This is a genomic window from Mesorhizobium sp. B2-3-15, assembly GCF_006442875.1.
Taxonomy (GTDB): domain Bacteria; phylum Pseudomonadota; class Alphaproteobacteria; order Rhizobiales; family Rhizobiaceae; genus Mesorhizobium; species Mesorhizobium australicum.
Genome location: NZ_VFVO01000001.1, coordinates 170,714 through 282,451 on the forward strand (window position 1 = coordinate 170,714; position 111,738 = coordinate 282,451).

Genomic DNA, 111,738 nt, shown 5'->3' on the forward strand with positions numbered 1-111,738 from the left:
ACAGCGCGCCCGACAACGCCCTTTTGCTCGACCGGCTGCGCAGCGAAGGCAAGATCGCCGAACAGCCGGAATGGCGCCGCTGGAAGGAAGGCCTGCTCGGCGCCTATCGAGCGGTCGAATCGCAGGAACACTGGTGGCACCTGCCGGACGGCAAGACCATCCGCGTCGTCGCCAACCCGCAACCCAAGGGCGGCGTCACCTGGGTGTTCGAGAACCTGACCGAGAAGATGGATCTCGAAAGCCGCTACCGCACCGCGGTCCGGGTCCAGGGCGAAACGCTCGACAATCTGGCCGAAGGCGTGGCGGTGTTCGGTCCCGATGGCCGGCTGCGGCTGTCGAACCCGGCCTTTGCCACGCTGTGGGGGTTGGGCACGGAAGTCGCCAAGCCCAATGTGCACGTATCGACCATACGCGAGCTCTCAGATCGGCAGGCGGTCGAGAGCCCCTGGCCCGGCTTTGTCGCCGCCATCACCGGCTTCGACGACGAGCGCCGCGAGCGTCACGGCCAGACCGAGCTCAACAACGGCACCGTGCTGCGCTACGCGGTGATTCCGCTGCCCAACGGGCAAGTGATGATGACCTTCGTCGACGTCACGGACAGCGTCCATGTCGAACGCGCGCTCAAGGACAGGAACGAGGCGCTGGAGAAATCGGACCAGCTCAAGAACGACTTCGTCCAGCATGTGTCCTACGAACTGCGTTCGCCGCTGACCAACATCATCGGTTTCACCGAGCTGCTGTCGCTGCCGGCGACTGGCCCGCTGACGCAGAAGCAGCGCGAATATGTCGAACATGTCGGCTCGTCCTCCTCGGTGCTGCTGACCATCGTCAACGACATACTCGACCTGGCGACCGTCGATGCCGGCATCATGCAGCTCGACATTTCCGAGGTGCATGTGGACCGCACCATCGCGGCTGCCGCCGAGCTTGTCGCCGACCGGCTGGAGGAGCATTCGATCCGGCTCGCGGTCGATGCCGCCGCCGCGCCGAAGACGTTCCATGGCGACGAAACGCGCATCCGCCAGATCCTCTACAATCTGCTCAGCAACGCCGCCAACTACGCGCCGGAGGCCAGCACCATCCGGCTGGCCTGCCGTCAGTTGGCGGACGGGGTCGAGTTCTCGGTTCACGACGACGGGCCTGGCATGCCGCCCGATGTGCTCGATTCGGTGTTCCGCCGCTTCGAACCGCGCGCCAATGGCGGCCGCCGGCGCGGCGCCGGCCTCGGCCTGTCGATCGTCAAGAGCTTTGTCGAACTGCATGGCGGCGCCGTTCGCATCGAAACCGGCAAGGACAAGGGCACGACCGTCATCTGCACCTTTCCCGACATGCCGGGTATCCGCGCAGCGGCCGAGTAGCGCGCTCGATGACGGAACCTGTGCTGGAGCGTTTGCTCGCCGACGAGACCCAGACAGCGCGGCTGGGCGAGGATCTGGCGTTGGCGCTGCGCGTGGGCGACGTGCTGGCGCTCAAGGGCGATCTCGGCGCCGGCAAATCGACGCTGGCAAGGGCACTGATCCGGGTGCTGGCCGACGATGCCGGTCTCGAAGTGCCGAGCCCGACCTTCACGCTTGTACAGAGCTACGATACCCGCGTGCCGGTTCACCATTTCGATCTCTACCGCCTGTCCTCGGCGGCCGAGCTCGACGAACTCGGCTTCGAGGAGGCGCTGGCGCAAGGTGCCGCCCTGATCGAATGGCCCGAACGGGCTGACGGCTATCTGCCCAAGGCGACGGTGCTGATCGAACTCGTCCAGCATGGCGAGGGCCGGCTGGCCCGACTGTCGGGGCAAGGCGCTACCTTCGACCGTGTCGCGCGCTCGCTGGCCATGCGCGGCTTTCTGGAGAGCGCCGGCTGGGGGCAAGCGCGGCGCCGGCATTTCATCGGCGACGCCTCGGCCCGCTCCTATGAGATCGTAACGCTTGCCGGCGAGGCGCCGCGCGTGCTGATGAACTCGCCGCGGCTGGTGCTCGGCCCGCCCGTGCGCGACGGCAAGCCCTATGCCGTGATCGCCCATACGGCGCAGTCGGTGTCCGCCTTCGTCGCCATCGACCGTGCGCTGCTGGCCGCCGGGGTCGCGGTGCCCAGGATCGACGCGCAGGATCTCGACCAGGGTTTCCTGTTGCTCGAGCATCTGGGCTCGGAAAGTTTCCTCGACGGCAATGGCGAGCCGGTCGCCGAACGTTACGAGGCGGCGGCCGAACTGCTTGCCATGATGCACGGCAAGGCCTGGCCTCACCGCATGGAGGCGGCTCCCGGCGTCGTTCATGACGTGCCGCCCTTCGATCGCGACGCCATGCTGATCGAGGCGGACCTGCTGATCGACTGGTACGTGCCGGCGATATCGGGCGAGCCGGCAAGCGAGGCGCTGCGTTCCGGCTACCACAAGATATGGAATGCGCTTCTCGACCGGCTGCAAGGCAGCGAATACACGCTGATGCTGCGCGACTTCCACTCGCCTAACATCATCTGGCGCGGCGAGCGGTCCGGCCTCGACCGGCTCGGCATCGTCGACGTCCAGGACGCGCTGATCGGGCCTTGCGCCTATGACGTCGCCTCGCTCGCGATGGACGCCCGCGTCACCATGGCGCCCGAGATCGAGAAGCGGACGCTCGACGCCTATGTCGCCGCGCGTCATGCAGCGGGCGGCTTCGACGAAGAAAGCTTCCTCGAAGCCTATGCAATCATGGCCGCGCAGCGCAATTCCAAGATTCTGGGCATTTTCGTGCGCCTCGAAAAACGTGACGGCAAGCCCTATTATCTCAGGCACCTGCCGCGCATCCGCGACTATCTCAAGCGGGCGCTGTCGCATTCCGCGCTCGCCGACCTGCGGGATTTCTACAATGTGCACGGGCTGCTGGAGGAACGAGCGCTGTGACGACAGGACCGGACACCGCCATCGTACTTGCCGCCGGGCTCGGCAAGCGCATGCGGCCGATCACCGACGCCATCCCCAAGCCGCTGGTCCGCATCGCCGGCAAGACGCTGCTCGACTGGGGCCTCGACAGCCTGGCCGCAGCCGGCGTCGGCAAGGCGGTGGTCAATGTCCATTACCTTCCCGAACAGATCGTCGCTCATGTGGCCGCCCGCCGCGCGCCGCGCGTCGTCATTTCCGATGAGAGCGGCCGGCTGCTCGATTCCGCCGGCGGCATCGTCAAGGCGCTGCCGGAGCTCGGCCAGGAGCCGTTCTACATCCTCAACGCCGATACATTCTGGATCGACCACGGCCCGCTCAATCTCGGGCGGCTCGCCCTTGCATGGGACGTCGCGAAAATGGATATTCTGCTGATGCTGGCGGATCTCCATCAGGCGACAGGGCACTGTGGCAGCACCGATTTCCTGGTGGCGCCGGACGGTGCCCTGCGGCGTTCGAAAGGCGATCCCGCTGGCCTGATCTATGCCGGCGCCGCGATCATCCATCCGCGCCTGTTCAAAAACGCACCCGCCGAACCGCATTCGCTCAATGCCTATTTCGACAAGGCGATTGCCGGCGGCCGCCTGTTCGGCATGCCGATGCATGGCCGCTGGATAACCGTCGGCACGCCCGATGCCATTCCGCTCGCCGAAGACGCAGTGGCCGGCGCACTCATCGGATCGCAATGAGCGGCTCAAGCCGCGTTTTCTCCATTCCCTCCGGAGCGCCGTTTCTGCCGACGCTGGCCGAGGCGCTGCTTGACGGCCGCCTTATCCCCGGCTTTCGGTTCGACGGTGACCCCCTCGCTTTGGCCGATGTTACCATCTATGTGCCGACGCGCCGGGCCGCTCGTGCCTTGCGCGGCGTCTTCGTCGACAGCCTGAAGGCGCGTGGCGGCGGCGGTTCGGCGATCCTGCCGGTGATCCGGCCGCTCGGCGAATTCGACGAGGATGAGGCCGCATTCGAGACCGATCCAACGGCGGCAATCGATCTCGCGCCCGCGATCCCCGCCACCGAGAGACTGTTGCTACTGACGCCGCTGGTGCGGGCGTGGAAACGCCGGTTGCCCGCCCATGTCGCGGCCCTCTTCGCCGAGGAGATCGTCGTCCCGGCCTCCACCGCCGACGCGATCTGGCTGGCGCGCGATCTGGCCGGACTGATGGACGAGATCGAGACGGAAGGCACCGATTGGGCCAAACTTGCCGGCCTCGTCAGCGGCAACCTTGCCGGATGGTGGCAGGTCACGCTCGAATTCCTCGGCATCGTCACCGATGCCTGGCCGAAATTCCTCGCAGAGAGCGACCGCTCCAACCCAGCCGCGCATCGCAGCGCCTTGATCCGTGCCGAGGCCGCGCGGCTGCGGCGCAATCCACCCGCCGGGCCGGTCATAGCCGCGGGGTCCACTGGCTCCATACCCGCCACGGCGGAACTGCTTGCGACCATCGCCGGCCTGTCCGGCGGTGCCATCGTGCTGCCCGGCCTGGACCAGATGCTCGACGAAGCCTCCTTCCAGGCTCTCGTCGCTCCCGGCGCGCGTCCAGCCGTGCTGGGCCATCCGCAATACGGCCTGGCAAAGCTGATCGGCAAGATCGGCGTGCTGCGCGGCGATGTCGAGGAGATCGGTGCGGCCGAGCCGAAGCTCGCGCGCCGCGCCGCCCTTGTCGGCGAGGCGCTGCGGCCGGCCGAGACCACGGAATTATGGGCGGAAACACGAAACGGGTTTTCAGCGTCCGATATCGCCGGCGCTTTCGCCGACGTGACGCTGCTGGAGGCGGCAAGCGAGCGCGACGAAGCCGTCGCGATCGCCGTCGCGCTCAAGCAGGCAGTGGAAGAACCCGGCCAAAGGGCCGCTCTCGTGACCGGCGACCGCGCGCTGGCACGCCGCGTCTCGGTCGAGCTCAAGCGCTTCGGTGTCGTTGCCGACGATTCCGGCGGCACGCCGCTGTCCAACACGCCGGCGGCCAGCCTGCTCAGGCTGGCGCTCGAAGCGGTGTTCCGGCCGGGCGATCCGGTCGGCCTGTTGTCGCTGCTCAAGCATCCCCTGCTTGGCCTGGGTCTGGAACGGGTCAACGTGCGCCACGCGGCGGAATTGGTCGAACTGGTGGCGCTGCGCGGCGGCACCGGCCGCCCTGACATCGCTTCGCTGCCGGATCTTTTCGAGGCCCGCCTCACCGGGCTAGGCGACGGCAGCCGGCCGCCGTTCTGGTTTGCCCGCCTGACCGTGCGCTCCATTGAGGTTGCGCGGACCCTTCTCGCACGCCTGGCTGACGCGCTGGCGCCGCTTTCGGCCTTTCACGGCCAGGCGGAGGCCGGCCTTGCCGCGCTGGTCGAAGCCAGCGTCGCTGCCCTGGAAAATCTCGGCCGTTCCGCCGACGGTGGTCTTGGCGAACTCTACGCCGGCGATGCCGGCGAAAAGCTCGCCGAACTGCTGCGCGGGCTGGTCGCGGCTTCGGCGCCGCTGTCGTTCGCGGCAATCGAATGGCCCGATGTGATGGAGGCGCTGATCGCGCCCGAGACCGTCAAGCCAGCGCAAGGCACCGACAGGAACATCGCCATCTGGGGCGCCCTGGAGGCGCGGCTGCAGGATGTCGACACGCTGGTAATCGGCGGGCTCAACGAAGGGGTCTGGCCGCGCAAGCCGGAGAGCGACCGCTTCATGTCGCGGCTGATGAAGACCGGCATCGACCTGGAACCGCCGGAGCGGCGCATCGGGCTTGCCGCGCATGATTTCCAGATGGCCATGGGCGCGAGACATGTGGTGCTGGCCCGCTCGGCGCGTGCCGGCGACGCGCCCGCCGTGCCGTCGCGCTGGTTGCAGCGGCTGCTCACCTTCATCGGCAACGATCAGGCGGCGGCACTGCGCCGGCGCGGCGATGAGCTGCTCGCCTGGGCGCGCGCGCTCGACACGGGGCCGAAGCGGGATTTCGCGCCACGGCCGCAGCCGAAGCCACCGCTCTCGGTCCGCCCGACGCATTTCTCCGTCACCGAGATCGAGACGCTGCGCCGCGACCCCTACGCTGTCTATGCCCGGAGGATCCTTGGCCTGACGCCGCTCGATCCGCTCGTCCGCGATCCGGGTGCGGCGGAGCGCGGCACGCTGTTTCACGCCATCCTGCATCTCTTTTCGTCCGAGGTGGCCGACCCGCGCGCGCCGGACGCATTGGCCGGGCTCATCGCCGCCGGCCGCGCCTGTTTTGCCGAGGCGGCGCTTCCGGCCGATATCGAGGCGGTGTGGTGGCCGCGGTTCGAAAAGCTCGCCGCCAACATCATCGAATGGGAGCGAACGCGCGCCGACGCGGTCATCCAGCGGCATGCCGAGGAGCGCGCCGGCAAGACTGTGGTCGGACAGTCCGGCGTAACGCTGTCCGGCTATGCCGACCGTGTCGATCTGCTGGCCGGCGGCATGGCGGACATTCTGGACTACAAGACGGGCTCATCGCCTTCCAAGGCACAGGCCCATACGCTATTGGCGCCGCAACTGGCGTTGGAAGGGGCGCTGCTCAGGCGTGGCGCATTCAAGGAGTTGGGCACGCGCGAACCGTCGCAACTGGCCTTCATCAGGTTGAAGCCGAATGGGGAGGTGTTCGAGGAGTCCATACTCGAACACAACCGCCAACCACGCACCGCCGCCGATCTTGCCGAAGAGGCCTGGGCGCGGCTGGAAAAACTGCTGATCCATTATGCCGACCCGGCGACCGGCTATCTGTCGCGTGCGCTGCCGTTTCGCGAAGGCGAAACCGATGGCGATTACGACCACCTCGCCCGCGTGCTCGAATGGTCCGCCGGCGGCGACGCCGGGGATGAGGGAGGGGAGGCATGAAGAAAGCCTATCCGGTCCCGAGCGATACGGCTTCGAGCCAGGCCCGGGCCGCCGATCCCGGCAATTCGGCCTGGGTGTCGGCCAATGCGGGATCGGGCAAGACGCACGTGCTGGCCCAGCGCGTCATCCGGCTGCTGCTCAACGGCACCGATCCCTCGAAGATATTGTGCCTGACCTATACGCGCGCAGCGGCCGCCAACATGTCGAACCGGGTTTTCTCCACGCTGTCGGAATGGACATCGCTGGGTGACCTGGAGCTGGCCGCCAAAATAGAGGCGCTGGAAGGGCGCCGGGCCGATCGCGACACCATGCGCCGCGCCCGCCGCCTGTTCGCCGAGGCGCTGGAGACGCCTGGCGGGTTGAAAATCCAGACCATCCACGCCTTCTGCGAATCCGTCCTGCATCAGTTCCCCCTGGAAGCCAACATCCCCGCCCATTTCGAAATGCTCGACAGCCAGATGGAGGCCTCGCTTTTCGCCGCTGCGCGCCGCGAGATGATCTCCGCCGCCGGCGACAGGACTTTGGCGGAGGCCTTCGCCACTGTCCTGGAACGCGGCGGTGAAGCCGGTCTCGACGCCTTGCTTGGCGAGATCGTGCGCAAGCGTGACGGGTTGCGCCATTTCCTCGATGCTGTCGGGCGTGACGGCTTCCAGCCGCTGTTCGATGAATTCCATTTCCAGCCCGGCCAGACCGCCGAAGGCATAGCGGCATCTGTATGGCCGCTGCCTGGTTTCCTGCCGGACTATTTTGCCGGCTTTGCCCAGGCAGCCGAAGCCACCGACGCCAGGTCGGTGTTGAACAACATCCTGCCCTATGCGCGCCAGGCCTTCGCCGAGAGCGACCCTCTCCGCCGGCTGCCGTTGCTTGCAAGAGCCTTCCTCAAGACCGACGGCGATCCTTATGATCCGGCAAAGGCGTTCAAAAAGGCGCTCACCGACCGGCTGCCTGAGCTGGCCGAGCGCTATGTGTCGGCCGCCAGGGCCATCATGGAGACTGTCGACCGGCTGGCGCTATTCCGGATGCTGGAGGGCACACGCGCGGCCCTGACCATCGCCGACTGGCTGATCGCACGCTACGAAGTGCTGAAGCGCGGCCGCGGCTTTCTCGATTTCAACGACCTGATCACCCGCACGGTGAACCTTTTGGCGCGGCCCGATGCCGGCCCATGGGTGCAATACAAGCTCGACCAGGGCATAGATCACATCCTGCTCGACGAGGCGCAGGACACCAGCCCGGATCAATGGGAGGTGGTGAAGCGGCTGGCGGAAGAATTCTTTGCCGGCTTCGGCGCCCGCGAGCGGGTCCACCGCACGGTCTTTGCCGTCGGCGACGAGAAGCAGTCGATCTACTCCTTCCAGGGTGCGGCACCCGACTCCTTCGCCGACAGCCGGTTGTTGTTCGCCGGGCGTGTGCGCGATGCCGAAGCGTCCTTCGCCGACCTCAAGCTGACCTGGTCGTTCCGCTCCACTGACGATGTGCTGGCCGCCGTCGACCGGGTCTTTGCCGACCCCATCGTGCGGCGCGGCATCAGCCACGATCCCGATCCACTGAACCACAAGGCGATCCGCACCGATGCGCCAGGCTATGTCGAGGTCTGGCCGTCGATCGGCGCTGAGGCCGTCGACGAACCCGACGACTGGGCGCAAGCGATCGATCATGCCCATGCGCCGGCGGTACGCGTCGCCGAGAATGTCGCGGCCACCATTGCCGGCTGGATCGGCAAGGGGGAAATCATCGAGGGGCGTGGCAAGCGGCTGCGGCCGGGCGACGTGCTGGTGCTGGTGCGCAAGCGCGACAGCTTCGTCCACGCGCTGACCCGCGCGCTCAAGCGCCGCGACATCCCGGTTGCCGGCGCCGACCGGCTGAGCCTGTCGGGCCATATTGCCGTCAAGGACCTGATCGCGCTCGGCCACCTTTTGATCCAGCCGCAGGACGATTTGTCACTCGCCGCTCTGCTGCGCAGTCCGGTCTTCGACCTGTCGGAAGAGACACTGTTCACGCTCGCCGCGCAACGGCCGTCCGGCGTGTCGCTGGCGGCATCGCTACGCCAGCATGCCGGCGGAAGCGAAACGCTCGCGGCGGTCGTCGCGCAACTCGACGGCTGGGCTGACGAGGCCGCCTTCAAGCCGGTGTTCGAATTCTATGCCGCCCTGCTGGCGCGCGATGGCGTACGCCGCAAGATGATTGCGCGGCTCGGGCCGGAAGCCGGCGATATTCTCGATGAGTTCCTGAGCTTCTGCCTTGCCGAAGAGCGGACCGGCCTGCCCGGGCTGGAAGCCTTCCTGTCGACACTGGAAAACGCCGGCCCCGAGATCAAGCGCGAGATGGACCAGACCCGCGATGAAGTCCGGGTCATGACCGTGCATGCGGCCAAGGGCCTGGAGGCGCCCGTGGTGTTCCTGGTCGACGGCGGTTCCGCCCCGTTCAGCGACCAGCATTTACCGCGCCTGATGCCTTTCGACGGCTCTGGCCGACATTGGGATGGCAGGGGCTATCTCTGGCGTTCGGCCAGCGACGTCGCCAACGGCTTCTCGAAGACGGCCGCCGCTCGCGCCCGCGAACTCGCCGACGACGAGTACCGCCGGCTGCTCTATGTCGGCATGACGCGCGCCGAGGACCGGCTTATCGTCTGCGGCTATCACGGCAAGCGGGCGCCGAACGCCGGCACCTGGCATTCGATCGTCAGCCGCGCGCTGAGCGGCGCGCCCGAAAGCGAACAGCGTCCGCATCCTGCCGACGGGGAGCCTGTCTACCGTTTCCACATCACCAAACTGCCGCCGGTTGCGCCAAGTCCAGGCGAACAGGCACGGCAGGCCGATGCTTTCGGACCCTTGCCGACGACCCTGTTCAGGCCCTTGCCGCCTTTCGAGGACCTGCCGCGTCCTCTGTCGCCGTCGGGCGCCTCGGCGCTGATCGAGGAAGGCAAGGAAGCGGTGGTCGACAAGGCGTCGCCGGTGCTGGACGCCGCTGCCGAGCCGGGTTTTGCCGTGCTGCGCGGGCTCGCCCTGCACAAACTGCTGCAGATGCTGCCCGGCATCGCCGAGGACGCACGGGTGGACGCTGCGAAGCGTTATCTCTCCCGAACGGGTGCGGCGTGGCCTGAGGCCGAGCGTGAAAAGGCCCTGGCATCGGTCATCGCCATCCTTGCCGACCCCGGCCTCGGTCATCTGTTCGCGCCCTCCTCGCGCGCCGAGGTCGCAATCATGGGCAGCCTGGAGGTCAAAGGCAAGATCCGCTCCATTTCCGGCAAGATCGATCGGCTGGCGGTGACCCCGCATGCGGTCTCGATCGTCGACTACAAGACCAACCGGCCCGCACCCGCCTCCCTGGCGGAAGTCCCGCCGGCCTATCTGCTTCAGCTCGCGCTCTATCGCGCCCTGCTGCAGCCGCTTTACCCCGGGCGGGAGGTCAAGGCAGCCCTGCTGTTCACCGAAGCGCCAAGGCTGATCGAACTGCCGTCCCGGGCCATGGACGACGCCCTTGCCCGACTCACGGGAGCGTGACACAAGAACTGCTTGAAGAAGGGCGCGACAACCACCACATTTGGTGGGACGAAAAATTTCGAAAGGATTTCCGCATGACCACCGTCAAGGTCGACAAGAACAATTTCCAGGCTGACGTGCTTAATGCCCAGGTGCCGGTTGTGGTTGATTTCTGGGCGGAATGGTGTGGCCCTTGCAAGATGATCGCACCGGCGCTCGAAGACATCGCCACTGAGCTCGGCGCCAAGGTAAAGATCGCCAAGCTGAACATCGACGAAAATCCCGAGCTTGCCGCCCAGTTTGGCGTGCGCTCGATCCCGACGCTGATGATCTTCAAGGGCGGCGAAGTGGCCGACATCAAGGTTGGCGCCGCGCCCAAGACCGCACTGTCGCACTGGGTCAACGGCAATCTCGCCTGATGCCATCTGAATTCGAAGCATTGAGCCCGGCCATCGCGCCGGGCTTTTTGTTGGCGTCATCGGTGCGCCGCTCTGGCCCTCACATCGGGCCACTCCATGTCCTCTGTTGGCAGCAGAAGCAGGGAGAGAGAAATGACCGGATCCGCCAAGGCCACCGTCTTCATCGACAACGAACGCGTCATCGTCACCGAGTACCGCTTCCAGCCGGGCGACAACACCGGCTGGCATCGCCACGGCCACGACTATGTCGTGGTGCCACTGATGGACGGCAAGCTGAAGCTGGTGACCAAGGACGGCGAAACCTTCGCCGAGATGAAGAAAGGCGCGCCGTATTTCCGCAAGGAGGGAGTGGAACACGACGTCGTCAGCGCCAATGAGGGCGAGTACGCTTTTATCGAGATTGAGCTGAAGTAAGCGGCACCTCTGACGCTGAGCGAGACCTCCCTAACTTCGTCATACCAGGGCGAAGCAGGAGCGAAGCTCCGTCGCGAAGACCCAGGTATCCATGCTGTGACGGCCATCGACGAATACAGCGGAGGAAATTCCGCACCGCTGCGGCGCTTTGAAGTCGCGGTTCCTGGGGTCTGCGCTGCTTCGCTTCGCTCCTCGCTACTCCGGGGGATAACGAGGCGATGGACGGCCTCAGGTTGGGGGCGTGCCGTTCTCGGCGAGAACCGCGCCGGCCAGGTAAAGTGACCCGCCGATCAGGATGCGCGGCGTGGGGCCGTCCCAGGTGTCGCGCAGCAGCATCAGGGCGCTGGCGACGGAGCTTACCGGTTCGGCCGTCAGCCCGGCTTCCGTGGCACGGATCGCCAGTTCGTCATTCGGCACACCGGCATCGCTCATGCTCACGGGCACGGTGTAGACATGCCGGACGAGGCCCTTGAAGGCGCGGAAATAGCCGGCCTGGTCCTTGGTGTTGATCATGCCGGAAATGAGGAAGAGCGGACGCGGGTTCTTTTCTTCCTGCTCGGCCAGCGCTTCGGCGATGACGACGCCGGCGCCGGGATTATGGCCGCCGTCGAGCCAGATGTCGGCGCCCTTCGGCGCCAGTTCCGCCAGCCGGCCCTGCGCCAGCTTCTGCATGCGGCCCGGCCAGGCGACGTTGGTCATTGCCTTCTCGGCGGCGCGGTGGCTGATCTCGAAGCCGGCCGCCTTGACCGCGGCGATCGCGGCGGCCGCATTGGCGAACTGGTGCCGACCGGGCAGGCGCGGCGGCGGCAGATCCATCAACCCATCATCGTCCTGGTAGACCATGCGGCCGTTTTCCTCGAAGGCGAGAAAATCCTGCCCGTAGACGAGGGTCGGGCATTCCAGCCGCTCGGCGGCGTCGATCAGCACCTGCAGCGCCGTCTCGCTTTCCTGCGCGCCGATGACCACCGGGCAGCCACGCTTCATGATCCCGGCCTTTTCGGCGGCGATCAGTTCGACGCGATCGCCGAGATAGGCCTCATGGTCCATCGACACCGGCATGATCACCGACACGGCCGGCCGCGCGATCACATTGGTGGCGTCGAAACGGCCGCCAAGACCGACCTCGATGGTCGCGACATCGGCCGGATGTTCCGAAAACAGGATGAAGGTGACGGCGGTGAGAATTTCGAAGACGGTGATCTTCTGGCCTGCATTGGCCTTGGCAACGCGGGCAATGGCCTCCGCGAAGATGTCGTCGTCGACCAGCCTGCCGCCGCCTTCGGCGGCCAGCCTGTAGCGCTCGTGCCAGCTGACCAGATGTGGCGAGGTGTGGACATGGACGAGCCGGCCGGAGGCTTCCAGCAGCGCCCGCGAGAAGGCGGCGCAGGAACCCTTGCCGTTGGTGCCAGCGATGTGGATGACCGGCGGCAGCAGGTCCTGCGGATTGCCCAACCGCTCCAACAGCCGCGAGATGCGGTCGAGCGAAAGGTCGAAGCCCTTCGGGTGAAGCGCCATCAGGGCTTCGATTTCGCGGTCCGCGGCAAGCGTCGTCATGGCAAATCCCGTGCATGGCCTGGAGCCAGAATCGCTCCCGCAAAGACCACGGCTATCGAAAGGCTACAGCGCGCAACGGATGCCGCGCAATCGCTGTTCGCGGCGGCCAATGTCGCGTCAGGCCAGTCTCACGTCAGGCCAGTCTCGCGTCATGTCGATGTAGCGTCAAGCTTGCGGCCGGACTTCGGCGGCAACCACGGCCGGCGGCAAGATTTCCGGTTCCAGAGGCTTCTGCTCTTCCGGCATCTTGAGCAGCATCTTCAACAGGCGGGCGATGGTCTCGCGCAGCTCCAGCCGCGACACCACCATGTCGACCATGCCATGCTCCATCAGATATTCGGAGCGCTGGAAGCCGTCCGGCAACTTCTCGCGGATGGTCTGTTCGATGACACGCGGCCCGGCAAAACCGATCAGCGCGCCGGGCTCGGCGATGTGCACGTCGCCCAGCATGGCATAGGAGGCGGTGACGCCGCCGGTGGTCGGGTTGGTCAGCACGACGATGTAGGGCAGGCCGGCTTCCTTCAGCCGGTCGACACCAACCGTGGTGCGCGGCAATTGCATAAGGGACAAAATACCTTCCTGCATGCGCGCGCCGCCGGAGGCGGCGAACAGGATCAACGGCCGCTTGCGCTGCAAGGCGACCTCGAAGCCATGCACGATGGCATCACCCGCAGCCATGCCGAGCGAACCGCCCATGAAAGCGAAATCCTGCACCGTCACCACCACCGGCAAGCCCTCGACGGTCCCCAGCGCATTGATGATGGCGTCTTCCAGGCCGGTCTTGGCCTTGGCGTCCTTCAGCCGGTCGACATAGCGTTTCTCGTCGCGGAACTTCAGCGGATCCTGCATGACCTTGGGATTGTCCAGGGTCTCGTACTTGCCGTCATCGAAGAAGAATTTCAGCCGCTCCTTGGCCGAGATCTTCATGTGATGGCCGGAAGACGGGATGACGAACTGGTTGGATTCCAGGTCCTTGTGGAACACCATCTCGCCAGTCTCGGGATCCTTGATCCAGAGATTCTCGGGCATGTCGGTGCGCCGGCCGAGCATCGAATTGATCTTCGGGCGAACGTAATTGGTGATCCAGTTCATCGCTTCGGCTCCTGTCCTGACGAAGAGTTGGGTAAAGACGTAGGGAAACTATTCGGCGGCAGCAAGGCGGGCCGAACGCACGCCTTGCGCAAGGCCGCTGACCAGCGTGGCGACTGCCTCCGCCGGATCGGCGGTCTTTTCACCGTTCGGCCCCAGCACGTTCGCGACCGCGTTGACGATCGCCGTGCCGACGACCACGCCGTCGGCGTTGGCCCCGATCACGCGCGCCTGTTCGGCGGTCTTGACGCCGAACCCGACGCAGACCGGCAGGTTGGTGTGACCCTTGATGCGCTGGACCGCTGTGGCGACCTTGCCGGTGTCGGCAAGCGCCGAGCCGGTGATGCCGGTCATGGACACGTAGTAGACGAAGCCGGATGTGTTCTGCAGCACCTTGGGCAGGCGCTTGTCGTCGGTGGTCGGCGTCGCCAGCCGGATGAAATTGATGCCGGCCTTCAGCGCCGGGATGCAGAGTTCCTCATCCATCTCCGGCGGCAGGTCGACGACGATCAGCCCGTCGATGCCGCTGGCGATCGCGTCCTTCAGGAAACGGTCGACGCCATAGATGTAGATCGGGTTGTAGTAGCCCATCAGCACGATCGGCGTTTCATCGTCGCCGGCGCGGAAGTCCGACGCCATCTTCAGCGTCTTGACCAGCGTCTGGCCGCCTTTGAGCGCCCTGAGGCCCGCCGCCTGGATCGCCGGGCCGTCGGCCATCGGGTCGGAAAACGGCATGCCGAGCTCGATGACGTCGGAGCCGGCGCCGGGCAGCGCCTTCATGATCGACAGCGAGGTTGCATAGTCGGGGTCGCCACCCATGAAATAGGTGACGAGGGCCGGGCGGCCTTCGGCCTTCAGCTTCGTCATGCGGCGGTCGATGCGGGTTGTCATGTCAGGCCCTTTGGACGAATTTTGCTCATAATCAACTCCCAGGTCGAACGGTCCAAAGGGCCTAGATCTCCATGCCCAGCATCGAGGCCACCGTGTGCACGTCCTTGTCGCCACGGCCGGACAGGTTGACGATGACGATCTGGTCCTTGTCCATGGCGGGCACGATCTTGACCGCATGGGCGATGGCGTGCGCGGATTCCAGCGCCGGGATGATGCCTTCGACGCGGGTCGTCAGCTTGAAGGCCTCGAGCGCCTCGTCGTCAAGGATCGGCACATAGTCGACACGCCCGGAGTCGCGCAGCCAGGAATGCTCCGGGCCGACGCCGGGATAATCGAGGCCGGCCGAAATCGAATGGCCGTCCATGATCTGGCCGTCGGCATTCTGCAGGAGATAGGTGCGGTTGCCGTGCAGCACACCGGGGGAGCCGGCATTCATCGAGGCGCAATGCTCGATGCCGTCGAGGCCGCGCCCGCCGGCCTCGATGCCGATGATCCGAACCTCCTTGTCATCGAGGAAGGGATGGAACATGCCGATGGCATTGGACCCGCCGCCGACGGCGGCGATGATGGTGTCGGGCAGCCGCCCCTCCTGTTCGAGGATCTGCGCGCGCGCCTCGGTTCCGATCACCGACTGGAAATCGCGCACCAGTTCCGGATAGGGGTGCGGGCCAGCCGCGGTGCCGATCAAATAATAGGTGTCCTCGACATTGGTCACCCAATCGCGAAGGGCTTCGTTCATGGCGTCCTTCAGCGTGCCGTGACCGGCGGTGACGGGCCGCACTTCGGCGCCGAGCAGCTTCATGCGGAAGACGTTGGGGCTCTGGCGGGCGACGTCTGTCGCGCCCATATAGACGACGCAGGGAAAGCCGAAGCGAGCGGCGACCGTGGCGGACGCCACGCCATGCTGGCCGGCTCCGGTCTCGGCGATGATGCGCTTCTTGCCCATGCGCTTGGCCAACAGGATCTGGCCGAGGCAGTTGTTGATCTTGTGCGAACCGGTATGGTTCAAATCCTCGCGCTTGAAATAGACTTTCGCGCCGCCCCCGAGGCCCTTCGCCGAGGAAACCTCACGAAGATGCCTGGTCAGGCCCTCGGCGAAGTAGAGCTTCGACGGCCGTCCGGCATAATGGGTCGAAAGACCGGTCAGTTCGGCCCTGAATTCCGGATCGTTCTTGACCTCGTTCCAGTTTTTTTCCAGGTCGAGGATCAGCGGCATCAGCGTTTCGGCAACGAAACGACCGCCGAAAATGCCGAACATGCCCTGTTCGTCGGGTCCGGTGCGGAAGGAATTGGGTGTCGCCGGCTTGTTCATCGCCGATCTCCTAGATCTGTACTTTGAGCATGTCCTGTCGGAAAACCGGTTCCCACTTTTCCGGGACATGCTCAGGGTTCGAAATTTTGTTCAGGCAGCGCGGTCGTCCCGCGCGGCCCTGACGGCCCGGAAAAACTGTTCGATCAGCGCCGGATCCTTGACGCCCGGGGCGCTTTCCACGCCTGACGAAATGTCGATCGCGGGCGGATTGGCCAGCCTAAGGGCATCGCCGATGTTGGCGGCGTTGAGCCCACCGGAAAGCATGTAATCGATCCCGGCGTCAAGGCCGGCGAGAATGCGCCAGTCGAAGGCGACGCCATTGCCGCCCGGCAGCTCCGAGCCCTTTGGAGGCTTGGCGTCGAACAGGAACCGGTCGGCGATGCCGACAAACGGCTTTATCCGTTCGAGATCGGCGGCCTCGCTGAGCGGCAACGCCTTCATCACCGGCAGCCCATGGCGGGCTTTCAGTTCAGCCACTCGCTCGGGGGTTTCGGAGCCGTGCAGTTGCAGCATGTCGGGCTGCAGCTTTTCGACGATTTCGTCGAGGAAGGCGTCTCTGGCATCGACGGTGACGGCAATCGCCGAGGCCTTGCCACGAGCCGCTTCGCGCAGACCGCCGGCTTCGGCCGGCTCAACATAACGCGGGCTTTTTGGAAAGAAAATGAACCCGACATGGCTGGCGCCGCCGGCCAGGGCCGCGGCCATTGCCTGGTCGGTCTTCAAGCCGCAGATCTTGATGTCGAGCGCCATGGCGCGGGAATTGGCACGAAAAGCGCCAAGAGTCGAGAAAAAGCATGCTGTTTGCCGGCAGGGCCAAAGGCGCTACCTATGGATTGGACAGCATGCAAGGCGGGAGCACAGCCATGGCCGACCAGACCGTTGCCGAACTGAAGCAGAAGATCGCGCAGGCGCGCGAGGTCATAGCGCACCTCATGGACAGAGCCGCCTTCAATGGCGCCGAGGCGCATCGAGCGCTGGATTATTTCGGCGGCGAAGCTTTCGACCGGAACTTTCTACCCTGGCCGCACCATGGCGACGAAGGGTTGCGGCCGGATGAGCTCAATGCGGCGAATGATGATTGAGGCGCCCTACTCGAACACAATCGCCTGCAGGGCGCCGCCATTGCGCTTCAGCCAATCCTTGCAGCGATCGGTGTCGGGGCAGAGCTTTTCGCACAATTTCCAGAATTTCGGCCCGTGGTTCATCTCCTTGAGATGCGCCACCTCATGCGCGACAAGGTAGTTTATGACAGGCTGCGGCGCCATCATGATGCGCCAGGAAAAGGACAGATTGCCTTCCGAGGTGCAGGAGCCCCAGCGGCTGGAGGTGTCCTTGTAGCGGATCGCCTTGGCGCGTTTGCCAAGCGCCTCCGTATGCTTGACGACCAGCTTTTCGATTTCCTTCTTGGCCTCGCGCTTCAAAAAATCGGCGATGCGGCGCGGCAGATGGATGCGGTCGCCATGCACGATCAGCAGCGGGCCGCGGTCGTCGCGCGATATGGTGACAGTGCCGCGCTTTGACGGCTCATGTACGATACGGTGGGCCACGCCGCGTACCGGAATCTTTATGCCCGGACGCACCTGCGGCCGCGTCGGCACCTTGGCCAGCCGCTGTTCCAGCCAGCCCTGGTGGCGGTCGAGGAACCTGTCCACTTCACCGCGGCGCAGGCCCGGCGGCACGGTTATGCGCAGGCCCTGTCCGCCGGAATCGATGCGCAGCGTCAGACGCTTCGCCCTGGCGCTCTCGACGATCTTGAGCGGCAGCGTGCGGCCGGCGACGCAATATTCCCGCTCCACCACAGGCGTGGGTTTGGGCTTCGTCAGATTGCGGAAGAACCCGATGGTCATGGCGGGACGATACGCGATTCGAGGAGAACGAATAGAACAAAAAAGAAACGGCGCCGCTCGCGCGACGCCGTTATCATACCTTGGCCCTGTCGCCGGGCTTCAGTCGTCGAGCAGGTTCGAGCCTTTGCCACGCTTGGTGGGGGTCGTTCCGGTGCTCGGATCGGTCTTGGCCGGCGCGGTCGACTTGTTGCGGTTGGCCATGAACCGGTCGAACTCGTCCTGATCCTTGGCGCGGCGCAATTCGCGGGCATACTCGTCGAACTGCGTCAGCATCTCGTCGAGCTTGCGGCGCTCTTCGTTCAGACGCTCAAGCTCCTTTTCGCGCCAGTCGTCGAAAGCGACGTTGCCGGTGCGGGCGGAGCCGTTGCCCCAGCGCGCGGCCTTGTCGGAGCCACGGCGGCAGCCGGCGAAGATGCCGTCGGTCGCGCGGTTGACGTCACGCTTGAAGCCCTCGAGCCGGTCGCCCCAGATGATGTAGGCGAGCATGGCGAAGCCGAGCGGCCAGAACACCATGAAACCGATCACCATCAACGCGATGGTCGCCGGCGTCCAGGCCGGGCGGATCAATGCAGATGTGTTCATTTTCTCCCATTCCTTCGGTTGGAGACAGCCAGAACCGGCTGCGTGGAATCGAAATGGGAAGGCGAAAACGGCGATTCAAGACGATGTCCGCCAAAACCGAACAAGGGCCTGAAATGATTATCGCTTTTTGAGCATATCGAGGAAAAGCACGACCAACCCGGCGATCAGGCCCCAGAATGCGGCGCCGACACCGAACAGCGTCAGCCCGGAGGCGGTCACGACGAAGGTGACGGTTGCGGCCATGCGCTCGCCCTCGTCCTTCAGCGCGATCGCCAGCGCGTTGGCGAGCGACCCCATCAGCGCAAGTCCCGCCACCAGCACGATCAGGCTCTGCGGCAGGACGGCGAAGATCGCCACCAGCGAAGCGCCGAAAATTGCGAAGACGAGATAGGCAAGCGCGTAGAACGGCCCGGTCTTCCAGCGCTCGGCGGGATCGGGATGGACGTCAGGGCCGGTGCAGATGGCCGCCGAGATCGCGGCCAGATTGGTGGTTCCGGCACCGAATGGTGCCGACAGGAGCGAAAACAGGCCGGTGACGCCGATCAGCGGGCCAGGTTCAGGGTGGTAGCCGGCCGCCCGCAGTACCGCCAGCCCCGACAGGTTCTGCGAAGCCATGGTGACGAGGTAGAGCGGCAGCGCCAGGCCGATGATCGCCTTGGCGGTGAAATGGGGAGCGATAAACGTCAGTGTCGACAGTTCGGGCGCGGGCAGGCCGCCGACACGGCCCGTAAGGAAGGCGGCAAGGCCACCGCCAACCAGCACCGCCAGCACCGACAGCGCCGGATTGAACAGCCGGATGACGAAGAATGCCGTGATCAGCGGCAGGATGAGCCAAGGGTCCGCCGGGATGGCCTTCATGGCATTGATGGCGAAGGTGACGACGATGCCGGCCAGCATGCCGGAGGCGACCGAAGCCGGTATTCTCGATATCAGCCGGGTCAGCGGCCCAAACAGGCCGGTAGCGACCAGCAGCACGCCCGTGACGATATAGGCGCCGACGGCCTCGCCCATCGAGAAGCCGCTCGAGGCGGCGACCAGTGCAAGGCCTGGCGTCGACCAGGCGGTGATGACAGGCATTTTCGTGTGCCATGACAGCCACAGGCACTCGACGGTCATGGCCAGGCAGATCGCCGTCACACCGCTTGCCGTCTCGACCTGCGTCGCGCCGACCGCCTTGGCGGCGGCAATGACGATGGCCAGCGTGCCGCCGAAACCGACGATGGCCGCGACGAAGGCGGAGATCGGGATGGACAGGCGCATCGTCACTGGCCTCGCCTGGCCATATCGCCGACCGCCCGCACCAGCATGTCGAGATCCTGCGGCCGCGACAGGCGGTGGTCGCCGTCAGGGATCAGCGACAGCGTGACATCGTCGGCCGGCAGCAGGCTGACCAGCCTCAAGGCATGGCTCGACGGCACGTCGGCGTCGGCCAGTCCCTGCAGGATGTGAACCGGGCAATGCGTGTCGATCGGCCCGGTCATCACCCGGTTATCGCGCCCATCCTCGATCAGGGCGCGGGTGTAGACGTAAGGCTCGGGGGAATAATCCGAGGGTTCCGCGAAGAAGCCCTTTTCGGCGAGATCGCGCTTCTGTGGCTTGGTCAGCACCGGCTCGATCAGGTCGCTGGTAAAATCCGGCGCCGGGGCCAGCAGCACCAGGCCGACGACGTTTGCGTCGCCCGCCTTGCGCAATTCCTGCACCATGCGCAGCGCGATCCAGGCGCCCATCGACGAACCGACCAGGATCTGATCGCCTTTGGCGAAATGCCGGAAGACGGCAAGGCTTTGCGCAAGCCATTTCGAGATCGTGCCGTCGGCGAAGGCGCCACCGGATTCGCCATGGCCGGAATAGTCGTGCCGCAGGAAGGCCCGGCCTTCCCGTGCCGCCCAGTCCGACAGCGTCTCGGCCTTCGTGCCCAGCATGTCCGACTTGTAGCCGCCGAGCCAGACGATGCCGGGCGTCGAGCCGGCTGAATGGCGCACCGCGATATCAGATCCGTCGACATCCAGAAAAGTTGGAGCCAGAGAGGATGGGGGCGTGGTGATCATGGTTTTTTCCTCAGGCCCGTCTTTTGGCACGCGGTCCTTGTGGCACAGCCGGAGGCGTGGCGAAAAGTACTCGCGCTGTTTCTTTGTTTGGTGCAGGCCAGCGATCAGGGTGATTTTCTGTCAATGCTGTGCTATTGACTCCGCCCGCGCGCTCACCACATTGGCGCGTCCACGTATCAAGACCGACAAATCCCGAACGAAACGGCCAAGGAGACCACGACCATTCGCAGACCTTTCAAAGCAGCGGCGCCGACCAAGGATGGGCCGCGCTCCAATCGTGACATCCGGGTTCCCCGGGTCCAGCTTATCGACGCCGACGGCCAGAATCGCGGCGATATTTCCATCAACGACGCATTGCTGCTCGCCGAAGAGGCCGGGCTCGATCTCGTCGAAATATCGCCCAACGCGGTCCCCCCCGTCGTAAAAATCCTCGATCTCGGCAAGTTGAAATACGCCAACCAGAAGAAGGCGGCCGAGGCGCGCAAGAACCAGAAGGTCATCGAGATCAAGGAGATCAAGATGCGCCCGAACATCGACAGCCATGACTACGAAACCAAGATGAAGGCGGTGCGCCGCTTCTTCGAGGAAGGCGACAAGGTCAAGCTGACGCTGCGCTTCCGCGGCCGCGAGATGGCGCATATGGAACTCGGCATGCAGCTTCTGAACAAGGTGCGCGAGGAGGTGGCGACCATCGCCAAGGTGGAAGCCGAGCCGAAGCTCGAAGGCCGCCAGATGATGATGGTGCTGGCGCCGCGCTAAGGTTTGCGGAACCCACTTGGATCACGATGACGTCAGGCCCGGACATCGCGCTCCAAATCCGCCCGAATTGTGCTACAGGGCGTCCCGGCGATCGGCGGGACGCCTTATTTTTTAGCTTAAAGCTGCGATCGCCGGCAAAGCTCTTCGACGATCGGATTCCCGCATGGCCAACGACAAGGTTTCGGACGTCAAGGACGTCAAACATGGGCTGGGCAACTACCAGCAGATGCGCCGGCTGGTGCTTGCCGTGCTCGTGGTGGTGCTGTTTCTGGCGCTGCTGTTCGGCCAGTCGACCTTCCCGCCGGACACGCCGGTGCACGAAACGATCGAGATGTTCGGCGTGCTCTTGATTTTCCTCGGCATCGTCGGGCGCCTCTGGGCGACGCTCTATATAGGCGGGCGCAAATCCTCCGAGGTGGTGACCGGCGGCCCCTACTCGATCACCCGCAACCCGCTCTACGTGTTCTCGACCGTGGCCGCCGCCGGCGTCGGCGCGCAGATCGGCTCGTTCTCCGGCATCATTCTTTTCGCGGTTCTGTGCGCCGGTGCCTTCCATATCGTCATCCTGCGCGAGGAGAAGTTCCTCAAGGAGGCGCTCGGTGCACCCTATGCCGACTATCTGGCACGCGTGCCGCGCTTCTTCCCCAAGCTTTCGCTCTACCAGGAAGGCGACACCGGCAGCTTCAGGCCGAGCCTGCTTTTGACCACACTGCTCGACGGGCTGGTGTTCCTGATCGCGCTGCCGGCTTTCGAACTGATCGACGGCGCGCAGTTGTCGGGCATGCTGCCGGTCTGGTTTAGGCTGCCCTGACCGGGGACAGTGCGTCGCACGGTGCTGAGGTGTTGCGCCCGCTCCATCTTTGATCTATAGCACCGCCGTTCCAAGAAAACCGCCCGGCAGGGCATGCCGTGGCGGTTTCATTTGCTTTTCGGGCTTTGGTCGGCCCGGAGCGAACAAGAAGCGCGATCGTGCGCCAACAATACGGAGTAGCAAAATGCCCAAGATGAAGACCAAATCGGCCGCCAAGAAGCGGTTCAAGATCACAGGTACGGGTAAAGTCCTGTCGGCTGCGGCCGGCAAGCGTCACGGCATGATCAAGCGTTCCAACAAGTTCATTCGAAATGCCCGCGGCACGATGGTTCTGGCTGAACCGGATGGCAAGAAGGTCATCAAGAATTTTCTGCCGAACGGCCTCTAAGGCATACGGTCCGGACACGCATCAGTTTTACGCAATTTCGAACGGAACGCCGCCAGGCACCTGGAATTGCTTTTAAGGAGATCATGACATGGCACGCGTAAAGAGAGGCGTCACCTCGCACGCCAAGCACAAGAAGGTCCTGAAAGCCGCGAAAGGCTTCTACGGCCGCCGCAAGAACACCATCCGCATTGCCAAGCAGGCGGTGGAAAAGTCGCTTCAGTACGCTTACCGCGACCGCAAGAACCGCAAGCGCTCGTTCCGCGCGCTGTGGATCCAGCGCATCAACGCCGCGACGCACGAGCATGGCCTGACCTATGGCCGCTTCATCGACGGCTTGAACAAGGCCGGCATCGAGATCGATCGCAAGATCCTGTCCGACATGGCCATCCACGAGCCGCAGGCTTTCGCCGCCCTGGTGGCCAAGGCCAAGGTTGCTCTTGAGTACCTCAAGAACACCACTCCGAATGCTTTTGAAAGCGCTGTCGCCTAGAGCATGATGCCAAAAAGTTTCTGACTTTTTGGACAACATCATGCTCCAGGGAAATTAGCGGGGAGCGCGATCTTTTCCGAAAAGTCTGCAACTTTTCGGGATCGGGCTCCGAGCCCAGCGCTTCCCAAGCATTCGAAATTCTGATTTGGGGAACCCGCGCTGGCACGGCTGGCGCGGGTTCTTTTGTCTCTGCCTGAATTTCACTTTTAAAGTGACTTTCACTTAAGCCGACTTCCAACGCAGCGAGTTTGATCGTGAACGACGCAACCATTGGCCTTGATGCACTCGAAAATACCCTGATGGCTGACATCGCCTCGGCCGCCGACGAGACGTCGATCGAGGCGGTGCGCGTTTCGGCGCTTGGCAAGAAGGGCTCAATCTCGGAAATGCTGAAGACGCTTGGCGCGATGAGCGCCGAGGACCGGCAGGTGAAGGGCCCGGCCATCAACGGCCTCAAGAACCGTGTCACCGAGGCGCTGACGGCCCGCAAGGCTGAACTGAGGGATGTGGCGATCGCCGCCCGTCTGGCGGCTGAGAAGGTCGACGTGACGCTGCCGGTGCGACAGTCGCCGGCCGAGCGCGGCCGCATCCATCCGATCAGCCAAGTCATCGACGAAATCGCCGCGATCTTCGGCGATCTCGGCTTCGCCATCGCCGAAGGTCCCGATATCGAGACCGACTACTATAATTTCACCGCGCTGAATTTTCCGGAGGGCCACCCGGCACGCGAGATGCACGACACCTTCTTCTTCCAGCCGGACGAGAAGGGCGAGCGCAAGCTTTTGCGCACTCATACCTCGCCGGTGCAGATCCGCACCATGGAGAAGCAAAAGCCGCCGATCCGCATTGTTATTCCGGGCAAGACCTATCGCCAGGATTCCGACGCCACCCACTCGCCGATGTTCCATCAGGTCGAAGGGCTGGTGATCGATAAATCGGCCAACGTCGCCAACATGAAGTGGGTGCTGGAAGAGTTCTGCAAGGCCTTCTTCGAAGTGCCGCAGGTCAAGATGCGCTTTCGCCCGTCCTTCTTCCCGTTCACCGAGCCGAGCCTCGAGGTCGATATCCAGTGCGACCGCTCCAGGCCCGGCGAAGTGCGCTTCGGCGAAGGCTCCGACTGGATGGAGATCCTGGGCTGCGGCATGGTGCACCCCAATGTGCTCAGGGCCGGCGGGCTCGATCCAGACGAGTACCAGGGCTTTGCCTGGGGTATGGGCATCGACCGCATCGCCATGCTGAAATACGGCATGCCCGACCTGCGCGCCTTCTTCGACGCGGATGTGCGCTGGCTGTCGCATTACGGCTTCCGGCCGCTCGACATGCCGACGTTGTTCGGAGGCTTGAGCGCGTGACGGCCCTGAAGACTCCTGCTGCCAGCTACCACGGAACAGCCCAATGAAATTCACCCTCTCCTGGCTCAAGGATCACCTTGAAACCGACGCCACGCTGGCCGAAATCGTCGAGCGGCTGACCTCGATCGGCCTCGAGGTCGAGCATGTCGACGATAAGGCGGAGTTGAAACCCTTCGTCATCGCCAAGGTGCTGACGGCGGTGCAGCATCCCGACGCCGACCGGCTGCGGGTGCTGACCGTCGATACCGGCGACGGCAAGCCGCCGGTGCAGGTCGTCTGCGGCGCGCCGAACGCCCGCGCCGGCCTGATCGGCGCCTTCGCCGCGCCCGGCACCTATGTGCCCGGCATCGACGTGACGCTGACTGTCGGCAAGATCCGTGGCGTCGAAAGCCATGGCATGATGTGTTCCGAGCGCGAGCTGGAACTGTCCGACGAGCATAATGGCATCATCGACCTGCCCGAGGATGCGCCGGTCGGCACCAGCTTTGCGTCCTATGCGCATCTCGACGATCCGGTCATCGAGATCAATCTGACGCCGAACCGGCCCGACGCCACCAGCGTCTACGGCATCGCCCGGGATCTGGCGGCGAGCGGGCTTGGCCGCCTCGTCGGCGGGGCGATCATGCCGCATGTCGGCAACGGCATGTGCCCGGTGAAGGTGACGATCGAAGCGCCGGAGCTTTGCCCCGGCTTCGCCCTCAGGCTGGTCAAGGATGTCAAGAACGGACCCTCGCCGAAATGGCTCCAGCAGCGGCTGATCGCCATTGGGCTGAGGCCGATCAGCGCGCTGGTCGACATCACCAATTACGTCACCTTCGACCGCGGACGGCCGCTGCATGTCTTCGATGCCGCCAAGGTCGCCGGCAAGCTCGTGGTGCGCCGCGCCAAAAATGGCGAAAAGGTGCAGGCGCTCGACGGGCGCGAATACACGCTGACGCCGGAGATGTGCGTGATCGCGGACGACAATGGCGTCGAGTCCATTGCCGGCATCATGGGTGGCGAACACTCCGGCTGTGACGAGAACACGACGGACGTGCTGATCGAATCCGCTCTTTGGGACCCAATCACCACGGCCCGCACCGGCCGCACGCTCGGCATCATCACCGACGCGCGCTACCGTTTCGAGCGCGGTGTCGACCCTGAATTCATGGTGCCGGGCATCGAACTGGCGACCAAGCTGGTGATCGATTTCTGCGGCGGCACGCCGACCGAGGCCGAGGTGGCCGGCTATGCCGGGCATCAGCCGAAGATCGTGCCGCTCCCGCTGTCGGAAGTGAAACGGCTGACCGGTATCGAGGTGCCAAAGGCGGAGAGCCTCGACATCCTGTCGCGTCTCGGCTTCCACGCGCAGGGATCGGGCGACATCGTCGACGTGACCGTGCCGTCCTGGCGGCCCGATGTCGACGGCAAGGCCGATCTGGTCGAGGAGGTCATGCGCATCCATGGCGTCGACAACATCGCGCCGCAGCCGCTCGGCGCGCATGACGTGGTCAACGGCAAGATCCTGACGACGCTGCAGATCCGCACCCGTGCCGCCAAGCGTTCGCTTGCGGTGCGCGGCATGATGGAGGCCGTTACTTGGTCGTTCATCCCGGCCAAACACGCCGAACTGTTCGGCGGCGGCCAGACGGCGCTGAAGCTTGCCAACCCAATCGCCGCCGACATGTCCGACATGCGGCCCTCGCTGCTGCCGGGGCTGATTTCGGCCGCGCAGCGCAACGCCGACAAGGGCATCGGCGACGTGGCGCTGTTCGAGGTCTCGGGCACCTATGAGGGCGACGGCGCCGACCAGCAGCGGCGCGTCGCCGCCGGCGTGCGCCGCGGCACGGCCAAGCTCGACGGCTCCGGCCGCAACTGGGCCGGCAATTCGGGCCCGGTCGGCGTGTTCGACGCCAAGGCGGATGCGATCGCCGCACTCGAAGCCTGTGGCGCACCGGTCGACCGGCTGCAGATCGAGGCCGGCGGACCCGCCTGGTACCATCCCGGCCGTTCTGGAACGATCAAGCTTGGCCCGAAGACCGTGCTCGGCACGTTCGGCGAGTTCCATCCGAAGACGCTGGAAGGGCTCGACGTCTCGGGGCCGCTCTGCGGCTTCGAGGTGTTCGTCGACGCCGTGCCCGAGCCGAAGGCCAAGCCGACCAAGACCAAGCCCAGGCTGGACCTGTCCGCTTTCCAGGCGGTGAAGCGCGACTTCGCCTTCGTCGTCGACAAGGGAGTCGAGGCCGGCACGCTGGTACGTGCCGCGCTTGCCGCCGACAAGAAGCTGATCACGGCTGTCTCGGTCTTCGACGTGTTCGAGGGTGCGTCGCTGGGCGAAGGCAAGAAGTCGATCGCCATCGAAGTGTCTATCCAGCCGGTCGAGAAGACACTGACCGACGAGGATTTCGAGGCGCTTGCCAAGCGCATCGTCGAGAATGTCGGTAAGCAGACGGGCGGCGTGCTGCGCGGCTGAGACTTGCGAGCGGATGGCGAATCGCTCTCCAAAGGGCGATGGACCATCTGCGCTATTCTGGGCTCTCCTTCGAGAAACAGCGTACGGCTTTTCTCGACATCGTCGCGGCTGACCCGCTGCTTGCCGAAACGCTGGCGAGGGTGCGCGCGCTTGCGCTGCCGGATTGGCTGGTGGTTTCCGGCGCGCTTTACAACAGCGTCTGGAACCACCTGACCGGCAAGCCATCGGGCTACGGCATCAGGGATGTCGACCTGTTTTATTTCGACGACTCCGACCTGTCCTACGAGGCCGAAGACGCGGTGATCCAACGGGCCGCCAGGCATTTCGAAGGACTGCCACTGCCGGTGGAAGTACGCAACCAGGCGCGCGTGCATCTGTGGTATCCGCAAAAGTTCGGGCAGCCGTGCCCGCGCTATACGAGTGCCAGCCAATCCGTCAGCTATTTTGCCTCGAAGACGCATGCGGTCGGGGTGCGCTACGACGCCGACGGGCAGCTGGACCTCGTGGCGCCGTTCGGGCTCGACGACCTTTTTTCGTTTCGAATTACGCCCAGCCGGCTGATGGATAACCGGAAGACGCATGAGGAGAAGGGCGCGCGAGCGCGGGCGTATTGGCCGGAGATTACGGTGGTGCCGTGGTGAGCTAACAGAGTTTCAGGTTGGCGCGAGGCACCCCCCTCTGTCACAGAGGGGGGTGCCTCGCGCCAACGCCCTTTAATTCGCTGCATAAAAGGGCGCGCCCTTTTCCACCTTCACCCATTCACCAGCGCCAGCAACTCCTCCGTATAGCGCTTGCCCATAACCTTGTCGGGCGACAGCGCATCGCCGATCGCCGCGACCTCTGCCGCGCTGAGCACGATGTCAGCCGCCGCCGTATTCTGCTCCAAGTGGCGGATTTTTCGCGCACCCGGGATCGGCACGATGAAGTCGCCCTGGTGCAGCACCCAGGCCAGCGCCAGCTGCGCCGAGGTGACGCCCTTCTCCATCGCCATCCTTTCCAGCGTGGCGATCACCTTGGCATTGGCTTCCATGGCGTCGGCCTGGAAGCGCGGCAAGGTGCGGCGCCAATCGTCGTCGCTCAGGGTCTCCGGCCTCGCGATGGTGCCGGTGAGCAGGCCGCGGCCGAGCGGGCTGTAGGGCACGAAGCCAATGCCCAACTCGCGGCAGACGGCGAATGTCTCGTCTTCCGGGTCGCGGCTCCACAGCGAGTATTCGCTCTGCACTGCTGATATCGGGTGCACTGCGTGTGCCCGGCGGATGGTGGCGGCACTTGCCTCCGACAGGCCAAGCGCCCGCACCTTGCCCTCGCGCACCAGCTCGGCCATGGCGCCGACCGTATCCTCGATCGGCACGTCCGGGTCGACGCGGTGCTGATAGTAGAGGTCGATGACATCGGTGCCGAGCCGCTTCAGCGACGCCTCGGCGACGGCCTTGACGTGCTCGGGACGGCTGTCGACACCGGCCATGCGATCCATGCCGGTGCCTTCCTCCAGGATCTTGAAGCCGAATTTGGTCGCGATCGTCACCTTATCGCGAACCGATTTCAGCGCCTTGCCCAGCAGGATCTCGTTCTCGTAGGGGCCGTAGACCTCGGCCGTGTCGAAGAAGTTGACCCCGATCTCGACGGCGCGGTGCAAGGTGGCGATCGCCTCGGCTTCCGGCTGGCCGCCATAGGCAAAGCTCATGCCCATGCAACCGAGGCCGACCGGATAGACTTCGAGTTCAGTTCCTAGCTTGCGGGTTTTCATCACGCATCTCCTTGTTGTGATGCCTAGGAAATAACGCCTTGCAGAACGTTCGATAATCGGCTCTTCTTCGTACGGGTCGTTCCATGAAATAGATCAATGAACCGAGCACATCTCTCACAGCTCGCGGTGCTGGCAGCCGTTGCCCAATGCGGCAGTTTTCGCGGCGCGGCCAGGGAACTGGCGATAGCTCCCTCCGCGGTGAGCCACGCGGTCTCCAGCCTGGAGGCACGGCTTGGCGTGCGCCTTTTGGCGCGCAGCACGCGCAGTGTCGCTCCGACCGAGGAAGGCGCGCAATTGCTGGAGCGATTGCGCCCGGCACTTTCCGAGATCGACCTGGCGCTGGAGACGGCCGTCGAGGCGCGTGACCGGCCCGCCGGGAACTTGCGGCTCAGCGTGCCGCGCACGTCAGCGCATCTGGTGCTGACGCCACGGCTCAGCGCCTTCGCATCAGCCTACCCCGACATCGTGCTGGAGATCATCATCGAGGATCGCTTCACCGACGTGGTGGCAGGCGGTTTCGATGCTGGTGTCAGGCTCGGCGAGAGCCTGCAGCGCGACATGATCGCCGTGCGCATCGGGCCGGACATTCGTGGCGCGGTGGTGGGCGCGCCATCCTATTTCGAGGCCATGCCCCGGCCGCGCCACCCGCGCGACCTCGCCGAGCATCGCTGCATCCGCTTCCGCTTCTCCAGCGGCATCCTCTACCGCTGGGAATTCGAAAAGGACGGCGAGGAGGTCGAGATGGCGGTGCAAGGGCCGCTGATCCTCGACGAGGACCATCTGATCGCCCGGGCCGCGGTCGACGGCGCCGGGCTCGCCTTCGTTTTCGAGGACTATGTCCACGCGCCGCTCGTCGACGGACGGCTGATCCGCGTGCTGGAGGACTGGTGCCCACCCTTCCAGGGATTCTTCGTCTATTACCCGAGCCGCCGCCAGATGCGGCCGGCGCTGAGGGCTTTCGTCGATTTCTTCAAGGTGGGTGGGTAGGCAACTCTCCTCCTCGTCGGCAAGGGGAAGAAAGCTGGCCGCGCCAACGTTCGCCTCGCATGCAGGCTTCAATCACCAACACCGCGACCCGCTATGGATGGGTAACCATCGTCCTCCACTGGCTGATCGGGATTATCTTCATCGGCCAGTTCATGCTCGGCTTCGTCATGGTCAGGACCCCGAGCCAACGCACGGCCTTCGAATTGATCCAGCTACACAAATCCCTGGGCTTCCTGCTGCTTGGGCTCATCATCCTGCGTATCGCCTGGCGGCTCGGCAATGCGGCACCGCCCTTGCCGCCTTCTGTCGGCGCCCTGGAGTGCCGCTCGGCGCCGCTGGCGCATCTGGCGCTCTATGCCTTCCAGGTCGCCCTGCCCCTGTCAGGCTGGGCGCTGGTGTCGGTCTCGACGCTGGAGATTCCCAGCATGCCGTTCAACCTGTTCGTCATGCCGAACCTGCCGCTCGCCGAATCCGATGCCGCCGAAAGCTTTTGGACGTCGGCACACTGGTATCTCGCCTATGCCGGCGCGGCGCTTGTCGCCCTGCATGTCGCGGCGGCCCTGCGCCACCATTTCCTGCTTCGCGACGGGGTGCTCGCGCGTATGATCACGCCTTCGTCAGCCGGGGAATAGAAGGCGCCTTGGTCTCGTTTGTGGGGTGAGGACGCCAGAGAGCGCTTCCTCCTAACAAGGAACAACCCAATGCGTGCGCGAATCCTCGGATTGGCGGCTATCGCCGCCTGCCTTGCCATGCCTGTTTATGCGGCGGTCGTGCTCGGCGATGCCGCCGGCAGCTATACGATCAGCCAAACTGGCTCCGCGATCCGCTTCACCATCGGCAAGGCCGGCGGCGGCGGTTTCGACGGCGCCTTTGCCCGTTTCAAGGGCATGATCCGCATCGACAACAACGATGTCAGCCGTTCGAAAGTCGACCTGACCATCTATCCCGAAAGCGTCGGCACCGGCCAAGGCCGCATCGATGCGTTCCTGCGCTCCGACGCGGTGTTCGACGCGACCAACAGTCCCGAAATCCAGTTCCGCTCGACCAGCGTGACCCGCACCGGCGACACGTCGGCCCTTGTCACCGGCAGGCTGACGGCGCGCGGCAAGACGTTTCCGGAAAAATTCACCGCCGAGCTCGACGGGTTGAAGGGCGGGACGATCAAATTCCATGTCACCGGCAAGGTGCTGCGCTCGCGCTACGGCATGGATGTCGGCACGCCGCTCTATTCCAACGTCGTCGATTTCGACATGACGCTGACCGGGAAAAGGGGCTAGCGCGCGGCTGAGGTGCCTGGGTTCCTTGCCCGCTTTCGTGGGGCGAGGAACCTAGCGACCTGCATTGGCTTTTCCAGCGATTTCAGGCAAACCTCCTTGCCTGTAATCTATAGGGAGAAGCGTGATGTTCCGATGGGGTGTGTTGTCGACGGCCAAGATCGGCCGCGAGCAGCTGTTGCCGGCAATCGTCGAAGCGGAGAACGGCGTGCTGTCGGCGATCGCCAGCCGCGACCTAGCGAAGGCCAAGGCATTGGGCGACCGCTTTGGCGCGCGCCATGCCTTCGGCTCCTATGAGGAGTTGCTCGCTTCCAACGAGGTCGATGGCGTCTACATCCCGTTACCGACCTCGCAGCATGTCGAATGGACTGCAAAAGCCATCGAAGCGGGCAAGCATGTGCTGGTCGAAAAGCCGCTGGCACTCGATGCCAAGGACATCGCGCCGCTGATCAAGGTGCGCGACCAGAAGAAGGTGCTGGTCTGCGAAGCCTTCATGGTTATCTACCACCCGCAGTGGATCAAGGTGCGTGATCTCATCGCCAGCGGCGCCATCGGCCGGCTGCGCCATGTGCAGGGCGCGTTTTCCTACTACAATGTCGACCCCAACAACATGCGCAACAAGCTCGATCTCGGCGGCGGCGCGCTGCCCGACATCGGCGTCTACCCGACCGTGTCGACACGCTTCTCGACCGGCAAGGAGCCGCTGCGCGTACAGGCGACGATCGAGCGCGACAAGACATTCGGCACCGACATCTATTCATCGATCCGCGCCGATTTCGGCGATTTCGAGCTGTCCTTCTACCTGTCGACGCAGATGGCGGCGCGGCAGATGATGGTGTTCCACGGCGAGAAGGGTTTCATCGAACTGTTCTCGCCCTTCAATGCCGGGCTCTACGACCATCACCGCGTCGAACTGCACAACCAGAACCACACCGAGGCGCAGGTGTTCCGCTTCCCCGGCACGCAGCAATACAGGCTCGAGGTCGAGACCTTCGCGCGGGCAGCTCTTGGCGGCAAGGAGCGCGTCTTCACGCTGGAAGAATCCGTGCTCAACCAGAAAGTCATCGACGCCATCTTCCGCGCCGGCGACACAGGCGGCTGGGAGACCGTCTGAAACCCATATTACATAGCCGGCTAATCCTGGGGAGGAAAAATGGCTGACGACGCGGATGTGATCATTGTCGGCGCCGGCCTTGCCGGACTGGTTGCCGCCGCCGAGCTTGCGGAAGCGGGCAAGAAAATCATCATCGTCGACCAGGAGCCGGAGCAATCGCTGGGCGGCCAGGCGTTCTGGTCGTTCGGCGGGCTTTTCCTCGTCGATTCACAGGAGCAGCGGCGCATGCGCATCCGCGACTCCCATGACCTGGCGCTCGAGGACTGGATGGGCACCGCCGCCTTCGACCGGCCGGAAGACCACTGGCCACGCAAATGGGCCGAGGCCTATGTCGGCTTCGCCGCCGGCGAGAAGCGCTCCTGGCTGATCGAGCGCGGCCTGAAATTCTTTCCTGTCGTCGGCTGGGCCGAGCGCGGCGGCGGCAACGCCATCGGCCATGGCAATTCGGTACCGCGCTTCCACATCACCTGGGGCACCGGTCCCGGCGTGCTCGAGCCTTTCGTGCTGCGCGTGCGCGAGGCGCAAAAGCGGGGATTGATCGACTTCAGGTTTCGTCACCGGGTCAATGCCCTGACGCGGACGGGTGCAGCCGTGACCGGCGTACAGGGCGACATCCTGCAACCGAGTCCTGTCGAGCGCGGCCACAAGAGCCCGCGCGAGGTATCAGGCGATTTCGCATTGCAAGCGCAGGCGGTGATCGTCGCCTCCGGCGGCATTGGCGCCAACCATCGGCTGGTGCGGGAAAACTGGCCCACGCGGCTGGGCAACGCGCCGCAGCGCATGATCACCGGCGTGCCGGACCATGTCGACGGCCGCATGCTGGCCATATCGGAACACGCCGGCGGCAGGGTCATCAACCGCGACCGCATGTGGCACTATGTCGAGGGCGTCAAGAACTGGGCGCCGATCTGGACAGACCATGCGATCCGCATCCTGCCCGGCCCATCCTCGCTGTGGCTCGATGCCCGGGGAAAACGCCTGCCGGTGCCACTCTATCCCGGCTTCGACACGCTGGGCACGCTCAGCCACATCATGAGCACCGGCTTCGATTATTCCTGGTTCATCCTGACGAAAAAGATCATCCAGAAGGAATTCGCGCTGTCGGGCTCGGAGCAGAACCCGGACCTGACGGGAAAAAGCTGGCGCCAGGTGCTCGGCCGCGCCACGAGCGGCATCCCCGGCCCGGTCAAGGCGTTCATGGAAAAGGGCGAGGACTTCATCGTCGAGGCCGATCTTTCGAAACTGGTCGCGCGCATGAACGCGCTGGCCGGCGGCGAACCGCTGCTTGACGCCGCAACGGTCGAACGCGAGATCCGCGCCCGCGACATGCAACTCGACAATCCGTTCTCCAAGGACATGCAGGTCACCGCGCTGCGCGGCGCGCGCGCCTATCTCGGCGACCGCCTGATCCGCACGGCAAAGCCGCACAAGATGCTCGACCCGGCGAACGGACCGCTGATCGCGGTGCGCCTCAACATCCTGACCCGCAAGACGCTGGGCGGCCTGCAGACCGATCTCGACAGCCGCGTGCTCGATGCCGGCGGCCAGCCGGTGCCGGGCCTCTATGCGGTCGGTGAAGTGGCGGGCTTCGGCGGCGGCGGCGTGCATGGCTACGCGGCGCTCGAAGGCACATTCCTGGGCGGCTGTATCTTCTCGGGCCGCAGCGCCGGCCGGGCGGCGGCACGCTCGGTGGGATGAGACGGCGGCGGCTTGCCGGCACTTGGCTGAGCCGCTGCCATCGGCCGTGCACCCGATAGACCGCAGCTTAGGAGATTTGGCGCGCCCGAAGAGATTCGAACTCCTGACCCCCAGATTCGTAGTCTGGTGCTCTATCCAGCTGAGCTACGGGCGCGCATCAGGCCATGTTTTCGACAGCCCCGCGATCCGGTCCGAAAGACCGGCCGCGAATGTGTGCAGTTCCCTAACGACTGAATTCGCGAAAAGCAAGCCGATCCGGCAAAAGTTTTGTCGCAAGCCTGTCATGCGGCGATGCCGGCGCTCATCCCGGCCATTTGAGCCGCTGTGACCGGCCTGATCCTGGCGATCGGGAACTGTTGGAGAGAGCGACGGGTCCGCAAGGTGGTAATCTTGGGGCAACGGTACGGAAGCCGTCAGGCCGGGCGGCGCAGGCTGCCACGGGCCTGGTCGAGCCGCACCGGCTGGTCGGGGATGGTGACGGCGAATGTGGTGCGCCCGCCGATCGATTCGACCAATTCCACCGTGCCGCCATGCGCCCTGATCAGTTCATGCGCGATCGCCAGGCCAAGACCGGTGCCGCCGCTGCGTGCCGAGCCGCGGAAGGCTGCGAACAGGTTTTCTCGCGCCTTCGGCGGCAGGCCGGGGCCGGTGTCGGTGACGGCGATGCGGCTTACGCTGCCCATGCGCTCGGCCGAGACCGCCAGCCGCCGCACCACGGCGCTTTCGGTATCGGCCGCCATCGCCTGCACCGAGTTGCGGCAAAGATTGGTGAGCACCCGGAAGAGCTGGTCGGAATCGGCATCCACCTCGAAAGCCATCTCGACCGCGTTGATGAACTCGATGCCCTGCTCGATGTCGAGCAGGCCGTGCACGTCCTCGACCAGTTGGCGCAGCCTCACCCTGCGGCGCGACGGCGGCGGCTCCTGCGTGCGGCCGTAATGAAGCACACCCTCCGAATAGGAGACGGCGCGGTCGAGCGCGCGCAGAAGCTTCGGCGCAAAGGCCTGCACGGTCGGATCCTTGACCAGGCGCAGGCGGTCCGACATCAGCTGGGCGGAGGCCAGGATGTTGCGCATGTCGTGGTTGATCTTCGACACGGCGAGACCGAGGTCGGCCAGATGCTTCTGCTCGGCCAGCATCTTTTGCAGCCGCTCCTGCATCTGCGACAGTTCGCGCTCGGCCACTCCGATCTCGTCGGAACGAGCAGCGGGGCGGATGATCCGTCCAGGGTCGTCGGGAGCTTCCGAGAAGGAGAGCATGGAGCGCGTCATGGTACGGATCGGCCCGATCATGATCAGGTCGATCGCGGCATAGACCAGCATGGCCGTGAACAGCGAGATCAATAGCGAGACGAAAGCGACGTTGCGCGAATAGATGAGCATGGCCTTGCGGAGCGAATAGTCCGGCATGATCAGCTCGAACTCCTTGTCGCTGTCGCCGACCGGCCCGAAGACGCGCAGCATCCTGTCGCCGCCGAAAAACAGCGTATCCAGCGCGCCGGTCATGCCCTTGATCATGCCGACGCTGGCGAGATCGATGTGTTCGTCGACCTGCGGCGGCATGTCGGCCACCACCAGAAGCCGCGACACGCCGCCGTCGCGCACCGCGATCGCCTTGGCGCCGATCGCCATCAGCACGTCATTCTGGGCCGTACGCGACAGCGAGGTCGACTCGCCCTGCACCAGCACGATCGACACGGCTGCGGCCGTGCTCAGCCTCTCCTTGAGCCAGCTCAGCCGGTAACTGGCGATCCAGGGCAGGAAGATGAGCACTTCGGCTAGCAGCACGAAAACGATGGTGAGCAGCAGCAGCTTCGTCGACAGACCACGCGACAGCGGTACCGTGCGGACAGCGGCTGACGCCGGTCCGGTCCCTTCCCCTGCTTGGCTGGCTTCGTTCATGCGACTCGATCTTCACAATCACTTGATCAGCCAAGATTAGGCGATTACGGCTTTTTTGCCAATTTCTCCCTTGGTCGGAAAAATAGATGCTCCAAAACAGGTGCGTCTTTAGGGCGCCGACGCCGGATTGACTTCCAAAACCCTTCTTTCTATAAGCCCGCTCACGCTCGGGCCATTCGTCCCGGCGCGGTTTCGATCGCGCCAAAACCGGCCCGGCAAAGCTCCTGTTACAAAGTGACAGAATCAAGAAGGGCCGCACCCCGCGGTATTAAAACAAATGAAGCGTACCTACCAACCGTCCAAACTCGTCCGCAAACGCCGGCACGGCTTCCGTGCCCGCATGGCCACCAAGGGTGGCCGTGGCGTCGTCGCAGCTCGCCGCAACCGCGGCCGCAAGCGGCTCAGCGCCTAAGCGAGACGAGATCGTTGCCCGCAACCGGCAAGCCAGTGGGGCAAAATCCCGAGCGGCTTCTGAAACGCGCGGAATTCCTGGCCGTCCGTCGTGGTGAAAAGCGACGCGGACGGTTTTTCCTCGTCGAGGTCCTCGACCGCGGCGATGGCGGGGGGCCGCGCGTCGGCTACACCGTCACCAAGAAGGTCGGCAATGCCGTTGTGCGCAACCGCGTCAGGCGGCGGCTGAAAGAAGCCGTCCGCGTCCATGCCGCAGATGACATGGTGCCCGGCAATGATTATGTCATCGTCGGGCGCGATGATGCGCTGCGCGCCCCTTTCGGCCAGTTGAAGGCCGAACTCTCCCGCCGACTTCGCGGAACACGATAGGCCAAGGGCTCTCGATGGAAAACAACCGGAACTTCTTCATCACCATCGCCCTGTCGGTGCTGATCCTGGCGGTATGGCAGTACTTCTACGTGCTGCCGCGCAGCGAGGCGCAGCGCGAGGCCGCCAAGATCGAGCAGCAGCGCGTCGAGGAACAGAAGAAGGCGGCCGATGCGGCCAATCCAGGCGCATCGACACCGGCCCCAGGCGCGACCACCCCGGGCGCCATTCCCAACGCGCCCGGCGGTGACGTGGTCACCGTGGCCGGCCGCGATCAGGCGCTGGCGGCATCCAAGCGCGTCAAGATCGACACGCCGAGCCTCGAGGGCTCGATCAATTTGACCGGCGCGCGGCTCGACGACCTCAAGCTCAAGCACTACACCGAGACCGTCGACAAGAATTCACCCGAGATCGAGCTGCTCAACCCGCAGGCGCTGCCCACCGGCTATTTCGCCGAGATCGGCTTTGTCGGCAACGACAAGACCGGCGCGGTGCCGGGTGCGGAGACGGTGTGGAGCGTGGACGGCAATCCGACGCTGACCCCGTCGACGCCGGTGACGCTCACCTACACCAATGACAAGGGCCTGACCTTCAAGCGCACCTTCTCCGTCGACGCAAACTACATGTTCACCGTGTCGGACACGGTGCAGAATTCCGGCTCGAGCGCGGTTTCGCTGTTCAACTATGGCCGTGTCACGCGCTACGACAAGCCGGCCGTCGCCAGCACCTATGTGCTGCATGAAGGCCTGATCGGCTTCACCGGCACGGAAGGCCTGCAGGAGCACAAATACGCGTCGGTCGAGAAGGACAAGCAGTACCAGCCCGGCAAGTCGACCGACGGCTGGCTCGGCATCACCGACAAATATTGGGCCGTCACGCTGGTGCCGACCGAGAAGCAGCCGTTCCAGCCGCGCTATGCGTATTTCGAGGATGGCCGCCACCGTTACCAGTCCGACTTCCTGACCGACCCGATCAATGTCGAGGCCGGCCAGTCGGCGACCGTCGAGACCGAAATCTTCGCCGGCGCCAAGGAAGTCGGCAAGATCAACGCCTATGCCGAAGAGCGCCATATCAAGCGGTTCGACCTTTTGATCGACTGGGGCTGGTTCCACTTCATCACCAAGCCGATGTTCTGGCTGATCGACACGCTCTACAAGTTCCTCGGCAATTTCGGCCTGGCGATCCTGGCCACCACCGTCATCGTGAAGGCCATTTTCTTCCCGCTCGCCAACAAGTCCTACGCGTCGATGGCGAACATGAAGAAGGTGCAGCCCAAGATGCTCGAGATCCGCGAGAAATACGCGGACGACAAGATGAAGCAGCAGCAGGCGATGATGGAGCTGTACAAGACCGAGAAGATCAATCCGCTCGCCGGCTGCTGGCCGGTGGCGCTGCAGATCCCGGTCTTCTTCTCCCTCTACAAGGTGCTCTACATCACCATCGAGATGCGGCACGCGCCGTTCTTCGGCTGGATCCAGGATCTGGCCGCGCCCGATCCGACCTCGATCTTCAACCTGTTCGGGCTGGTTCCGGTCACGCTGCCGCATATGCTGATGATCGGTGTGTGGCCGCTGATCATGGGCGTCACCATGTTCCTGCAGATGCGCATGAACCCGACGCCGCCGGACCCGACGCAAGCCGCGATCTTCACCTGGATGCCGGTCATCTTCACCTTCATGATGGCGGGCTTCCCGGCCGGTCTCGTCATCTACTGGGCCTGGAACAACACGCTGTCGATCCTGCAGCAGGGCGTGATCATGAAGCGCCAGGGCGCCAAGATCGAGCTGTGGGACAATCTGGTGGCGCTGTTCCGCAAGAAACCGTCACCGGCGGAATAGCCGGCGCCTCTTTGGCAAGAGAGCCCGCCCCAGCGACTGAGCCATAAAGTTGGACGGTCTCGGCAAGCAAACAGATTTGACGGCTGGGTCCTGTGTTCTACAGGGCCCAGCCTTTTAGTTTCAGCGATGCGGTGGTCCGGCACGCGATAAAACAGGCACCGAGCCGACATTTCCTGGTCTCGGTCATCGCCGGCAAATCAGCCGACCCGCTGCCGAATTGTTCCGCATGGAACTTATCCTGCGTTCAAGAGTTCGCGCAAAAGGCTTCCTAAGCTCCCGCGTGGAGAGGATCAGGTCGGCGCGCCCATCCAAATTCAAGGCAGTGCAGTAGATCGACCTCATCACATGCTACTTGCAGAGAGGCATTCCGATGAGCAGCAACATTCACCCAAAGACGGCCAAGCCCACCAACAAGGATTTGAAGCAGAATCCCGGAATCGGCGCCTCCAGGGGCACGATCAAGGGAGGCAATCTTCTCGACGAGGACGAGGAACTGGACGGCGAGAACACTTTCAAGGGAGATGTCGATAACGACACCACGCCGCAAGGCGGCGTCAATCCCCGGCAGACCGGGCGAACCAACCAATAAGCCTGCGCGATCTACGTGGGCTGCCGAGGAAGACCGGATGGTCCGAGCCCGGGGTGCCGGGAGAGCGAATGCCACCGAAAACGACTTCGCTCTCGATATGACATCACGTCGATCCGATCAATCGCCTGATTGGAGGCTCTCATGCTGGATTTCGAGCACGCCAGGCATCGGATGGTGGAGGCGCACATCGCGCGCCGTGGAGTGCATGACAGGCGGGTTCTGAATGCGGTACGCCGGGTTGCGCGAGAGCAATTCGTCGACGAGGGTTTAGAGGAATTCGCCTATGAGGACAGCCCGCTGCCGATCGGCAGCGGACAGACGATCTCGCAACCCTTCATCGTGGCGAAAATGGCGGAGATCGCCGAGATCGAGGCGACCGATCGCGTGCTGGAAATCGGCACCGGCTCGGGCTACGCGGCGGCCGTGCTGGCCGAACTTGCTGAACACGTCTTCACCATAGAGCGGCATCGATCGCTCGCGCAGCAGGCGGAGCGGCGGCTCAATGCCGCCGGTTATCAAAATATCGAGGTCAGGGTCGGCGACGGCACGAAGGGCTGGCAGGAAAAGGCGCCCTTTGACGCCATCGTCGTCGCGGCCGCCGGAACGTCCATCCCCCTCGGCTTGCAGGAGCAGTTGGAGATCGGCGGCAGGCTGATCATCCCGGTCGGTGAAGACCTCTACTCCCAGCGGCTCGTTCGCGTCACGCGGATCGCTGCAAACAAGTTCGAGGAGGAGGATCTCGGTGGTGTCATGTTCGTACCGCTGATCGGCGAGCATGGCTGGCACGACGAAAACGCGTCGGTGCGCGAGGCGCGCGCTCCTCCATTGCCGCAGCAAATTGCGCGGGCGGCTGAAGATTTGCCGCAGATCGACGATCCGGCCTTCGGCGCGATGTTCGATCGGTTCGGCAGCCGGCGCGTCGTCCTGCTCGGGGAGGCGAGCCACGGCACTTCGGAATTTTATCGTGCCCGTGCGGCTGTCACCCGACGCCTCCTCCAGCGACACGGCTTCACCATCGTGGCCGTCGAGGCGGATTGGCCGGATGCGGCGCAGATCAACCGGTATGTTCGCGGAGGGGAGCGGCGGTCGGATGCGCAGCCGCTCTTCCAGCGCTTCCCGACCTGGATGTGGCGCAACGCCGAGGTGTCCGAATTCATCGGCTGGCTGCATGAATACAACCGGGATGTGCCCGGTCATGCGCGGAAAGCAGGCTTCTATGGGCTCGATCTCTACAATATGAGCGGCTCGATCGCCACGGTGCTTGCCTATCTGGACAAGGTCGATCCCGAAGCGGCCGCCGTCGCGCGCGAGCGCTATGGCTGTCTGATGCCCTGGCAGAACGAGCCCAGCACCTACGGACGCGCGGCGCTGCGGCCGGGCTACAGAACCTGCGAAGAGGCCGTTGTGCGACAGTGCATGGATCTGTTCGAGCGATCCATGATGGAGGGCGACGGCGATCTCCTCGACGCCAAGCAGAGTGCACGTCTGGTCGCATCGGCCGAGCGCTACTACCGCGTGATGTATTATGGTGGCGCCGAGACCTGGAACCTCCGCGATCGGCACATGTTTGAAACGCTCGATCAACTTCTCGAAGCGCATGGGCCGAAGTCGAAGGCCGTGGTGTGGGCGCATAACTCGCATATCGGGGACGCGCGGCATACCGACATGGGCACTGTCCGTGACGAGTTGAACATCGGCCAGCTCTGCCGGGAGCGCTTCGGTGCCCAGACGGCGCTGATCGGCTTCGGGACGGATACCGGTACCGTCGCCTGTGCCTCGGATTGGGACCGTGAGATGGAGGTAAAGGACGTAAATCCGTCGCTGCCGGGCAGCTTCGAGCGGCTGTGTCACGAGAGCGGCAAACCGTCGTTCCTGCTGGATTTTGAGCGCCATGGCGAGCTCGGCGCCGACCTGGCGGCGCCGAGGCCGGAACGCTATATCGGCGTCATCTACAGGCCGGAGACTGAACGGCTCAGCCATTACATGGACTCGTCCGTCTCCCGCCAGTTCGACGCCTTCGTCTGGTTCGATCGAACGTCCGCGGTCACGCCGCTCAGCAAGCCGGCCGGCAGCATCGGCAAGGTACCGGATACATTTCCCTTCGGTATCTGAATGTCCGGGACTCACTTCCAGCGCCTGACGGGTCGGCCTGTCCGCAATCGCGCGGCCTGTCGAAAAAGCCCGGTTCGTCCAGGTATTTCTTTGAGCAGGGCTCCGTTCACGTTCCCGTGATCGGCGAAACTGCGAGCACTCGCGCGGCGTGACTGCCTGTGCGTTTCCAAAGGCTATCAATTCCGATCAGCCCTCACCCGGAGGAAGACCACATGCGCTTGCCCACATTCAGGACCATCGCCGTATCAGCCCTTGTCGCCGGCATGGCGATTGCCGCCCCAGCCCACGCCAAGAACCCGAATGTCGGCGGCGCGCCGATGTACGCCACCAAGAACATCGTGCAGAACGCGGTCAAGTCGAAGGATCACACGACGCTGGTCGCCGCCGTCAAGGCCGCCGGCCTGGTCGACACGTTGCAAAGCGCGGGTCCGTTCACCGTGTTTGCTCCGACCAACGAGGCTTTCGCCGCACTGCCGGCCGGCACCGTCGATACGCTGCTCAAGCCCGAGAACAAGGACAAGCTCACCAAGGTGCTGACCGCGCATGTCGTGGCTGGCAAGATTTCAGGTGCCGAGATGATGAAGAAGGCCAAGGCGATGGGCGGCAAATACGAGATGAGGGCCGTCTCGGGCGACACGCTCACGGCCGAGATCAAGAAAGGCAAGCTCTACATCATGGACGAGTCCGGAGGCGAGGCGAAGGTGACGATCGCCGACGTCAACCAGTCGAACGGCGTCATTCACGTCGTCAACAAGGTGCTGTTGCCGAAGTAACGGCTTCCGGCGAAAGGGGGCGTTGGCAGGCCGTTGGGGCTTTCTCGGTCCGCCATCCCCGCCTCGTGACGAGGTGCCATGTTTCTTGGGAAGCCGTATCGGCGAGGCCGGGGTCCTGTCGTCCCTCACAGGACCCCGGTTTCTTTTTGCGTCCTGTGAGGGCGAATGGGCGTCAGCGGCGCTCAACTTCCGACCGCTTCCACCGCCTCACTCCATGACGGCGCTGTGGTCGATCTTGGCCGGCGTTCCCGGTTTGCGCAGCAGGAGCACCAGCGGGATGGCGGCCAGCGACAGGAGCATCATCAGCTTGAAGTCGTTCATGTAGCTGATAACGGTCGCCTGCAGCGTCACCACGCCGTCGAGCGCGGCGCGGCCGGCGGCGGTGTAGGGGTTCATCGCCTGGAAGATCGCCGGATCGTTGAACGCCTGGTTGAAGGGCGTCACATAGGTGGCGATGCTGGCGTGGTTGATCTGCACATTCTGCGTCAGGAGCGCGGTGACCACCGATATGCCGACACTGGAGCCTATGTTGCGCGACAGATTGTAGAGGCCGGTGCCTTCCGCGCGCCGCTCCGGCGCCAGCGTGGCGAAGGTTATGGTGGTCAGCGGCACGAACAGGAAGCCGAGCCCCGCCCCCTGGATGAACCCGGTGGAGATGATGGTCCATTGCGAAACGTCGGGCGTCCAGCCGGTCATGTCGTACATCGCCCAGGCGGTGATCAGCAGGCCGATGAGCAGCAGCCAGCGCGTGTCGACCTTGCCGATCAGCCGGCCGACCAGGAACATGCAGGCCATCGTGCCAAGCCCGCGCGGCCCCATGACGATGCCGGCCGTCACCACGGGGTAACCCATCAGCGTCTGCAGATAGGGCGTCATCAGCGCCAGCGAGGCCAAGTAGGTGATGCCGATGATGAAGATGAAGATCATGCCGACGGCGAAATTCCGGTCCAGGAACAGCCTCGGATTGACGAAGGTGTTGCGGGCGGTGAAGGTGTGGACGAGGAAGATGTAGAAGGCCGATGCGCAGATCACCGCCTCGACGATGATCTCGGATGACGAGAACCAGTTGAGCTGCTCGCCGCGATCGAGAAACATCTGCAAGGCGGCGATAGTGATGCTGAGCATGCCGAAACCCAGCCAATCCAGCCTCGCCTTGAAGTCCAGCTTGGTTTCCAGGACGTACAGCGACACGCCGGCGAAGGCCAAGGCGCCGATCGGCACGTTGATGTAGAACACCCAGCGCCAGCTGACATTTTCGGTCAGCCAGCCGCCGATGACCGGTCCCAGCACCGGCCCGACCATCACCGAAATGCCGAACAGCGCCATGGCGGAGCCGCGCTCTTCCACACTGTAGATGTCAAGCAGGATACTCTGCGAGAGCGGCACCAGGGCCGCGCCGAACAGGCCTTGCAGCAGGCGAAAGCCGACGATTTGCGGCAGCGACTGCGCGAAGCCGCACAGCACCGAGGCGACGACGAAGCCGGTGATCGAGGTCAGGAGGATGCGCTTGCGGCCGAAGCGGTTGGCGAGATAGCCCGAGGGCGGCGTCATCACCGCCGCCGCCACGATGTAGGAGGTCAGAACCCAGTTGATCTGGTCGGCGCTGGCCGAGACGCTGCCCTGGATGTAGGGCAGCGCGACATTGGCGATGGTGGTGTCCAGCGCCTGCATGATGACGGCCAGGATCACGCAGGCGGTGATAGCGCCGCGATTGGCGACCACCGGCGTGGCAGCTGTCGCGGACGCGCTGGTCATGACTTTTGTCCGAACAGGCCGATGAGATTGGTGACGAAGTCCGGCAGGCCGCGTGCATGGCCCGTCTCGACGTCGACCACCGCGCTCATGCCGCCGCGCAACGGCGGCTTGCCGTCGATACCATCGATCGTCACGCGCATCGGGATGCGCTGCACGACCTTGACCCAATTGCCGGTGGTGTTCTGCGCCGGCAGCAGCGAGAAGCTCGACGAAGAGGCGGGGCTGATCGAGGCAACGGTGCCGTGCCACACGGCGCCCGGATAGGTGTCGACGCTGATCGTCGCCGTCTGCCCCGGCCTGACATAGGTCAGCTCGGTTTCCTTCGGCTCGGCCGCGATCCACAGGTCGGTCGACGAGACCAGGCTGAACGCCGGCTGCGAAGCCGGCAGGTACTTGCCGACCTGCAGTGCGTCGACATTGGTGACGATGCCGTCGAACGGCGCCTTGACCACGGAATCGCCGAGGTTGCGCTTCGCATCGTCGACGCCCGACTTGGCCTGCAGGTAGAAGGGGTTCTTCTCCACCGGCTGGTTGGCGTCGCCGCCGAGCTGGGCCAGCGTGGCCTGCGCCTGCGCCTTGGCGACGGACACTTTCTGGCGCGCGGCGACGAGGTCGTGCTGGGCGCTGTCGAAAGACGCCTTCGAGGCGGTGGAGGTCTTGAGCAGATCCTGCTGCCGCTGGAAGGCGGCCTCATAATAGGGGATGTCGGCTTGCGCCTGCTCGATCTGCGACAGCGACTGCTGGTAGCTCGCCTCCAGGGTCAGCACCTGGTTGCGCACGGTGCCGAGCTGGGCCTGGGCGGCGGCGAGAGCGGTCTCGAAGGAGGCCGGACGCAGGCGAAACAGCACGTCGCCCTTCTTCACGGCCTGGTTCTCATGCACGTCGATCTCCTGCACCGTGCCGGAGACGTCAGTGGAGACGCCGAGCGACTGGGCCTGGATATAGGCATTGTCGGTCGTCATGATCTGGCCGCCGGTGACGTAGTAATAGCCACCGACGACGAGCGCGACCGGAAGCAGGGCAAAAAGGACCGGCCGTGTCAGGCTGCGCTTCGGTTTGGCCGGAACAGGAGGGGCGACGGCGGCGGGGGCCTGCCGTGGCTGCGGCTCCTTGGCCGGAGCCTCGAGTGCCGCAGGCTCCAGGGCGGCCGGCGTTTCCAGCTCGTCATTGTCGATGACGACGTTGGCCCGCCGCTGCTCCCGCTCATTGTCGAGCTGGATGATCTGGTCGCTTCGACCCGATGGCGTCTCGTCTCCAGCGGGCTTTTTGGGATATGTTGATTCAGCCATGTATTTTCTCCCGGTCGACGGCCGGCTGGGTGCAAGCCGCGAGCAGATTGGATTTGATCAAGCTTAGGGTTTGCAGCAGACGCTGCTGTGTCTCAGGCGAAAGGCCGGCGAAGGCCTCGTCTCGAGTTTTCTGGCCGTTGCCGCGCATGATCTCGAGCAGCGGACGGGCCTGCGGCTTCAGGTAAAGCAGCCAAGCCCTGCGGTCGGCGGGATCGGGCCGGCGCTCGATAAAGCCGCGCGCCTCCATCTTGTCGAGCAGCCGGGCGAGCGTGATCGGCACGATCTCGATAAGGTCGGCGAGCTTGTTCTGGTGGATGCCCTCATGCAGTGAAAGGTACGCCAGCACCTGCCACTGGGCGCGGGTCAGCCCCGAAGCGCGCGACCGCTGCTCGAACCGCTTGCGAAGCAGGCGCGCAACGTCGTGCAGCACGAAGCTGATATTGGGGGAAGAGGGCATGGCAGGAGATCGGGATCGATGGACAATTTTTCGTGAGCATGCTTATTATCATCATGCACATAATCCCGCTGGACGCGCCGCGCAAGACCGATTAAGCCTCGGGCAGGAAAAAACGCATGGTCCACGGCACCGCAAAGGCCGCCTGGCGATGTGGATTTGCCGGCAAGGATTTGGCGATGAATTGGATTGGGATCGCGGCCGTCACGGCTCTCATTGGGTGCCCCGGCGCCGCGGCTGCCAAGGATGCGGTCAGTTGTGGCGGCGCCGCCATGCTGGGCGGCGCACAGCTCAATTGCAGCCACGTCGAATCCAAGGCGCCGCCGCAGTTCTGCACGTTTAGCTGGGATCTACACACGATGGCGGGCGATCAAAAAGTCGTCGAAGGCAGCTTCATGCTGCCGCCCGGAGCGTCGAACGTGCAGGTGTATCAGGGCAGTGGGTTCGACAGCGCGCTGTCCAATCCGATCGTGATCTGCCGCGGCGACAAATGAGCATGGCGAGCAAGGAAGGCTCGCTCGTCAGCCGATTGGTGCTATAGGGCGGATCACGTTATTTTGACCAGGCGCGCGGATTGCGGATCGGCGTGGCTATCAATTCCTGGACGGACTTCGACATGGACGGACCCAACCCCGGCATCAAGCACCCGATCCCGATGCACACACGCGTCGGCTTCCTGAAGCCTCTGGTGACAGTGCCGAATATCGAGATCGGCGACTTCACCTATTATGACGACCCCGACGGGCCGGACAAGTTCGCCGAAAAATGCGTGCTGCATCACTATCCCTTCATCGGCGACAAGCTCATCATCGGCAAGTTCTGCGCCATAGCCGAAGGCGCGCGCTTCATCATGAATGGCGCCAACCACGCGATGTCCGGCTTTTCAACCTATCCGTTCAACATCTTCGGTCATGGCTGGGAAAACGGTTTTGACCCAGCCACGTGGTCGAAGGAAGTGCGCGGCGACACAATGGTCGGCAGCGATGTCTGGATCGGCATGGAGGCTGTGATCCTGCCCGGCGTGGAAATCGGGCATGGCGCCATCGTCGCCGCCAAATCGGTGGTGACGCACGATGTGCCGCCCTATGCGATCGTCGCCGGCAACGCCGCGAAAGTGGTCAAGATGCGTTTCGACGACAGGACGGTCCGGCGGCTGCTGGCGGTGGCATGGTGGGATTGGCCGGTGGACAAGATCGGCCGCAACCTCGACGCCATCAGGGGCGCCGATATTTCTCTTCTGGAGGCAGCAGCTTGAACGTTCCCAACAGCACCGCGATCGGCACCGACCTGTTCACGCGCGGGTGGATCTTCATCCGCGGCGTGCCGGCCATGAAGTTCCTGCCGCCGGAAGGGCCGCCCGAGATCGCCTTCGCCGGCCGCTCCAATGTCGGCAAGTCGTCGCTGATCAATGCGCTGGTCAACCAGAAGGGCCTGGCGCGCACCTCCAATACGCCAGGGCGCACGCAGGAGCTCAACTATTTCGTGCCGGATGGATTTTCGGGCGAGGGCACCGACCTGCCGCCAATGGCGCTGGTCGACATGCCGGGCTACGGCTATGCCACCGCGCCCAAGGAGAAGGTGGACGAGTGGACCAAGCTGGTCTTCGACTATCTCAAGGGCCGGGTCACGCTGAAGCGGGTCTATGTGCTGATCGATGCCCGCCACGGCATCAAGGCCAAGGACGACGGAGTGCTGTCGCTGCTCGATAAGGCGGCGGTGTCCTACCAGATCGTGCTGACCAAGACCGACAAGATCAAGGCCGCCGGCGTGCCGCGGCTGATCGAGGAGACGCTAGCCAAGATCAAGAAGCGTCCCGCGGCGTTCCCGTTCGTGCTGGCGACGTCATCGGAAAAAGGCGAAGGCCTGGAGGAATTGCAGGCCGCGATCGTGCTCGCCGCCAATGGCGGGTAAAAAGCTGGGATAGGTCGGCCATCAGAACGGGCAGCTCTATCTCCCTGTTTTCTCGCATTCGGACGGAAACCTGCACGCAATTTCCTGGATTGCTTCTAAGGTTTCGCCTCGATTGCAATCATCTCGTGGCTTTCTTCCTCTGCCAGCCTTTCGGTGCCGTAGGCCTTCAGGAACATGTTGACGCCCGACCTGACGATGTGGTCGATCTCGTCCTGGGTCGGGGCCTTGGTGCGATAGGCGAAGATGCACTGCCGGAAAAGACCGGCCAGGCACAGTTCGGTGAACTGATAGGCGGCGAGGTCGACATCGTCGATCTCGAGCAAGCCGCGCTCGATGGCGGCGTTGAGGAACGTCACCACCTTGTCATGGCCGCGCTTGGGTCCGCGTTCGTAAAAGCGCGCGCCCATATCGGGTATTCTGTCGGAGGCGCCGATCACCGTGCGTTGCGCCTGGATGACCCTGGCCGAGGTGATCTTCATCGACAGAACCTTGCCGAACTTCACCAGCGTCTGGCGCAAGTCGTCGGCGCGGTCGAGCATGTCGTACATGTTCTTGAAGATGGTGCCGCGCTCTTCCTCGATCAGCGCTTCGAACAGCTCTTCCTTGTTGGCAAAGTAGACGTAGATGGTGCCCTTCGAGACCCCGGCCTCGCGGGTGATGTCGTTCATCGAGGCGGCCTCGAAGCCCTTTTCGATGAAGACACGACGGGCGCCATCGATGATCTGGCTGCGCTTGACCGGGTCCTGTCCAGCGGCCGGGCGGCCGCGGCGCAGACCGTCCAGCAGGTCTTCGCACGGATCGGTTTCGCTGTTGCGTACAATCTCAACCATAAAAGTCGGACCTCGAAATAATTCGAACCAATCGGTTCGATTGCCCCTTGATATGGTCCTCTTTACGCGCTATGTCAACGGCCTGATCGAACCGAACGGTTCAGTATTATAACTTTAGAGAGATGTCATGTCCTCGACCGCGTCAACATCAGCCGAAGTCCGCCCTTTCCCCAACGCCAAGGTCGCGCCGGCGACGGAAGCTCCGGAAATTCCCCTCCAGCCGGTCGTCGCACCGCCGCCGGCGGAAGCGCCGGCCAAGAAAAAGCGCTCGGTGCGCTCCTTCCTGCTGCCGATCATCGGCCTTGCCCTTCTGAGCGGCGGCGCCTGGTATGGCTATGACTACTGGACCACGGGCCGCTTCATGATCTCCACCGACGACGCCTATGTCCAGGCCGACATGGCGTTCGTCTCGCCAAAAATTTCGGGCTATGTCGACCAGGTCCTCGTCAGCGAGAACCAGCAGGTCAAGGCCGGCGATCCATTGCTGACGATCGACGCCGGCGACTACAAGATCGCCGTCGCCCAGGCCGAGGCGCAGATCGCCACGCTGGCCAAGACGCTCGACCGCATCGACGCGCAGACCAAGGCCGCGCAAGCCTCGCTTCAGCAGGCGCAGGCGCAGAAGGTCGCCGATCGGGCCGCCGCCGACAATGCCGGCCGGGCCCAGCAGCGCGCCGCGCAACTGGTCAAGACCCATGTCGGCACGCAGGCACAGCTGGACGACGCCCAGACCGCGCTCGACCAGGCCAATGCCGCGCTCGTCGGCGCCGACGCACAGATCGCCGCCGCGCAGGCCAATATCGGTGTGCTCGAGGCACAGCGCGCGGAATCCGCCAGCACGCTGGCATCCCTGCAGCTCGGCCGCGACAAGGCCGCGCGCGACCTCTCCTTCACGGTGCTCAAGGCGCCTTATGACGGCGTCGTCGGCAACCGCTCCGTCGAACAGGGCGATCTGGTCAGCCCCGGCCAGAAGCTCGCCGTGGTCGTGCCTATGGACAAGCTTTACATCGTCGCCAACTTCAAGGAGACGCAGCTTGCCAGGCTCGTGTCCGGCGAAAAGGTCAACATTTCGGTCGACGCCATCGACGGCCAGCCCATCCAGGGAACCGTCTCCTCGCTGGCGCCGGCCTCGGGCGCGGTGTTCTCGCTGCTGCCGCCGGAAAACGCCACCGGCAACTTCACCAAGGTGGTGCAACGCGTCCCGGTCCGCATCGACGTGCCGGCCGATGCGCTGAAGACCGGCAAGCTGCGCGCGGGCCTGAGCGTCGTCATCGCCGTCGACAGCCGTACCGCGCCTGCCGCCACCCGTAACTGATCGCTTTTCGGAGGGCGGCTTGGTGGCTGACTGAAGCACCGAGCCGCCCGGCCTACCTCAACGAGGCCCCAAGGAGGGCCAGGAAATGGCAACCGCAACCATCACCGCAGGATCGCCGCCGGCAATGCCGGCTGCCCCCGACACGATTTCGACGCGCCGCGTCATCGCTTTCCTGGCGATGGTGTTCGGCATGTTCATGGCGATCCTCGACATCCAGATCGTTTCGGCCTCGCTGGCCGAGATCCAGGCCGGCCTCAGCGCCAGCTCCGACGAGATCCCGTGGGTGCAGACGGCCTACCTGATCGCCGAGGTGGTCATGATCCCGCTGTCGGGCTTCCTCAGCCGCATGCTGTCGACACGCGTGCTGTTCACCGTCGCGGCGGCGGGCTTCACCGCGGCGAGCGCCCTTGCCGCGACCGCCACCAACATCGACCAGATGATCGTCTACCGCGCCGTGCAGGGCTTCATCGGCGGCGGCATGATCCCGAGCGTTTTCGCCGCGGCCTTCACCATCTTCCCGCCCTCGCGCCGTGCCATCGTCTCGCCGATGATCGGCCTGGTGGCGACACTGGCGCCGACCATCGGCCCGACCGTCGGCGGCTATATCAGCCACGCTTTTTCCTGGCACTGGCTGTTCCTTGTCAATGTCGTGCCGGGCATCCTGGTGGCGACCGCTGCCTGGTCGCTGATCGATTTCGACAAGCCCAATCTCAAGCTGTTCTCGAAGTTCGACTGGTGGGGCCTGGCCGGCATGGCGGCCTTCCTCGGCTGTATGGAATACGTGCTTGAAGAAGGCCCGAACAATGACTGGCTGCAGGACCAGGGCGTCTTCATCTGCGCCATCGTGATGACCATCGGCGCGGTGATCTTCTTCTGGCGTGTCTTCACCGCCGAGGAGCCGATCGTCGACCTCAAGGCGTTCAGCAACATCAACTTCGCCTTCGGCTCGCTGTTTTCCTTCGTCATCGGCATCGGTCTCTATGGCCTGACCTATCTCTATCCGGTCTTCCTCGGACGCATCCGCGGCTACGATTCGATGATGATCGGCGAAGCGCTGTTCGTCAGCGGCCTGGCCATGTTCCTCACCGCGCCCATATCCGGCATCCTGTCGAGCAAGATGGACCTGCGGCTGATGATGATGATCGGCCTGTTCGGCTTCGCCACCGGCACCTGGTGGATGACGCATCTGACCGCCGACTGGGACTTTTACGAGCTGCTCATCCCGCAGATCCTGCGCGGCTGTTCGATGATGCTGTGCATGGTGCCTATCAACAACATCGCGCTCGGCACCTTGCCGCCGGACCGGTTGAAGAATGCGTCGGGACTGTTCAATCTGACCCGCAACCTCGGCGGCGCCGTCGGCCTCGCCCTCATCAACACCGTGCTGATCGACCGCAATGCCTTCCACTATGCCCGGCTCTCCGAGCATGTGCAGTGGGGCAGTGCCGCCGCCCAGGCCAAGCTGCAGAACATGACGCTCAATTTCGAGCAGACCACCGGCCTCGACGCCACCAGTGCCGCGATCTCCAAGCTGTCGGGCATGGTCCACCAGCAGGCGGCGCTGCTGTCCTTCATGGATGTGTTCTATCTGCTGACGGTGCTGTTCGGGACGCTGGGGTTCTTCACCATGCTGATCAGGAAGCCGGCCGCGCCCGGTGGCGGCGGAGGCGGCGGGCACTGAAGCAAGGAATCGTGGCAGCGGTTTTCGGGAAGCTCCTCCAGTCCACGCCCGAAAGCTCCGACCCACGCAAAAAACTCCGGGCCGCAAAGCCCGGAGTTTTTTTATTGCCTTTGGGTCCTCAGGCGGTGGCGGGCTTGAAGGTCAGCGCCACCCCATTGATGCAGTGACGCAGGCCGGTCGGCGCCGGACCGTCATCGAAGACATGGCCGAGATGACCTCCGCAGCGGCGGCAATGCACTTCGGTGCGGGTCATGCCCAGCGACCGGTCCTCGGTCTTGCCGATGCCATTGGCGATCTCTTGCCAGAAACTCGGCCAGCCGGTGCCGGAATCGAACTTCGTCTCAGAGGGATAGACCGGCAGGTCGCAGCCGGCGCAGGCGAAGATGCCCTTGCGGTGTTCGTTGAGCAGCGGGCTGGTGCCTGGATATTCGGTGCCTTCCTTGCGCAGCACGTTGAAGGCGGCCGGCGACAGGATGGCTTTCCACTCGTCCTCGGTCTTGGCGACCTCGAATTTTTCGGCGGCCTGCGCGGCCTGCGGGCTACCCATGCGCAGCATTGCTGCCGCGGCCCCGATGACGCCGATAGCGGCGGCACCGCTCAAAAGAAAGTCGCGACGGTTCATGACCAGTTCCTCCTGTCGTCTGTTTTGCCAAACTATGCCGCCGCCCGAAAGTCAAAAGCCGGTGACGGTTGCCCCAAACGACACTCCGCGCCGTCCACTTTCGATCGTGGACGGCGCGTAGCACGCGCGTCGATTGCGGATCACGGGAGCGAGACGGCGCGATCGACGGAGAGCTCTTGCAGCAGGTTCGTCCGCGACAAGCGCCTCGTTACATCTTCCCGATCACATCTTCGGGAGCAGGACCTTGTCGATGACGTGGATGACGCCGTTGGACTGTTCGACATCGGCGATGGTCACATTGGCGACATTGCCGTTCTCGTCGGTGACGGTGACCTTGCCACCGTCGGCCTTCAGCGACAGCTCGCAGCCGCCGACCGTCTTGACCTTGTGCGTGCCGCCATCGGCCTTGGCCATGGACATCACATCCGCCGCCATCGCCTTGGCGCCGATCACATGGCAGGTCAGGATCTTGACGAGCTTGTCCTTGTTCTCGGGCTTGAGCAGCGTCTCGACCGTGCCGGCCGGCAACGCGGCGAAGGCTTCGTTGGTCGGCGCGAAGACGGTGAACGGACCGGCGCCCTGCAGGGTCTCGACAAGTCCGGCCGCCTTGACGGCGGCGACCAGCGTCGTGTGATCCTTCGAATTGACGGCATTGTCGACGATGGTCTTGTTGGCAAACATGGCGGCGCCGCCGACCATCGGGTTTTCAGCATAAGCAGCCGTGGCAAGCGCGGAAACAGCGATCGTACCGGCGAACAAAAATGTGACGAATCTACGCATTGTATCAAAACTCCTCGGGTTTTCTCTTCCCATTTTTGGGGGCGCGAGGAGATACGAAACACAGATGCGTGAGTTTCAGAATATTTCGCGGATTTTTGATTTATTTTCACTGTGGAAGTATTTTCTGCCTTGGCAATTCGCCGGCTACCGGTCCATTTAGACATATGGAACGGAGATAGACTGAGCCTGTTCTATCCAGGCGCCGCCAGTGCGAAGGCTCGGTCAGATGCGCTTCAAATCGCCCGCGGCAACCACCGGCCCGGTGGGCTGCCCGGTCGGCGAACCGCCGGCGGGTTCGAGGCTGACGGCCAGCACGGCGCCCTGCGCGAGTTTCCGCTGCGTGGTGGGCGAGACGCCAATATGCGCCGTCGCACCAACCGGGATGACGCCCATCGAGACCGGCGCGTTCTTGCCCTCGATCATCCAGAGTTCGAAGTCCTTGCCGGCGGCGAGCGCGCCGGAAACATGCGAAAGGCTGACTTCATGCCGTTCGGAATCATAGACGGCGAGATACTTGACGTCACTGCCGTCGGCGGCCAGCGAAGCGACGAGTCGCGCCTGCGGCTGTTCAACCGGCCGATTGACATAGGGGACGGCGACGTAGAGCGCCAGCGCGGCAACAGCCGCCACCGCAAGGCCGCGCCAGAAGGCGAGGCTGGACCACAGGCCGGCGCGTGGCTCGGCAGGCGTGGTGGCGGCGGATGAAAACAACCGGCGGTCGATCGCCAGCTTCACCGAAGCCGGCGGCTCGATTTCAAGATAGGCCGCGCCCAGCGGCGACAGGCGAACTTCCCAGCCGTCGACCAGCCGCGCGAAATCGGTCTCGGCGTCGATGCGCCTGGAGGCTATCTGCCGCTCTTCGACCGGCAGCACGCCAAGAACGTATTCGGCGGCGAACAGGTCGTCGCCTCCACGTTCCGGTCCGTTGTCCTCTGCCAGCGTCATCTTTCCAGACATTCCCTGAGTTTCATCAGGCTGCGGCGCAGCCAGGTGCGCATCGTGTTCAACGGCACGCCGTGGCGTTCCGCCAGTTCGGCATAGCTTTCGCCCTTGAGATAAGCGCCCCGGACGGCCGCCGCCCGGTCTTTCTCCAACTCATCGAGACAATGATGGATCCGCTCGGTCTCGTCGCCCGCCACCACCATCGCTTCAGGTCCCGGCGCCGGATCGGCCACGTCGAGCGCGGCATCGATATCGGCGGCAGGCTTGCGCCGCGCTCGGATGCGATCGATCGCATGATTGCGCGCGATTGCCACCAGCCAGGAGATCGGGCTCAGATCGGAGACAGCAAAGCGATCCGCCTTCGTCCATATCTTGACGAAGACTTCCTGCAGCGCTTCTTCAGCATCTCCCCGGTCGTTCAATACACGAAGGCATACGCCGAAAAGTTTCGCACTGGTGTGCCGGTAAAGCAGATCGAACGCTGCCCGATCTTTCATCGAAGTCCGGACGATCAGCTTGGTAATGTCCTGCGGCGTCATGCGCGCCAAATTAGGCAATTGGGCTGTATTTGCAACGCCGGAAATATGCTGTGCACCTAAAGTTCGGCGTCCGCACACCTGCCCCGAGACAGTGTCCCGGTTTGAAGTCAAAAGCTGGCAATCGCGTTTGAGGCGCTTCCCCCGACATGCTACGCTTCAGCCGAAGCAAGGGAGATTTGTCATGGGATTGGTGCTCGCCAAACCTGAGGATGTCGCCACTGCCTTTGCCGATGCCTGGAATAGACACGATATGAACGACTTCGCGGCGTTGTTCGCCGACGACGCCAATTTCGTCAATGTCGTGGGCATGTGGTGGAAGAACCGCACCGAGATCGAAAGGGCGCACCGCGCAACTCATGAAACCATGTTTCGTGACAGCCGATTGAAGGGTGTTGTCTCGTCAGTTGTTGAATTGTCTTCCGGCATTGCATCGGTGCATTATTCATGGATCCTGACCGGCGCATCCGCTCCGGACGGCTCATCCGCCGGAAAACGAGAAGGCATTCTGCTTCTGGTTTTGAAGGAAGAACAGTCGGGCTGGCGGATAAAGGTTGCCCAAAACACCGACATTGTTCCGGGGGCGATTGCGCCCCCTTCCAACGCCGGGAGATAGCCGTTTAAAAGTCGCCGCCAAACTCCAAACTGAGACACTATCAGCCTGGATTGCCAAGGGAATTGCCGCTGACTAGCTTGGCAGCAATGGGGGAGCGCACATGTCGGTCGAACGAATCCTTTGGGAAGAAGACGCAACCGGCCTTGCCGGTCTGGTGCGCAGGGGCGAACTATCGGCGATCGAGTTGACCGAAGCGGCGATCGCCCGTGCCGAGGCCACCCGCCCCGAAATCAATGCCACGGCCGAGCCGCTCTACGAGGCGGCACGGACCCGGGCAAAGAGCATCGACCGTTCGCTGCCGCTGGCTGGGGTCCCCTTCGCCATCAAGGATCTCGGCATCGCCATCAAGGGCGTGCCCTCGCATGGCGGCAGCCGCATTCCGGCCTGGGTGCCCGATTTCAACTCGGTGATGACCGAACGCTATCTCGCCGCCGGGCTGATTCCGATCGTCACCTCGACGTCACCCGAGCACGGGCTGCGGCTGATGACGGAATCCAAGGCCTTTGGCGTCACCCGCAATCCCTGGAATACCGGCCACACCACCGGCGGCTCGTCGGGCGGTTCGGCAGCCCTGGTTGCCGCCGGCGTCGTGCCGGTGGCGCATGCGTCGGATGGCGGCGGCTCGATCCGCGTGCCTTCTGCCTGCAGCGGCCTTGTCGGCCTCAAGACCTCGCGCGGCCGTGTCCCGTTGTCCCCACTGGTGAGCGAAAGCTGGTACGGCATGGTCGTCGATCACACCGTCACTCGCTCGGTGCGCGACTGCGCGCTGCTGCTCGACCTCACCCATGGTCCCGATACGCTCGCGCCTTATGCCGCGCGCCCGCCAAAAAGCTCGTTCGCCGCCGCTGCCGCGCGGGATCCCGGCAAGCTCACGCTGGCGGTGTACCGCAAGTCGCCGCTGGGCTTGCCAATTTCGGCCGAGACGCTGAAGGCGCTCGACATTGCCGTGGCACTCGCCCGCGAGGGCGGCCATTCGGTCGAGGACATCGATCTGCCTTTTATCGGCCGCGATTTCTTCGCCGATTTCTGCACAACGGTCGCCTCCGCCGTCGCCGGCTCGTTGCGGGGTGAAGCGCTGCGCGTCGGCCGCTCGGTGACGGGCGACATCGAGCGCGCCACGCGCGTGCTTGGCCGGTTGGGCGAGATGATCTCGGCCGGCGAAACCTATGCCGGCCTGCAGCGCCTGCATGCCACCTCGAGGCAACTGATCACGGAGACCGCGCGCTATGACGCGGTTCTGATGCCTGTTATCGCGCACCCGCCGCTCGCCTGCGGCGCCATGGATCCGAAAGGCGCCGACGAACTGATCGAAAACCTGCTCGACAAGCTGCACCTCACCGCGCTGCTCAGGATCAAACCGCTGTTCGGCCAGTTGATGGACAGGAGCCTTTGGTTCACGCATTGGCCGGCGATCCACAATGTCAGCGGCCAGCCGTCGATCGCGCTCCCCGTCCATGTCACGGACGCCGGCCTGCCGCTCGGCATCCAGGCCGCCGGCCGGCCGGGCGACGAGGAAACGCTTTTGTCGCTCGCCGCGCAGATGGAGAAAATCTCGGGCTGGCTGACGCGGCGGGCGCCGCTGATGGTGCCGTCACAATGACGACACCGTGAACCGACTATGACAGCAATGCCATTTGCGGCTCGCGTCAATTCCCGCTAAGACGCCGCCGTCCTTACCTGATGCATGTCGCCCAAAAGTGCCCAGCGGTTTGGGAACCGACATGCATAAAACCAAATGCCAGGGAACCACGCCGATGACGGACGTCGCCGCCACCGCCGAAATGCAGGCCGCCCTCTTGTCGCGCGCGCTGCCCTACATGCAGCGCTACGAGCACAAGACGGTCGTGGTGAAATATGGCGGCCATGCCATGGGCGATCTCGAACTCGGCAAGGCCTTCGCCCGCGACATCGCGCTGCTCAAGCAGTCCGGTGTCAACCCGATCGTCGTCCATGGCGGCGGACCGCAGATCGGCGCCATGCTGGCCAAGATGGGCATCGAATCCAAGTTCGAGGGCGGCCTGCGCGTCACCGACCAGAAGACGGTCGAGATCGTCGAGATGGTGCTGGCCGGGTCGATCAACAAGGAGATCGTCGCGCTGATCAACGCCGAGGGCGAATGGGCGATCGGCCTGTGCGGCAAGGACGGCAACATGGTGTTCGCCGAAAAGGCCCGCAAGACGATGATCGACCCCGATTCCAACATCGAGCGCGTGCTCGATCTCGGCTTCGTCGGCGAGCCGGTCGAGGTCGACCGCACGCTGCTCGACCTTCTGGCGCGCTCCGAAATGATCCCCGTGCTGGCGCCGGTCGCGCCCGGCCGCGATGGCCATACCTACAACATCAACGCCGACACTTTCGCCGGCGCCATCGCCGGCGCATGCAAGGCCTCGCGCCTGCTGTTCCTCACCGACGTGCCTGGCGTGCTCGACAAGGACAAGAAGCTGATCGACGAGTTGACGGTCGCCGAGGCCAAGGCGCTGATCAAGGACGGCACGGTTTCCGGCGGCATGATCCCCAAGGTCGAGACCTGCATCGAGGCGATCGAGCGTGGCGTCGAAGGCGTCGTCATCCTCAACGGCAAGACGCCGCATTCGGTGCTGCTCGAACTGTTCACCGAACACGGCGCCGGCACACTGATCGTGCCATAATGCTCTTGTCAGCCGGCTAATCTTCTGCCTGGCAGGCCGCGATTTACGGCCGCGGGAAGCTCCGGCTTCGTAACTGGCCGCCCGACAACCATCGATTCCTCCTCGGTGTCCTGCGGTGCGCCCCAGAATTCGGCGAGCGTCGGGCCGCCTTTCACCCGGCGGTCGGTCACCAGAAAACCCCAGACCTCGCGGAACCAGACGCGGCGGCCCATCTGCGTGTACCAGCGCATCGAATGCCGCTGCTCGGGATCGGGGTGGAACAGGATGCGCGCCAGCGCCTTCGGCCTCGACTGCACGGCGAGCTCAATCAGCTTGACCGAGAAGAACAGCATCCACGGCTTCAGCCGGGTCATCTGCAGCACCTGGTGCTTGTAATCCCACAGGCGGGCATCCCTCTGGATGACCTTGCGATCCCGCGCGATGCGGAAAAACGGCGTCCAGCGATGCGGCGTCACATAGAGCGCCTGGATCTGGTCGGGGTCATAGGCGAGGAGCTGGCGAAAGCCGCGCCACAGATCGCGAAATCCCTCATCCTCGAAGCCGGCGACCCAGGTTGCCATGGACAGGATGCCGTGCTTCCGCAGCAGCCGTATCGCTTCACGATCGGACGAGGTACTGCCGCCCTTGCGGATCAATTGCAGCGTCTGCTCGTCGGTGTTTTCCATGCCGAGCAGCCAGCGGATGACACCGGCCTGGCGGTAGAGGTGCAGCATATCGGCATCGCGCACGATATCGTCGGCGCGGGTCGAGCCGACGATCAGCACCGACACGTTCTCGGCAATCAAGGCTTCGAGAAAGGCGCGCCATACCTTTTTAGAAACCGTCGGATTTTCATCCGCCAGGTTGATCAGTTCGACGCCATGCTCGCGGTGCAGCCAGGCGATCTCCTTGGCGAACTTGACTGGGTCGCGATGCCGCCAGCGGGTCCAGAAGCCACGCTGGCCGCAATAATTGCACAGATGCGGGCAGCCGCGCGAAAACTGCATGACCACCGCACGCTTGCCTCCCCAGTAGCTGTATCTGCGGTGGTCGATCAGCTCCCAGCCGACGCGGTAGGCGTCGAGGTCGGCGATAGTCATCGCCGCTTGCGTAGCGAAGGGACGGTCAAGATCGTCGCGGCAGGCGATGCCGGCAACGCTTGCCGGCGGCTGGCGCATCTCCAGCGCCTCGACCAGCGCCACCACGGTCGCCTCGCCCTCGCCGCGCACGATGAAGTCGAAGGCGTCGGTTGACGCCAGGATGTCGCGCCAGTGATAGGTGGGGAAGACGCCGCCATAGAGGATGATCGTCGCCGGCGCGCGCGCCTTGACCATCCCGGCGATCAACAAGGCGGTCGGATGTGCCGAGGTCGAGCCGGAATGGCCGATCAGAACGAAGTCGGGACAGTCCTTCAGGGCTTCCGCGACAACCGAGGCGAGCGGCATCGGCCCGAACTCGGCATCGACGAGCCGCACCTGATGACCGGCGTCGAGCAGCGGGCCGCCGATCGCCAGCAGACCAAGCGGCGGCAGGTGATCGTCCGGCACGCGGCTGCCGATGGCGGTGTGCGGCGGATTGATCAGGACGATTTTCATGGCGGACCTCATGGAGTTGGTCCGCGCAATGCTGGCCGGCGATAGTGCCGCCCGATTGGCCCGTTTCAGCAGTTTGCTTGCAGCTTTTCCGCAGAAACGCGGATGCGCATCACCGCCTGAGATGGGCGAGCGGCGTGTGGCCGGGTCCCTTGATGTTCTGCAGCACCAGTTGCGTGTGGACGTCGCGCACGCCGTCGAGCCGCATCAGCCGATGCATGACGAAGGCGTTGAGCTCGTCGACCGATGGCACCATGACATGCAGCAGGAAATCGTGGTCGCCGGTCATCGTCCAGCACGACGACACCTCATCCATGCGCTGAACGGCGGCAATGAAGCTCTCGGGCGAGCCGTCGCTGTGGCTGACGAGGCGCACCTGGATGAATACCTCGACCATCAGGCCGACGGCGCGGCGGCTGATCACCGCGGCAAAGCCCTTGATGATGCCGGCTTCCTGCAGCGCCTCGAAGCGCCGCGCGCAGGGCGTGGTGGAGAGGCCGACCTCCTGCGCCAGCTCGGAAACGGCTTTGCGACCGTTGCGTTGCAGGACATCCAGCATCTTGATCTCGAAATCGTCGAATTGAGGCATTTTCACTCCTCCCACGTGAATTGTGAGTGAATAGTATCTCGAATGTGGCGGAGGAGCCACCATCAAAACCGAATTGCCTCGGCAGATCGGGTTAGCCTTGCGGCACGTCAACCATTGATGCGAGGAGAAAACCCATGACGACGATGAGCGTTGCCGAATACGCCCGCGACTGCGCGGCGCAAGGGTTGCGCGGGGACTATTCGGTGTGCCGCGCGGATTTCACCGTGGCGCAGGCTTATGACTATTCGACCGAGGAGCAGGCGGTGTGGCGCACGCTGTGCGACCGCCAGACCAAGCTGACGCAAAAGCTCGCCCATCACTCCTATCTCGACGGCGTCGAGAAGCTCGGCCTGCTCGACTGCATCCCCGATTTCGAGGACGTCAGCACCAAACTGCGCAAGCTGACCGGCTGGGAAATCGTCGCCGTGCCGGGCCTCATCCCGGCCGCACCGTTCTTCGACCACCTCGCCAACCGCCGCTTCCCGGTCACCAACTGGCTGCGGACCAAGCAGGAACTCGACTACGTCGTCGAGCCGGACATGTTCCATGACTTCTTCGGCCATGTGCCGGTTCTCTCGCAGCCGGTGTTTGCCGATTTCATGCAGATGTATGGCAAGAAGGCCGGCGACATCATTGCGCTGGGCGGCGACGAGATGATCACCCGGCTCTACTGGTACACGGCCGAATATGGCCTGATGCAGGAGAACGGCCAGAAGCTGAAGGCGTTTGGCGCCGGTCTGATGTCGTCGTTCACCGAGTTGCAGTTCGCTGTCGAGAGCAAGGACGCCCACCATGTACCGTTCGACCTGGAAACGGTGATGCGCACCGGCTACGAGATCGACAAGTTCCAGCGCGCCTATTTCGTGTTGCCGTCCTTCGACGCCTTGCGCGATGCCTTCCAGACGGCGGATTTCGAAGCGATCGTCGCGCGCCGCAAGAGCCAGCCGGCGCTCGACCCGGCGACGGTCTAAAACATAAAGCGCGTCGCATGAATCTGTCTCAACGCGACGCGCTTTGGACGCTTTGATCGCGCTGGGCTATTGCATGGCAGCGGGGTTCATCCACAGGAGCTCCCAGACGTTGCCGTCAGGGTCTTCGATGTGGCGGTTGAACATGAAGCCGAGATCCTGAGCGGGGTTGGGATCGGCGCGGCCGCCGGCCGCGACGCCCTTCTCGATCGTGGCATTGACCTCGTCCTTGCTGCTCGCTGTGAGTGCGATCAGCATCTGGCTGTCACGCCTGGCGTCGCCGATCTGGCGGGTTGTGAACTGGCCGTAATGCTGGTGCGTCAGCAACATCACCCCGATCGCGTCGGAAAACATGACCGAACTGGCCTGGTCGTTCGAGAACCGCGGATTGAGCGTGCCCCCGATCGCGAGATAGAAATTGGTCGCTGCCTGCAGATCCCGCACCGGCAGATTTATGAAGATCATCTTGGTCATCGGTCTAAGCCTCGCCTTCGTTGACAGGTACTAGTCAGTCCAGTACCGTTTCATGGGGCTACCACGAGAGAACGGTACCGTCTAGTACTGGTTAAGAGGGCGCCATGAAAATCGACGGTGAGACCAGATCGGCTCGCAAGGATCGTGAGATCATCCAGGCGGCCACGGCGGCGTTCACCAGCAAGGGATATGACGGGACCAGCATGGAGGAAATCGCCACCAAGGCGGGGGCCTCCAAGCAGACCGTCTACAAGCATTTCACCGACAAGGAGACGCTGTTTGGCGAAGTCGTTCTGTCAACCGCTACCCAGGTCAATGACATCATCGAGTCCGTGACGACGCTGCTTTCCGAGGCGAAATTCATGGAAGGCGGCCTGCAGCAGCTTGCCCGACGCCTGATAGCGGTTCTCATGGATGAAGAGTTGTTGAAGCTGCGGCGCTTGATCATCGCCAACGCGGATCGAATGCCGCAGCTTGGCCGCGCTTGGTACGAAAAGGGGTTTGAGCGCATGCTTGCTTCGACGGCGTCCTGCTTTCAAAAACTCACCAGTCGAGGACTGATACAAACAAGTGATCCCTATCTGGCAGCCAGCCATCTTTTTGGAATGCTTCTTTGGATCCCCATGAATGAAGCCATGTTCACGGGAGGCAACCGGCGCTCCAAGGCCGAACTGGAACGCCACGCGGATGCCTCGGTGGAGGCATTTCTGGCCGTCTACGGAGTCCAGCCGAACTAGTCGCGTCCCCTGCCCACGTTTGCAGGGGTCGAGGACACCACCATGTGCCTTTCGACCTGCAAACAGTGATGCGCACCGGCTACCAGATCGACAAGTTCCAGTGGAACGGCCGGCCGCCGGGACATTCCGCCATTCCTACAGAGCGTAGATGGTCCGGTTGAACTTCGTCTCCATCACCACGTGGGAAGCGGTTTTGACGACGCCGCTGATTTCATTCAGGGCATTCACCTCCCGGTTCAGCTTCTCGAGCGTCTCGGCGGCAAGGTGGATGATCAGATCCCATTCACCGGTTATGGCATAGACCGCCTGGATCGAGGGCATCGCCTTGATCCTTCTGGAGACGTCCGGATAACTCTTGTTGTTCAGGGAGGCGAGGGTGAAACAGTGGACGGCGTTCTGGGCCACCGTCTTGGCCAGCCGCACGGTATAGCCTTCGATGATGCCGCCGGCCTCCAGCTTCTGGATCCGCTCCTGCAGCGCTGTCCGCGACACGCCGAGCTGCCGTGCCAGTGACGCGACCGGCTCACGCGCGTTCTTCTGCATCAGCGCGAGCAACTGACGATCCTTCTCGGTCAATTCCACAAACAAAACCTCTCGCTCGATCCGCTTAGTAACCACCGCGCGATCCTATCGGCTGAACAGCCCCCGCGACAATCCGCAATACTGGCAGCGGCGAACGGAACAAGGCCAACTATCCGGCACTTTGTCATCCCAAGGGACGCAATGACTGCGCGATCGCCAATATCCCGCATTTCGCCGGGTGGAACCCTTCTTTTTGCGACCTGACTGTCTGGAGTCACGAACGCCGGTCCGTCAGGGGGAATCAGCTTCGGCTGTGATGGGCAAAGTCCGAAACCGATCCGGTTGAACCTGCAGCTGAAGCGCTGAGGTTCGACGTCGGCCACTCAACCTATCAGTTCAACCACAAGGGAGGGATAACTTTGAAAAAACTGCTCAATTTGGCCGTTCTTGCCGCCGCGACATTCGCCATCACGACGGCAGCCATGGCCGGTGAAACCCTGGACCGCGTCACGTCGAAAAAGGCGATGGTCATCGCCACCAACGCGGCCTGGCCTCCACAGAGCTTTCTCAACGACAGCAACGAACTCGCCGGTTTCGACATCGATGTCTCGCGCGAGATCGGCAAGCGGCTTGGCGTCGAGGTCTCGTTCGAAACGCCCGACTGGGCGACGCTGACCGGCGGGCGCTGGCAGGGACGCTACGACCTTGGCGTCGGATCGGTCACGCCGACAAAAGCCCGCTCCAAGGTGATCGACTTTGTCGGCATCTATTATTACAGCCCCTACGTCTATGTCCTGCACAAGGACAGCGGCGCGAAGTCGGTCGCCGATCTCAACGGCAAGATCATCGGCGTCGAGACTGCCACCACCTCGGAGGACTTCATCCGCCGCAAGCTCGAAATCGACGCGCCTGGCCTGGCTCCCATCGAATACAAGCTCGAGCCGGGCGAGATCCGCACCTACGCGGATTCCATGCTTCCCTTCGATGACCTGCGGCTTGGCGACGGCGTGCGCCTGAATGCCGTGATCGCGCCGGAACAGACGGCGCAGAATGCCATCAAGAACGGCTATCCCGTAAAGATCCTGGAAGGCGAGTACGCCTTCCGCGAGCCGCTCGTCGTCATCGCCGAGAAGAAGGATCCCGAGTGGACCGCGAAGGTCGGCGGCATCATCACCGAGATGAAGACGGACGGCACGCTCGCCGCGCTGACCACGAAGTGGTACGGCAAGGACTACAGCGCCAAGTAATGTCATTCCGCCGGCTGCCTCCTCGGCAGCCGGCGGGCGTCACCTCGCCTCATGAATGCCCTCACCGCAAAGTCGCCATGGCCTATCCGGACACCTATTACGCCCGCACCCTGACCGACCGGAAGACGCGGCCCCCGCTCAAAGGCGAGGCGCGATGTGACGTGGCCGTCGTCGGCGCCGGATTGGCCGGGCTGACGACAGCGCTGCAACTGGCGCGCGCCGGACTGCACGTCGTCGTGCTGGAAGCCCAGGTCGTCGGTTTCGGCGCTTCGGGACGCAATGGCGGCTTCGTCACGCCCGGCTTCGCCACCGGCGGCGACACTATCGCCGCACGTGTCGGCGGGGAGGCAGCGCGCGATCTGCACCGGCTGTCGATCGAAGGCATGGAATTCGTGCGCGACACCATCGAAGCGCTCGGAATATCGGCCGCCCAGCCGCGTGCCGGCCTGCTCAGCGTCTTGCGCTACGACGGCGGCGATGCGCTGAAGGCCTATGCCGACCAGATGGCACGCGACCATGGTTACGAGCTTCAATATCTGCGCGGCGAAGATGTGCGCGCGATGCTGAAGTCGGCTCGCTACCACCAGGGCCTGCGCGACCCGAACGCCTTTCACATCCATCCGCTCAACTATCTGCGTTGCCTGGCCGACGAGATCGAGCGGCTGGGCGGCAAGATCCATGAGAGTTCCGAGGTCGTGCAATGCGACCTGTCGGGACCGCAAAAGATGCTGCGCACGAGCCAGGGCATGCTTCGGGCGCCCCAGATCGTGCTCGCGACCGGCGGCTATACCGGCCCGGTGTTCGGCCAGCTCTACCGCGCCTTTCTGCCCATCGCGACCTATGTGATGGTTTCCGAGACGGCTCCCCGCCTCATCGCGCAAGCCGTCGCCACCGCCGATGCCGTCGGCGACAACAGGCGGGCCGGCGACTATTATCGTCTGGTCGAGAGCGGCAATCGCCTTTTGTGGGGCGGGCGCATCACCACGCGTGCCGCTTCCGCCGACGCGCTGGCGCGCGAATTGCGCCGCGAGATGGTCGGCACCTACCCACAGCTTGCCGGCCTCAAGACCGAATTGGCCTGGTCGGGGCTGATGTCCTATGCCCGGCATCTGATGCCCCAGATCGGGGAGATGCAATCAGGCGTCTGGTACTGCACCGCTTTTGGTGGCCATGGCCTCAACACCACGGCGATTGCCGGAAAAATTGTCGCCGAGGGCATTCTGGGCGCTTCGGACCGGTATCGGCAATTCGCGCCATTCGGACTGAGCTGGGCCGGCGGCGCCGGTGGCCTGGCCGCCGCGCAGCTCACCTACTGGAAATTGCAGGCGCAGGACTGGTGGCGGGAACGCCGCGCCACCACCAAGGACAAGGTGACGGCATGATCGGCAGGCTGATGCTCTCCCATCCAGCGCTTGCCCGCCACGCGGCGGCAGCGCTTTTTCCCGCGCTGCTGGCCGCGGCCCTCTACGCCATGGGCATCAAGTCGAGCTGGATCGGCTCGGTGATGCCGCTTGCATCCGACTGGTTGCAGGCCAATCCAGCCTTGTCGCGCGCCCTCTCGGCCGTGTTGATCGCGCTCCTGGTTCTGGTGAATTGCAAGCTGCTGCTGCTCCTGCCCCGACGCCAGCAGATCGCTGGCGTCTGGATCGAGCTGTTCGCGCTGCTGATGCTGTTCTTCTATTCCTTCGACCTCTCCTTTGCCTTCATTGCCAGGAAGGTCGGCTTCCTGATCACCCAGGGCGTCACCACGACGCTTTACATTTCGGCGATCTCGATTCTCATCGCGACGACCATCGCGCTTGTCGGGGCCATCGCCAAACTGACCGGCAACGGCATCGTCTACGGGCTGGCCACCTTCTACACGTCGCTGTTTCGCGGCCTGCCGTTGCTGATGCAGATCTACATCATCTATCTCGGCCTGCCGCAGGTCGGCTATGTGATCGGCGCGGTGCCGGCCGGCATCGTTGCGTTGTCGCTGTGTTATGGCGCCTACATGACCGAGATCTTCCGCGCCGGCATCGAAAGCATCCCGCGCGGCCAAAGCGAAGGCGCCACGGCGCTCGGCCTGAGCCCCGGCCAGACCATGGCGCTGGTCATCCTGCCGCAGGCCATGCGCGTCATCATCCCGCCGACCGGCAACCAGTTCATCGCCATGCTGAAGGATTCCTCGCTGGTGTCGGTCGTCGGCGTCTGGGAGATCATGTATCTCGCCCGCACGATGGGCCAGACGGAGTTCCGCCATATCGAGATGCTGATCACCGCCTCGATGATCTATTGGATCCTGTCGATCGCGCTGGAATTCGGCCAGGCCTATCTCGAACGGCGCTTCGGCCGATCGGACCGCTAGGGGTTTGACGCCTAAAATCAGCGCGGCTGCGGTGCCTCGGCCTTCAGCCGCACAAGCTCGTCGCGCTGCAGCTCGAGCGCGGCGGTGACGAAGCGCCGGATGGTGGCAAGCTCGGCGTCGCCGAACGTGGCAATGAGCTTTTCACCTTCCCGCGCGATGGCGCCGTAATAGCGCGCCGAGAGCTCCCGTGTTGTCTCCGTTGCCTCGATAACCACCTTGCGCCTGTCCTCGAGGCTGCGCGTGCGCGTCAAGAGACCGCGCGCCTCCAGCCGATCGATCAGCGCGGTCACCGCGGCCGGCGTCAGCCCGGTCGCGGCCGCGATCGCGCCGGCCGATTGCGGGCCGCCATGCAGCAGTCCGATACAGTGGCGCTCGGCCATGTTGAGGCCGAGTCTCGCGCCTACCGCATCGTCATAGGCCTGCGTCGCGTCCTGCCACTGCATGATGGCAAGGCCGATCGCGGCGGCCAGTTCGGCGCGATCTCCGCTTGACGAATTTAGTTCGATCATCTAATTATCAATCTGTCTAACATTTAGACTATTATAGCAATATGCGGCCACGGCTTGCGATAGGCAAGGGGCGGCCGCCAACGAGGAGTGGAAAATGAGCCTGATCCAACAGCGTACGCCTCTCTCGCATGAGGAAGAGTTCAGATACGCGAAGCTGGCGATGGAATGGTACGGCTGGGGATCGCCTATCGGCCTCGGCATCCTGCTGGTGTCGCTCGCCGCCGCCGCCGTGCTGGTGCGCATCGCCCTCTACGGCTTTTGAGCCTCTGCCGGCGCCATCCTTGGCGTCGGCAGAACGGGTGGTGATCCGAGCAGGGACGACGACTGCGCTCAGACCGTGACCACCTTGCTCAGGTGCTCACCCAGCCGGCAGGCGAGCGCGGTGATCGTCGTCGTTGGATTGGCTTGTCCCGACGTGCAAAAGACCGAAGAGCCGCCGACATAGAGATTGTCCATGCCATGCACCTTGCAGTTGGCGTCCACCACGCTCCTGGTGACGTCGGTGCCCATGCGCGTGCCGCCCATATGATGGTGGCCCGCCGTCTCTTCGTTGGTCGGATAATCGTCGCCCTTCGAGATCCAGTCGGCAATGCGCACCCGGCCCAGGTTCTTCTGGGCAAGCGTCGTGCCGAACAGCCTTAAGCCTTCGAGAAGGGTGCGGCGTTCCAGTTCCGATTTCTTCCAGTGCAGTTCGATGCGCGGCACGCCGGCATGGTCGACCTCGGTTTTCGACAGCTCGATCTGGTTCGAAGCCAGCGGCGCCTGTTCCCAGGCGACATAAAGCTGAGCGGCGCAACGCAGGTTCTGGTCGAGCTTGCCCGACACCCATTCCGCCATGTGCGGCGCCGTACAGGCAAGATCAGCGATCAGGCTCTTGACGCCCGGATAGGGAGTCTCGATCAGCCTGATGCCGAAATTCATGATCCTGAGCCGTTCCATCGCGGCAGCCATCGGCGAGAAGAAGGCCTCCTTGACGGCATCGACCTCGAACGCGCCGTCGTCGGCCAGGATGGCATTGCCGCCCTCGAAGGTCGGATGCTCCATCCAGTAGCGGCCAAGCGCCGTCGCGTTCGGCACGACGCCGCCGTTGGAGCGCCGGTTGGACCACAAAAGCAGCCGGGAATTCTCCAGTCCGCCGGTGCAGACGATGAAATAGTCGGCGCTGAACGAGCCGGCGCCCTGCCCGTTGGACCATAATCTGGCGCCGGTCACGCGTTTGCCATCTCCGGCAAGCTCGGTGGCGTAGGTGTTGAGCACGACGGCGATGTTTTTGCTCTGGTCGAGTTGGTCGCCGAACTTTTCTGCAAACCGGACCGCCGGGCTCTTGATCAGCTGCACCCAGCGAATGTCGTCCGAGATCGGCACATCTGGCCGGAAATCTGGAAGGTCGAGGATATCGCGCACTTCCGCAAGATAGGGTTCGATGTCGGCGCGCCGGATAGGCCAGCCGGTGTCCGGTGCCCAGGCTTTCGGCTCGAAATCCTGTTTGTCGAGCACGCGACACCAACCGGCCCAGTGATTGGAACTGCCGCCCATGAACCGCAACCGCGTGATATCGAGATCGAAGTAGGAATCGCCGACCGTCGTGCCGCGGTAGAAATCCTGCGACTCGTCGCTGAATTCCCGCGAGCCGGCTTCCAGCACCACGACCGGGATGCCGGCCGCGCCAAGTTTCCTGGCGATCGTGGTGCCGGCGGGGCCGGAACCAAGGACACAGACCTTTGGCGCGAAATTGGCGGCGCGATACGCGTCGTAGCTGTCGAAGATCATGCCAGGTCGCTCCGCTTCAGGACCCAGCCATTGACCTCGACGATCTCGTCGGGATTGGCCCGGGATGAACCGGCATGGGTGGCGTCGACATCAGGCAGCTTGCGGAACAAGGACAGGGCAGGCAGGGCGATCAGCGCCTGCACGAGCGTGCGGCGCGACATTTTTTTGATCAAGAAACTCATGGCAGGCCTCTCGGCTGGGACTTCGATGCGCGTATGACATTCCCCGAACGGCACACGCATCGTCACGGAAGCCAGTATCGTGCCAAGCATGGCCTCAAGGCGGTAAAAAGCCTGACAAGCGGCACAACCGGATGCAAACAGGGTTAGAGATTTCTTAACCGGCCGGGTGTGCTGGCCAACCCGCTCATGCGGCTTCGGAAATGTCGGTATCGAGGATCGTCAGGTTGCGGCCCGCATGCTTGGCCTGGTAGAGGCGCCGGTCCGCAGCGCGCATCAGGTCCGATACGTTGACATCCTCGCCGCACACGGTGCCGCCGATGCTAACGGTCAACGGAATGGTTCGCTCATCGACGGGTCGGAAGCGGATCAGCTCGACCTCGCGACGGATCCGTTCGGCAACGCGCTTGGCCTCCTGTTCCGTGGCTCCGGTCAGAAACGCGCCGAACTCCTCGCCGCCGATCCGGCCGAGCACGTCGCCGCTGCGCACGCCGCGCTCGATGGCGCTGGCGATCAACAGCAGCGCGTCGTCCCCGGTCAGGTGACCGAAATTGTCATTGATCTTCTTGAAATGATCGGCGTCGATGATCAGCAGCGCGCCGCGGTCGGACTTGCGCCGGGAGCCGTCCAACGCGGCAAAGAAGCTTTCCCGGTTGAGCATGCCGGTCATGTCGTCGCGGCTCGCCTTTTCCGCCAGGCGGCGGTGCGCCGCGGCGAGTTGGGCATGGGCACGGGCCAATTCGCGATGGGCATTTTTCAACCTGTCGCTCTGCCAGAACGTGCCGGCGCATGCCGTCCAGGCAAGGACCAGCGGACAGACCGTCGACGTCAGCCAGATCGTGCGCGTGACCGGGAATCCCATCGCTGGGACTATGATCAATGTCAGCAGGAGCGAGGCAGCGACGGAGGCGAAGGCGATGGCGGCGGATTTGAGAATAATGCTATTCATCGCGGGCTCCCCACAGGACTTGTCTCTGTGCCAGCAAGCCCTGAAGGCCACCTTTCCGGGATGGCTAAAATTTGAATCGTGAGGCCATTTCCGCCACTCTCGACGCGCATAAGTTGTGGATAAAGTCCCTTTCAGAATCCCTGTTTCATGCCATAAGGAGCGCATGATCACGCTTCCCGATCCCGCCCGCTTCGCCCATGTCACCGACTGGGTGTTCGACCTCGACAACACGCTCTACCCGCATCACTCGAATTTGTTCTCCCAGATCGACGTCAAGATGACCGCCTATGTCGGGGAACTGCTGGCGCTGCCGCGCGAGGAGGCGCGCAAGCTGCAGAAGGAGCTCTATCGAGAATACGGCACGACGCTGAACGGGCTGATGACGCGCCACGGCATCGATCCCGACGACTTTCTGGAGAAGGTCCATGACATCGACTATTCGTGGCTGGTGCCCGATCCTGTTCTCGGCACCGCCATCCGCCAGCTTCCCGGCCGCAAATTCATCTTCACCAATGGCGACCGCAGGCATGCCGAGCGCACCGCGCGCCAACTTGGCATCCTCGACCATTTCGACGACATTTTCGATATCGTCGCTGCCGGCCTCAATCCCAAGCCGGCGCGCCAGACCTACGAGAAGTTCGCCGAACTGCACGCCGTCACCGGCCACAATGCGGTGATGTTCGAGGACCTCGCCCGCAACCTGGCCGTGCCGAAGTCGCTGGGCATGACCACGGTTCTCGTGGTGCCGCGCAATTTCGAGCCGACCTTCTCGGAAATCTGGGAACGCGACCCGGCGCAGGAAGACGACGTCGACTACGTCACCGACGATCTCGCGGAATTTTTGACGGGAATAGTGAGTAGTGAGTAGTGAGTAGTGAGTAGTGAGTAGTGGAGGAGCACACCTTTCGCTCGCTCACTACTGACTAATCCCTACTCACTAATTCCCACTGCCTACTCACTCACTCACTCCCTAGCTTGTAGAAGCGGCTGATGATGCCCCAGGCTTCGTCGGCTGTGTCGACGAAATCGATGATGTCCTGGTCGCCCGGGCTGATCGTGCCCTGCTCGGCGAGGAAGTCGAGGTCGATTGCCCGCTTCCAGAAGGACTTGCCGAACAGGATCACCGGCACGCGCTCCATGCGTCCGGTCTGGATCAGCGTCAGCGTCTCGAAGAACTCGTCCATCGTGCCGAAGCCGCCGGGAAACACCGCCACGGCCTTGGCGCGCATGACGAAGTGCATCTTGCGGATGGCGAAATAGTGGAAGTTGAAACAGAGCTCCGGCGTCACATAGGGGTTCGGCGCCTGCTCGTGCGGCAGCACGATGTTGAGCCCGATCGACGGCGCGCCGACATCATCGGCGCCGCGGTTTCCCGCTTCCATGACGCCCGGACCGCCACCGGTCACCACCACATATTCGCGATAATATGACGTGGCCGACTGCTGCGAGCAGAGGCGGGCGAATTTGCGCGCCTCCTCGTAATATTTGCTGTTTTCCTCAAGGTTCTTCTTCTGCATCTCGTTCTTGGCCGCCCAGGCCTCGCCGCCGGGCTCCGGCAGGCGCGCGCCGCCGAACAGGATCACGGTCGAACGAATGCCGCGCTCGGCGAGGATCATTTCCGGCTTCAGCAGTTCCAGTTGCAGCCTGACGGCGCGCAGCTCGCGCCGGGTCATGAAGTCGGGATCGTTCCAGGCCAGGCGGTAGGTCTCGGCCCGCGTTTGCGGCGTGTCCGGCACGCTTTTCGACCGCTCCAGATCCTCATCCGAGTGCGGCAGCGGCGTCCATCCCGCCTTTTCCATGGGAGTCATCGAATCCACCCGTCCATTCCTTTACTTGCGCCGTCCCATGACGCTGGCGCGATTGACCCCCATTCCACCTTAACATAGGGTCCGCGCGACTTTTAAACAGGTTAAGGCGCAGCCCTTAACAGCTTGGTAATGGAGCAAATTCATGTCGAAGCCCGATCTGGCGAGCCTCGAAAAGACCATCGACAGGGCCTTCGAGGAACGCGACGCCATTTCGACCGCGACCCGCGGCGAGGTGCGCGACGCCATCCAGTCGGCACTCGACCTGCTCGACCGCGGCACCGCCCGCGTCGCCGAGCGGCAGGCCGACGGCAAGTGGCATGTCAACCAGTGGCTGAAGAAGGCGGTGCTGCTCTCCTTCCGGCTCAATCCGATGGAGATCATCAAGGGCGGCCCCGGCGAGGCCGTGTGGTGGGACAAGGTAGCGTCCAAGTTCGACGGCTGGGGCGCCGTCGATTTCGAGAAGGCGGGCTTCCGCGCCGTGCCGTCGTCGATCGTGCGCCGTTCGGCCTATGTCGCGCCGGGCGCGGTTTTGATGCCGTCCTTCGTCAATGTCGGCGCCTATGTCGATAGCGGCACCATGGTCGATACCTGGGCCTCGGTCGGCTCCTGCGCCCAGATCGGCAAGAACGTCCACCTTTCGGGCGGCGTCGGCATCGGCGGCGTGCTGGAGCCGATGCAGGCCGGCCCCACCATCATCGAGGACAATTGCTTCATCGGGGCGCGTTCCGAAGTGGTCGAGGGCTGCATCGTGCGCGAAGGCTCGGTTCTGGGCATGGGCGTCTTCATCGGCCAGTCGACCAAGATCGTCGACCGCGCCACCGGCGAGATCTTCTATGGCGAGGTGCCGCCGAATTCCGTGGTCGTCGCCGGCTCGCTACCGGGCAAGGCATTTCCAAACAACGAGCCGGGCCCAGGTCTCTACTGCGCCGTCATCGTCAAGCGGGTCGACGCCAAGACCCGGTCCAAGACCTCGATCAACGAATTGCTGCGCGATTGATCTTTCCGCCGGGCAGGCGCACCTTCCGCCGGCGCGACAATCGGCCGCGCTGGTTCAACTGGAGGGGTGACATGGACTGGAAATATCTGCTCACAAGCTTTGATGGCCGTATCAACCGGGGCAAGTTCTGGGCTGGCATCGGCGTATTCATCATTATCGGCGTTATTGCTTTCATTCTAGATGCGATCCTCGGCACGCGTGTCACCACGGCCAGCGGTGCCCAGATCGGCATCATCGGCATCCTCTTCGCGCTGGCATCGATCTATTTCGCGATTGCCCTCTATGCCAAACGCTGGCACGACCGCAACAAGTCGGGCTGGTGGACGCTGATTGGCTTCGTACCCGTCATCGGCGGCATCTGGCTGCTGGTCGAACTCGGCATTCTCGAAGGCACCAGGGGTGCCAATCAATATGGATCGGACCCGCTTGCCTGAAAGATCGGATCTCAACTGGCTTTTCTTCAAGACCTCGGGCCGCGTCAGCCGCGCGGCCTATTTTCTTGGCGGGTTGCTCGTCGCCATCATCCAGGCGTTTCCGCTGTACCGCTTCACGCTGGTGCCGGAGGGTTCGGCCGAGAGCAACATGTGGTCGTTCATCTTCTTCATCGCCTTCATCGCCTCGCTGTGGTCGAACATCGCGCTGGCGGTGAAGCGGCTGCACGACCTCGACAAGCCGGGTATCGCCGCGCTGATCCTGTTCGTGCCGGTCGTCTCGATCGTCGCCTTCCTTGTGTTGTGCCTGTTTCCAGGGCAGCCTGGACCCAACCGTTATGGCCGGCGCACCAACGAGCCGGCAGAATCAAAGAAATAGAGCATGACGTCGTCGGAAAACCGCTTCACACTTTTCGGCATCATGCCCTAGGGGGCCGATCGGATCGCCATGCGCTACCGCACGCTTGATCCGAAACTGATCATCGAAACCGCCGAACGGCTGGAAGGGCGCGTGGCCGACCGTTTCCCGGATGCCGGGTTGCGCGGCGTCGCCGCCGAACTTGTGTCGCTGTCGCGCGATCTGGCCAAGGCCGCGAAGACCTTGGAAGCGCCGATCTGGTGGCTGCGCGGCATCATCGTCGCCGCCGTCATCGCGGGCGCGCTGATCTTCCTGTTCGTCGGAACCATCCTGCCGCTCATTCACATCTCGCAAGCCGACGACGCGGTGCAGTCGGTGCAGGGCATCGAAGCCACGATCAACATGATCATCCTCGCCGTGCTCGGCTTCCTGGCCCTGATCCGCACGGAGGAGCGCATCAAGCGCAAGCAGGTGTTTCGCCAGTTGCACGGCCTCAGATCGCTGATCCATGTCATCGACATGCACCAGTTGACCAAGGATCCGGCGGCGCTGTCGGCCAGCTTCAAGCCAACGGCGCATTCGCCGGCCCGTTTCACCAATGCCGCGGATCTCGCGCGCTATCTCGACTATTGCTCCGAAATGCTGTCGATCACCGGCAAGATCGCGGCGCTGTTCGCCCAATCCGTCAATGACGCCGTCGTCGTCGACGGCGTCAACGATATCGAGAACCTGGCGTCCAACCTGTCGCGAAAGATCTGGCAGAAGATCACGTTGATCGACGGCCGGCCGGCGGCGCCGCAACCTTCCCCGGCACCAGGCCTGGCGAGCCAAGTCGCTCGGCTTCCGCCGCGCGCACCAGCGCGCTGATAAGCTGGACCGTCGGCGCCGGCGTACCGGCTTTTTCAGCGAGCCGCAAAACAGCGCCCTGCAAGTCGTCGATCTCGGTCGACCGGCCACGCTGCAGATCGTCCCACATCGACGAGCGCGCCTCGGGATCGATCGCCAGCATGCGCCGCGCCAGGAGCTTGAACAGCCAGTCGGGCAACCTGAGCACCTTCGGCAGCAGCGTCGGGCGCAGGCCGGCGATCCGCGCCGGCTCGATGCCGGAGGCCTTCATCGCCAGCAAGGCATCGTCGATCTGGCTGGCCAGGATCAGCCGCCAGCGCCGGTCAGCGAGTTCAGTTGCCAGCGGCAGGCCCGACAGCGCCACCAGCGCATTGTTCAGGTTCATCAGAAGCTTGCCCCACAGCACGGCCTTCATATCGCCACGCGTTTCGACAGCCAGGCCTTCGGTGTCGAGAAGGTCGGCAAGGCCGACATCGCCCTTTTCGACCATCACCTTGCCGTCGCTGGCGCGGTGGACGCGCAACGGCAGCTCTCCATCGGCTGATTGCACGACATTGAACGGCACCATGCCAGCCAGCACCGTTCGCGGGCCAAGCACCGCGCGCAGCCTGTCGGCGTTGTCGACGCCGTTCTGCAGGCTCACCACCACGGCATCGGGACGGGCATGGGCCTTGATGAGTGCCGCCATTTCCCGCGTCGCGCCGCTTTTGACGGTGACCAGGATCACATCGGCCCCCGGCAAGGACGCGGCCGGATCGGCGGTGACGGCAAGCTCTGCCGGCTTGATCAGGCGATCGCGGCCCTCGAGGTCGCTGACGCGCAATCCGCCCTGCCGCAGCACTGCCTCGATGCGCGGCCTGGCAAGCAGGACAACCCGCCGCCCGGCGAGCGCCAGGCACCCGCCAGCATAACAGCCAATGCTGCCGGCGCCGGCAATGACGATCCTCTTTTCGCCGTTTGCCATCTCTTACTCCGCATCAGCCAGAACTATACGACATGAAAACCATAATGTCGGCGGTATCGTCGGCCATTGGCTTGGCCCTATGTCTGGCCGTGACAGGCCATTCGCTTTCGACTATCGCTTTTGCCATGACGCTGCCGACTGACCCCGCCGCAAACCTTGCCTCTCTCATCCGCTGTGCCTCGGTGACACCAGCCGAAGGCGGCGCGCTGAGCGCGCTGGAGGCGATGCTGAAGCCGCTCGGCTTCCTGGTCGATCGGCCGGTGTTCTCCGAACACGGCACGCCCGACATCGAGAACCTCTATGCACGGCGCTCCGGCAATGGCCCGCATCTGATGTTCGCGGGTCATACCGACGTGGTGCCGGTCGGCGACGAAGCCGCCTGGACGCATCCGCCTTTCGCCGCCGACATCGCCAATGGCGAAATGTACGGCCGCGGCGCGGTCGACATGAAGGGCGGCATTGCCTGCTTCATCGCTGCGGTGGCGCGCCACATCGAGGCAAATGGCGGCCCGAAGGGCTCGGTCTCGCTGCTGATCACCGGCGACGAGGAAGGGCCTGCCATCAACGGCACGGTCAAGCTGCTCGAATGGGCCGCGTCCAAAGGCGAGAAATGGGACGCATCGATCGTTGGCGAGCCGACCAATCCGGACACACTCGGCGACATGATCAAGATCGGCAGGCGCGGCTCGATGTCGGGTAGCATCACCGTCAATGGCCGCCAGGGCCATGCCGCTTATCCGCAGCTTGCCGACAACCCGGTGCGCGGCCTGATGAGCCTGGTGGACGCCTTGCTGCATCCCGTCTTCGACAAGGGAACCAAGGATTTCCAGCCGACCAACCTCGAGGTGACCTCCATCGATGTCGGCAACCCGGCCACCAACGTCATTCCCGCCAAGGCAACCGCCACCTTCAACATCCGCTTCAACGACAGCTGGACGGCCGAGACGGTCCAGGCGGAAATCCACAACCGCCTCGATCAGGCGGCTGGGCGCAAGAAATACCGGCCGGGCAAGAAGACGCCAGTCGACTATGAGCTGGTCTGGCGCGACCGGCCGAGCCACGTCTTCCTGACCCGCGACGACAGGCTGGTCGAGACGCTGAGCGGCTCGGTCAAGGCGGTGGTCGGCAAAAAGCCGGCGCTATCCACCTCCGGCGGCACATCGGATGCGCGCTTCATCAAGGATTATTGCCCGGTGGTCGAATTCGGCCTGGTCGGCAAGACCATGCACATGGTCGACGAGCGCGTGGCCATCGCCGATCTGGAAACGCTGACGCGGATCTACCAGCGCTTCATCGACGACTGGTTCGGACAGGGCTGATCAGCATGCTTTCGGCGGACGAAACCCAAGCTTCGCTGACCGGCGCCTGGCGGCTGATGCTCGGCAAGGCCGACGGCCTGCGCCTGCTCGACCTCACGGCCGACGGCTTCTGGAATTCGTTCTTCGCCATCATCGTCGCGGCACCGGCGCTGATCGTCGGCTGGGTCGGCATCGCCAACGAGATCGGCGATCCCGATGCCTTCGCCGGCCGCTTCAGCATGCTGGTGCGACTGGCGACAGTCGATATCGGGTCCTGGGTACTGCCGCTGGTGGCGCTCGCCTTGGTGGCGCGGCGCGCCGGCATCGGCGGGCGCTTCGTCCACTATGTCGTGGCCAGCAACTGGGCCTCGGCGATCACTGCCTGGCTGATGCTGCCTTCGGCGCTGATCAGGCTTTTCCTGTCCTCGGCAAGCCAGGTCTCGAGCCTTGTGTCGCTGCTGTTATTTTCCCTGTCGATGGTGCTGACCTGGCGCATGACCAACGCGACGATCGGCAGGGGCGCTGCCTTCGGCACCGCCGTTTTCGTCGGCATGTTCGTCGCTTCGCTGCTGGTGCTGTTCGGGCTGCAGATGCTGCTTGGCATCTCCGTGCCGGACGATGTCGGAGCCCAGAGCCTTTCCGGGCTTTATCCTGGATAGAACCAGGGGTTCTACCTGGGAGAACCAGGGTTCTACCCGGGATAATCGACGCCAATGAGAAAAAGCCCGTCGGGCGGCGCCACCTGGCCGCAGGCGGCGCGGTTTCGCGCCTCGAGCGCCGCCTTGAGGTCGCCCGATGTCCAGCCGCCGTCGCCGACCCGCTTCAGCGAGCCGACCATCGAGCGCACCTGGTTGTGCAGGAAGGATCGTGCCGATGCCCTCACCTCGATCAGATCATCGCCCGCCCGGCTCACATCGAGCCGCTCCAATGTCCTGATCGGGCTGTTGGCCTGGCACTGCGTCGAGCGGAAGGTGGTGAAGTCGTGCCGGCCGAGCAGGAGCTTCGCCGCCTCGTGCATGGCGGCGGCATCGAGCCGCTTCGGCACCCACCACACCTTACCCTTGTCCAGCGCCGAGGGCGCCCGCCGGTTGAGGATGCGGTAGAGATAGTGCCGGCCGATGGCGGAGAAACGGGCATCGAAATCGTCCGGGACGATCGTGGCCTTCAGGATGACTATGCGCGCGCCGGCCGCCTGCAGGTGTGCATTGACGGCATCGCGCACCTTGTCGTCGGGCCACGCCTTGGCAAGGTCGACATGCGCCACCTGCGCGGTCGCGTGCACGCCGGCATCGGTGCGGCCGGCGGCGCGCAGCCGGACCGCCTCGCCGCAGAATTTCTCGATCGCCTGCTCGATCGCCTGCTGCACCGAAGGCTGGTCGGCCTGATGCTGCCAGCCGGCAAACAGGCTGCCGTCATATTCGATATCGAGGCGAAAACGCGGCATGCCGGTCGGCTATACGCCCCCGCCTAGGCGGCGAGAGCGGTGAAGGCGGAGGCGTAGACCAGCCTGCCGGATTCGGGAGCTTCGCCCCAGGCCAGCGCCTGCAGCGCCTCGCCCTGGTATTCGCTTTCGAACTTTTCTGCGCGGGCGTGGCTATAGCCGAAACGGCCGTAATAGGCCGGATCGCCCAGCACGACGGCCAGTGTCTCGCCGGCGTCCTTGAGCCGGATATGGGCCTCGCGGATCAACGCGCCGCCGATGCCGCTGCCATGGAAGGAAGGCTCCACCGCCAGCGGCGCAAGCGCCACGGCGGCAAAACTCTTACCGCCGCTCTGAACGAACAGCCGCGAAAACAGGATATGGCCGACGGCCTGGCCGTCCTCTTCCGCCACCAGTTCGACGACGGCGTCACCGCCGGTCACCAACGCGTCGACCAGTCCGGCCTCCGTCTGCTGGCCGAAAGCGTGTTCCTCGACGAGGCGGATGGCCTCGCGGTCCCGCGGCGTCGCCGCGCGTATCGACATCATGCTCATGAGAATTTCAGTCCTTTTTCGATCTTGGCTCCGCGCAGGAATTCCGACGCGGCGGCGGGCTTTCCGCCCGCACGTTGAACTTCGACCAGCCTGACCGCGCCTTTTCCGCAGGCGACTGTCAGCCGGTCATCGAGAATTCCTCCCGACTCGCCCAAATCTTCCGAAGGCGACACGCCTTCGGATAGCGTCGAGCGAAGCAGTTTCAGCCGTTCCATACGGCCGCCAATTTCAATCTCGGACCAGGCGCCGGGAAACGGCGACAGGCCACGAATGTGATTGTGAACCTCGGCCGCGGGCCGTGTCCACTCCACGCGCGTCTCGGATTTATCGATTTTCCTGGCGTAAGTCACCCCTTCGGCCGCCTGCGCGGTAAATGCCAGGGTGTTCTGTTCCAGCCGCGCCAACGCTTCCACCATCAGGGCAGCGCCGACACTCATCAACCGATCATGCAGATCGCCGGCTGTCATATCGGGCCCGATGGCGCATTTTTCAACCAGTCCCACCGGGCCGGTATCCAGCCCCGCCTCCATGCGCATCACCATCATGCCGGTCTCGGTATCTCCAGCCATGATGGCGCGCTGGATCGGCGCGGCGCCACGCCAGCGCGGCAAAAGCGATGCGTGGCCGTTGACGCAGCCAAGCCGGGGTGCGTCAAGAATTGCCTTGGGCAACAGCAATCCATAGGCGACGACCACGGCGATATCGCCGCCGAGGTCGGCAAAAGCAGCCTGCTCGGCCTCGCTTTTCAACGATGCCGGCGTTCGCGCCTCGATGCCAAGCCGCCCGGCCTCGCGCTGCACCGGTGACGGCGTCAGTTCCAACCCGCGCCGGCCGGCGGCGCGCGGTGGCTGCGTGTAGACGGCTGAAATCTCGTGGCCAGCCTCGGCGATGGCGCGCAGCGTCGGCACCGAAAACTCCGGCGTGCCCATGAAGATGACGCGAAGGGGCATTGCCCTATCCCACCAGCTTGCCTGGCGCCTTGTCCCTGGCGAGCTTCTTGAACTTCTTCACCACCATGTCGCGCTTCAGCTTCGAGATGTGGTCGATGAACAGCACGCCGTTGAGGTGGTCGATTTCGTGCTGCAGGCAGGTTGCCATCAGCCCCTCGGCCTCGATCTCCTGCAGCTTGCCGTCACGGTCCAGATATTTGACCCTCACCGAAGCCGGGCGCTCGACCTCGGCATAGTAATCAGGGATCGACAGACAGCCTTCCTCGTAGACGGACCGCGCGTCGGCGCTTTCGAGAATTTCCGGGTTGATGAAGACGTGTGGCGCCGGGGTTTCGTCTTCCTTGGCGAGATCGATCACCAGCATGCGCAGCGGCTCGCCGACCTGGATTGCCGCCAACCCGATGCCGGGTGCGTCATACATAGTTGCCAGCATATCGTCGGCCAGTTTGCGTACCGGCGCGTCGACGCGCTCCACCGGCTTGGAGACCTGGCGCAGGATGGGATCGGGAAGAATGATAAGCGGCTTGATCGGCATGGCGTTTCACCTAAGACCTCAATAGAAAGGCGTCAACCGGTGCGCCTGCGCCTCGTTCACGTTTTGATCTGTGCCAGACCGCCGAATCGGCTATGCTGTCCACATGAATGATCTGAGCACCATCCTTTCGGAGCCCGCCGCACGGCTCGGCGCCTCGACTATCACGCTCGGCCACGTCTTGGCCGTCGCCACATTGCTGTTTCTCGGCTTGTTCGTGGCGCTCGTCATCGCGCTGTGGCGCTCGGCCAAGGCGCGCGCGGTCGCCGCAGCGGAAGCCGCCGACCATGCCCGCGACGCCGAGGCGCGGATGGCCGGCATTCTGCAATCCCAGGCCGAGATGCAGGGCCGCATGGGCGCCATCGCCGAAGTGTTCGGCGCCCGCCAAGCCGAATTGACGCAGTCGATCGGCCAGCGACTCGACGCCATGACCGGCCGCATCGGCCAGACCATGACCGAGCAGACCAAGTCCACGCATGAGAGCCTGGCGAAACTGCAGGAGCGGCTGGCGGTCATCGACACCGCGCAAGGCAACATCCAGTCGCTGGCCGGCCAGGTCGTGCAGCTGCAGGCGATCCTCTCCAACAAGCAGACGCGCGGCGCCTTCGGCCAGTCGCGCATGGAGGCGATCGTCGCCGACGGCCTGCCGCACGGCGCCTACGAATTCCAGGCGACGCTGTCGAACGGCAGCCGGCCGGACTGCCTGGTGAAAATGCCGAACGGCGCGCCGTCGCTTGCCATCGACGCCAAATTTCCGCTGGAAGCGTGGAATGCCATCCGCGCCGCCGATAACGCCGACCTGCAGAAGGTCGCGGCCCAGGCCTTCCGCCGCGATATCGAGGTCCATATCCGCGACATTTCGGAAAAATACCTGCTCCAGGGCGAAACCCAGGACACCGCCTTCATGTTCGTGCCGTCCGAATCGGTGTTCGCCGAAATCCACGAGAATTTCGAAGCGGTTGTCCAGAAGGCGCACCGTGCCCGCGTCATCATCGTCTCGCCTTCGCTCTTGATGCTGTCGATCCAGGTCATCCAGGCGATCCTCAAGGATGCGCGCATGCGCGAGCAGGCGCATCTGATCCAGGGCGAAGTCATCAGGCTGATGGAAGACGTCCAGCGTGTCGACGAGCGGGTGCGCAAATTGCAGGGCCATTTCGGCCAGTCGGCCAAGGACATCGAAGACATACTCGTCTCGACCTCGAAAGTGACCAAGCGTGGCCAGAAGATCGAGGCGCTGGAATTCGGAGAAGGCGAGCCCGACGCCCCGCGCGGCGGCGCCCCTGCCAAGGTGGAGGCCGCACCGCGCGCTGCCGATTCAAAGACCGGGCAGCTGAGATTGAGGGTCGTCGAAGGCGACGACTGAACGCTACTGCTCTTCGACCGTCGTCATACCCTCGAATTCCGGAAGCCAGTGCAGCGCCGACCGGTGCCATTTCTGGTGTCTCGGGACCAGGTTCTGGCGCTGCCGCGAGGTCCCGACCCTGATCCCATAGACCTTCGGACCGTCGCCGACCGATGTCGCATAGAGATGCGAGCCGCAGTCGGCACAAAAAGCCTGCGTTCGCTTGGCGCCGCTCGCCACGGTCTTGATGTAGATCTTCGGTTCGCCGCTGGTGATCCGGTAGTGATCCTCCGTCGCAGGAACGGTAACGCGAAATGCCGTACCGGTCAGTTGCTGGCAATCGGTACAATGGCAGATCGAGGTCTTCTCCGGGTCGACCTCCGCCTCGTAGGTGATGGCGCCACAATGGCAGCCGCCGTCGATCTTCATCGTCATTCCTCCAACTTCGATCGGCCGATTTTAGCGGCACGGAGACCCGAGGCAACGGCAGGGCGCTGGTCCAGAGGCCAGAATCCCGAAAAGTGGACCGCGGTGTCGCAAAAGTTCGTAATCGAATCTATCCGGACGCGGCTTCGATCAGCTTGCGCCGCTTTTCCCAGGTGCCTGACGTCTGCGGCTTGACGAACAGCCGCGTGATCTCAGGCATTTCCTTCTTCAACCGCGCCTCGATGCGCTCGACACAGGCCTCGATCTCCGGCGCCGACAAATGGTCCTCGAATTCGATGCTCAGGCCGGCAACGATTTCTTCCGGGCCCATATGCACCGTCAGCACGCCGTTCGCCCGCTGCACCGCCGGATCCTGCTGGACGATCGCCAGCACCTTCCTCTGCACCTCGGGTGAGGCCGGCTCGCCGATGAGCAGGCCCTTGCTTTCACGCGCCAGGAAGATTGCGGTCGTGCCGAGGATGAGTGAGATGCCGATCGAGGCGGCGCCGTCGAGTTCGGGCATCTTGAAAATCTCCGCAGCCAATATGCCGGCAAAGGCGACGGCCAGGCCGAGAAGGGCTGCACTGTCTTCGAACAGCACCGTATAGACGCTCGGGTCCTTGCTCGATTGCACGGCTTGCAGCCAGCCCTGCTTGCCCTTCTGCTTGCGGAATTCCTTCAGCGCCACCAGCCAGGAGCTGCCTTCGAACAGGAAGGACAGGCCGAGAACGATGTAGTTCACCCTAGCGTTGGCGACCGGCTCCGGCGCCATGATGTGGATGATGCCCTCGTAGAACGACACGCCGGCGCCCAGCGCGAAGACCAGAAGGGCGACGATGAAGCTCCAGAAATAGAGTTCACGGCCATGGCCGAGCGGGTGCGAGCTGTCCGCGGGGCGTGCCGCCCGGTGCATGCCGTAGAGCAGCAGGCCGCCATTGCCTGTATCGACTAGCGAATGCACGCCTTCCGACAGCATGGCCGAACTGCCGGTGAAAAAGGCGGCGGCGAACTTGGTCAACGCTATGGCGAGATTGCCGGCGAGCGCCGCGTAGATGACCGTTCTGGAGCCGCCGTGCCCAGCCATGCAGGTTTTATCCTCTTCGAGGCAGTGTAGCGGCTCTGCCGCGGAGTTGCACAGCCATCACAACGCGCCAATCGTCGGGTCGTTCAATGTGTTCGAAACCTGCTGGCGGGAAGGCCGGCTATTCCTGGATCTCGTCGGTCCACACTTTGAAGCCCGTAAGCAACCCTGGCCCGAAGATATGGGTTAGCGGCACATCCGCCGCGTCGCGGCCGGAGGCGATCAGGATGCGGCCGATGCGTGGCGCGTTGTTGCGCGGATCGAAAGCGTGCCAGCGGCCGCCGAGATAAACCTCCATCCAGGCGCAGAAATCCATGCTCGCCCAAGGCTTCGGCATGCCGATGTCGCTGATATAGCCTGTGCAGTAGCGCGTCGGGATATTGAGTGCCCGGCAAAACGTGACGGCAAGATGCGCGAAATCGCGGCACACGCCGCTCCGTTCGCGCCAGGCTTCCGCGGCGGTGCGCGTCACCCGTGCGTTGCCGTAGTCGAAGACGATGTGGTTGTGGACGAAATCGCACACCGCCTGCACGCGCGGGATGCCTGATGGCATATGGCCGAACAGCCGCCATGCCTCGCTTGCCAAGAGGTCGCTTTCGCAAAACCGGCTGGGCAGCAGGAACAGCAGCGTTTCAGCCGGCAGGTCGCGCACCTCATGCTGCCACGCCATCAACTCGCCCATCTCGAACGTGCCGGAGTCGCGGATCACCGCATCCGTACCGAAAGTGAAACGCCCGGGCGGGGCGACGAGCCGGTTGCACCAGTTGCCGAAACTGTCGCGATAACTCTCAATCGGCACTGGCGGGTTGGAGGTCAGGAAATCCGGGCGCTCAAGATCGGAGGCGCGGGAATAGTGGACATTGAGCATTGAGATGAGCGGCGTTTCCTGCGGAAAGTCAAAGCTCATCTCGCAGCCGATATGGATCCGCATTGTCGTCCTGACGGGCCTGCCTGACGATCACCCGGCGGTGCACGGGTCGATGCTGCAGTGCGAAGACAAGCATGGCATGGACTGCCGGGGTTTACGAGCAAATTAGAAACCGGTTGAAAGCGGCCTGCCGGCGCTGGCACCAGGCACTCGCCTCTTGCAGTCTGGCGTTTGTCTTGTTTCACTCCGTTTCCCGCAACTGGAGGAACGAATCATGGCTAAAGGTGCGATGAAGGCAGGCAAGGAGGCCCGCAAACCAAAGAAAGACGCCAAGAAGCCTGTAGCCGCTCCGGCCCTGAAGGCGCCGCCGGTCAAGGCGACGAGGATCAAGGAAAAATAGATATCGCACAGCGTGCATGGATTTCACCGGCGGCGTCCGAGATGCCGCCGGCGAGTTGTTGATTGGGCGTTCAGACACCCTATATCGACGATGCGGGGACGACCTCGCATTTCCCGAAATCCGGTTGGGACGGCCCGCCCATTGTTTGATTGAGCATCCGAAGACCTTTCGGCCGGATGTTCTGGATGGAGCGTTCCGATGTCATGGATTCTTCTGTTCTTCGCCGGCCTGTTCGAAATCGGCTGGGCGATCGGGCTCAAATACACCGACGGCTTCACCAGGCTTGTTCCGACCGTGCTCACGGTCGCGTCGATGATCGTCAGCTTGACCTTGCTTGGCCTTGCGCTGAAGACCCTGCCTGTCGGCACCGCCTATGCGGTGTGGACCGGTATCGGCACCGTCGGCACGGCGCTGCTCGGCGTCTGGCTGCTGGGCGAGCCCGCGACGGCGATCAGGCTCGGCTGCATCGCGTTGATCGTCTGCGGTATCATGGGGCTGAAATTCGCGGCCTGAACGGCCTGTCCACCGGCTGACGCTATCGATCGAGCTGACATCCATGAATCGACATCCCTGGATGCAGGGAGGCTTCCCGTGGGCAACAGCGACAAACGCGAAAAAGGGCCGCGCCTTGGCGCGTCCCTCATTTATCATCCATCGAGGCGAGTGCGCTGTTAGCGACCCGTAAAGCCGGGCGGTGTCCTGCCGGTGCGCTGCTTGCGTGCCGCATAGCGTGCGTCGCGCTTTGCCTTGCGCTCTGCTTCATCGGCAAGCAAACGAGCGATACGCTCGTTCTCTTCAGCTTCCCGAAGCTTGGCATCCGCTTGCGCTGCCTCTTCGGCGGCGATGCGCGCAGCTTCGGCTGCTGCCTCACGCTCGGCTTTCTCAACCGCCTCGCGTGCCAGCTTTTCCTGCTTCAGCTTGGCCTTCTCGGCCTCGCGGATCTCACGAGCCGCAAGGATCGCCTTGCGTTCTGCCTGTCGTGCCAGCACCGCGGGATCGTCTGCTGCCGGCTTTGACTTGAAGCGCTCCAGAAGCGCCTTCTTTGCCTCGGTCGCGGCATTGCGCCGCTCGAAAATGTCTTTTTCCCTGTAGATAGCCAAGTCCACTTCCTTGAAGTCTATTCGCGACGCTTACATACGCGCGAAAACCGGGAGTTCAAGCGCCAAAACGGCATGCCAGCCATGAAATTCCGGGATGTTGCACCCGGGAGACGCATTTTCCGCCGAAATCGACATGCACTGTTCACCAGCCAGCCTCTGGCGGCGCGACGGACGCGTCGCTACCTCTGGAGCATGATGCCGAAAAGGGGGAAGCGGTTTTCGGACGACATCAGGCTCTATCTCTTCGATTTAGCGTCGGATTCGGATTTCAGGTCGAACAGAGCTGAAATCATCCGACCCTAGCGCAACGATCAACACATTGGGATGACATCCAAATGGAACTCGGTCTCTACACTTTTGCCGATGTGAGCCCTGTGCCGGGTCCCGGCGCCATCGGTCCGCATGAGCGGCTGCGCAACCTGATCGAGGAGATCGAACTTGCCGACCAGGTCGGGCTCGACGTCTTCGGCCTCGGCGAACACCACCGGCCGGACTATGCCGCCTCGGCACCGGTCGTGGCTTTGGCCGCGGCGGCGGAGCGTTCGAAGCGCATCAAGCTGACCAGTGCGGTGACCGTATTGTCCTCCGACGATCCGGTGCGCGTTTTCCAGCAGTTTTCCACGCTCGACCTTCTGTCGGGCGGCCGCGCCGAGATCATGGCCGGGCGAGGTTCGTTCATCGAATCCTTCCCGCTGTTCGGCTACAACCTCGAAGACTATGACGAGCTGTTCGCCGAAAAGCTCGACCTGCTGCTGGCCATCCGCGATCAGGTGAAGGTTACCTGGTCGGGTAGGCTGCGCGCGCCGATCAACGATCGCGGCGTCTATCCCAGGCCCTTCCAGGACAGGCTGCCGGTCTGGATCGCCATTGGCGGAACGCCGCAATCGGCCGCTCGGGCGGGCGCGCTCGGCCTGCCGCTGGCGCTTGCCATCATCGGCGGCGAACCGGCGCGCTTCGCGCCGCTGTTCGACCTCTACCGTGAGGCCGCCAAGCGCGCTGGCGGCGATCCGACGGGGTTGGCGACCAGCATCAACGTGCATGGCTTCATCGCCGATACGACCGAGCAGGCGGCGGACGACTTCTACGGCCCCCAGGCCGAGGTGATGAACCGCATCGGCCGTGAGCGCGGCTGGGGTCCGACATCGCGCGCGCATTTCGACCAGTCGCGTGGTCCCGACGGCGCGCTGTTCGTCGGCAATCCGGAGCAGGTGGCGGAAAAGATCGTGACCCAGCACAGGGTGTTCGGTAATGACCGCTTCCTGCTGCAGATGGCGATCGGCACCATGCCGCACGCCAAGATCATGAAGGCGATCGAGCTCTACGGCACCAAGGTGGCGCCGATCGTACGCAAGGAAACCGCGAAATCCGCGCCGACCGTGGCGGCGCCTGTCGCGTGAACTTAAGGAGGCCCGCGAGCCTCATTCCATGAGCCCTGGATGAGGATGCTTATCGCGTTGCCCGGTGTAGGGCCGCATTCATCATCGCGGCATGATGGATTTCGGTCGCCTCGTCGGCTGGGAACAGGCACTCGATGCGCAGTTCCTGGGCGGCGACGGTTTGGGGCGTGCCGACTGGCCTGCTCCCATGCCAGGCCCGCCAGCTGCCCGGACTCAATTACACGGCATGTAATCGTGGAACGCTCGCAGCCGAGCCGTCGGTTTGAGCTATATTGACGGCGCCGCCGCTCGAAGGCGGCCACGCCGTCAGTGCCGGCTAACGGAACCTTGAAGCCGCGCTGGCGTTTCCGTCTGCGGATTGCATCAGTTGTGATGTGCCCGCCGAGGGGATCGCGATGAAGGCCGAACCCACCGCTTTGGGCGCAGGCGTTGCCGAAGCCGAAGAATCGCGAGTGGCGGCGCGTGCCGATACGCGTCTCATGCGCTCGTTGCTCATCGGTATCTTCCTGTTCATGACCGTCTATGCGCTCTATTTCGCGCGCGCTTTTTTCATGCCGGTCATCCTAGCCTTCCTGCTGGCGCTGACGCTGACCCCAATCGTGCGGCTGCTGCGCAAGCGCGGCATTCCCGAAGTGGTTTCGGCGACGCTTCTGGTGCTTGTGTCGATCTTCGTCTTCGCAAGCGCCGGCTATGTGCTCAGTGGGCCTGTCATCGATCTCATCAACAACACATCGTCCATCGGCCAGCAGCTGACCGAGCGATTGGCGCAGTTGCGACGGCCGCTCGAGAGGATCATGGACATCGCGCACCAGATCGAGGGGCTGACCGAGACATCGCAGGAACCGGGTGTGCAAAAGGTCGCGGTAGCGCAGTCCGGCTTCTTCTCGTCGGCGGCGAGCAACATCCTGTCGGCTGGAACAAGCCTGACCATCATCTTCGTGCTGTCGCTGTTCCTGCTCGCCTCGGGCACGATGTTCTACGAGAAGATCATCCAGTCCTTCGCCAGCCTCACCGAAAAGAAGCGGGCGCTGCGCGTCGTCTACGACGTCGAGCGGGAAATCTCGCACTATCTGCTCACCGTCACCATCATCAACACCGGCCTCGGCACGGTCATCGGCCTCGGCCTGTGGGCGCTCGGCATGCCCAATCCGTTGGTCTGGGGCGCGGCGGCCGCCCTGCTCAATTTCCTGCCCTATGTCGGGGCCATGATCACGCTTGTCCTGGTCACCGTCATCGCGCTCATCACCTTCGACACGATCGCCTATGCGCTGTTGGCGCCTGCTTTCCTGGTTTTGTGCGACATCATCGAAGGCCAGTTCGTGACGCCGATGGTGGTCGGGCGGCGGCTCGAGATCAACGCCGTGGCGATCTTCATCGCCATCGCATTCTGGTCATGGCTGTGGGGCTTCGTCGGCGCGCTGATGGCGGTGCCGCTGCTGGTCGTCGTCAAGGTGTTCTGCGATCATTTCGAGAGCCTCAGCCATGTCGGCAACTTTCTCGCCGCCCAACACACCGCGGTCGTTGAGGACGAAGCCGACGAGCAGGACGCCGCGGCAGCCGGATAACCGGCGCACGGTTTGCGACGGCGGGATCGAATGCCTATATCCGGCCGATCAGTGCCCGGTGCCCTTCCCGATGAATGACGTTCCCTTCGACCTCGACGCCTATTTCGCCCGGATCGGCCATGCCGGTTCCGGACAAGCTTCGCTCGACACGCTGAAGACGCTCCATTTCCTGCATCCGCAGGCGATCCCGTTCGAGAATATGGATCCGTTTCTGGGACGCCCGGTCGGATTGGATGTCGCCTCGCTGCAGGGCAAGATCGTCCTTGGTGGGCGTGGCGGCTATTGCTTCGAGCACAATCTCGTCTTCATGCACGCGCTGAAGGCGCTCGACTTCAAGGTCGGCGGCCTTGCCGCGCGTGTGCTTTGGGGTCAGAGCGAGGACGCCATCACGGCGCGTAGCCACATGCTTTTGCGCGTCGAACTTGACGGCCACACCTATATCGCCGACGTCGGATTCGGCGGCCTGACGCTTACGGCGCCGCTGCTGCTGAGGCCCGGCCGGGAACAAAAAACGCCGCACGAGACATTTCGCATCGTCGAGGCCGGCGATCATTTCCGCCTGCAGGCCTTGATCGGCGGCGACTGGCGCTCGCTATATCGCTTCGACCTGCAGCCGCACTATGAGGTCGACTATTCCGTCGCCAATTACTTCCTGTCGAACAACCCGGCATCGCATTTCCTCACTTCCGTCATAGCGGCCCGCGCCGCACCCGACCGGCGCTATGCGCTGCGCGGCGATCGCCTATCGATCCATCACGTCGATGGCCGCACCGAGCAGAAGCAGATCGCCACCGCCGCCGAACTTGCCGACACGCTGGAAGGCCAACTCGGCATCACCATTCCCGACCGCGAGGCCTTCGAGGCCCAGGTGCGCGAGAAGAAGATCGTGGAGACCAGTATATGACCGAACTGTCCGTTCTCGACCTGTCGCCGATCGTCGAAGGCAGCGATGCCTCGCAATCGCTCGCCAATTCGCTCGATCTCGCCCGCCACGCCGAGCGGCTGGGCTACAAGCGCTACTGGCTGGCCGAACATCACAATATGCCGGGGATCGCCAGTGCGGCCACATCGGTCGTCATCGCCCATGTCGCCGGCGGCACCAAAACCATTCGTGTCGGCGCCGGCGGCATCATGCTGCCCAACCATGCGCCGCTGGTGATCGCCGAGCAATTCGGCACGCTCGCCGCCCTGTTTCCTGGCCGCATCGACCTTGGCCTCGGTCGCGCTCCCGGCACCGACATGAACACGGCGCGCGCGCTGCGGCGCAATCTCGAGGCCGGCGCCGACAATTTCCCGCAGGATGTCGTAGAGCTGATGGGCTATTTCCTGCCGGCCGAGGAAGGCCAGCGTCTGCGCGCCGTGCCCGGCGAGGGCCAGACGGTGCCGATCTGGATTCTTGGGTCGAGCCTCTACGGCGCGCAGCTCGCCGCCATGCTCGGCCTGCCCTACGCCTTCGCCTCGCATTTCGCGCCGGCGGAACTCGATCATGCGCTGGACATCTACCGCTCGCGCTTCCAGGCGTCGGAGCAGCTCGAAAAGCCGCATGTCATGCTCGGCCTCAACGTCTTCGCGGCACCCACCGACGCAGAGGCGCGGCTGCTGTTTACTTCGCTGCAGCAGGCCTTTGTCAATCTGCGCACCGGCAGGCCCGGAAAATTGCCGCCCCCGGTCGAGAACTATGACCGGGATCTCGACCCGATGGCCAAGTCCATGCTCAGCCAGGCGCTGTCCTGCGCCGTCGTCGGCTCACCGGAAACAGTCCGGCAAGGCATCGATGCGTTCGTGCGACGCACCGGCGCCGACGAGTTGATGGTCACGGCGCAGATATCGGACCACGCCGCCCGCGTGCGTTCCTTCGAGATTTTGGCCGAGGCGCATAGATCGTTGTCGCAAGCGGCCTGAAACAGGCGGCCTGGAGCTTTTGCCGACGTCGATGCTCTGCTAAGTGCGGGTATCCTTCGCCACAGCGAGCCTTGCCTTGCCCCATGATCTCGATAGACGCGAGCAGTTTGCCATCGACCTGGCGCGGCGCGCCGGCGAACTCGGCCTGAAATATTTCCGCGATCTCGACAGCCTGACCATCGAGAGCAAAGGCCATCAGGACCTGGTCTCGCAGGCCGACCGCGAGGTCGAGCTGTTCATCCGCGCGGCAATCGCCGCCGACTATCCGCAAGACGGCATTATCGGCGAAGAGCACGCCTCGGTCGCCGGCTCGACCGGCCATGCCTGGGTCATAGACCCCATCGACGGCACCGCCAATTTCGTACGCGGCATTCCGGCCTGGTGCGTGGTGATCGCCTGCGCAAGAAATGGCGAGACGATCGTCGGCGTCATCCACGAGCCGTCGACCGGCGAGACCTTCCACGGAAGGCTGGGCGGCGGCGCCTTCGTCAACGGCAGGCCGATCAAAACGAGTGCGGCCACCAGCCTGCAAGAGGGCTCGGTGGGCACCGGCTTCTCAAACCGGGCCGAAGCCGAGAACATCGCCGTGCTGATCAAGAAGATCCTGGCCGAGGGCGGCGTCTTCTTCCGCAACGCGTCAGGCGCGCTGATGCTTGCCTATGTCGCCTCGGGCCGGCTGCTTGGCTATGTGGAGGAACACATGAACCCTTGGGACTGCCTCGCCGGCATGCTGCTGATCGAGGAGGCCGGCGGCACTGTGCTGAAGGCGGATCCGAAGACAGTGCTGCAGAGCGGGACGCAAATTATCACCAGCGGCAAAGGCATCTTTTCGAAGCTGCAGGAACTGTGTTCCGGGGTCTTCACGCCCTGATCAAATCCCGAGAATTGCCCGAAAACCGCTTCACACTTTCGGCATGCTCAGGCGCTCACGCTCTGCACCACTGTCCCCAGCGGGCGGCATGAATTGCGGATCATCAAACGGCCCTTGAGGACGAGCTTGCGCGGCGGCGCATCCCTGTTGCCGGCGAGACGGTCGAGCAGCAGATTGGCCGCCTGTTCGCCGATCGCCTGCACCGGCTGCGCCACCGTCGTCAGTTGCGGCTGGAACACGTCGGACCAGGGAAAATCGTCGAAGCAGGCTACCGAAATGTCCTCCGGACAGGACAGGCCGATGTCGCGGATCGCCTTCATCGTGCCGATCACCATCGGGTTGTTGGCCGAGAAGATGGCGCTTGGCCGCTCATGCAGCGACAGCAGCTGCATGGTCGCGTTGTAGCCGTCGATCTCGTGGAAATTCCCGGAACGAACCAGTTCCTCGGCCACCGGCAAGCCGGCGGCCTGGAGCGCCTCGCAATATCCGGTCATCCGGTCATGCATGGGTGAAATATCCGAGGTGCCGGTAATGTAGCCAATCCGCCGATGGCCGAGATTGATCAGATAGCTGATGGCGTCGAACACCGCGCGCTCGTTGTCGAGAACCACGGCGTCGGTGTCCACGCCCTCGCACAGACGGTCCAGCAACACGACCGGCACATTGGCGTCGACGACGATCCGCTCGAGGATCGCGCCGTCACCGACGCGCGCCACGATAAGCCCGTCGACCATGCGGTCGAGCAGCAGCCTGATCTGGTCGTCCTGGGTGTTCAAATCCTCGTCGGTGCAGCACAGCATGACGGCATAGCCGGCGCGGTCGAAGGCCTGCTGGATCACCGAAACGACGGCGGTGAAGAATGGGTTGGTGATGTGCGGGACGGTCAGGCCGATGGTGCGGGTGGTGCCCATCTTCAGGCTGCGGGCGATGGCGTTGCGCTTGTAGCCGATATCGCGGATTGCCTGTTCGATACGCTGGCTGAGTTCCGGGCTGACGGTCGCCGTGCCGTTGATCAGCGCCGACACGGTGGCGACCGAGACACGCGCGGCCTCCGCCACGTGAAGCATGGTGGGCGCGGTGGATTTGCGCTGTTTTTTTCGCCCTGACGCTGTCATTTTCGAAACGTTTCGTCCCCCCTCTGCCGCCAATACCTACGGAATCCTGTCTTTTTAAGCAAGAATCGAAATGCATCAAACTTCTGGCACCTGATATCGGCTTGACACTATCGAAACGTTTAGATTAGCGTTTGCCTGGAGTTGACGACGACGGAAGGGAGGCCGCCATTGTCATGCAAGAGAGCAGTTCCCCTTCTTCGACGCGCAATGCGGCATCGGATCGGCCGGACATCGTTCTGAGCGCCGAGCACATTTCCAAGAGTTTTGGCGGCATCGCCGCGCTCGTCGATGTCGGCTTCGAACTGCGACGCAGCGAGGTCCATGCGCTGATGGGCGAGAACGGCGCCGGCAAATCGACGCTGATGAAGATCCTCTCCGGCGTCTATACCGGCTATGAAGGCACGGTCAGCGTCGATGGCCGGCCGGTCGGCTTCGCCGGCGTGCGCGACGCCGAGGATGCCGGCATCGCGATCATCCACCAGGAACTCAACCTGGTGCCGGAGCTCAGCGTCGCCGACAACATCTTTCTCGGCCGTGAAAAGCTGATCGCCGGGCTGATCGTCGACCGCAAGGCGAGCAGCCGCGCGGCAAGCGCCCTGCTGCAGCGGCTCGGCATCGAACTCGATCCGGACGCTCGCGTCGGTGCCTTGCGCGTCGGCGAACAGCAACTGGTCGAGATCGCCAAGGCGCTGTCGATGTCGGCGCGCATCCTGATCATGGACGAGCCGACCTCGGCCTTGTCGCCGGCCGAATGCCAGCGGCTGTTCCGCATTATCGGCCAGCTTGCCGATAGCGGCGTCGCCATCGTCTACATTTCGCACCGCATCGACGAGGTGATGCATTTGGCCGGTCGCGTCACCGTCTTCCGCGACGGACGCCATGTGCTGACGCGGCCGATGGCCGAACTCGACGAAAACGCCATCATTTCGGCGATGGTCGGACGGGACCTGCTCGCATCCTCCCAAGGTGAGCGGGATCCCGGCGGCAGGACCGTGCTTTCGGTCAGCGACCTGTCGCTGTCGAAGCCCGACCGCCAGGGCTGGCGGCAGGTGGTCGGCGGCGTCAGCTTCGATCTGGCCGCCGGAGAAATCCTCGGCATTGGCGGGTTGCTGGGCTCAGGCCGCACCGAGATCATGGAAGCGATCTTCGGCTCGAGCGATGGCCGTGCCGGCGGCGAGATCCGGCTCGACGGCCAGCCAGTGGATATCCGCTCGCCGCGCGATGCAAGACGCCTCGGCATCGCGCTGGTGACCGAGGACCGCAAGACGCAGGGCTTGCACCTGCAGGCCTCGATATCGGACAATGTGGCGCTGCCGCTGGTCGGCGCGCTGGCGCGCTTCGGCATCCGCTCGCTCGCCGGCGAGCAGGGGCTGGCGCGGCAGGCGGTCAAGGCGCTCGGCATACGCTGCCGCGACATCGACCAGCCCGCCGGCACGCTGTCGGGCGGCAACCAGCAGAAGGTCGTCATCGGCAAGTGGCTGGCGACCAGGCCGAGGGTGCTGTTGCTCGACGAGCCGACGCGCGGCATCGATGTCGGCGCCAAGCGCGAAATCTACGACCTTATCTTCCGGCTGGCGCGCGATGGCCTGGCCATCGCCGTCATCAGCTCCGAGCTGCCGGAATTGCTGCATCTTTCCGACCGCATCCTGGTGATGGCCGACGGCCGCCAGACAGGCATCCTTTCGCGCGGCGCGGCGAGCGAGGAGGCCATCATGCGCCTCGCGGCACCGCGCCGGACCCTATCGAGACCCGCCGCATGACCGCACTGAAACTCCTGTCCCGCACCAAGCTCTACTGGGGCCTGATCGCCATCTTCCTGATCGGCGTGCTGGGTTCGCCGGTGAGTTCCAAGGGCAACAACATCTTTCTGTCCTACGGCAATCTGCTCGACGTGCTGCGCCAGGTGTCGACCACTGGGCTGATCGCCACCGGCATGACCGCGGTGATCATCACCGGCGGCATCGACCTTTCCGTCGGTTCGCTGATGGCCATCTGCTCGGTGGTGTGCGCAATGCTGCTGACGGTTCCGGGCGTGACGCCCGGTGTCGTGCTCGGCGTGCCGACCGTCGCGCTGGTCGCGCTGTGCCTTGGCTTCGTCGTCACGCGCTTCATCTTCCTCAATGTGGAGAAGTCCCGCGCCGGCGCGGATGCCGCCGTTCGCGATGTCAGGCTGGACACCGTTCGCGGGCTGGTCACGCCGGCAACCGTCGGCGTCGTCCTGTGCTGTCTTTCGCTGTGGTACCTGTTGCCGCAGATCGAGCCCAAATTCGGCGTTCTCGGCGTGCTGCTGGTGGCGCCCTGCGTCGGCCTGCTGTTCGGCGCCATCAACGGTTTCATCATCGTTGGCGGGCGGCTGCAGCCGTTCATCGTCACGCTGGCGATGATGGTGACGGCGCTCGGCATCGCCCGGCTCACCGCCGGCCAGAACAATGCCGTGCTGCCGGTCTATACCGGTTCCAACGCAACCGCCGATTTCGAGCTGCTGCGCTCGCTGGTGTTCGGCGTCATCCCAATGCCCGGCCTGTTCTTCCTCGGCGCCATTGTCATCTATGGCGCGGTGCTGCGCTTCACGCCCTTCGGCCGCTATGTCTATGCGATCGGCGGCAACGAGGAGGCGGCCAGGCTCTCCGGCATCGCCGCCGGCCGCGTCAAGATCGCCACCTATGCCATATCAGGCCTGCTCGCCGGAATCGCCGCGGTGCTCTACGTGGCGCAGTACCGGCAAGGCAAGCCGGATGCCGGCGCCGGGCTGGAACTCGACGCCATCGCGGCCGTGGTCATCGGAGGCACCAGCCTGATGGGCGGACGCGGCAGCCTGACAGGCACCTTCTGCGGCGTGCTGATCTTCGGGCTGCTGTCCAACATATTGCAGCTCCACAACATCAATTCGAACCTTCAGCTGGTGCTGAAGGGGATGATCATCATCGGCACCGTGCTCGTGCAGGAGCGCAATGCCGGCGATCTCATGGCCTATCTGCGCCTGCCCGGGGCGGCGCACAAGGAAACGGCCGCCGCAAAACGGCCGTCGCAAGAGACACCGTCTCTCAATCTCGGAGGAAACAAGAAATGAAACGACGTGACATGCTGAAGCTTGCCGCACTCGGCGCGGCACTGCTGACCACCACGGCACTGCTCTCCACCGGCCATGCCTTCGCCCAGGACAAGAAGTGGAAGATCGGCTTCTCGCAGGTGACCACCATCGAGCCCTGGCGCGCCCAGTTCAACAAGGACATCATTGCCGAGGCCGCCAAGCATCCGGAGGTCGAGCTGATCATCACCGACGGCGAGGACAAGACGGAGAAACAGGTCGCCGACGTCGAGAACCTGATCCGCCAGGAAGTCGACGCGCTGCTGGTCTCGCCGAAAGAATCCGCCGGTCTGACCGGCGTCGTGCAGCAGGCGATCGACGCCAAGATCCCGGTCTTCGTGCTCGACCGCAATGTCGACACCAAGGACTACACGCAGTTCGTCGGCGGCGACAACAAGCTGATCGGCCGCGCGGCCGGCGAATACGCCGTCGAACTGCTCGGCGGCAAGGGCAAGGCAGCGGGCAATGTCGTCGAGATCTGGGGCGGCATGGGCACCCAGCCGGCGCATGACCGCCATGACGGCTTCCATGAATTCACCGACAAGGAACCGGGCATCAAATATTTGCTCGACCAGCAGTCGGGCGACTGGAAGCAGGACCAAGCCTACAATCTGATGGCCAACGCGCTGAAGACCAACGAGAAGATCGATCTCGTCTACGGCCACAACGACCCGATGGCCTACGGTGCCTATCTGGCCGCCAAGGATGTCGGCCGCGAGAAGGACATCAAGTTCATCGGCATCGACGGCCTGCCCAACGAAGGCGTGCAGATGGTGAACAAGGGCGAGCTGACGGCGACCTTCACCTATGTGACCCCAGGCGCGGAAGGCTTGCGCCAGGCGATCAAGTTCCTCAACGGCGAGAAGGTGGAAAAGACCATCACCTTGCCGACGCAGAAGATCACCAAGGAAAACGCCGCCCAGGTGCTGAAGGACAACGGCCTGTGAGTTTTCGCCGGAGATAAGCGCCGGCCCAAGGTCCAGGTTCTTCGTCCGAGGGACAGCTTGGCACCTTCCTCTCCCCCGTCGATCGGGGGAGAGGAAAGGACTTCGCCGCCGCCGCTCTACGCCAGCTTCGCCAGCAGCTTCATGAAGGTGGCGATTTCCTTGTTCGTGAGCGGCGCCAGCGTTTCCTGTGTGATTTCCCGGGCAAGCGGGATCAGCCGCTCGATCGCGTCGCGACCCTCGGCCGTCAGATTGACCAGCAGCCGCCTTTTGTCGACCTCATGCCGGGACAGCTCGACCAGGCCACGCGCCTTCAGCCGGTCGATGACGCCCTTCACCGTCGCGGCATCCATGGCGATCAACGTGCCAAGCTGGTTCTGCGAGGTCTCGCCGACATCGCGCAGCTTGGCCAGTGCGGCGAATTGCGGCGGCGTCAGATCGGCGATACGGGCGGCGAAGATCGAGACATGGCGCTGGTGCGCCTTGCGCAGGATGAAGCCGACTTGTTCCTGCAGGAGGTAGTCGTGATCGTCGGCCTCTTCGGTCTCGACCAGCTTGAGCAGGTTGTCCTCGCCGCTCACCGCAGCCCGTCCCAGGCTTTTATGTCATCCGCAGCGAGGCCACCCATGCGGTTGTGGATGCGCGGGCCGCAGGTCATGGCGAGGCAGAACAGTATCTCGTCAGGACGCGGGCCGTCGCTGATGCCGACCTCCATGGCGTCGAAATGGCTGCGCACATAGGCGGCGTTGATGTGGCCGAGCGGTACGTCGAGCTTTGATCCGAAGGCGCCGACCTTCTTGGCCGAGGGCACGATCGCCTTGGCATCGCCCAGCCGCTCGCGCATCGCGTAACCGCCGGGTACGTGCCACAGCGCGCCATGTTCCAGCTCGCCGGCGCTGCCGACAATGGCGCCCTTGCCGTAGCCGTCGATCTGTTTCACGTCGCCGCCGAGCGCCGCGATCAAGCGGTCGGCGAGCAGCAGGCCGAGCGGCTTCAGATCGTCCATGGCGCTCTGCAGCTCCTCGACATAGCGCCCGGCGAAAGGGTTCTTGACCACCGCCATGGCAGCGGCGCGCCGGCGCGGCACCGCGGCGACCGGTCCGCCGTCGTGAAAAATCTCTTCGCTCAGCACCGCGATCTTGCGGATCGGAAACTCAGGCATGGGCAATTTCCTCCGGTTCATGCTTGTTGGGCGGGCCGAGTGCAACGGAGCCGCTGATGCGGGCCTCCCCGCCGAGAAACAGCGCCGATGCGGCAATCAGGCCGCGCCGGCGAAAATCTTCGGCGACGGCGAGGCCATTGTCCAGCGCCCGCGCCACCTCGCCAGAGGCAAGCGTGCCGACGCCTTGTGTCACCAGCCGTGCGCCAAGATCGCTGTCGGGCGACAGGTCGCTTGCGGGAGTGCGCCTGATGGCGGGATTGCCGGGCAGGTCGACGGCGTTGGCGATAAGCGTCGCCGCCGCATCTGCCTCGGCGCCGGTGCGCGCGAGCACGGTGACGGCATCGGCAATGCCAAGCGAGAAGGAGCGGCCACGCCAGCCGCTGGTTGCGACACCACGCACCCCATCTTGCGCGCGGATCGTGATCCGGTCGGCCATGCCGTTGCCGGTCCCGGCGACCGCCAAGCCAATCGACGTGGCCTTGTCGAGATGGAGGGCACTGTCGCCGCCATTGTTGACATAGGCGCGGTCGAGCTTGCGGCCGGCAAGCAACGCGGCAAGCATTTCGTCGGCTACCGATCCGGCGACGGCGGCCATCGGCGTGATGAAGCATTCCGCCAGCGGCATGACGGCTGCTTCCATGCGGCGCGCCGTCGGGCCGGTGAAGGTTCGCGGCGCCAAGAAAAATGCCGGGAGGCGCAGTTCGGGAAGCTCCTCGACCAACTCGATCAGGATCGTCTGGAAGCGCGCGACGGCTTGGGCATAGGCGGCGCGACACTCGTCAGCCTCGCCAAAGGCCTCGACGATCAGGTCGATCGGCCCATGGTTGAGATGCAGCCGCTTGCCATCCTGCAGCCAATGCGCTTGCGGGCCTTCCATCAGCCGGCCCCATCCGAGCCCGCGCGGCGCAACTGCGCCAGCGGCGGCCATGGATTGCTGGCCGGGGCACCCGTGCCGCGCCGGGGATTGAGGTACTCCCCGCCCTTGGCGACAATATCCGCGACGCTGCGGATTTCGGCCTCGTAGCCGCCAAGCCTGACATAGTCGTCGCGGCGCAGCGTGAACTCGATCGGCGCCACGAGCGCCGGCGTCGGCACATAGCCGAAGGCGCCTGGCGGAACCCTGGTGACATCGACCATCAGCGTGATGCCGCCACCCGGCCAGACATAGACCGGCGCGCCGCCGACGGTGACGTAGGTTTTCAGGCCTTGCACGGAACGGGTGAGATTGACCGGGTTTTCGGTGACGCCGGCACGCAGTGACCCGCCGGCGCCGCCGATGAACAGCACGGTGCACAAAGCCGGCTCGCAATTGTCCTCGATCAGGTTGACCGATTTTTGCAGCCGCTCCGGAAACGGTTTTTCGACCGGTTTCAAGTCGTCGTCGAGTTCGTAATAGGCGAACTGCTCGCCGGTGGTCGAAACCATCAGCAGCGACAGGCCCGGCCGCGCGCCCTTCTTGGCGTTCCATTCGCCGAGGATCGACAGCGGATCTGAAATGCTGGTGCCTCCCCAGCCGAGGCCGGGCTCGGAGACCTTGAAATAGCGGCCCGGTGTCGAGCGGCGGCCGACGATCTTGATACCGGTATCCTGCCAGCCCAGCACCTTGCCGGCCTGGTGTTCGGAAACAACGCCGGTAATGTGGTCGTCGACCACCACCACCTCGTCGACCAGCCCGCGCCATTGCGTGGCGAACATGCCGATGGTGGCCGAGCCGCAGCCGACGCGCATGCGATGTTCCTGCTTGCCGTCGATGACGGGCGGTTTGCCGGCTTCAACGATGACCGTGGCGCCGCCGTCGATGGTGAGTTCCACCGGTTTGCGGTTGCACAGGTTGAGCAGCGCGTCGCAGGTGGCGCGGCCTTCCGCCTTGGAGCCGCCCGTCAGATGATGCACGCCGCCCAGCGACAGCATCTGCGAGCCGTATTCTCCCGTCGTGACATGGCCGATGGCTTCGCCCTCAGCCCGCACAACAGCCGTTTCGGGTCCGATATGACGGTCGGTATCGATCTTCACCTTGACGCCGCAATAGGAGAAGATGCCTTCGGTCACCACGGTGACGAGATCGACGCCTTCCACTTCCTGGCTGACGATGAAGGGAGCGGGCTTGTAGTCGGGATAGGTTGTGCCGGCGCCGATTGCGGTGATGAAGCGGCGGCCGGTGTTGATGAGTTCGCCATCCCACTGCTCGCCCTCGGCGACAAAGGGGACAATGGCGGCCCCGGTCTCGGCCGCATGGTCGAGGATGGTCAGCGGGTCCATGCGCACGATGCGGCCCGCGATATTGCCATAGCGGTCGCAGGCTCCGGTGCGTCCGTCAGCGATGTAGCACATGACGGGACAGGCATCGCAGCGGATCTTTTCCGCCACCAGCTTCTCGCCGGGATCATGGGTTTCGAAACGCTCGGCAAGCTCGCTCATGCGCGTGCCTCCTTCTGGCGGATGGCCGCCAGGATGCGGCTTGGCGTTGCCGGCACTTTGGTGACCAGCACGCCGGTGGCGTGACGAATGGCATTGAGGATCGCCGGCGCCGTGGGGATCAGCACGTGCTCGCCCAGGCCCTTGGCGCCGAACGGCCCTTCGGGATCGGGCACCTCGACAAGGATGGTCTCGATCGGCGGCACGTCGCCGATGGTCGGGATGAGATAGTCATGCAAATTCTCGGTGCGGCCGGGGATGTATTCTTCCATCAGCGCCATGCCGATGCCTTGCGCGATACCGCCCTCGATCTGGCCCTCGACCAGCAGCGGGTTGATCGCCTTGCCGACGTCATGCGCGGCGATGATCCTGATCAGCCTGACCGTGCCAAGCCTGAGGTCGACCTCAAGTTCGGCGATCTGCGCGCCATAGCCATAGACCGCATAGGGTTTGCCCTGGCCCTTGGCATCGAGCGGCAGCGTCGGCGGGTCGTATGTCTCCTCGGCGTGGAAGACGAAACCGTGCGCATCCACGTCGAGTAAGCCAACATCGATGCTTCGTGTCGCCTCGCCTTCGCGGATGACGATCGCCGGGCCATCCAGTTCAAGCGAAGCCTTGTCCGAGACATTGGCAAAGCGCAGGATCTTCTCGCGCAGGGCGCGTCCCGCCTTCTCGGCCGCCTTGCCGGTGACGAAGGTCTGGCGCGAGGCCGAGGTCTTGCCTGCGTCGGGACTGATCGCCGTATCGGCGCTCTTCAGCCGGAATTTTTCCAGCGGCAGGCCGAGCGCGTCGGCGCAGATCTGCGTGATGACGGTGTTGGACCCTTGGCCGATATCGACCGCGCCCTGATGCAGGACGACCGCGCCGTCAGCCGCGATGCCGACCCGGATGGTCGACGGATTGGGTAGCGAGGTGTTGCCGCAGCCATACCAGCACGAAGCGACGCCGACGCCGCGTTTCCTGTCCAGGTTGGCGCTGTTGAAAGCGTCGGCATCGGCTGTCGCCCGCGCCCAATGCGGCCGCAACGCTTCGAGGCATTCGGCAATGCCGACGCCGGACTCCAGGAGCTGCCCGGTAACCGTTTCGGATCCGTTCCGAAGGCAATTCTTCAGGCGAAAATCAAGCCGATCGATACCGAGCTTGCCGGCGAGCTCGTCATAGAGCGTCTCTTGCATGATCGTGGCCTGCGGCACGCCGAAGCCACGGAAGGCACCGGCAATCGGCCCATTTGTGTGGATGGCGCGGCCCTCGGCGCGGTAATTCGGCGTGAAATAAGGACCGGAGGCATGCACCGGCACGCGGTTGGCGACCGTCGGGCCCCAGCTCGCATAGGCGCCGGTGTTGAAATCGCCTTCGAAGATCATGCCCATGACATGGCCCTCGGCATCCGCGCCGACGGTGGCCTTCATCCGCGCCGGATGGCGCTTGGTGGTCGACATCATGGATTCGTTGCGGGTGTAGGCAAGGGCCGCGGGCCGCCCGGTCTTCAGCGCGACAAGGCCGATCAGCGGCTGCAGGGAAACGTCGAGCTTGGAGCCAAAGCCACCGCCGGTCGCGGTCGGTACGATGCGCACCTTGTCGACGGCAAGGCCGAGCACTTTCGCCGTATCGTCACGATCCATGTAAGGCGCCTGCGTGCAGGCGACGACGACGAGCGTGTCGCCGTCGAGATATGCATAGCCGGCTTCCGGCTCGATATAGGCATGCTCGACATAGGAGGTGTCGATCGCATCGCTCGCGGTGAACGCCGCATCGGCAAGTGCCGACTCGGGATCGCCGCGTTCGACGAAGCCCTTGGTCAGCAAATTGGCCGGGCGGTTTTCATGGATCAGCGCCGCACCTTCGGCCTGCGCATCGCCGGGCTGGAGAACATGCGGCAGTTCGATCCAGCGGACAGGGAAATCCGACAGATCGAGATCTAGGATCGCCTCGCGTTCGCCGGCGACCAGCGCGACAGCCTCGCCGCGAAGCCGGGCAAAGCTCTCGGCCAACGCCGGCTGGTCGGCGAACGGGCCGATAACGCCGAAACAGTTTTTTCCCGGGATATCGGCTGCCGTGAAAACACCCGTGATACCGGGATGGCTGCTTGCCCAGCCATCGATGTCGCCGAAGGCGAAGCCGGCATGATGATGCGGCGAGCGGATTACCAGCACCGCAAGCGCATCGGCCGGAAAGGAATCGCCGCCGAATTTCTCGGCACCGGTCACCTTTGGCACACCGTCGAGCCTGACCGGCGACGCGCCGATGGCCTGGCCGGACCGAGGCAGACGGAAGTCCAGGCTCGCGGTCTGGAGGGAAGCCTCCATCACCGCGGTGATGATCTTGCGGTAGCCGGTGCAGCGGCAGAGGATGCCGCCCAACGCATCCTGCACCTCGGTCTCGGTCGGCCTGGGTTTCGTGTCCAGCAGCGCTGACGCCGCGACCAGCAGCGCCGGCGTGCAGATGCCGCACTGCGCGGCGCCATGCGCCAGGAACGAGGCTTGCAGCGCCGACAGGCGCCCATTGGCGAGGCCCTCGACCGTCGTCACCATAGTGCCGGCAGCGGAGGCCGCCGACATCAGGCAGGCGCAGACGGGGTCGCCGTCGACCAGCACCGTGCAGGCGCCGCAGTCGCCGGCGTCGCAGCCGACCTTTGTGCCGGTTAGCCGCAATTCGTCACGCAGCACCGAGGACAGCCGGCGCAGCGGAGGCACGTTGACCGAGACGGCGGCGCCATTGACCGCGAAGGCGATATCGGCGCGTTCCATGCTCATGCGGCCACCTTGTCGTCCGTGGGCTTGCCCGCGGCCTCAAGGGCGGCGCGCGCAACGATTTCGCGCACCGCGTCGAGCCTGTATTCGGCGCTGCCGCGCACGTCGGCGATCGGCTGCAGCTCAGCCATCGGTGCAGACCTGACCGCGGCAACAAGCCCGGCGTCCAGGGGAAGCCCGCGCAGCGCCGCCTCGACACCGGCAAGCCGCCTCGCCACGGCGGAACACGAGCCGACGGCGACGGCCGCCTGCGCGACGGTGCCATTCTCGGCAACCAGACGCACCGCCACCATGGCAATGGAAATAACGAGATAGCGCCGCGCCCCGAGCTTGACGAAGGCCGATGTGCCGGCGGGCTTCGGCACGTGGATGGCCGTCAGCATCTCGCCAGGCCGCAAGGCCGTACGGCGATTGCCGAGGATGAACGCCGACAAGGGCAGATGGCGCGTCGCCGCCGCCGAGCGCAGCTCGACCTCGGCATCAAGGACCAGCAGCCCCGGCACACCGTCGGCGGCCGGCGAGGCGTTGCAGAGATTGCCGGCGACCGAGGCGACGTTCTGGATTTGTGGTGAACCCACTTCCCGCGCGGCCTGTTTCAGCGCCTCGAAGGCCGGTGGCAAGGGATGGCGGATGATGTCGGTCCATGTCGTGCGCGCGCCGATGATCCAGTGGCTGCCGGTCTCGGCGATGCCGCGCAGCGCTGTCAGGCCGTTGATGTCGAGGACATTGTCACGAAACGGTTTGCTGCCCTGCGCCGGATAGAAATCCGTACCGCCCGCAAGGATGCGCCAGACGCCCCCGCCAAGCAGCGCGAGCGCCTCGTCAACCGTGGTGGGTTTCGCGTAACGGATCACGCTTTCCTTCCAGATAAGGTGGGCCTTCCCGATAAGGTGGGCTTTGCCCGAAACTGGCCCTCCCGAGGCGCTTGCCCAGGGAAAGCCTTTACCGGCTTTGACCGGCAAATTCATTCGTATGCAAATGATATCAAGACGGCGGAAATTGTCAAAGCCAGAGTTTGCGCCGGCATCCGTCCGGCTGGCATCGCCACGCATTTGTTATGCCGCTGGAGGTTGACGCGGACCGCCATCTGGTCAAGTTTCTCCTCCAGTCGCGCCAGCGGCTTTTTCTTTCGCCGGGTGCCTCGTTCGGAGCCCGACCCCAGCTTGACAGGAAGGAAGCCCATGGCCGACGAAGCGCTCGTTGTCATCGACCTGCAGAACGACTTTTGCTCGGGCGGCGCGCTGGCCGTTGCCGGCGGCGACGAGATCGTGCCGCTGGTCAATGACATGATCCGGCGAACAGACCATGTCGTGCTGACACAGGACTGGCACCCCGCCGGCCATTCCAGCTTCGCCTCCAGCCATCCGGGGTCGCAGTCCTATTCGACGATCGAGATGCCCTATGGTCCGCAGACGCTGTGGCCGGACCATTGCATCCAGGGCAGTCTCGGCTCGGATTTCCATTCCGGACTTGCCTGGACCAAGGCCGAACTCGTCATCCGCAAAGGCTTTCGCTCCGCCATCGACAGCTATTCCGCCTTCTTCGAGAATGATCACGCGACGCCCACGGGGCTCGCCGGCTATCTGCGGGAGCGCGGCATCGACACACTGACCCTGGTCGGCCTGGCGACCGATTTCTGCGTCGCCTTCTCGGCGCTGGATGCGGTCAAACAAGGGTTTAGAACCACGGTCAGGCTCGATGCCTGCCGTGGCATCGATCTCAACGGATCGCTCGAGACAATGCTGGCGAAGATGCGCGATGCCGGCGTGACGCTCGAAGATCACACTTCGGGCTGACTCGTGGGGGGTAGAAGGGGATACTTGCCGATAGCGACCGGGGCGGGCGGCGCGCTCATCGTCGCGATGCTGTTGCCAGCCCAGGCCTTCGCGGCCGAAGAGCACGGCCTGCCTGGCGGCGCGATGTCGCTCTGGTGGGCGCTGCCTTTTGCCGGGCTGCTGTTGTCGATCGCGACCGGTCCGCTGCTGTTCCACCATGTCTGGGAACATCACTACGGCAAGATCGCGGCCTTGTGGGCGGCGCTGGTGATCGTGCCGCTCGCGATTGCCTTCGGTGCTCCCGCGGCGACCGAGGCGGTGCTGCACGCGCTGCTCACCGAATACATGTCGTTCATTGTCCTGCTGTTTGCGCTCTACACGATTTCAGGCGGCATCCTGCTTGCCGGCAACATCCACGGCACACCGCTGGTCAATGCCGGGCTGCTGATCGTCGGGGCGCTGCTGGCCTCGGTGATCGGCACGACCGGCGCCTCGATGATCCTGATCCGGCCGATCCTGCGCGCCAACGACAACAGGCCTTTCAATGCCCATGTCGTCATCTTCTTCATTTTCCTGGTATCCAACATTGGCGGTTCGCTGACGCCGCTCGGCGACCCCCCGCTGTTCGTCGGCTTCCTGCGCGGCGTCGATTTCTTCTGGACGACCACCAACCTCTACCGGGAAACGCTGTTCGTTGGCGTCGTCGTGCTGGCGGCGTTCCTGGCGATCGACCTCATCCTGCACCGACGCGAGGCCGGCGCACCGAAGATCAAGGATCCGACACCCGATACGAAGGTGCGCCTGCGCGGCCTGGCCAACCTCCCGCTGCTGGCCGGCGTGATCGGGGCCATCCTGCTGTCGGCGGCGTGGAAGCCGGGCGTGAGTTTTTCCGTGTTCGGCGTCGGTCTCGAACTGCAGAACCTGGTCCGCGACGCGATCATCCTCGCGCTGGCCCTGCTATCGCTTCCGCTCTCCTACAAGAGCCACCGCGAGGCGAACGGCTTCAACTGGGGTCCGATCGCGGAAGTGGCCAAACTGTTCGCCGGCATCTTCATCTGCATCGTCCCGGTCGTCGCCATTTTGAGGGCCGGCCACGACGGTGCGCTGGCGCCACTGGTCGCGCTCGTCACGTCGGCGCAAGGCACGCCCAACGACCTCGCCTATTTCTGGCTGACCGGTGCATTGTCGTCCTTCCTCGACAATGCACCGACCTATCTGGTGTTTTTCGAGCTGGCGGGCGGCGATCCCCGCCACCTGATGACGGAGTTCGCCTCGACGCTTGCCGCGATCTCGGCCGGCGCCGTGTTCATGGGCGCCAACACCTATATCGGCAACGCACCCAACTTCATGGTCTATGCGATTGCCAGACATCGCGGCGTCAAGATGCCGGGCTTCTTTGGGTACATGCTGTGGTCCGGACTGGTGCTGGTCCCGACCTTCTTGGTCGCGGGTTTTCTGTTTTTCGGTTGATCAACCCACGCCGACATAGCGCCGGACCGCCGAGGGGTCGACGCGCAGGGCCTCGACATCGACCGTCTCGCGGTTGCGGCCGTTCTCGATGAAGCAGACACGATCGGCGACCGACAGCACGGCATCGACCCGCTGCTCGACCAGGATGGTGGAGACATCCATCTCGCGCAGCTTCGACACCGTCTCGCGAATCCTGGCGATCATCGACGGCATCAACCCTTCGGTCGGCTCGTCGAGCAACAGCACCTGCGGCTCGAGGCAAAGCGCGCGCGCCATGGCCAGCATCTGCTGCTCGCCGCCGGACAAGGTGCCCGAGCGCTGCCGTAACCGCTGACGCAGCAGCGGGAAGAGGTCGAGAACGTTCTCGCGCGTCGCCTTGCCCTTGCCGCGTGCCATCAGTCCGATCTCGATGTTTTCGGCCACCGTCATCTCGGCGAACAGGCGCCTGCCCTGCGGCACGTAGGCGACACCGGCCTTCGGCACTTCATGGGCCGGCAGGCCGGTCAATTCCTGCCCTGCGAGCCTGATCGAGCCGGCACGCGCGGGAACCAGGCCCATGATCGCCTTCAGCGTCGTCGTCTTGCCGGCGCCGTTGCGCCCGAACAGGCACAGCACCTCGCCCTTGTTCAGCACCAGGTCGAGCCCATAGAGCACCTGGACCGCGCCATAGAAGCAATCGAGCCCGGAAATCGTCAGCGCTTCGACCGTGCTCGCCTCCGTCATGGCGCCGTTCCCAGATAGGCATCCTGAACCGCAGCGTTCTCGCGGATCGCCTCGGGCGTGCCCTCGGCCAGGATCCTGCCGGCGTTGAAGACGGTGATGCGATCGGCAAGCTGCATCACGACCGGCATGTTGTGCTCGATCAGCAGCACGGTGGCGCTCTGGGCGATGTCGCGCACGAGTTCGATGAAATTGTCGATCTCGCTGTCGGCAAGACCTTGCGTCGGCTCGTCGAGGATCAGCAGGCGCGGTTTCAGCGCCAGGCCCATCGCCACTTCGAGCAATCGTTGATGGCCGTAGGACAATTGCCCGGCCGGCATATGGGTGCGGTCGGCCAGCCCTGTACGTTCAAGCGCAGAGATGACGCCGGCACGCAGCTCAGCCTTCGAGCGGCGATCGCTGAGCGTGAGCTGCACCGGCAGCGCGACATTGTCATAGACGCTGAGATTGGCAAAGACGCTGGTGATCTGGAAGGTGTAGGCGATGCCCCGGCGGACCCTGGCATAGGTCGGCAGGCCGGTGATGTCGGCACCGTCGAAGACGATCGCTCCAGAAGACGGCTGGATGCGGCCGCTGATCAGACTGACGAAGGTTGTCTTGCCCGCCCCGTTGGGGCCGATGACGGCGCGGATCTCGCCCGGCATCAGGGTGAAATCGACATTGTCGACCGCACGCAGGCCGCCGAAGCTGCGCGACAGGCCCTTGGTGGTCAGCAGCGGCGTCATGGCAGCCATCCGAGCCAGCGCTGGCGGATGGTGCCGAGAATGCCTTTCGGGAAAAACAGCACCAGCAGAATGAGTGCCATGCCGACGATCAGCAGGTAGGCCGACGTGTAGCCGCTGGTGACGTCGATGACATAGTACATGAACAGCGTGCCGATCAGTGGTCCAAGCGTTGTGGCCGCACCGCCGAGCAGCACCCACAGCAGCGGCAGGATCGAATACTGTACCGAGGCGAAACTCGACCCGACATAGCCGAACAGCAGCGCGTAAGCGGCGCCGGACGCCGCGCAGATCGTGCCGGAGACGATAATGGCGGCAAGCTTGTTGGAGAAGGTGTCGTAGCCCAGCATCTTCGTGCGTTCCTCATTCTCCCGGATCGCGATCAGCACGCGACCGTATCTGGACCGGACGACGGCAAGCGTGATCAGCAGCACGAGCGAAAACAAGCCGAGCGCCGTCATGTAGCGTACGGTCGGGTTGGTGAGATCGAGCGAGGTGGCGCCGAGATTGAGGACACGCGCCGGCTGCGGCACGACCTGACCCTGATCGCCGCCGGTCCAGGCCGCGAAATAGAGGATGGCCAGATAAAACACCTGCGCGAACATCATGGTGACGATCATGAAGGCCACGCCCGTGGTGCGCAGCGCCAGGAGGCCGATCACCAGCGCCAACGCCGCGCCGCAGGCAATGCCGGCGAGGAACGCCAGAGGCACGCTCCAGCCGAGCTGGATGACGGCAAGGCCGGCGCCGTAAAGCCCGGCGCCAAAAAACATCGCGTGGCCGAGGCTGAGCAGGCCGACATAGCCGAACAGCATGTTGTAGCCCATGGCGAAGACCGCCAGCACCATGATGCGGGCGAGCAGGCCGTGATAATAGCCAGGCAAGAGGAAGCTCAGCACGAAGAGCAGGGCGATCACGCCGAGATGCAGCGCATAGGCCTTTGCCGGCGAAGCTTCGCTCATCGCGATGCCGTCCCGAACAGGCCTTGCGGCCGGAACACCAGCACCATGGCAACCAGCAGCGTGGCGATGATCTTGGCCAGCGTCGGCGAGAAGAACATCGATATGATGCCGTCGGAGAGGCCGATCAGCACGGCGGCGACGACCGTGCCGCGCAACGAGCCGAGGCCGCCGATGATGACGACGATGAAGGACAAGAGCAGCGGATCCTGCCCCATCAGGTAGTGCGCCTGGCTGATCGGCACGATCAGCACCGCGGCGATCGCCGCCAGCATGGCGCCGAGCGCGAAAACGCCGCCATAGACGCGGCCGACCGGGATGCCGAAGGCCTGCGCCGTCTCGCTGTCATACTGCGTGGCACGCATGATGAGGCCGATCCTGGTGCGCGTCAGCACCAGCCATGTCGCGATCAGCAGAAGAGCGGATGCGGCGATGATAGACAGCTTGTAGCCGGAATAGCCGAACCACGGCAGAAGGATGCGATAGCTAAACGGCGGCTCCACGGGCCGCGCTTCGGGGCCATAGAAGGTCAGCGCCAGCTGCTGGATGATGTAGAGCATGCCGATGGTGGCGACGATGGTGGCTTCCGGATTGTAGTTGAGCCGGCTCAGCACCAGCCGTTCGGCGAGCAGCGCGATGGCGCCGACGATCAGCGGCGCGATCACCAGCGCCGCCAGGAAGCCAAGAGCCGGATGGCCGCCAATTGCCGATGTGATCGCCCAGGCAAGCACGGCGCCCAGCATGAAGAACTCGCCATGGGCGACGTTGACGACACGCATGACGCCGAACACCAGCGACAAGCCCAACGCCGTCAGCGCCAGCACGGCCGAGGTGACGAGGCCTTCAAGGGTTGCGAGGAGAAGGTGGGGTCCGAAGTGCATGGGTTAGGCACAGAGGGATGCGCGAGGCACCCCCCTCTGGCCTGTCGGCCATCTTGCGGGGGAGATGTCCGGCAGGACAGAGGGGGGTGCCTTGGCGCTCACGTTGGCTGCTGGAATGAGTTCACAGCGCCTGCGTCGTGTAATCCCCTTCGGCCTCGTAAAGCCCGTCCTCGATCTTGGTCTTGTGCACGACCTTCAGCTTGCCGCCCTCGACCTTGGAGATGTTCTGGATGCCAAAGCATTGGTGGATCTTGCCATTGAAGGTTTTTGGTCCCTGCGGATGCTCGGTGCCTTCGGCGAATTCCTTCAGCGCCTCGGTCGCCTCGACCAGCTTGGCGCGGTCTTCCGGCCCCTTGTAGCCGGCGTCTTCCATCGCCTTCTTGACGACGTAGAGCGTTTCCCAGCAGCCGAACATGTGCGCGGCGGTGGAGACATCCTTGGCGTCGCCGACGGCGGCGCCATTGTCGTCGATGCCGACAGCGGCCCGATAGGCCTTCTGCGCTTCGGTGTCGTCGGGCTGGGCGTAGCGCGGCGAGCCTTCCCAGAAATGGCTGCCGTCGAGGAATTCGAGGCCGGGACTGTTGATGTCCACGGCTTCCAGGGAATCGATGAAACCGAAGAGTTGCGGCCGGTTGGAACCGTAGAACTCGCCGAGTTCCTTGACGAAGGTGAGCACCGCCGGGCCGACCATGACGTGGTAGATCACCTCGGTCTCGGGCGGGATTTGCGGGAAGTACTTGGTGAAGGACGATTCGGTCGGTGGAATGGCGATCTGCGCGATCACCTCGGCGCCTTGCGCCTTCAGCGCCGGCGGCAGGTAGTCGCGATGGTCGTAGCCGAAGGCGAAATCGGGGAATATCTGCGTCACCTTCTTGCCGGCATTGGCCGCGATCCATGGCGCCATCGACTGGATCTGGCTCTTCACGTCGGTGATACCGGGCTGGAAGACATAGCGGTTGAGCTTGGTCGAGGCGACATGGTGACCTTCGCTGACGACGAAGTAGGGCATCTTGTTTTCGCCGGCGGCAGGCGCCGATCCGATGACGACATGCGAGAACAGCGTACCGAAGACGATGTCGGTCTTGTGCTGGGTGGCGAACTTGCCGACCACTTCGGCGCCGCGGCCGGGATCGGTGCCGTCATCCTCGATGATCACCTCGACCTGGCGGCCATTGATGCCACCGGCGGCATTGATCGCCTTGATCGCGGCGGCGGTCGTCTTCTCGTACCAGCGGCCGTAGGCGGCGCCAATGCCGGTGCGGTGCGACTGAAAGCCGATCTTGATCGGCGCCGAACTCTGTGCCTGGGAGTAGCGGACAAAGCCGGGCGCCATGGCGAGGCCAGCGCCGGCGGCGAGGCCCTTCAGCGTGGTACGGCGGGTGAGTGTGGTTTTGGAGAGATCGAAAAATCCGTTCTTGTCAGTCACGTTCGTTCCCCTGTTTTTGTGTTTTGACCAACGATAAGGCGGCTCGAACATCCTCGGCAAGAGGATGCAAAATTGCATGTATACAAACTAAATCACCAAAGGCTTGGCCTGGCAAGCGAGCTTTCCGTCGGGGCATGGCTCACAGGATATGGCTTGTCTCATCCGACTGTCGGCGTGGCAAGCAGCCAGAGACCGAAAATGGTGTAGGCGATCATCAATACGGTGAGCGGAAACTGACTGAGCGCGGCGCGGGCAGGCTGGGGATGCAGGCCCCAGGCAAAGCCGTGCGCGACGAGGACAGCGAGCACATGGCCAAGGATGATGGCGCCCGCCTGGACATTCCACAGCCACCATGCCGACGCCGCGCCGGCGACGATGCCGGCCTCGACCTGCATGTCGGCGGTGCCGAACAGGTTCCAGCCAAGCGCGAAGGGATCGGACAGGGAGGCCAGCGCATACTGGCCGTCAACGAGCAGCGCCGTCAGATAATGCGCGACATGGTAGGCGAGCGCGATCGGCACGATCGACCACACCAGCATGCCGGCTGCCTGGGCGAAAGACTGGCCGCCGCGGGCAAGACGCTGGCCGAGGACGACGGCAAGCAGGAACACCGCCGCGAGCAGCACGAATGTCATAACGAGCCCAAGCGTGCCGCTGCCGATCACGGCCGTGCGACCCGGAAATTCGAGCGGATTGATGCCGAACAGGCCGAGCCAGGAGAAGGTCTTCGACAGGCCGTCGAAGGAGACCGAGGACAAAGCGAGCAGCAGGAAGGCGATGCCGCTGGCGGGCAGCGGCTGGGCCCGGAGCAGTTTGGCGCCCGGCCAGCACAGCGCAAGACGGCCTTTGTCGCCGCGCTCGATCGGCGCGAAGCGCGCCACCACCGAAAAGAAGATGCCGAGGAATTCACCGCTTCGACCCCATCTGTCGTAGCCGAACACCAGCATCGCCACCGAGGTGAACAGCCAGTAGAGGCCGGCGGCGAAGGCCAGCCGCGCCGGATCGTCAGGAGCGGGATAGACGAGTTCGAACCAGGCGAAGGCAAAAAACAGCATGACAGCCGGCCAGCAGCCGAGCCATTGCGGAAGTTGCCTGAACCCGTCATCGCTTCCGCCGGTCAGCCGCGACAGTAGCCGCCACGGGCCGTACCAGGGGTTGAGCCACGACCAGAGATCGCCGAACACGCCTTGCAGCAGTGTCAGGCCGGCCCATAGCAGCGTCCACACCACCAGTGGCAGCGGGTTGGAGAGCGGGTCGCGGCTGCCGATGAAGCCGGCGGCGAGGAGAATTGCAAAGCCGGCAAAGGATGCCAGGCTGATGGCGGCGCGGACGCTGTCGCCGAAGGCGAATAGCGGCAGGCGTCGGCGCCAGAAACGGTCGAGGGTGTCGGGCGGCAGCAATGCCAAGACAAGGAAACTGGCGGCCACGGCGAAAGCGCCGCCGATAAGGTAGTAGCCGGTGGGGAGGAGCAGGACGTGGCCACGGTCGGAGGCGTGGGCGAAGGCGGAAGTGGGGTAGACGAGCCACAAGGCCGAGAACCACAAGGCAAACGGCAGACCGAGGCGTTCCACTGCGGAACTCGAACTGTCCAAGAGTCCGCCCACCCTCAAACCTTGACCAGTTGCTCCACGCGATCCTTCTGCCCAAAAATCCTCAGATACCGCTCGATCTCCTTGAGATCGCCGGTCGCCTTGGCCGGGTTGTCGGAGAGCTTGACCGCCGGCCTTCCATTGGCCTCGGTGACCTTGCAGACCAGCGATATGGCGTCGAGGCTGTTGGTTTGCGTCGGCGCGCAGCCTTCGAAGTCGTTGGTCAGGTTGGTGCCCCAGCCGAAGGACATGCGCACCTTGCCCTTGAAGTGGCGGTAGGTCTCCTCGATGGTCTCGACCTCGAGCCCGTCGGAGAAGATCAGCAGCTTCTGCCTGGGGTCCTTGCCCTTCTCGCGCCACCAGCCGATGATCTTTTCGCCACCCTCGATCGGCGGCGCGCTGTCGGGGCGGAAGCCGGTCCAATCGGCGACCCAGTCCGGCGCGTCGCGCAGGAAGGAGGCGGTGCCGAAGGCGTCGGGCAGCACGATCAAGAGGTTGCCACCATAGTAGCGCTGCCAGTCCTGCAACACCTTGTAGGGCGACTGCTTCAGCTCTTTTTCCGAATTGGCGAGGGCCGCGAACACCATCGGCAGTTCATGCGCGTTGGTGCCCAGCGCTTCGAGATCGTTGTCCATGGCCAGCAGCACGTTGGAGGTGCCGGTGAAAGCTTCGCCGATGCCTTCCTTCAGCGCCTCGACGCACCAGCGCTGCCACAGGAAGGAATGGCGCCGGCGCGTACCGAAATCCGAGATGCGGATGCCGGGCAGCGCCTTCAGCCTTTCGGTCTTGGCCCACATCTTGGCCTTGGCGCGGGCATAGAGCACGTCGAGCGTAAAAGGCCCGAACGATCGCAGAGCGGCACGCGAACGCAATTCATTGATGATGGCGAGCGCGGGGATCTCCCAAAGCGTGGTGTACATCCAGGGGCCGGAGAAAG

Annotated in this window: 111 protein-coding genes and 1 tRNA gene (2 of these 112 only partly in view); 60 read left to right on the plus strand and 52 right to left on the minus strand. The window is 64.0% G+C overall.

Going from position 1 to position 111,738, the window contains the following annotated elements:
- The 7 genes from FJ954_RS00805 to FJ954_RS00835 form a co-directional block, all read left to right on the plus strand.
- Window positions 1-1,358, plus strand: the 3' portion of a protein-coding gene (locus FJ954_RS00805) for a PAS domain-containing sensor histidine kinase (RefSeq protein ID WP_140660108.1). The gene continues 1,183 nt to the left of window position 1, outside the view; 1,358 of the gene's 2,541 nt are visible here — the last part of the coding sequence; its start codon lies beyond the left edge, outside the window; it ends in the stop codon at window positions 1,356-1,358.
- An 8-nt stretch (window positions 1,359-1,366) separates the two neighbouring features.
- The gene (gene tsaE / locus FJ954_RS00810) at window positions 1,367-2,878 is read left to right on the plus strand and encodes a tRNA (adenosine(37)-N6)-threonylcarbamoyltransferase complex ATPase subunit type 1 TsaE (protein WP_140660109.1); all 1,512 of its coding nucleotides are present in this window, start codon (window positions 1,367-1,369) and stop codon (window positions 2,876-2,878) included.
- Window positions 2,875-3,603: a nucleotidyltransferase family protein gene (locus FJ954_RS00815; protein WP_140660110.1), complete on the plus strand. Its 729-nt coding sequence runs from the start codon at window positions 2,875-2,877 to the stop codon at window positions 3,601-3,603. The genes tsaE and FJ954_RS00815 overlap by 4 nt, the downstream gene beginning before the upstream one ends.
- Complete coding sequence (gene addB, locus FJ954_RS00820) at window positions 3,600-6,734, plus strand: double-strand break repair protein AddB (protein ID WP_140660111.1); 3,135 nt, start codon at window positions 3,600-3,602, stop codon at window positions 6,732-6,734. Before FJ954_RS00815 ends, addB begins: the two co-directional genes overlap by 4 nt.
- Window positions 6,731-10,237 carry a double-strand break repair helicase AddA gene (gene addA / locus FJ954_RS00825; RefSeq protein ID WP_140660112.1) on the plus strand — a complete coding sequence of 1,169 codons (3,507 nt, stop codon included), beginning with the start codon at window positions 6,731-6,733 and terminating at the stop codon, window positions 10,235-10,237. The genes addB and addA overlap by 4 nt, the downstream gene beginning before the upstream one ends.
- Window positions 10,238-10,311: 74 nt before the next feature.
- Complete coding sequence (gene trxA, locus FJ954_RS00830) at window positions 10,312-10,635, plus strand: thioredoxin (RefSeq protein WP_015314366.1); 324 nt, start codon at window positions 10,312-10,314, stop codon at window positions 10,633-10,635.
- A gap of 132 nt (window positions 10,636-10,767) precedes the next feature.
- Window positions 10,768-11,049 carry a cupin domain-containing protein gene (locus FJ954_RS00835; RefSeq protein WP_015314367.1) on the plus strand — a complete coding sequence of 94 codons (282 nt, stop codon included), beginning with the start codon at window positions 10,768-10,770 and terminating at the stop codon, window positions 11,047-11,049.
- A 228-nt stretch (window positions 11,050-11,277) separates the two neighbouring features.
- Here the strand turns inward: FJ954_RS00835 and FJ954_RS00840 are convergent, their stop codons facing one another.
- From FJ954_RS00840 to FJ954_RS00860, 5 genes are all read right to left on the minus strand, one after another.
- The gene (locus FJ954_RS00840) at window positions 11,278-12,603 is read right to left on the minus strand and encodes a folylpolyglutamate synthase/dihydrofolate synthase family protein (RefSeq protein ID WP_140660113.1); all 1,326 of its coding nucleotides are present in this window, start codon (window positions 12,601-12,603) and stop codon (window positions 11,278-11,280) included.
- A gap of 165 nt (window positions 12,604-12,768) precedes the next feature.
- Window positions 12,769-13,695, minus strand: coding sequence for an acetyl-CoA carboxylase, carboxyltransferase subunit beta (accD, locus tag FJ954_RS00845; RefSeq protein WP_015314369.1), 927 nt, complete (start codon window positions 13,693-13,695; stop codon window positions 12,769-12,771).
- Window positions 13,696-13,743: 48 nt separating this feature from the next.
- The gene (gene trpA / locus FJ954_RS00850) at window positions 13,744-14,583 is read right to left on the minus strand and encodes a tryptophan synthase subunit alpha (RefSeq protein ID WP_140660114.1); all 840 of its coding nucleotides are present in this window, start codon (window positions 14,581-14,583) and stop codon (window positions 13,744-13,746) included.
- A gap of 61 nt (window positions 14,584-14,644) precedes the next feature.
- Entirely contained in the window at window positions 14,645-15,895 is a 1,251-nt protein-coding gene (gene trpB / locus FJ954_RS00855) for a tryptophan synthase subunit beta (RefSeq protein WP_140615145.1), read from the minus strand.
- A 90-nt stretch (window positions 15,896-15,985) separates the two neighbouring features.
- Window positions 15,986-16,645 (minus strand): phosphoribosylanthranilate isomerase, encoded by a 660-nt coding sequence (locus tag FJ954_RS00860; RefSeq protein WP_140660115.1) that lies wholly within the window; start codon window positions 16,643-16,645, stop codon window positions 15,986-15,988.
- 113 nt (window positions 16,646-16,758) lie between these two features.
- Here FJ954_RS00860 and FJ954_RS00865 point away from each other — a divergent pair, with 113 nt between their 5' ends.
- Window positions 16,759-16,977, plus strand: a complete 219-nt coding sequence (locus tag FJ954_RS00865; RefSeq protein WP_041163587.1) for a hypothetical protein — start codon at window positions 16,759-16,761, stop codon at window positions 16,975-16,977.
- A 6-nt stretch (window positions 16,978-16,983) separates the two neighbouring features.
- Here the strand turns inward: FJ954_RS00865 and FJ954_RS00870 are convergent, their stop codons facing one another.
- The 4 genes from FJ954_RS00870 to FJ954_RS00885 form a co-directional block, all read right to left on the minus strand.
- Window positions 16,984-17,742 carry a M48 family metallopeptidase gene (locus FJ954_RS00870; protein WP_140660116.1) on the minus strand — a complete coding sequence of 253 codons (759 nt, stop codon included), beginning with the start codon at window positions 17,740-17,742 and terminating at the stop codon, window positions 16,984-16,986.
- A 99-nt stretch (window positions 17,743-17,841) separates the two neighbouring features.
- Window positions 17,842-18,324 carry a DUF2852 domain-containing protein gene (locus tag FJ954_RS00875; RefSeq protein WP_127873324.1) on the minus strand — a complete coding sequence of 161 codons (483 nt, stop codon included), beginning with the start codon at window positions 18,322-18,324 and terminating at the stop codon, window positions 17,842-17,844.
- A 117-nt stretch (window positions 18,325-18,441) separates the two neighbouring features.
- On the minus strand, window positions 18,442-19,584 hold the full coding sequence (locus FJ954_RS00880; RefSeq protein WP_140660493.1) for a benzoate/H(+) symporter BenE family transporter: 1,143 nt from the start codon (window positions 19,582-19,584) through the stop codon (window positions 18,442-18,444).
- Between the two features lie 2 nt (window positions 19,585-19,586).
- Window positions 19,587-20,372: an alpha/beta hydrolase gene (locus tag FJ954_RS00885; protein ID WP_140660117.1), complete on the minus strand. Its 786-nt coding sequence runs from the start codon at window positions 20,370-20,372 to the stop codon at window positions 19,587-19,589.
- A gap of 222 nt (window positions 20,373-20,594) precedes the next feature.
- Between FJ954_RS00885 and infC the strand changes: the two genes are divergently transcribed.
- The 7 genes from infC to FJ954_RS00920 all read left to right on the plus strand — a co-directional run bounded on the left by infC (window position 20,595) and on the right by FJ954_RS00920 (window position 27,265).
- A complete protein-coding gene (gene infC, locus FJ954_RS00890) occupies window positions 20,595-21,131 on the plus strand; it encodes a translation initiation factor IF-3 (protein WP_023772325.1) in 537 nt (178 codons plus the stop codon).
- 163 nt (window positions 21,132-21,294) lie between these two features.
- Window positions 21,295-21,942, plus strand: coding sequence for an isoprenylcysteine carboxylmethyltransferase family protein (locus tag FJ954_RS00895; RefSeq protein WP_140660118.1), 648 nt, complete (start codon window positions 21,295-21,297; stop codon window positions 21,940-21,942).
- 184 nt (window positions 21,943-22,126) lie between these two features.
- Window positions 22,127-22,330 (plus strand): 50S ribosomal protein L35, encoded by a 204-nt coding sequence (rpmI, locus tag FJ954_RS00900; protein ID WP_006201248.1) that lies wholly within the window; start codon window positions 22,127-22,129, stop codon window positions 22,328-22,330.
- An 88-nt stretch (window positions 22,331-22,418) separates the two neighbouring features.
- Window positions 22,419-22,820 (plus strand): 50S ribosomal protein L20, encoded by a 402-nt coding sequence (gene rplT, locus FJ954_RS00905; protein ID WP_006201247.1) that lies wholly within the window; start codon window positions 22,419-22,421, stop codon window positions 22,818-22,820.
- Window positions 22,821-23,119: 299 nt separating this feature from the next.
- Window positions 23,120-24,172 (plus strand): phenylalanine--tRNA ligase subunit alpha, encoded by a 1,053-nt coding sequence (gene pheS / locus FJ954_RS00910; protein WP_224525363.1) that lies wholly within the window; start codon window positions 23,120-23,122, stop codon window positions 24,170-24,172.
- 43 nt (window positions 24,173-24,215) lie between these two features.
- Window positions 24,216-26,624 carry a phenylalanine--tRNA ligase subunit beta gene (pheT, locus tag FJ954_RS00915; RefSeq protein ID WP_140660119.1) on the plus strand — a complete coding sequence of 803 codons (2,409 nt, stop codon included), beginning with the start codon at window positions 24,216-24,218 and terminating at the stop codon, window positions 26,622-26,624.
- A 38-nt stretch (window positions 26,625-26,662) separates the two neighbouring features.
- Window positions 26,663-27,265 (plus strand): nucleotidyltransferase family protein, encoded by a 603-nt coding sequence (locus tag FJ954_RS00920; RefSeq protein WP_015314382.1) that lies wholly within the window; start codon window positions 26,663-26,665, stop codon window positions 27,263-27,265.
- Between the two features lie 110 nt (window positions 27,266-27,375).
- On the opposite strand, the gene FJ954_RS00925 is transcribed toward FJ954_RS00920, so the two are convergent.
- Entirely contained in the window at window positions 27,376-28,371 is a 996-nt protein-coding gene (locus FJ954_RS00925; protein WP_140660120.1) for an aldo/keto reductase, read from the minus strand.
- 96 nt (window positions 28,372-28,467) lie between these two features.
- On the opposite strand from FJ954_RS00925, the gene FJ954_RS00930 reads away from it, so the two are divergent.
- The 5 genes from FJ954_RS00930 to FJ954_RS00950 all read left to right on the plus strand — a co-directional run bounded on the left by FJ954_RS00930 (window position 28,468) and on the right by FJ954_RS00950 (window position 33,444).
- Window positions 28,468-29,358: a LysR family transcriptional regulator gene (locus FJ954_RS00930; RefSeq protein ID WP_140660121.1), complete on the plus strand. Its 891-nt coding sequence runs from the start codon at window positions 28,468-28,470 to the stop codon at window positions 29,356-29,358.
- Window positions 29,359-29,417: 59 nt separating this feature from the next.
- Window positions 29,418-29,990, plus strand: coding sequence for a cytochrome b (locus FJ954_RS00935; protein ID WP_140660122.1), 573 nt, complete (start codon window positions 29,418-29,420; stop codon window positions 29,988-29,990).
- A gap of 69 nt (window positions 29,991-30,059) precedes the next feature.
- Window positions 30,060-30,635, plus strand: coding sequence for a YceI family protein (locus FJ954_RS00940; protein ID WP_140660123.1), 576 nt, complete (start codon window positions 30,060-30,062; stop codon window positions 30,633-30,635).
- Between the two features lie 124 nt (window positions 30,636-30,759).
- Entirely contained in the window at window positions 30,760-31,746 is a 987-nt protein-coding gene (locus FJ954_RS00945; RefSeq protein WP_015314387.1) for a Gfo/Idh/MocA family oxidoreductase, read from the plus strand.
- A gap of 39 nt (window positions 31,747-31,785) precedes the next feature.
- Window positions 31,786-33,444: an FAD-binding dehydrogenase gene (locus tag FJ954_RS00950; protein ID WP_140660124.1), complete on the plus strand. Its 1,659-nt coding sequence runs from the start codon at window positions 31,786-31,788 to the stop codon at window positions 33,442-33,444.
- A 77-nt stretch (window positions 33,445-33,521) separates the two neighbouring features.
- Here FJ954_RS00950 and FJ954_RS00955 read toward each other — a convergent pair.
- Both FJ954_RS00955 and FJ954_RS00960 read right to left on the minus strand, forming a co-directional pair.
- Window positions 33,522-33,598: transfer RNA gene (locus tag FJ954_RS00955), tRNA-Arg, on the minus strand.
- Between the two features lie 259 nt (window positions 33,599-33,857).
- Window positions 33,858-35,345, minus strand: a complete 1,488-nt coding sequence (locus tag FJ954_RS00960) for a HAMP domain-containing sensor histidine kinase (protein WP_140660125.1) — start codon at window positions 35,343-35,345, stop codon at window positions 33,858-33,860.
- 277 nt (window positions 35,346-35,622) lie between these two features.
- Between FJ954_RS00960 and rpmH the strand changes: the two genes are divergently transcribed.
- The 6 genes from rpmH (at window position 35,623) to FJ954_RS00990 (ending at window position 41,434) form a co-directional block, all read left to right on the plus strand.
- Window positions 35,623-35,757: a 50S ribosomal protein L34 gene (rpmH, locus tag FJ954_RS00965; RefSeq protein ID WP_008833937.1), complete on the plus strand. Its 135-nt coding sequence runs from the start codon at window positions 35,623-35,625 to the stop codon at window positions 35,755-35,757.
- Window positions 35,758-35,771: 14 nt separating this feature from the next.
- Window positions 35,772-36,125 carry a ribonuclease P protein component gene (gene rnpA / locus FJ954_RS00970; protein WP_140660126.1) on the plus strand — a complete coding sequence of 118 codons (354 nt, stop codon included), beginning with the start codon at window positions 35,772-35,774 and terminating at the stop codon, window positions 36,123-36,125.
- Between the two features lie 14 nt (window positions 36,126-36,139).
- Window positions 36,140-37,960, plus strand: coding sequence for a membrane protein insertase YidC (gene yidC / locus FJ954_RS00975; RefSeq protein ID WP_015314391.1), 1,821 nt, complete (start codon window positions 36,140-36,142; stop codon window positions 37,958-37,960).
- A gap of 370 nt (window positions 37,961-38,330) precedes the next feature.
- Window positions 38,331-38,549, plus strand: a complete 219-nt coding sequence (locus FJ954_RS00980) for a hypothetical protein (RefSeq protein WP_015314392.1) — start codon at window positions 38,331-38,333, stop codon at window positions 38,547-38,549.
- A gap of 141 nt (window positions 38,550-38,690) precedes the next feature.
- The gene (locus tag FJ954_RS00985; RefSeq protein WP_140660127.1) at window positions 38,691-40,661 is read left to right on the plus strand and encodes a protein-L-isoaspartate(D-aspartate) O-methyltransferase; all 1,971 of its coding nucleotides are present in this window, start codon (window positions 38,691-38,693) and stop codon (window positions 40,659-40,661) included.
- A gap of 212 nt (window positions 40,662-40,873) precedes the next feature.
- Complete coding sequence (locus FJ954_RS00990) at window positions 40,874-41,434, plus strand: fasciclin domain-containing protein (RefSeq protein WP_140615178.1); 561 nt, start codon at window positions 40,874-40,876, stop codon at window positions 41,432-41,434.
- Between the two features lie 207 nt (window positions 41,435-41,641).
- Here the strand turns inward: FJ954_RS00990 and FJ954_RS00995 are convergent, their stop codons facing one another.
- The 3 genes from FJ954_RS00995 to FJ954_RS01005 are packed head-to-tail and all read right to left on the minus strand — an operon-like array spanning window position 41,642 to window position 44,935.
- Window positions 41,642-43,189, minus strand: a complete 1,548-nt coding sequence (locus FJ954_RS00995; RefSeq protein ID WP_140660128.1) for a DHA2 family efflux MFS transporter permease subunit — start codon at window positions 43,187-43,189, stop codon at window positions 41,642-41,644.
- Window positions 43,186-44,478: an HlyD family secretion protein gene (locus FJ954_RS01000; protein ID WP_140660129.1), complete on the minus strand. Its 1,293-nt coding sequence runs from the start codon at window positions 44,476-44,478 to the stop codon at window positions 43,186-43,188. The genes FJ954_RS00995 and FJ954_RS01000 overlap by 4 nt, the downstream gene beginning before the upstream one ends.
- Complete coding sequence (locus FJ954_RS01005) at window positions 44,471-44,935, minus strand: MarR family transcriptional regulator (protein WP_140660130.1); 465 nt, start codon at window positions 44,933-44,935, stop codon at window positions 44,471-44,473. Before FJ954_RS01005 ends, FJ954_RS01000 begins: the two co-directional genes overlap by 8 nt.
- A 116-nt stretch (window positions 44,936-45,051) precedes the next feature.
- On the opposite strand from FJ954_RS01005, the gene FJ954_RS01010 reads away from it, so the two are divergent.
- From FJ954_RS01010 to yihA, 3 genes are all read left to right on the plus strand, one after another.
- Window positions 45,052-45,426 (plus strand): hypothetical protein, encoded by a 375-nt coding sequence (locus tag FJ954_RS01010; RefSeq protein WP_224622863.1) that lies wholly within the window; start codon window positions 45,052-45,054, stop codon window positions 45,424-45,426.
- A gap of 122 nt (window positions 45,427-45,548) precedes the next feature.
- Complete coding sequence (locus FJ954_RS01015; RefSeq protein WP_181173996.1) at window positions 45,549-46,187, plus strand: CatB-related O-acetyltransferase; 639 nt, start codon at window positions 45,549-45,551, stop codon at window positions 46,185-46,187.
- Window positions 46,184-46,843 carry a ribosome biogenesis GTP-binding protein YihA/YsxC gene (gene yihA / locus FJ954_RS01020; protein ID WP_140660131.1) on the plus strand — a complete coding sequence of 220 codons (660 nt, stop codon included), beginning with the start codon at window positions 46,184-46,186 and terminating at the stop codon, window positions 46,841-46,843. Before FJ954_RS01015 ends, yihA begins: the two co-directional genes overlap by 4 nt.
- A gap of 95 nt (window positions 46,844-46,938) precedes the next feature.
- Here yihA and FJ954_RS01025 read toward each other — a convergent pair whose 3' ends face one another.
- Window positions 46,939-47,673 (minus strand): TetR/AcrR family transcriptional regulator, encoded by a 735-nt coding sequence (locus FJ954_RS01025; protein ID WP_140615188.1) that lies wholly within the window; start codon window positions 47,671-47,673, stop codon window positions 46,939-46,941.
- A 127-nt stretch (window positions 47,674-47,800) separates the two neighbouring features.
- On the opposite strand from FJ954_RS01025, the gene FJ954_RS01030 reads away from it, so the two are divergent.
- Both FJ954_RS01030 and FJ954_RS01035 read left to right on the plus strand, forming a co-directional pair.
- Complete coding sequence (locus FJ954_RS01030; RefSeq protein WP_140660132.1) at window positions 47,801-48,988, plus strand: HlyD family secretion protein; 1,188 nt, start codon at window positions 47,801-47,803, stop codon at window positions 48,986-48,988.
- A gap of 124 nt (window positions 48,989-49,112) precedes the next feature.
- Window positions 49,113-50,669 (plus strand): DHA2 family efflux MFS transporter permease subunit, encoded by a 1,557-nt coding sequence (locus tag FJ954_RS01035; protein ID WP_246681015.1) that lies wholly within the window; start codon window positions 49,113-49,115, stop codon window positions 50,667-50,669.
- A gap of 118 nt (window positions 50,670-50,787) precedes the next feature.
- Here the strand turns inward: FJ954_RS01035 and msrB are convergent, their stop codons facing one another.
- The 4 genes from msrB to FJ954_RS01055 form a co-directional block, all read right to left on the minus strand.
- Entirely contained in the window at window positions 50,788-51,291 is a 504-nt protein-coding gene (gene msrB, locus FJ954_RS01040) for a peptide-methionine (R)-S-oxide reductase MsrB (RefSeq protein ID WP_140660134.1), read from the minus strand.
- A 222-nt stretch (window positions 51,292-51,513) separates the two neighbouring features.
- Window positions 51,514-52,071: a fasciclin domain-containing protein gene (locus tag FJ954_RS01045; RefSeq protein WP_140660135.1), complete on the minus strand. Its 558-nt coding sequence runs from the start codon at window positions 52,069-52,071 to the stop codon at window positions 51,514-51,516.
- Window positions 52,072-52,293: 222 nt separating this feature from the next.
- On the minus strand, window positions 52,294-53,016 hold the full coding sequence (locus tag FJ954_RS01050) for an anti-sigma factor (protein WP_140660496.1): 723 nt from the start codon (window positions 53,014-53,016) through the stop codon (window positions 52,294-52,296).
- On the minus strand, window positions 53,013-53,552 hold the full coding sequence (locus FJ954_RS01055; protein WP_140615195.1) for a sigma-70 family RNA polymerase sigma factor: 540 nt from the start codon (window positions 53,550-53,552) through the stop codon (window positions 53,013-53,015). Before FJ954_RS01055 ends, FJ954_RS01050 begins: the two co-directional genes overlap by 4 nt.
- A 181-nt stretch (window positions 53,553-53,733) precedes the next feature.
- On the opposite strand from FJ954_RS01055, the gene FJ954_RS01060 reads away from it, so the two are divergent.
- The 3 genes from FJ954_RS01060 (at window position 53,734) to argB (ending at window position 56,813) form a co-directional block, all read left to right on the plus strand.
- Entirely contained in the window at window positions 53,734-54,165 is a 432-nt protein-coding gene (locus tag FJ954_RS01060; protein ID WP_015314408.1) for an SgcJ/EcaC family oxidoreductase, read from the plus strand.
- A gap of 100 nt (window positions 54,166-54,265) precedes the next feature.
- Window positions 54,266-55,765 carry an amidase gene (locus tag FJ954_RS01065; RefSeq protein WP_140660136.1) on the plus strand — a complete coding sequence of 500 codons (1,500 nt, stop codon included), beginning with the start codon at window positions 54,266-54,268 and terminating at the stop codon, window positions 55,763-55,765.
- 154 nt (window positions 55,766-55,919) lie between these two features.
- Window positions 55,920-56,813 (plus strand): acetylglutamate kinase, encoded by an 894-nt coding sequence (gene argB / locus FJ954_RS01070; RefSeq protein WP_023772298.1) that lies wholly within the window; start codon window positions 55,920-55,922, stop codon window positions 56,811-56,813.
- An 8-nt stretch (window positions 56,814-56,821) separates the two neighbouring features.
- Here argB and bchE read toward each other — a convergent pair whose 3' ends face one another.
- On the minus strand, window positions 56,822-58,387 hold the full coding sequence (gene bchE, locus FJ954_RS01075) for a magnesium-protoporphyrin IX monomethyl ester anaerobic oxidative cyclase (protein ID WP_140660137.1): 1,566 nt from the start codon (window positions 58,385-58,387) through the stop codon (window positions 56,822-56,824).
- A gap of 109 nt (window positions 58,388-58,496) precedes the next feature.
- Window positions 58,497-58,973 (minus strand): Lrp/AsnC family transcriptional regulator, encoded by a 477-nt coding sequence (locus tag FJ954_RS01080; RefSeq protein ID WP_140615204.1) that lies wholly within the window; start codon window positions 58,971-58,973, stop codon window positions 58,497-58,499.
- Between the two features lie 134 nt (window positions 58,974-59,107).
- Here FJ954_RS01080 and phhA point away from each other — a divergent pair, with 134 nt between their 5' ends.
- A complete protein-coding gene (phhA, locus tag FJ954_RS01085) occupies window positions 59,108-59,944 on the plus strand; it encodes a phenylalanine 4-monooxygenase (protein ID WP_140615206.1) in 837 nt (278 codons plus the stop codon).
- Window positions 59,945-60,010: 66 nt separating this feature from the next.
- Here phhA and FJ954_RS01090 read toward each other — a convergent pair whose 3' ends face one another.
- Window positions 60,011-60,415 (minus strand): VOC family protein, encoded by a 405-nt coding sequence (locus FJ954_RS01090; RefSeq protein ID WP_140660138.1) that lies wholly within the window; start codon window positions 60,413-60,415, stop codon window positions 60,011-60,013.
- A gap of 104 nt (window positions 60,416-60,519) precedes the next feature.
- Here FJ954_RS01090 and FJ954_RS01095 point away from each other — a divergent pair, with 104 nt between their 5' ends.
- On the plus strand, window positions 60,520-61,152 hold the full coding sequence (locus tag FJ954_RS01095; protein WP_015314415.1) for a TetR/AcrR family transcriptional regulator: 633 nt from the start codon (window positions 60,520-60,522) through the stop codon (window positions 61,150-61,152).
- Between the two features lie 135 nt (window positions 61,153-61,287).
- Here FJ954_RS01095 and FJ954_RS01100 read toward each other — a convergent pair whose 3' ends face one another.
- Window positions 61,288-61,734, minus strand: coding sequence for an Lrp/AsnC family transcriptional regulator (locus FJ954_RS01100; RefSeq protein WP_224525312.1), 447 nt, complete (start codon window positions 61,732-61,734; stop codon window positions 61,288-61,290).
- A 422-nt stretch (window positions 61,735-62,156) separates the two neighbouring features.
- Here FJ954_RS01100 and FJ954_RS01105 point away from each other — a divergent pair, with 422 nt between their 5' ends.
- The 3 genes from FJ954_RS01105 to FJ954_RS01115 all read left to right on the plus strand — a co-directional run bounded on the left by FJ954_RS01105 (window position 62,157) and on the right by FJ954_RS01115 (window position 65,268).
- Window positions 62,157-62,921, plus strand: a complete 765-nt coding sequence (locus tag FJ954_RS01105; RefSeq protein ID WP_083883137.1) for a transporter substrate-binding domain-containing protein — start codon at window positions 62,157-62,159, stop codon at window positions 62,919-62,921.
- 77 nt (window positions 62,922-62,998) lie between these two features.
- Window positions 62,999-64,303: an FAD-binding oxidoreductase gene (locus FJ954_RS01110; protein ID WP_140660140.1), complete on the plus strand. Its 1,305-nt coding sequence runs from the start codon at window positions 62,999-63,001 to the stop codon at window positions 64,301-64,303.
- On the plus strand, window positions 64,300-65,268 hold the full coding sequence (locus tag FJ954_RS01115) for an amino acid ABC transporter permease (RefSeq protein WP_140660141.1): 969 nt from the start codon (window positions 64,300-64,302) through the stop codon (window positions 65,266-65,268). The genes FJ954_RS01110 and FJ954_RS01115 overlap by 4 nt, the downstream gene beginning before the upstream one ends.
- 17 nt (window positions 65,269-65,285) lie before the next feature.
- Here FJ954_RS01115 and FJ954_RS01120 read toward each other — a convergent pair whose 3' ends face one another.
- Window positions 65,286-65,777, minus strand: coding sequence for a MarR family transcriptional regulator (locus FJ954_RS01120; RefSeq protein WP_140660142.1), 492 nt, complete (start codon window positions 65,775-65,777; stop codon window positions 65,286-65,288).
- A 94-nt stretch (window positions 65,778-65,871) separates the two neighbouring features.
- Between FJ954_RS01120 and FJ954_RS31425 the strand changes: the two genes are divergently transcribed.
- Window positions 65,872-66,039: a hypothetical protein gene (locus FJ954_RS31425; protein ID WP_015314421.1), complete on the plus strand. Its 168-nt coding sequence runs from the start codon at window positions 65,872-65,874 to the stop codon at window positions 66,037-66,039.
- A gap of 68 nt (window positions 66,040-66,107) precedes the next feature.
- Here the strand turns inward: FJ954_RS31425 and FJ954_RS01125 are convergent, their stop codons facing one another.
- From FJ954_RS01125 to FJ954_RS01135, 3 genes are all read right to left on the minus strand, one after another.
- Window positions 66,108-67,547, minus strand: coding sequence for a GMC family oxidoreductase (locus FJ954_RS01125; protein WP_140660143.1), 1,440 nt, complete (start codon window positions 67,545-67,547; stop codon window positions 66,108-66,110).
- On the minus strand, window positions 67,544-67,729 hold the full coding sequence (locus FJ954_RS01130) for a hypothetical protein (RefSeq protein ID WP_140660144.1): 186 nt from the start codon (window positions 67,727-67,729) through the stop codon (window positions 67,544-67,546). Before FJ954_RS01130 ends, FJ954_RS01125 begins: the two co-directional genes overlap by 4 nt.
- Window positions 67,730-67,913: 184 nt before the next feature.
- Window positions 67,914-68,675, minus strand: a complete 762-nt coding sequence (locus FJ954_RS01135; protein ID WP_140615443.1) for a GGDEF domain-containing protein — start codon at window positions 68,673-68,675, stop codon at window positions 67,914-67,916.
- Window positions 68,676-68,838: 163 nt separating this feature from the next.
- Between FJ954_RS01135 and FJ954_RS01140 the strand changes: the two genes are divergently transcribed.
- Window positions 68,839-69,543, plus strand: a complete 705-nt coding sequence (locus tag FJ954_RS01140) for a pyrimidine 5'-nucleotidase (protein WP_140660145.1) — start codon at window positions 68,839-68,841, stop codon at window positions 69,541-69,543.
- Between the two features lie 91 nt (window positions 69,544-69,634).
- Here the strand turns inward: FJ954_RS01140 and FJ954_RS01145 are convergent, their stop codons facing one another.
- Window positions 69,635-70,483, minus strand: a complete 849-nt coding sequence (locus tag FJ954_RS01145; protein ID WP_015314426.1) for an LOG family protein — start codon at window positions 70,481-70,483, stop codon at window positions 69,635-69,637.
- Between the two features lie 142 nt (window positions 70,484-70,625).
- Between FJ954_RS01145 and dapD the strand changes: the two genes are divergently transcribed.
- From dapD to FJ954_RS01165, 4 genes are all read left to right on the plus strand, one after another.
- A complete protein-coding gene (dapD, locus tag FJ954_RS01150) occupies window positions 70,626-71,480 on the plus strand; it encodes a 2,3,4,5-tetrahydropyridine-2,6-dicarboxylate N-succinyltransferase (protein ID WP_015314427.1) in 855 nt (284 codons plus the stop codon).
- Between the two features lie 71 nt (window positions 71,481-71,551).
- On the plus strand, window positions 71,552-71,914 hold the full coding sequence (locus FJ954_RS01155) for a DUF805 domain-containing protein (RefSeq protein ID WP_140660146.1): 363 nt from the start codon (window positions 71,552-71,554) through the stop codon (window positions 71,912-71,914).
- On the plus strand, window positions 71,907-72,290 hold the full coding sequence (locus tag FJ954_RS01160; protein WP_027143826.1) for a DUF805 domain-containing protein: 384 nt from the start codon (window positions 71,907-71,909) through the stop codon (window positions 72,288-72,290). The genes FJ954_RS01155 and FJ954_RS01160 overlap by 8 nt, the downstream gene beginning before the upstream one ends.
- A 69-nt stretch (window positions 72,291-72,359) precedes the next feature.
- Entirely contained in the window at window positions 72,360-73,136 is a 777-nt protein-coding gene (locus tag FJ954_RS01165) for a hypothetical protein (RefSeq protein ID WP_140660147.1), read from the plus strand.
- Here the strand turns inward: FJ954_RS01165 and FJ954_RS01170 are convergent.
- Window positions 73,036-74,079, minus strand: a complete 1,044-nt coding sequence (locus tag FJ954_RS01170) for a 2-dehydropantoate 2-reductase (protein WP_140660148.1) — start codon at window positions 74,077-74,079, stop codon at window positions 73,036-73,038. The two genes, FJ954_RS01165 and FJ954_RS01170, sit on opposite strands and share 101 nt — an antisense overlap.
- Window positions 74,080-74,204: 125 nt before the next feature.
- Between FJ954_RS01170 and dapE the strand changes: the two genes are divergently transcribed.
- Entirely contained in the window at window positions 74,205-75,398 is a 1,194-nt protein-coding gene (gene dapE, locus FJ954_RS01175) for a succinyl-diaminopimelate desuccinylase (RefSeq protein WP_140660149.1), read from the plus strand.
- A gap of 5 nt (window positions 75,399-75,403) precedes the next feature.
- Window positions 75,404-76,036, plus strand: coding sequence for a hypothetical protein (locus FJ954_RS01180; protein WP_015314433.1), 633 nt, complete (start codon window positions 75,404-75,406; stop codon window positions 76,034-76,036).
- A 32-nt stretch (window positions 76,037-76,068) separates the two neighbouring features.
- Here FJ954_RS01180 and truA read toward each other — a convergent pair whose 3' ends face one another.
- Genes truA through def form a run of 4 tightly spaced genes read right to left on the minus strand, consistent with a single transcriptional unit; the run spans window position 76,069 to window position 78,836 of the window.
- Window positions 76,069-76,821 (minus strand): tRNA pseudouridine(38-40) synthase TruA, encoded by a 753-nt coding sequence (gene truA / locus FJ954_RS01185; protein ID WP_140615230.1) that lies wholly within the window; start codon window positions 76,819-76,821, stop codon window positions 76,069-76,071.
- Window positions 76,822-76,844: 23 nt separating this feature from the next.
- Window positions 76,845-77,351 (minus strand): N-acetyltransferase, encoded by a 507-nt coding sequence (locus FJ954_RS01190; RefSeq protein ID WP_015314435.1) that lies wholly within the window; start codon window positions 77,349-77,351, stop codon window positions 76,845-76,847.
- Window positions 77,348-78,301, minus strand: coding sequence for a methionyl-tRNA formyltransferase (fmt, locus tag FJ954_RS01195; RefSeq protein WP_140660150.1), 954 nt, complete (start codon window positions 78,299-78,301; stop codon window positions 77,348-77,350). Before fmt ends, FJ954_RS01190 begins: the two co-directional genes overlap by 4 nt.
- A gap of 4 nt (window positions 78,302-78,305) precedes the next feature.
- Window positions 78,306-78,836 (minus strand): peptide deformylase, encoded by a 531-nt coding sequence (gene def, locus FJ954_RS01200; RefSeq protein WP_015314437.1) that lies wholly within the window; start codon window positions 78,834-78,836, stop codon window positions 78,306-78,308.
- Between the two features lie 103 nt (window positions 78,837-78,939).
- Between def and FJ954_RS01205 the strand changes: the two genes are divergently transcribed.
- On the plus strand, window positions 78,940-80,196 hold the full coding sequence (locus FJ954_RS01205; protein WP_015314438.1) for a DNA recombination protein RmuC: 1,257 nt from the start codon (window positions 78,940-78,942) through the stop codon (window positions 80,194-80,196).
- Between the two features lie 3 nt (window positions 80,197-80,199).
- On the opposite strand, the gene FJ954_RS01210 is transcribed toward FJ954_RS01205, so the two are convergent.
- From FJ954_RS01210 to FJ954_RS01220, 3 genes are all read right to left on the minus strand, one after another.
- Complete coding sequence (locus tag FJ954_RS01210; RefSeq protein ID WP_015314439.1) at window positions 80,200-80,604, minus strand: GFA family protein; 405 nt, start codon at window positions 80,602-80,604, stop codon at window positions 80,200-80,202.
- A 127-nt stretch (window positions 80,605-80,731) separates the two neighbouring features.
- Window positions 80,732-81,685: a cation diffusion facilitator family transporter gene (locus FJ954_RS01215; protein WP_140660151.1), complete on the minus strand. Its 954-nt coding sequence runs from the start codon at window positions 81,683-81,685 to the stop codon at window positions 80,732-80,734.
- 118 nt (window positions 81,686-81,803) lie between these two features.
- The gene (locus FJ954_RS01220; RefSeq protein ID WP_140660152.1) at window positions 81,804-82,613 is read right to left on the minus strand and encodes a transglutaminase family protein; all 810 of its coding nucleotides are present in this window, start codon (window positions 82,611-82,613) and stop codon (window positions 81,804-81,806) included.
- Between the two features lie 211 nt (window positions 82,614-82,824).
- Between FJ954_RS01220 and FJ954_RS32215 the strand changes: the two genes are divergently transcribed.
- The gene (locus FJ954_RS32215; RefSeq protein ID WP_015314442.1) at window positions 82,825-82,950 is read left to right on the plus strand and encodes a hypothetical protein; all 126 of its coding nucleotides are present in this window, start codon (window positions 82,825-82,827) and stop codon (window positions 82,948-82,950) included.
- A 198-nt stretch (window positions 82,951-83,148) separates the two neighbouring features.
- Window positions 83,149-83,463, plus strand: a complete 315-nt coding sequence (sugE, locus tag FJ954_RS01230; RefSeq protein ID WP_140660153.1) for a quaternary ammonium compound efflux SMR transporter SugE — start codon at window positions 83,149-83,151, stop codon at window positions 83,461-83,463.
- A gap of 158 nt (window positions 83,464-83,621) precedes the next feature.
- Here the strand turns inward: sugE and FJ954_RS01235 are convergent, their stop codons facing one another.
- Complete coding sequence (locus tag FJ954_RS01235; protein WP_027143810.1) at window positions 83,622-84,050, minus strand: DUF6481 family protein; 429 nt, start codon at window positions 84,048-84,050, stop codon at window positions 83,622-83,624.
- A gap of 335 nt (window positions 84,051-84,385) precedes the next feature.
- On the opposite strand from FJ954_RS01235, the gene FJ954_RS01240 reads away from it, so the two are divergent.
- The 5 genes from FJ954_RS01240 (at window position 84,386) to FJ954_RS01265 (ending at window position 89,785) form a co-directional block, all read left to right on the plus strand.
- A complete protein-coding gene (locus FJ954_RS01240) occupies window positions 84,386-85,447 on the plus strand; it encodes an LLM class flavin-dependent oxidoreductase (protein WP_015314445.1) in 1,062 nt (353 codons plus the stop codon).
- Window positions 85,448-85,842: 395 nt separating this feature from the next.
- Window positions 85,843-87,012, plus strand: a complete 1,170-nt coding sequence (locus FJ954_RS01250) for an AI-2E family transporter (RefSeq protein WP_015314446.1) — start codon at window positions 85,843-85,845, stop codon at window positions 87,010-87,012.
- A gap of 70 nt (window positions 87,013-87,082) precedes the next feature.
- Window positions 87,083-87,916 (plus strand): arylamine N-acetyltransferase, encoded by an 834-nt coding sequence (locus FJ954_RS01255; protein ID WP_140660154.1) that lies wholly within the window; start codon window positions 87,083-87,085, stop codon window positions 87,914-87,916.
- Window positions 87,913-88,914, plus strand: coding sequence for an LLM class flavin-dependent oxidoreductase (locus FJ954_RS01260; RefSeq protein ID WP_140660155.1), 1,002 nt, complete (start codon window positions 87,913-87,915; stop codon window positions 88,912-88,914). The genes FJ954_RS01255 and FJ954_RS01260 overlap by 4 nt, the downstream gene beginning before the upstream one ends.
- Before the next feature lie 76 nt (window positions 88,915-88,990).
- On the plus strand, window positions 88,991-89,785 hold the full coding sequence (locus tag FJ954_RS01265) for an inositol monophosphatase family protein (RefSeq protein ID WP_140660156.1): 795 nt from the start codon (window positions 88,991-88,993) through the stop codon (window positions 89,783-89,785).
- A 47-nt stretch (window positions 89,786-89,832) separates the two neighbouring features.
- On the opposite strand, the gene FJ954_RS01270 is transcribed toward FJ954_RS01265, so the two are convergent.
- On the minus strand, window positions 89,833-90,852 hold the full coding sequence (locus FJ954_RS01270) for a LacI family DNA-binding transcriptional regulator (protein WP_140660157.1): 1,020 nt from the start codon (window positions 90,850-90,852) through the stop codon (window positions 89,833-89,835).
- Between the two features lie 221 nt (window positions 90,853-91,073).
- Here FJ954_RS01270 and FJ954_RS01275 point away from each other — a divergent pair, with 221 nt between their 5' ends.
- Genes FJ954_RS01275 through FJ954_RS01285 form a run of 3 tightly spaced genes read left to right on the plus strand, consistent with a single transcriptional unit; the run spans window position 91,074 to window position 94,935 of the window.
- Entirely contained in the window at window positions 91,074-92,660 is a 1,587-nt protein-coding gene (locus FJ954_RS01275; RefSeq protein WP_140660158.1) for a sugar ABC transporter ATP-binding protein, read from the plus strand.
- Window positions 92,657-93,970 carry an ABC transporter permease gene (locus FJ954_RS01280; RefSeq protein ID WP_140660159.1) on the plus strand — a complete coding sequence of 438 codons (1,314 nt, stop codon included), beginning with the start codon at window positions 92,657-92,659 and terminating at the stop codon, window positions 93,968-93,970. Before FJ954_RS01275 ends, FJ954_RS01280 begins: the two co-directional genes overlap by 4 nt.
- Entirely contained in the window at window positions 93,967-94,935 is a 969-nt protein-coding gene (locus FJ954_RS01285; RefSeq protein ID WP_015314453.1) for a substrate-binding domain-containing protein, read from the plus strand. Before FJ954_RS01280 ends, FJ954_RS01285 begins: the two co-directional genes overlap by 4 nt.
- A gap of 116 nt (window positions 94,936-95,051) precedes the next feature.
- Here FJ954_RS01285 and FJ954_RS01290 read toward each other — a convergent pair whose 3' ends face one another.
- The 6 genes from FJ954_RS01290 to FJ954_RS01315 are packed head-to-tail and all read right to left on the minus strand — an operon-like array spanning window position 95,052 to window position 102,113.
- A complete protein-coding gene (locus FJ954_RS01290) occupies window positions 95,052-95,513 on the minus strand; it encodes a MarR family transcriptional regulator (protein ID WP_140660160.1) in 462 nt (153 codons plus the stop codon).
- Complete coding sequence (locus FJ954_RS01295) at window positions 95,510-96,094, minus strand: amino acid synthesis family protein (protein WP_140660161.1); 585 nt, start codon at window positions 96,092-96,094, stop codon at window positions 95,510-95,512. The genes FJ954_RS01290 and FJ954_RS01295 overlap by 4 nt, the downstream gene beginning before the upstream one ends.
- The gene (locus tag FJ954_RS01300) at window positions 96,087-96,971 is read right to left on the minus strand and encodes a UPF0280 family protein (RefSeq protein ID WP_140660162.1); all 885 of its coding nucleotides are present in this window, start codon (window positions 96,969-96,971) and stop codon (window positions 96,087-96,089) included. The genes FJ954_RS01295 and FJ954_RS01300 overlap by 8 nt, the downstream gene beginning before the upstream one ends.
- Window positions 96,971-98,512, minus strand: coding sequence for a 6-hydroxynicotinate reductase (locus tag FJ954_RS01305; protein WP_140660163.1), 1,542 nt, complete (start codon window positions 98,510-98,512; stop codon window positions 96,971-96,973). The genes FJ954_RS01300 and FJ954_RS01305 overlap by 1 nt, the downstream gene beginning before the upstream one ends.
- A complete protein-coding gene (locus FJ954_RS01310; RefSeq protein ID WP_140660164.1) occupies window positions 98,509-101,262 on the minus strand; it encodes a molybdopterin-dependent oxidoreductase in 2,754 nt (917 codons plus the stop codon). Before FJ954_RS01310 ends, FJ954_RS01305 begins: the two co-directional genes overlap by 4 nt.
- Window positions 101,259-102,113, minus strand: a complete 855-nt coding sequence (locus FJ954_RS01315) for a xanthine dehydrogenase family protein subunit M (RefSeq protein WP_140660165.1) — start codon at window positions 102,111-102,113, stop codon at window positions 101,259-101,261. The genes FJ954_RS01310 and FJ954_RS01315 overlap by 4 nt, the downstream gene beginning before the upstream one ends.
- A gap of 327 nt (window positions 102,114-102,440) precedes the next feature.
- Between FJ954_RS01315 and pncA the strand changes: the two genes are divergently transcribed.
- On the plus strand, window positions 102,441-103,055 hold the full coding sequence (gene pncA, locus FJ954_RS01320) for a bifunctional nicotinamidase/pyrazinamidase (protein ID WP_140660166.1): 615 nt from the start codon (window positions 102,441-102,443) through the stop codon (window positions 103,053-103,055).
- Between the two features lie 66 nt (window positions 103,056-103,121).
- Window positions 103,122-104,504: a sodium:proton antiporter gene (locus tag FJ954_RS01325; RefSeq protein ID WP_181177737.1), complete on the plus strand. Its 1,383-nt coding sequence runs from the start codon at window positions 103,122-103,124 to the stop codon at window positions 104,502-104,504.
- On the opposite strand, the gene FJ954_RS01330 is transcribed toward FJ954_RS01325, so the two are convergent.
- The 7 genes from FJ954_RS01330 to pncB all read right to left on the minus strand — a co-directional run.
- Window positions 104,505-105,227 (minus strand): ABC transporter ATP-binding protein, encoded by a 723-nt coding sequence (locus FJ954_RS01330; RefSeq protein WP_140660168.1) that lies wholly within the window; start codon window positions 105,225-105,227, stop codon window positions 104,505-104,507.
- On the minus strand, window positions 105,224-105,949 hold the full coding sequence (locus FJ954_RS01335; protein WP_140660169.1) for an ABC transporter ATP-binding protein: 726 nt from the start codon (window positions 105,947-105,949) through the stop codon (window positions 105,224-105,226). Before FJ954_RS01335 ends, FJ954_RS01330 begins: the two co-directional genes overlap by 4 nt.
- Window positions 105,946-106,908, minus strand: coding sequence for a branched-chain amino acid ABC transporter permease (locus tag FJ954_RS01340; RefSeq protein WP_140660170.1), 963 nt, complete (start codon window positions 106,906-106,908; stop codon window positions 105,946-105,948). Before FJ954_RS01340 ends, FJ954_RS01335 begins: the two co-directional genes overlap by 4 nt.
- Window positions 106,905-107,786 (minus strand): branched-chain amino acid ABC transporter permease, encoded by an 882-nt coding sequence (locus tag FJ954_RS01345; RefSeq protein ID WP_140660171.1) that lies wholly within the window; start codon window positions 107,784-107,786, stop codon window positions 106,905-106,907. Before FJ954_RS01345 ends, FJ954_RS01340 begins: the two co-directional genes overlap by 4 nt.
- A gap of 121 nt (window positions 107,787-107,907) precedes the next feature.
- A complete protein-coding gene (locus FJ954_RS01350; RefSeq protein WP_140660172.1) occupies window positions 107,908-109,212 on the minus strand; it encodes an ABC transporter substrate-binding protein in 1,305 nt (434 codons plus the stop codon).
- A gap of 158 nt (window positions 109,213-109,370) precedes the next feature.
- Window positions 109,371-110,783: a hypothetical protein gene (locus FJ954_RS01355; protein WP_246681004.1), complete on the minus strand. Its 1,413-nt coding sequence runs from the start codon at window positions 110,781-110,783 to the stop codon at window positions 109,371-109,373.
- A gap of 35 nt (window positions 110,784-110,818) precedes the next feature.
- Window positions 110,819-111,738, minus strand: partial view of a nicotinate phosphoribosyltransferase gene (gene pncB / locus FJ954_RS01360; RefSeq protein ID WP_140660174.1) — the 3' portion only. Its footprint extends 385 nt past the window's final position; only the last 920 of its 1,305 coding nucleotides appear in the window; its start codon lies beyond the right edge, outside the window — the gene reads right to left on this strand; its stop codon occupies window positions 110,819-110,821.

Coding starts and splice junctions, on each gene's coding strand:
- FJ954_RS00875 (WP_127873324.1), bottom strand. CDS start 18,324: ATGAACACATCTGCATTGATCCGCCCGGCCTGGACGCCGGCGACCATC.
- fmt (WP_140660150.1), bottom strand. CDS start 78,301: ATGCCCCTTCGCGTCATCTTCATGGGCACGCCGGAGTTTTCGGTGCCG.
- FJ954_RS01120 (WP_140660142.1), bottom strand. CDS start 65,777: ATGATCGAACTAAATTCGTCAAGCGGAGATCGCGCCGAACTGGCCGCC.
- FJ954_RS00870 (WP_140660116.1), bottom strand. CDS start 17,742: ATGACCATCGGGTTCTTCCGCAATCTGACGAAGCCCAAACCCACGCCT.
- FJ954_RS00930 (WP_140660121.1), top strand. CDS start 28,468: ATGAACCGAGCACATCTCTCACAGCTCGCGGTGCTGGCAGCCGTTGCC.
- addB (WP_140660111.1), top strand. CDS start 3,600: ATGAGCGGCTCAAGCCGCGTTTTCTCCATTCCCTCCGGAGCGCCGTTT.
- FJ954_RS01035 (WP_246681015.1), top strand. CDS start 49,113: ATGCCGGCTGCCCCCGACACGATTTCGACGCGCCGCGTCATCGCTTTC.
- FJ954_RS00835 (WP_015314367.1), top strand. CDS start 10,768: ATGACCGGATCCGCCAAGGCCACCGTCTTCATCGACAACGAACGCGTC.
- sugE (WP_140660153.1), top strand. CDS start 83,149: ATGTCATGGATTCTTCTGTTCTTCGCCGGCCTGTTCGAAATCGGCTGG.
- FJ954_RS01045 (WP_140660135.1), bottom strand. CDS start 52,071: ATGCGTAGATTCGTCACATTTTTGTTCGCCGGTACGATCGCTGTTTCC.
- FJ954_RS01180 (WP_015314433.1), top strand. CDS start 75,404: ATGCTTTCGGCGGACGAAACCCAAGCTTCGCTGACCGGCGCCTGGCGG.
- FJ954_RS31425 (WP_015314421.1), top strand. CDS start 65,872: ATGAGCCTGATCCAACAGCGTACGCCTCTCTCGCATGAGGAAGAGTTC.
- FJ954_RS01345 (WP_140660171.1), bottom strand. CDS start 107,786: ATGCACTTCGGACCCCACCTTCTCCTCGCAACCCTTGAAGGCCTCGTC.
- trpA (WP_140660114.1), bottom strand. CDS start 14,583: ATGACAACCCGCATCGACCGCCGCATGACGAAGCTGAAGGCCGAAGGC.
- FJ954_RS01280 (WP_140660159.1), top strand. CDS start 92,657: ATGACCGCACTGAAACTCCTGTCCCGCACCAAGCTCTACTGGGGCCTG.
- FJ954_RS01310 (WP_140660164.1), bottom strand. CDS start 101,262: ATGAGCATGGAACGCGCCGATATCGCCTTCGCGGTCAATGGCGCCGCC.
- FJ954_RS01065 (WP_140660136.1), top strand. CDS start 54,266: ATGTCGGTCGAACGAATCCTTTGGGAAGAAGACGCAACCGGCCTTGCC.
- trxA (WP_015314366.1), top strand. CDS start 10,312: ATGACCACCGTCAAGGTCGACAAGAACAATTTCCAGGCTGACGTGCTT.
- pheT (WP_140660119.1), top strand. CDS start 24,216: ATGAAATTCACCCTCTCCTGGCTCAAGGATCACCTTGAAACCGACGCC.
- FJ954_RS01220 (WP_140660152.1), bottom strand. CDS start 82,613: ATGCGGATCCATATCGGCTGCGAGATGAGCTTTGACTTTCCGCAGGAA.
- rpmH (WP_008833937.1), top strand. CDS start 35,623: ATGAAGCGTACCTACCAACCGTCCAAACTCGTCCGCAAACGCCGGCAC.
- FJ954_RS01335 (WP_140660169.1), bottom strand. CDS start 105,949: ATGACGCCGCTGCTGACCACCAAGGGCCTGTCGCGCAGCTTCGGCGGC.
- FJ954_RS00860 (WP_140660115.1), bottom strand. CDS start 16,645: ATGGCGCTCGACATCAAGATCTGCGGCTTGAAGACCGACCAGGCAATG.
- FJ954_RS00920 (WP_015314382.1), top strand. CDS start 26,663: ATGGACCATCTGCGCTATTCTGGGCTCTCCTTCGAGAAACAGCGTACG.
- FJ954_RS01250 (WP_015314446.1), top strand. CDS start 85,843: ATGAAGGCCGAACCCACCGCTTTGGGCGCAGGCGTTGCCGAAGCCGAA.
- FJ954_RS00990 (WP_140615178.1), top strand. CDS start 40,874: ATGCGCTTGCCCACATTCAGGACCATCGCCGTATCAGCCCTTGTCGCC.
- def (WP_015314437.1), bottom strand. CDS start 78,836: ATGCCGATCAAGCCGCTTATCATTCTTCCCGATCCCATCCTGCGCCAG.
- FJ954_RS00950 (WP_140660124.1), top strand. CDS start 31,786: ATGGCTGACGACGCGGATGTGATCATTGTCGGCGCCGGCCTTGCCGGA.
- dapE (WP_140660149.1), top strand. CDS start 74,205: ATGACGCTGCCGACTGACCCCGCCGCAAACCTTGCCTCTCTCATCCGC.
- FJ954_RS01130 (WP_140660144.1), bottom strand. CDS start 67,729: ATGAGTTTCTTGATCAAAAAAATGTCGCGCCGCACGCTCGTGCAGGCG.
- FJ954_RS01300 (WP_140660162.1), bottom strand. CDS start 96,971: ATGGAAGGCCCGCAAGCGCATTGGCTGCAGGATGGCAAGCGGCTGCAT.
- FJ954_RS00995 (WP_140660128.1), bottom strand. CDS start 43,189: ATGACCAGCGCGTCCGCGACAGCTGCCACGCCGGTGGTCGCCAATCGC.
- FJ954_RS01055 (WP_140615195.1), bottom strand. CDS start 53,552: ATGACGCCGCAGGACATTACCAAGCTGATCGTCCGGACTTCGATGAAA.
- FJ954_RS00865 (WP_041163587.1), top strand. CDS start 16,759: ATGGCCGACCAGACCGTTGCCGAACTGAAGCAGAAGATCGCGCAGGCG.
- rplT (WP_006201247.1), top strand. CDS start 22,419: ATGGCACGCGTAAAGAGAGGCGTCACCTCGCACGCCAAGCACAAGAAG.
- FJ954_RS01325 (WP_181177737.1), top strand. CDS start 103,122: ATGCTGTTGCCAGCCCAGGCCTTCGCGGCCGAAGAGCACGGCCTGCCT.
- pheS (WP_224525363.1), top strand. CDS start 23,120: ATGGCTGACATCGCCTCGGCCGCCGACGAGACGTCGATCGAGGCGGTG.
- FJ954_RS01330 (WP_140660168.1), bottom strand. CDS start 105,227: ATGACGGAGGCGAGCACGGTCGAAGCGCTGACGATTTCCGGGCTCGAT.
- trpB (WP_140615145.1), bottom strand. CDS start 15,895: ATGAACAAGCCGGCGACACCCAATTCCTTCCGCACCGGACCCGACGAA.
- FJ954_RS00925 (WP_140660120.1), bottom strand. CDS start 28,371: ATGAAAACCCGCAAGCTAGGAACTGAACTCGAAGTCTATCCGGTCGGC.
- FJ954_RS01305 (WP_140660163.1), bottom strand. CDS start 98,512: ATGAGCGAGCTTGCCGAGCGTTTCGAAACCCATGATCCCGGCGAGAAG.
- FJ954_RS01215 (WP_140660151.1), bottom strand. CDS start 81,685: ATGGCTGGGCACGGCGGCTCCAGAACGGTCATCTACGCGGCGCTCGCC.
- FJ954_RS01210 (WP_015314439.1), bottom strand. CDS start 80,604: ATGAAGATCGACGGCGGCTGCCATTGTGGCGCCATCACCTACGAGGCG.
- FJ954_RS01270 (WP_140660157.1), bottom strand. CDS start 90,852: ATGCTTCACGTGGCGGAGGCCGCGCGTGTCTCGGTCGCCACCGTGTCG.
- FJ954_RS00885 (WP_140660117.1), bottom strand. CDS start 20,372: ATGATCACCACGCCCCCATCCTCTCTGGCTCCAACTTTTCTGGATGTC.
- FJ954_RS01145 (WP_015314426.1), bottom strand. CDS start 70,483: ATGACTCCCATGGAAAAGGCGGGATGGACGCCGCTGCCGCACTCGGAT.
- FJ954_RS01050 (WP_140660496.1), bottom strand. CDS start 53,016: ATGACGCTGGCAGAGGACAACGGACCGGAACGTGGAGGCGACGACCTG.
- FJ954_RS00935 (WP_140660122.1), top strand. CDS start 29,418: ATGCAGGCTTCAATCACCAACACCGCGACCCGCTATGGATGGGTAACC.
- FJ954_RS01000 (WP_140660129.1), bottom strand. CDS start 44,478: ATGGCTGAATCAACATATCCCAAAAAGCCCGCTGGAGACGAGACGCCA.
- FJ954_RS01155 (WP_140660146.1), top strand. CDS start 71,552: ATGGACTGGAAATATCTGCTCACAAGCTTTGATGGCCGTATCAACCGG.
- FJ954_RS01125 (WP_140660143.1), bottom strand. CDS start 67,547: ATGATCTTCGACAGCTACGACGCGTATCGCGCCGCCAATTTCGCGCCA.
- FJ954_RS01060 (WP_015314408.1), top strand. CDS start 53,734: ATGGGATTGGTGCTCGCCAAACCTGAGGATGTCGCCACTGCCTTTGCC.
- msrB (WP_140660134.1), bottom strand. CDS start 51,291: ATGAACCGTCGCGACTTTCTTTTGAGCGGTGCCGCCGCTATCGGCGTC.
- FJ954_RS01005 (WP_140660130.1), bottom strand. CDS start 44,935: ATGCCCTCTTCCCCCAATATCAGCTTCGTGCTGCACGACGTTGCGCGC.
- phhA (WP_140615206.1), top strand. CDS start 59,108: ATGACGACGATGAGCGTTGCCGAATACGCCCGCGACTGCGCGGCGCAA.
- truA (WP_140615230.1), bottom strand. CDS start 76,821: ATGCCGCGTTTTCGCCTCGATATCGAATATGACGGCAGCCTGTTTGCC.
- rpmI (WP_006201248.1), top strand. CDS start 22,127: ATGCCCAAGATGAAGACCAAATCGGCCGCCAAGAAGCGGTTCAAGATC.
- argB (WP_023772298.1), top strand. CDS start 55,920: ATGACGGACGTCGCCGCCACCGCCGAAATGCAGGCCGCCCTCTTGTCG.
- FJ954_RS01240 (WP_015314445.1), top strand. CDS start 84,386: ATGGAACTCGGTCTCTACACTTTTGCCGATGTGAGCCCTGTGCCGGGT.
- FJ954_RS00945 (WP_015314387.1), top strand. CDS start 30,760: ATGTTCCGATGGGGTGTGTTGTCGACGGCCAAGATCGGCCGCGAGCAG.
- FJ954_RS01190 (WP_015314435.1), bottom strand. CDS start 77,351: ATGAGCATGATGTCGATACGCGCGGCGACGCCGCGGGACCGCGAGGCC.
- FJ954_RS01110 (WP_140660140.1), top strand. CDS start 62,999: ATGGCCTATCCGGACACCTATTACGCCCGCACCCTGACCGACCGGAAG.
- FJ954_RS01030 (WP_140660132.1), top strand. CDS start 47,801: ATGTCCTCGACCGCGTCAACATCAGCCGAAGTCCGCCCTTTCCCCAAC.
- FJ954_RS00985 (WP_140660127.1), top strand. CDS start 38,691: ATGCTGGATTTCGAGCACGCCAGGCATCGGATGGTGGAGGCGCACATC.
- dapD (WP_015314427.1), top strand. CDS start 70,626: ATGTCGAAGCCCGATCTGGCGAGCCTCGAAAAGACCATCGACAGGGCC.
- FJ954_RS01080 (WP_140615204.1), bottom strand. CDS start 58,973: ATGCCTCAATTCGACGATTTCGAGATCAAGATGCTGGATGTCCTGCAA.
- FJ954_RS01095 (WP_015314415.1), top strand. CDS start 60,520: ATGAAAATCGACGGTGAGACCAGATCGGCTCGCAAGGATCGTGAGATC.
- FJ954_RS01285 (WP_015314453.1), top strand. CDS start 93,967: ATGAAACGACGTGACATGCTGAAGCTTGCCGCACTCGGCGCGGCACTG.
- FJ954_RS01295 (WP_140660161.1), bottom strand. CDS start 96,094: ATGCCTGAGTTTCCGATCCGCAAGATCGCGGTGCTGAGCGAAGAGATT.
- FJ954_RS01140 (WP_140660145.1), top strand. CDS start 68,839: ATGATCACGCTTCCCGATCCCGCCCGCTTCGCCCATGTCACCGACTGG.
- bchE (WP_140660137.1), bottom strand. CDS start 58,387: ATGAAAATCGTCCTGATCAATCCGCCGCACACCGCCATCGGCAGCCGC.
- FJ954_RS01105 (WP_083883137.1), top strand. CDS start 62,157: ATGGCCGGTGAAACCCTGGACCGCGTCACGTCGAAAAAGGCGATGGTC.
- FJ954_RS01260 (WP_140660155.1), top strand. CDS start 87,913: ATGACCGAACTGTCCGTTCTCGACCTGTCGCCGATCGTCGAAGGCAGC.
- FJ954_RS01025 (WP_140615188.1), bottom strand. CDS start 47,673: ATGGTTGAGATTGTACGCAACAGCGAAACCGATCCGTGCGAAGACCTG.
- FJ954_RS00940 (WP_140660123.1), top strand. CDS start 30,060: ATGCGTGCGCGAATCCTCGGATTGGCGGCTATCGCCGCCTGCCTTGCC.
- yidC (WP_015314391.1), top strand. CDS start 36,140: ATGGAAAACAACCGGAACTTCTTCATCACCATCGCCCTGTCGGTGCTG.
- FJ954_RS01010 (WP_224622863.1), top strand. CDS start 45,052: ATGGTCCACGGCACCGCAAAGGCCGCCTGGCGATGTGGATTTGCCGGC.
- FJ954_RS01255 (WP_140660154.1), top strand. CDS start 87,083: ATGAATGACGTTCCCTTCGACCTCGACGCCTATTTCGCCCGGATCGGC.
- FJ954_RS01135 (WP_140615443.1), bottom strand. CDS start 68,675: ATGAATAGCATTATTCTCAAATCCGCCGCCATCGCCTTCGCCTCCGTC.
- FJ954_RS00960 (WP_140660125.1), bottom strand. CDS start 35,345: ATGAACGAAGCCAGCCAAGCAGGGGAAGGGACCGGACCGGCGTCAGCC.
- FJ954_RS00880 (WP_140660493.1), bottom strand. CDS start 19,584: ATGCGCCTGTCCATCCCGATCTCCGCCTTCGTCGCGGCCATCGTCGGT.
- FJ954_RS01205 (WP_015314438.1), top strand. CDS start 78,940: ATGAATGATCTGAGCACCATCCTTTCGGAGCCCGCCGCACGGCTCGGC.
- FJ954_RS01275 (WP_140660158.1), top strand. CDS start 91,074: ATGCAAGAGAGCAGTTCCCCTTCTTCGACGCGCAATGCGGCATCGGAT.
- FJ954_RS01115 (WP_140660141.1), top strand. CDS start 64,300: ATGATCGGCAGGCTGATGCTCTCCCATCCAGCGCTTGCCCGCCACGCG.
- pncA (WP_140660166.1), top strand. CDS start 102,441: ATGGCCGACGAAGCGCTCGTTGTCATCGACCTGCAGAACGACTTTTGC.
- FJ954_RS00840 (WP_140660113.1), bottom strand. CDS start 12,603: ATGACGACGCTTGCCGCGGACCGCGAAATCGAAGCCCTGATGGCGCTT.
- addA (WP_140660112.1), top strand. CDS start 6,731: ATGAAGAAAGCCTATCCGGTCCCGAGCGATACGGCTTCGAGCCAGGCC.
- accD (WP_015314369.1), bottom strand. CDS start 13,695: ATGAACTGGATCACCAATTACGTTCGCCCGAAGATCAATTCGATGCTC.
- FJ954_RS01170 (WP_140660148.1), bottom strand. CDS start 74,079: ATGGCAAACGGCGAAAAGAGGATCGTCATTGCCGGCGCCGGCAGCATT.
- FJ954_RS00895 (WP_140660118.1), top strand. CDS start 21,295: ATGGCCAACGACAAGGTTTCGGACGTCAAGGACGTCAAACATGGGCTG.
- FJ954_RS01340 (WP_140660170.1), bottom strand. CDS start 106,908: ATGAGCGAAGCTTCGCCGGCAAAGGCCTATGCGCTGCATCTCGGCGTG.
- FJ954_RS01015 (WP_181173996.1), top strand. CDS start 45,549: ATGGACGGACCCAACCCCGGCATCAAGCACCCGATCCCGATGCACACA.
- FJ954_RS32215 (WP_015314442.1), top strand. CDS start 82,825: ATGGCTAAAGGTGCGATGAAGGCAGGCAAGGAGGCCCGCAAACCAAAG.
- FJ954_RS00980 (WP_015314392.1), top strand. CDS start 38,331: ATGAGCAGCAACATTCACCCAAAGACGGCCAAGCCCACCAACAAGGAT.
- FJ954_RS01090 (WP_140660138.1), bottom strand. CDS start 60,415: ATGACCAAGATGATCTTCATAAATCTGCCGGTGCGGGATCTGCAGGCA.
- tsaE (WP_140660109.1), top strand. CDS start 1,367: ATGACGGAACCTGTGCTGGAGCGTTTGCTCGCCGACGAGACCCAGACA.
- FJ954_RS01165 (WP_140660147.1), top strand. CDS start 72,360: ATGCGCTACCGCACGCTTGATCCGAAACTGATCATCGAAACCGCCGAA.